The following is a 109771-nucleotide window of genomic DNA, read 5'->3' as shown; positions in this document are numbered from 1 at the left end:
TCGCCCGCCGGTTCGCCGCCGAGGGCGCCCGCGTCCTGGTCGCCGAGATCGACACGGCGAACGGGGAGAGGGTCGCCCGGGAGCTGCGGGAGGAGTTCGGGGCCGAGGCGCTCTTCCAGGCCACCGACGTCACCGACAAGGCCCAGGTGCACGCCATGGTCGACACCGCGGTGCGCGCCTGGGGCTCGGTGGACGTCCTGGTCAACAACGCCTGGGGCATGGGCACCGTCGGGCGGGTCGAGCGCAAGACCGACGAGCAGCTGCAGCGCGCCTTCGCCATGGGCTACTACGGCCCGCTGTGGGCGATGCAGGCCGCCTTCCCCCACATGAAGGAGCGCGGCTGGGGCCGTGTCGTCAACATGTGCTCGCTGAACGGTGTCAACGCCCACATGGGGACCCTGGAGTACAACTCGGCGAAGGAGGCCCTGCGGACCCTCACCCGCACGGCCGCCCGCGAGTGGGCGCCCACCGGCGTGGTGGTCAACGCCGTGTGCCCCGGTGCCAAGAGCGCCGCGTTCCAGCGCAGGGCGGCGGCGAACCCCGAGATCGCCGCGATCGCCGACAAGGCCAACCCGATGGGTCGGCTCGGCGACCCCGAGACCGACATCGCACCCGTAGTGGTCTTCCTCGCCAGCGAGGCCGCCCGCTACCTGACCGGAAACACCCTGTTCGTGGACGGCGGCTCCCATATCAACGGCGTCGCCTGGACCCCGGACCTGGACGGAGAACAATGATCGACAAGGACCAGTACGGCCCGTGGGCCGTCATCGCCGGCGGATCCGAGGGCGTCGGTTCCGCCTTCGCCCACCGTCTGGCCGACGCGGGCATCAACCTGGTGCTCATCGCCCGCAAGCCCGGCCCGCTGGAGGAGACCGCCGAGCAGGTCCGCGCCAAGGGCGTCGAGGTGCGCACGCTGCAGCTCGACCTGGTCGCCCCCGAGCCGCTGAAGGCGGTCCGCGAGGTCACCGACGGCCTCGAGGTCGGCCTGTTGATCTTCAACGCGGGCGCCAACACCTACGGGCACGAGTTCGTCACCGGCGACCTGGACCGCTTCCAGGGCGTCATCGACCTGAACATCACCGCGCAGCTGGCCCTGACCCACCACTTCGGCGCCCTGATGAAGGAGCGCGGCCGCGGCGGCATCATCCTGGTCGGCTCGATGGCCGGCTACATGGGCCAGGCCCAGATCAGCATCTACTCCGCCGTCAAGTCCTTCGGCCGCGTCTTCGCCGAGGGCCTGTGGCTGGAGATGCGCGAGCACGGCGTCGACGTCCTCGAGCTGATCCTCGGCGTCACCCGCACTCCCGCGATGGCGCGCGCCGGCCTCAAGATGGACATCCCGGGCATGAAGGTCGCCGAGCCGGACGACGTCGCCCGCGAGGGCCTGGAGCACCTCACCGATGGCCCCATCTGGGTCGCCGGCGGCAACTACGAGGACGTCCAGAAGCGGGCGGGCTTCCCGCGCTCCGTCCTCGTCGCCAAGGCGCACGCCGCCATGAAGCGCATGCTCCCCCCGGCGAGCTGAGCACCCGAACACCCGGAAAGGGGAGAGCACCGGCCGGTGCTCTCCCCTTCTCCGTCGGCGGTTCCGTCAGGTCTCACGCTCGGCGCGTGCCTCGGCCGCGGCGTCGAGCAGGCCGCCGACGGTGCGCCGCGGGCCTTCGCCGGAACGGGACGGGGCCTGGAAGCGGTTCAGGAGCTCCAGGCGGACCCGTGCGGCCTCGTCGCGGACGACGCGCAGCAGCAGCGCGTCCTTCTCGGCCTCCGGGAGGGAGCCGATCAAGCCGGCCCAGCGGCCGTCGCCGTCCGCGGCGGACGGCAAAGGCGGGCTCGCCTCCACGGCGACGGCCAGCAGGTCGGTGTCGAGCCGCAGGATCTCGGCCAGCGCCCGCTGCGGCTCGGTCAACGACCCCAGCCCCGCCGGCACCGGTGGTTCGCACCGGCTCTCGTGCTCGTCGTCGAAGGCGCCCTCGTCGCGTTCCCAGGTCCCGTAGGCCGCCAGCCAGGCCAGGTACAGCGGCCGCAGGTCTCCCGCGACCAGTTCCGCCCGGACCCCGGCGATCGTCTCCAGCAGCCCCTCGAGCTCCTCCGGCCAGTCGCCTCCTTCCTCCTCCTCGCTGGTCAGCTCCACGAGGACGTGTTCTCCGTGACCCCACGCCTCCACGTACCCGTCGACCAGGAAACCCGCCACGGCGTCGGAGGAGAGCAGCCCTTTCGGCAGGCGCAGCATCACGTGGCGTGTGCCCCAGTCCGCCAGATACAGATGGGCGTCGTAGTAGCGCTCCATCAGCCGCCGGGGCTCCCCCTTGAAGTCCCCCCACTCGTACTCGTTGACGAAGCCCGTCGCGGTGATCTCCGCCCGGGTGGACAGCTCCCGCACCTCGGCCTGCTCCTCCGCGCCCAGCGGACGATCCACCGCGAGAAACTCGTAGTACTGATACTCCCCCAAGGCCCAACCCCTCCTCTGAAATACGACAGGGCACCGTTGTACCGCTGTGCGCGGCCTCAAGGGCGCCATCGGCGGTAAGTGCCGCCCTCCCACCGGTAGAGGGGGTCGGTGGTGTGCCAGGCCTCGTCTCGCAGGGGGCGTTTGACCACCTTGCTGGTGGCCGTACGGGGGAGTTCTGCGGTGAGCCGGATGTATCGGGGAGACCATTTCGTGCCGAGGTCAGGCTGATCGAGCAGGAAAGCGGTGAAAGCCGTGGGATCGAAATCAAAGCCGGGTTTGAGCACCACCGCGGCCATGACCTGGTCGCCGACGTGCTCGTCCGGGACGGCGTAGACGGCGACGTCGGCGAAGGGCTCGAAGCGGGACAGGAGGCGTTCGACGGGGGCGGCGGCGAAGTTCTCGCCGTCCACGCGGAGCCAGTCGCTGTCGCGCCCGGCGAAGTACCAGAAGCCCTCGGCGTCGCGGTAGGCCAGGTCCCCGGACCAGGACCAGCCGTTGCGGACGCGCTTGGCGGTGGCCTCGGGGTTGTTGTAGTAGCCCTCGAAGACGGTGGCTCCGCGGGTGTTGACGATCTCGCCGGTCGCCTCGTCGGCGTTGAGCAGCGTGCCGTGCTCGTCGAAGACCGCGCGGGGGCATTCCTCCAGGGTCTGCGGGTTCACGACGATCGTCCCCTCTTCGGCCACGCCCAGGGAGCCGGGCGGGGTGCCGGGGACGCGGACGATGCGGATCTCGCCCTCGCTGGATCCGTAGGAGTCGAAGACCTCGCAGCCGAAGCGGCGGGAGAACTCCTCGATGTCGCGTTGCGCGGCCTCGTTGCCGAAGGCGATGCGCAGCGGGTTGCTCGCGTCGTCCGGTTGTTCGGGGGTGGCCAGGATGTAGTTCAGCGGCTTGCCGACGTAGTTGAAGAACGTGACGCCATAGCGGCGCACGTCCGGCAGGAACCCCGAAGCGGAGAACTTCCGGCGCAACACCACGCATCCCCCGGCGCTGACGGCCGGTGCGATGCCCGCCATGAGGGCGTTCGAGTGGAACATGGGCATCACGACGTAGAAGACGTCGTCCGCGGTGAGGCCGCGGCGCTGCTGCTGCTGGACGGCGATCCGCCCCAGCCTGCCCTGGGTGCAGACGACGGCCTTGGGCGCCGACGTCGTGCCGGAGGTGAACACCAGCGAGAAGATCGCCTCCGGCCGCACCGCCGCGCCTGCGACGTCCGCCGGTACGGCCTTCGCCAGCGCCTCCGCGTACTCCCCGCCGTCCACGACCAGCCGGGGAACGTCCGGTACGAGCCCTTCGAGCAGAGGTGCCCGGCTCGTCTCGGTGACCAGCACCCCGCAGTCGGTGAAGGTGATGTCCCGCGCCAGTTCCGCACCCCGCCGCGTCGGGTTCAGCTCGACGACCGGCATCCCCGCCAGGGCCGCCCCCAGCAGCCAGAACACATGCTCGGGCCCGTTCTCCAGAAAAAGCCCCACATGCCAGGCCCCTGCTCGCCGCATCCCGAGCGCGACCCCCGCGCGCAGCCGCGCCTCGGCGACGACCTCCCGCCAGCTCCAGCACCGCTCCTCGAACCGCAGCCCGACCCGGTCGTCACCACCCCGCGCCTCGACCAGCCCGGCGAAGGTCACCTCCTCCGCAGGCCTGTCATCGACCAGAACCTCGCCCGAGCCCTTGTCCTGCGGCATACGCACCTCCCACGAGAGACCTCCCCCAAGAAAACCGGCTCGCCGCTCCCCGCCGCCGAAACCGATCTCGCTCACCGGAACCAGCCCGGAACGACCGGTCGGGCCCGGCGCGGGCCCGTTCACCTGACGTGACGACCCGCGCCGGTTCTGCGGTGGTCTCTACAGCCGGCAGAGCAGGGCGGCTTTCGAGACCGCGTAGTCGGCGGTGTCGGGGTCGGTCAGGTCGGCCCGGATGAGGGTGGTGGAGTCGGGGAGCCGGGGCCGCGTGGCGCCGCCGCGGGACAGGGCCGCGGTGTGCGCGCCTTCGGCGGCGAGCAGGTGGACGGTGGCCTGGCCGATTCCGCTGGTGGCGCCCGTGACGAGGACGACCTTGCCGGTGAGGTGGAGATCCATGGTTTCCTCCGAAAGGAGAGCAGGGGGTGTGGAGGGTCGCGGAGCGGGCGGCCGTCAGGCGTGGGCCGCCCGCCTCCTGGTGCGCAGGGCCGCGGCGGCGATGAGGACGCCGAGCAGGACGAGGGCCGTGTTGGCGGCGATGGCGACGGTGACGCCGTCCAGGATCGCCCCGGCGGTCACCGCGCCGGCCGTGGTGGCGGTGACGATCGCGGACATGATCGGGGTGCCCATGGTGATGCCGACCTGCTGGGACATGGACGCGAGGCCGGTGGCCAGGCCCTGCTCGCGGTCGGGCAGGCCGGTGGTCGCGGTGACCATGAAGCCGACGATGACCAGCATGTTGCCCACCCCGCCGAGGAAGGTGGCGGGCAGCAGCAGCCCCATCGACGCCTGCGTCCCGCCCAGGAGCAGCAGCGCCGCGGTGGACACCGCCTGCAGCAGCCCTCCCGCGACCAGCGCGGTCAGGGTGGAGGTCCGGGCGATGAACCCGGCCGCGAGCAGCCCTCCGGCCACCGTCCCCGCGCCCAGCACGCCGAAGGCGATCCCGGCGGTCAGCGCGGAGAAGCCGAGGGTCTCCTGCATGTACAGGGTGAGCAGGTAGACGAGCGAGGTCTCGGTGGCGAAGGCCAGCAGGCCGAGCACGTTGCCCCAGGCCACGGTGCGCTTCTTCAGGACGTGGACGGGGACGAGGGGCTGCGCCGCCTTGCGTTCGACGAGGTGGAAGACGACGAGCAGCACGGCGCCGGCCGCCAGCGAGGCCAGCGCGGCGGGGTGGGTCCAGCCGTGCTCGCCGGCCTGGGTGAGGCCGAGGATCAGCGCGAGCAGGCCGAGGGTGACCGACAGGGCGCCGGGCAGGTCCATCTTCGGGCGCTCGGCGGGACGCGACTCCCGGATGACGCCGGGGGCGATCAGCAGGACGGCCGCGGCGACGGGGACATTGACGAAGAACGCCCAGCGCCAGGAGAGCACGTCGGTGAGGACGCCGCCGAGGACGGCGCCCGCGGTGAAGCCCGCGGACATCAGCGCGCCGTTGAGGCCGAGCGCCTTCTGCCGCAGCGGCCCCTCGGGGAAGGAGGTGGTGAGCAGGGCGAGTCCGGCGGGGGTGGCCGCGGCGGTCGCGAGGCCCTGGGCGACCCGGGCGGCGATGAGGACCCCGGGGCTGGTGGCCAGCCCGCCGACCAGGGAGGCGAGGCCGAGCAGCGCCAGGCTGCCGAGGAAGATCCGCTTGCGGCCGATGAGGTCGCCGACGCGGCCGAAGAAGAGGGTGAAGCCCGCGGCCGACAGGGCGAAGGAGGTGGCGATCCACTGGAGGCCGGACAGGGAGAACCCGAGGCCGTCCCCGATCGCGGGCAGCGCGACGTTCAGGATCGAGAAGTCGACGGCCAGCATGAACTGGGCGACCAGCAGCACCGCGAGGACGACCTTCTGGCGGCCCGTCAGGCGCGGCGGGCGGCCGTCGGCGGCCTCGGCTTCCGGCAGGAGTTCGGCGGTGGACATGGCGGCTTCCTTTCGGTGGGCGGGGGCGTCCCAGAAGAAGGACCCCAAACGGGACTGGTGTTCCGTTACGATGGAGACCGTAGCACCGTTCGCGCCACTAAGGGAACCCGAGTTCCATTTACGCCGAGAAGGAGCCGACCTTGACCGACACACCGCCGCACGGCACCGTCCGCCCCGGCGGGCGCACCGCCCGCGTCCGCGCGGCCGTCCTCGAGGCGGCGGGCGACATCCTGGCCGAACACGGCTTCGCCGCCCTGGACCTCGCCGAGATCGCCCGCGTGGCCGGCGTCGGCAAGACCACCGTCTACCGCCGGTGGGGCACCCCCGGAGCCCTCGCCGCCGACCTCCTGGCCGACATGGCCGAGCAGTCCCTCCCCCGCGCCCGCACCGGCGGCGTCGACGCCGACCTCCGGGAGAACGCCCGCCTGGTCGTCAGGTCGCTCACCGACCCCCGCCAGGGCCGCCTCTTCAAGGCGCTGATCGCCGCCTCCCTGTGCGACGAGCAGGCCGCCCAGGCCCTGCACCGCTTCTACGCCGTGCGCATCGACGAGTGGGCGGGCTGCGTCACCGACGCCGTCGAACGCGGCGAGCTCCCCGCGGGCACCCACGCCCGCCGCGTCGTCGCCCAGGTCTCCGCGCCCCTCTACTACGCCCTCCTCAACACCGGCGAACCGCTGACCGAGGACGTCGCGGACCGCGCCGCGGCGGCGGCGGTGGCGGCCGCGCGGGCCGGTGCCCTCTGAACGGGTGATGCGTATGACCCCCGGGCGAACCGGACCCGGACGCAGGCCGTCATACCCGTGGGTTCCGGTGGCTGGCCGGAAGGACGCGGGAGTGAAGATGGGGCTGTTCGACAGGATCAACCGGGGGCTGGGCGGGCTGATCGGGGCCGTGGACACCGAGACGGTGCGGATCGGCCGGGCCGCGCGGGCCGAACTGCTGGAGGTCGTGCCGCTGGGCACCAGCGTGCGGCACGGGGACGGGGTGGCCGAGCGCGTCTGCGAGTTCCTCGTCGAGGTCACGGTGGAGGACGCCGCCCCCTACCGGGTGCGGGTCCGCCAGCGCATGGCCCAGGTCTTCCTGGAGCGGCCCCTGCCCCGCGACATGTCCGTTGTGGCCGCCTGGGTGCACCCCCGCGACCCGCGCCGCGTCGCCCTCGACTTCGACGCCCCGCCCCCGCGCCCCCGCGCCGCCCCGCACCTGAGCGCCGCCTGACTCAGCCCGCCGGGTTCACGAACTCCGGCTGGTCCAGCAGCCGCAGCCAGCTCCCGTCGGGCTGGCGGCGGACGACCTGCGCCCGTGCGCCCGCGCCGTCCCCCGGCGGAGTCGAGGTGAGGGCGATGCCGCCGCTGACCAGGGTGGGCAGCGGCTCCTCCGGCTCGAAGCGCGGCCGGTCGGCCAGCACCTTCTCCCACAGCTCCCGGATCGCCTCGCGCCCCACCGTCCGGCCGCCCGGCGGGTAGGCCAGCACGGCGTCCTCCTCGTAGAGCGCCGCGACCCCGGCGGCGTCGCCCGCGTTGGAGCGCTCGACGAAGAACCGGGTGATGTCCTCCGGGCGCATGGCCTTCTCGTACTTGTCGTAGTCCGTCATGAGTCCAGCCTGGCCCAGTCCCGATCAGAAGTCCAACAGATAGTTCTTCTGGAAACTAGAATCTGAGCTTATGGAACTGCACCAGCTGGAGTACTTCGTCGCGGTGGCCGAAGAGCGCAACTTCACCCGCGCCGCCGAGCGGCTGCACATCAGCCAGTCCGGTGTCAGCGCCCAGATCCGCCGCCTGGAACGGGAACTCGGCGCCGAACTGTTCGACCGCTCCACCCGCACCGTCGCCCTGACCGTCGCCGGGAAGGCCGCTCTCGAACACGCCCGCGCGGCCCTGGCCGCCGCCGGAGCCGTGGGGCAGGCCGTGGACGAGGTGAGCGACCTGATCCGGGGCGAACTCGCCGTCGGCATGGTCATCGGCTGCACCATCACGCCCCTGTTCGACGCCCTGGCCGCGTTCCACCGCGCCCATCCCGGCGTGGAGCTCTCGCTGCTCGAGAACGACTCCGAACACCTCACCGAGCAGGTCCGCGCGGGCGCCCTCGACCTGGCCCTCATCGGCGCCGCGACCGCCCCCGAGGACCTCGGGTCCCTGACGATCATCAGCGAGCACCTCGTCGCCGCCGTCCCGCCCGCGCACCCCCTGGCGGAGCGGCGTCGAGTCGCCTTGGCCGACCTGTGCGCCCACCCGCTCATCTGCATGCCTCCCGGCACCGGCCTGCGCACCGTCTTCGACCGGGCGTGCGCCGCCCACGGCCTCACCCCGAGAATCGCCCTGCAGGCCGGCGCCGCCGACGCCATCGCCGCCCTCGCCTCGCGCGGCCTCGGCGTCGCCGTCCTCTCCGAGTCCATGGCCGCCCACTACCGCGACCACCTCACCGCCCTCCCCATCGACGGTGCCCGCTCCCCCGCCCTCCTGGCCCTGATCTGGAAGGACACCGGCACCCCCGCCCTCCGCGAACTCCTCGGCCACGCCCGCCGGGCGTTCGCCGGGTCCGGCGACGGCTGACCCCCGCGGGCGGACGAGCGCCGACCGGGCTCATGCCGCGGCGTTCGGACGCCCAGGGGGCCTTGCCCTCACGTGACCGGCAGCCTGCGGGCGTCGGCCCCGACCGCCGGAAAGCCGCGGACGACGAGCAGCACTCCCAACGCGACCTCGAAGAGGCCGCCCGGGACCGACAGGACCAGGCCCACCTCGTGGCCCAGGATCTCCAGGACCGCTCCGGCCAGGAAGACGGCGTATCCGGCCAGGCCCCACACGGCCAGGGGCGCCGGCACCAGCCTGGCGCGCAGCAGGACGCGGCAGAACAGCAGGCCGCCGACGGCGAGGGAGGTCATGGCGACCTGGTAGGCGTACTCGTTCCCCTGGAGCGCGGTCCTCGCCAGCGCCTGGAACAACGCGGAACCCTCGGCCCCGGCGTCGGCCTGCTCCTTCGCGAGGGGCACCAGCAGCAGGACGAAGACGACCCCCACGGCCAGCATCACCGCCTCGATCGCCCGGGAGATCGCGTACGCGTGGGCGGAGGTCTCGTCATGCGGTCTCAGGACGGGCAGCGCCAGCACTCCGATGCCGGCGACGGCCGCGGAGTTGACCAGCATCAGAAGCGCTCCCGCGGGGATCCGCGGGTCGTCCGCGCGGGGCGGGGAGTCCGGGAGGCCCGAGCCGGAGCCGACCAGGGCCGTGCCCGTGATGTAGACGGCGAAGGCGAGCAGGAACAGGGCTCCCACGATCCGTCCGGCTGTTCTCGTCGACATGGCTCTCCTCTTCACAGGGCTGCCGCACGAGTGTTCGTACTTAGTACGAAAGCGTATAGTACTAAGTACGAAACCGCTATCCTCGGAATCCGATGCCGAGGTCAGCCAGTACGAGTCCAGGAGCCCGTGTCCCGCTCAGCCGGGAACGGGTGCTGCACGGCGCCCTCGCCGTCGCCGACGCGCGGGGGCTCGCGGCGCTGACGATCCGCTCGCTCGCCGAGGAGCTCGGCGTCAGGCCGATGTCGGTCTACCACTACGTCGCCAACAAGGACGAGATCCTCGACGGCATCATCGACCTCGTCTTCGACGAGATCGCCGTCCCGTCGATCGACGGGCACTGGCGGACGGAGATGCACCGCAGGGCCTCCTCGATCCGCCTGGTGCTCGGCCGCCACCCCTGGGCGGTCGGCCTCATGGAGTCCAGGACGGTCTCCGGCCCCGCCAGGCTGCGCCACCACAACGCGTCCCTCGGCGTCCTGCGCCGCGCGGGCTTCTCCCCGGCGATGGCCGCCCACGCCTACACCCTGCTCGACAGCTACGTCTACGGGTTCGTCCTCCAGGAGGCGTCCTTCCCCTACGAGGCCCCGCAGAAGGCCGCCGACGTCGCCGAGCCGATGGCACGGCAGATCTCCCCCGAGGAGTACCCCTACCTCCTCGAGTTCGTCACCGAGCACATCCTCCGCCCCGACTACGACTTCGGCGCCGAGTTCGGGTTCGGCCTCGACCTCGTCCTCGACGCCCTCACCCGCTCCGCCGCCCTCGAGCACCGGGCCCGCGAGGGCACCGAGGAATGAGGAACACGGGCGAGCGCAAGGCTTGGGCCGACAAGCGGGCCGAGATCATGGGGCGTCCCGGGGCGGGGGCCTCCTACGAGGCCGCCCGCATCCGTTTCGAGCTCGGCGAGGCCGTACGGCTCCGGTGCGAGGAGCCGGGGCTGACAGGGACCGTTCCCCTGCTGGAACGTCTCGCCGAGGCGCTGGAGATGCGGCTCGGCGTGCGGTTCCGGACCCTTCGCGAAGCGGGTTGATCCGCGCCTTCGAGGGTCTTTTCGGTGGTGCCGGTCAGGTGCGCTGGGGGCGGTTGGTCCAGCCCTTGCCGTCGGCTCGGGCGAACCAGCCGGAGGCGGCGAGGGTGCCGCCGTCGACGGGGATGGTGTGGCCGGTGACGAAGGCGGCGTCGTCGGAGGCGAGGAAGGCGATGACGGAGGCGTAGTCCTCCGGCTCGCCGAAGCGGGCCAGGGGGACCCAGGTGTGCATCAGGGCCGGGTCGTGGTCGCGGAGCATCCAGGCGGCGGGGGTCTGCTCGGTGTTGGCAAGGTCGGGGGCGATGGCGTTGACGCGGACGCCCTGGTTGCCGACGGCCACCGCGAGGCTCTTGGTGAAGGCGGAGACACCGGCGTTGAAGGCCGAGTAGACGGGGTGGGCGGGGATGCCGCGGAAGGCCTCGACGGTGGAGTTGTTGACGATGCTGCCCCTGCGCTGCTCCACCATGGCGGGGAGGACGGCGTGGGTGAGTTTGAAGACGTGCAGCAGGTTCAGCTCGTAGAGGCGCTGCCACTGCTCGGGGGTGCTGTCCTGGAACGACTTGGCGGCGGGGCGGAAGTCGCCGACGTTGTTGACCAGGACGTCCACGCGGCCGTCACCGGCCTCCAGGGCCGTCTCGGTGACGCGCTTGACGGTGTCGTCCTCGACGATGTCGCCGATCACCGTGACGCAGCGGCCTCCGGAGGCCTCGATCCGCGCGCGGGTCCTCTCCGCGGCGTCGGCGTCGATGTCGTTGAGGACGACGAGGTCGCCGTCGGCGGCGAGGCGGCGGCTGGTGGCGCCGCCGATGCCCAGGGCTCCGCCGGTCACGATGCTGGTGCGGGTCATGGAACGTTCCTCACCGGCCGGGTCAGCCGCGCATGCGGCGGACGGGCCTGGTCTCGATCCAGTCGATGTGCAGGGCGCGGCGGGTGAAGCGCCAGTCGCCCTCCTCGCGCCGGTAGGCGTCCTCGTAGCGGATGTGCCACACCAGGTCGGCAGGCTCGCCGTCCCTGCGCACGGACAGGTGGTGGGCGGCGCAGCTCACCCAGCCGGTGGCCGTGTCGTGCTCGGGCCCGGGGTCGAAGACCTGCCCGCCGAGGAAGTGCGAGGTGACGGGGAAGAACTCGACACGGGCTATCGCCGCGCGGGCCTCCTCCCGCCCGGAGTACTCCAGAACGGGTTCCAGCGACCCCGGCGGGTCGGGCAGGACGAGTACCGCGTCGGAGGCGAACAGCCCCGCCAGCGCGTCGAACTCCCGCCGGTCCACGTGCAGCGCGTACCGGGCGACCAGGTCGGCGAGCCCGACCCGGTCGCCCGTCGAGAGCGTCATGCCCCGCCCAGGCCGAGCCGCTCGGCGCACGCCGACAGCTCGTCCTTCGCCTCGGAGAGGTCGCCCGTCGGGGCGGCGCGCAGCACGAGCCGGTCGGCGCCCTGCGCCGCCAGCCTCTCGGCCTTCTCGGGCGTGACGACCGAGAGCGAGTGGCCGAGGGTCAGCTCCAGCGCCTCGGGGTCGCGTCCGGCCTTCTCGGCCTCGGAGCGCATCAGCTTCAGCACCGACTGAAGCTCCTCGCCCGCCAGGCCGAGCGGCTGGATCCCGTTGCCGTACCGGCCGGCGCGGCGGGCGGCGGCCTTGGTGTGGCCGCCGATGTGGATCGGGACGCCGCCCTCCTGCCGGGGCTTGGGGTAGCTCATCAGCTTCTCGAAGCCGAAGAACTCACCGTCGAACGCCGCGCCCTCGGGCGCGGTGTCGGCCCACAGCGCCCGCAGGATCTGGAGCTGCTCGTCGGCGCGGCGGCCGCGGGTGTCGAAGTCCGCGCCGCAGGCCTCGATCTCCTCGCGCATCCAGCCCATGCCGACGGTCAGCCGGACCCGTCCCCCGGACAGGGCGTCCAGGGTGGCGACCCGCTTGGCCAGCACCACGGGGTGGTGGTTGGGCAGGACGAGCACGCCGGTCGCCAGCCCGATGCGAGTGGTGCGCCCGGCCAGGAACGCCAGCAGGTCCAGCGGGTCCGGGATGTCGAGGTCGTCGGCGAGCTCCATCTTCCCGGACTTGTCGTACGGGTAGACGCTGGAGTAGCCGCTGGCCACCACCGCGTGCTCGACCACGACGATCGACTCGAACCCGCAGGCCTCGGCGTGCTCGGCGTACGGGCCGATCCACGCGGGGTCTGCGGTGACGCCCGCCGCGACGGGCGCCAGAACCGCGTACTTCACTCGTTATTCCTCTCGTGCGGCTGCCTTGCCCGCGCGGCGGCCGAAGAACGAGCCGTCGCCCAGGGAGGTGCCGCTGATGTAGCCCTCGCCGTGCATGCCGGACGAGGCCCGGCCCGCCGCGTAGAGGCCGGGGATGTGCTCGCCGGAGACGTTGAGGACCTCGCCGTCCACGGTGGTGTGCAGGCCGCCGAGGGTGAACCCGGCCGCTCCGCTGCCCCTGCCCGCGCCGGTCCCGAAGAAGCCGTCGCGGGGGTCGACCGCGGCGAACGGGCCCTTCAGGGGGCGCAGCCAGCGGGCGTCCTTGTGGAAGTGGGGGTCCTCGCCGTTCTCCGCGTGCCGGTTGTAGACCTCGACGGTGTGCTCGAGGGCGCCCGGCAGCATGCCCAGTGCCTCTTCGAGCTCGGCGAGGGTCTCCTCGACGTACTTGGGCTGCACCTGCCACAGGTCGCCCGGCGGGATGGACTCGAAGCCCTCCTCGTCGATGATCCCCCAGTAGGGGCCGGGCTCCTGGAGAATGGCGTGGGTGCTGTAGATGCCGGGGTAGACGTCCTCGTTGACGAAGCGCTGACCCCGGCCGTTCACCAGCATGCCGCGGGCGACCAGGGCGGGCAGCGCCGTCATCGAGATCTCCACGACGCCCATGCGCCGGGTGGCCGCGCCGATCGCGGCCGCCATCCGGATGCCCGAGCCGTCGTCGAGGCCGTCGCTGACCTTGCCGAGCCCCACCAGCACCGGGGCGTGGTGGGCCAGCATCTCCTCGTTGTCGACGAACCCGCCGGTGGTGAGGACGACGGCCTTGCGCGCCCGGTAGGTGACGGGCGCGCCGAACCTGCGCGCCACCAGGCCGGCGACCCGCCCGCCGTCCATCACGAGGTGGGACGCGACGGTGTCGGTGTGGGTGGCGGCCCCGGCCGCGGTGACGGCCTCCTCGAGCTTCTGCATGAGGAGGTTGCCGGCGAAGCCGGGGGCGGGCGGCCGGTGCCCGCGCGGGGCGGGCTTGGCGATGTCGTTGTACGGCCAGGCGTTCTCGCCCAGCCACATCAGCCCGTCGTCGGTGAACGGCATCCAGGCCTGGCCCTCGAAGAGGGTGTGCTTGAACTCCACGCCGCGCGCGACGAACCAGTCGTGGTGCTCGACGCTCCCGTCGCAGTACAGCCGCAGCTTCTCGGTGTCGGCGTGGGGGCCGAGCGCCTTCTCCAGGAAGGCGTACATGTCCTCGGGCGTGTCGTCGAAGCCGAGGGCCTTCTGGGTCCCGGTGCCGCCGCCGAGGTACAGCTCGCCGCCGGACTGGCCGGAGGAGCCGCCCGCGCCGCTCGCCCGCTCCAGCACGATCACGTTCGCGCCGGCCGCCGCGGCCTCGTACGCCGCCGCGGCGCCGGCCACGCCGAATCCGACGACCAGGACATCGCACTCGTGGTCGAAGGCATCGACTTCGGCGAGCTCGACCGGTTCAACAGAAGAGGACACGGGCGTCACTTCCCGGGCGGGGTGAACGCGGCCAGCGGCTCGGAGCCCGACCAGTCGTGACCCCAGTAGCTGTCGGCGGTGATCTCCTCGGCGGTGTAGTACCTCTCGTCGACGAGCATGCCCTCGCAGCCGTACTCGACGTCCCAGCCGCCGGGGGCCCGGACGTAGAAGGACACCATCTTGTCGTTGGTGTGCCGGCCCAGCGTGGAGGAGAGCGAGAAGCCGCGCTTGTTGATGTTGTCCAGCGCCCGCCCGACGGTGTCGAGCTTGTCGGCCTCCACCATCAGGTGCACCAGGCCGGGGTCGCCGTCGTGCGGGGCGGGGCAGATCGCCAGGCTGTGGTGGCGCTGGTTGACGCCCAGGAAGCGCACCCGCACGTGGCCGCCGCCGACCTTCATCGCGCCGCGCGGCAGGAAGCCCAGGACCTCGCAGTAGAAGTCGTACGTCGCCTGGAAGTTCGGGGTCGGCAGCACGACGTGGCCCATGCCGTTCTCACCGGTGACGAACGTGTTCGCCAGCTTGGTGACCAGCGGGCTGTGGTCGAGGACCGGCGCGTAGAACACCTCGACGGGGTTGCCCGCGGGGTCCTTGAAGGTGATGGCGGCCTCGACGTCCAGCGCGGCGGCCTCCTTGGGAGACAGGTCCGCCACCTCGATGCCGGCCTTCTCGACGGCCTCGCGGACGGCGGCCAGCGCGTACTGGTCGCGAACCTCCCAGCCGATGGCCAGGACGCGGTCGGCGTCGCCGGGCAGCAGCGCCAGCCGGTACCTGCGCTCGTCCATGCGCAGGTAGAGCCCGTCGGGATCCGGTCCGGACCCCTCGGCGAACCCCAGCGAGTCGATCGCCAGCTCGCGCCAGCGGTCGATGTGACGTGTCTGGACCCTCAGATAACCGAGCCCACGGATCTGCGTCATATAACGTCCTCGATCCCATCCTCAACGATTCGCGGCCGAACCTCCGCCCGCAGGATCAAGCTGTCAAAGCCCGCCTCCCTCCGGGTGGCCTTTCCCGCTCAGTGAGAGTCGTCACTCGCTCCTTCCGCGTTGCCGGTGTCATCGGCGGACGGCACGAACGAAAGCGAGATCGGATGACGTCATCGACCAAGCCGGTCGCCCTGGTGACCGGGGCGAGCCGCGGTATCGGCAGGCGGATAGCGCTCGCCCTGGCCGGAGCGGGTCACGACGTGGCGTTCACCGCCCGCACCCTCGTCGAGGGGCAGGGCCGCATACCCCCGCGGTACGGGAACGGGGAGGCGGAGTCCGCGGTCCCGGGCAGCCTGGAGAAGACCCGCGCGGAGATCGAGGCGCTCGGGGCGCGCGCCCTGCCCGTCCGGATGGACCTGCTCGACCTGGCGAGCGTCCGGGCGGCCGCCCGTACCGTGCTGGAGGCGTGGGGGCGCGTGGACCTGCTGGTGAACAACGCCGTGGCGCACCTGGCGGGCAACCACGACCGGCTCCTCGATCTGGACCTGGACGTCGCCGCCCGCACCATGACCGGCAACCACCTGCACCAGCTCGCCCTGATCCAGGCCGTGGTCCCGGCCATGCTCGAGCGGGGCGGCGGCACGATCGTCAACCTGTGCTCGGGGTCGGCCACCACCGACCCGCCCGCCCCGCCCGGCGAGGGCGGCTGGGGCGTGGCCTACTCGGCGTCCAAGGCCGCGTTCGGGCGGCTGGCCGGCGCCGTCAACGCCGAGTACCTGCACCGCGGCGTCCGCGCCTTCAACCTCGACCCCGGCTTCGTCGTCACCGAGGCGGGCGCGGCCAGGGGCGGCACCTCCGCCATCGCGGACAGGGGCTTCGAGCCCACTCCCGAGGAGGCGCCGGGCCGTGCCGTGGTGTGGCTGGCCACCTCCCCCGAGGCCGGGCGCTTCCTCGGCAGGGTCGTCTGGACCCCCAAGCTGGTCGCCTCGCTCGACGCGCCCGCCTGACCGGAGGCACGGAGAAAGGCCCCGTTCCCGAGGGGAACGGGGCCTTCGCGCGCTCGATCCGGGTCAGATCATGGAGCGCATCGGGCCCATGGGGGGCTCGATGTCCATCTGGGTGAGGGCCGAGACGTGGAAGACCGAGCCCGGCACGTGGATGGCGTGGGCCAGGCCCATGTGGGCGTCCCGCCAGAAGCGCTGGATCGGGTTGTCCTTGCGCAGGCCGTTGCCGCCGGAGCGGACCACGATCTCGTTCATGGCGCGGACCGCGCGCCAGGCCGAGCGGACCTGGGTGCGGCGGGCCGCGGCGCGCTCGGCGAAGGTGAACTCCCCGCCCGCGGCGGCCTTGTCGTACATGCGCGAGATGTAGTCCAGCAGCATGACGCGGGAGGCCTTGATCTCCTCGGCCGCCTCGCTGATCGCGTACAGGACGTACGGGTCGTCCTTGATCTTGGTGCCGGTGATCTGGACCCGGCCGCGCTGGTAGGCCAGGTGCGCGGCGAGCGCGCCCTCGGCGATGCCGACCACGGCGGAGGTGATGCCCAGCGGGAAGATCGAGGTGTAGGGCACGTGGTAGAGCGGGTTGGTCAGCCCGGCGCGGCGCACCGCGGTGCCGTCGATGACCTCGTTGTACTTCAGCACCCGGTAGTCGGGGATGAAGGCGTCCTTGACGATGATGTCCTTGGAGCCGGTGCCCTCGAGTCCGACGACGTTCCAGGAGTCCTCGACGATCTCGTAGTCCGAGCGGGGCAGGATGACGTGCAGCGCGGACGGCGGCTGCGCGACCTTGCCCTCGGAGTCGCCGACCATGGCGCCCAGGAAGATCCAGGTGCAGTGGTCGGTGCCGGAGGAGAACTGCCAGCGGCCGTTGAGGATGTAGCCGCCGTCGACGGGGCGCGCCACGCCCATCGGGGCGTAGGGGGAGGCGATCCAGGTGTCCTGGTTCTCGCCCCAGATCTCCTGCTGGACCCGCTCGTCGGCGAACGCCATCTCCCACGGGTGCAGGCCGACGATGCCGGTGACCCAGCCGGTGGAGCCGTCGAGGGAGGCCGCGCCCATGACGGTCTCGGCGAACTCGCGGGGGTGCACCTCCAGGCCGCCGTGCTTGGCGGGCTGCAGCATCCGGATCGCCCCGGAGTCGCGCAGCACCTTGGCGGCCTTGTCGTCGAGCCGCCCGAGGGACTCGTTGGAGGGACCGCACTCGCGGATCTCCTCCGCGCGTTCCATGATCTTGTCGAGCACGCTTTCGCTCATCGCCTGATCTCCCGTGAGAATTCTGTCCTGATGTCAGCCGTCGTAGCTGATCTTGAGTCTGTCGCTGAGGGGCCTCGCCTGGCAGGCGAGGATGAGACCGTCCGCGAGGTCCTGGTCGTCCAGGACGGTGTTGGCGTCCAGCGTGACCTCCCCCTCCAGCACCACGCAGGCGCAGGCGGAGCAGGAGCCCTCGCGGCAGGAGAAGGGCGCGTCCAGTCCGGCGCGCAGCAGCGCGTCGAGCAGGTAGCCGGACCCGGACCAGGTGACGGTGCTGGCCTTCCCGTCGAGGTCGACCTCGACCTCGACCTCGACGGAGCCCTGGCCCTCCCCGGTCTCCGGCTCCGGCTCGCTCTCGGCGAACGGGTCGCCGCCGAGCGAGAAGAACTTCTCCACGTGCACCCGCTCGGCGGGCATGCCCAGGCCGGTGAGCGCCTCGGTCGCCGCGTCCATGAACGGGCCGGGCCCGCAGACGAAGGCCTCGCGGCCGGTGAAGGGCTCGGCCAGCGCGCGGAGCGCCGCGGTGGTCGGCAGGCCCTGCACCGACACCAGCCAGTGCAGGACCGACACCCGGCCGGGATGCGCGGCGACGATCTCCCGCAGCTCCTCGGCGAAGATCACCGACCGCTCGTCCTGGTTGGCGTACAGCAGGGTGATCTTCCCCTGGCCCCGCGCCAGCGCCGACTTGAGGATCGACAGCACCGGGGTGATGCCGCTCCCCGCCGCGACGAGCAGGAAGTCGGCGTCCAGCGAGGCCGGGGTGAACGCCCCGGCGGGCCGCAGCACCTCCAGGACGTCGCCCTCGGTGACGTTGTCGCAGATCCAGTTGGAGCCGAGACCGCCCGCCACCCGCTTGACCGTCACCTTCAGGAGGTCGTCGACCTCCGGTGAGCTGCACAGCGAGTAGCAGCGGGCCGCCCATCCCTCGCCCGCGGGCACCCGGATGGTGAGGAACTGCCCGGGCCGGTAGGAGAAGCGGTCCTCCTGGCCCTCCGCGGGCTCGAGGACGAGCGAGCGCGCGTCCTCCGTCTCGCGGACGACCTGCGCGACCCGGACCTTGAGGGATCCTGTCATGTACGTTCTGCCTTGCGCTTGCCCGCGGCGTGCCTGGCCGCGATGTATCCGAAGACCATCGAGGGGCCGATGGTCGCGCCCGGACCCGCGTACTCGTTGCCCATCACCGACGCCGAGGTGTTGCCGGTGGCGTACAGGCCCTCGATGACCGAGCCGTCCTCGCGCAGCACCCGGCTGTTCTCGTCGCAGACCAGGCCGCCCTTGGTGCCCAGGTCGCCGACCTCCAGCCGGAAGGCGAAGTAGGGGGCGGTCTCGATGGGGTCGAGGTTGGGGTTCTTCAGGGTCGGGTCGCCGTAGTAGTGGTCGTAGGCGCTCTCGCCCCGGCCGAACTCGGGGTCCTTGCCGTCCCGGGCGTAGCCGTTGAACTTGCGGATGGTCTCGGTCAGCGCGTCCGCGGGGACGCCGATCTGCTCCGCGAGCTCTTCCAGCGTGTTCGCCTTGAAGGCGATCCCCGCCTCGAAGAACTTCTTGTGGATCGGCGCGCCCGGCAGGATCTGCGCGAACGGGTAGCGGGACCGGGTCGTGGCGTCCATGATGAACCAGGCCGGGACGTGGCCGCCCTCGAGCTGGTCGTGGACGAAGTTGACGTACGGCGACGCCTCGTTGGTGAAGCGCTTGCCGGTCTTGTCGACGATCACGTGCCGGGGGATGGCGCGCTCGGACACCAGCGGGATCACCGCGCCGGCCGGGTGGCGCACCGCGGGCATCCACCAGGCGTCGTCCATGAAGTCCACCGCGGCGCCGAGCTTCTCGCCCAGCGTGATGCCGTCGCCGGTGAGCTCCCGCGCGCCCATCGCGAAGTCGTCCTGACCGCCCTCGGGCAGGTACTTCTTGCGCATCTCCAGGTTGTGGTCGAACCCGCCGGTGGCCAGCAGCACGCCGTGGCGGCCGCGCAGCCGGTGGACCTTGCCGTCGCGCTCGGTGGCCACGATGCCGGTGACGACGCCGTTCTCGTCGGTGACGATGTCCGTCATGCTGGTGCGCACCCACAGCGGGACGTTCGCGTCCTTGAGCGCCATCCGCAACCGCGCGGCCAGCGCCCGGCCGCCCGTCGACATGTGGCGGCGCAGGACCATGTTGGACGCCACGCGCCAGGCGGCCACCAGCGAGGCACGGCGGCCCGCCCAGGTGCGCTTGACCATCGCCAGGTCGTGGTAGTCCTTGCTGGTGATCCACAGGCCCAGCGGGCCCTTCATGTTGTTGGGCCGCTGGAACTTCTCGTCCTCGCCCAGCTTGCGGGTGTCGAACGGCTTGGCCTCGATGGACCGGCCCAGCGGCCGGCCGCCCTCCAGCTCGGGGTGGTAGTCGGCGTAGCCCTTGGTCCAGAAGAACTTCATCCACTTGCTCTTGCCGACCAGCTCCATCGCGGCGGGGCCGTGGTCGACGTAGGCGTCGAGCCGCGCCGCGGGGACCTTGCCCTCGGTGAGCAGGTCGAGGTAGCGGCGGATCGACTCGCGGCTGTCGTTGTGGCCCTTGGCCCGCAGCGTCGGGTTGTTGGGGATCCAGATGCCGCCTCCGGACATGGAGGTGCTGCCGCCGAACTTCGAGCCCTTCTCGATGATCAGGACGCTCATGCCGGCGTCGGCGGCGGTCAGCGCGGCGACCATGCCGCCGCCGCCGCTGCCCACGACCACCAGGTCGTACTCGGCGTCCCAGCTCTGGTTCTCCGTCATGCCTTCCGCTCCTCACGGGTCAGAAAGGCCAGGACGGCGCTCTCCCACGCTTCCTTCTGCTCGATCATCACCCAGTGACCGCAGTTGGGGAAGATGTGCACCTCCACGTCGGGGGCGGTGCGCATGGGCACCAGGGCCATGTCGACCGGGCTGACCCGGTCGTCGCGACCCCAGGTGATCAGCGTCTTGGCCTTGAGCTTGTGCAGCATCGCCCAGTAGGGCGGCTGCGGGGAGGCCGCCGCCATCTTGGCGCGGGCCGCCATGGCCTTGCTGCCGTACATGCGGCGGGCGCTGGCCAGGGTCTCGGGATCGGTGGCCTGCGCCCAGCGCTCCTCGATCAGCTCCTCGGTGACCAGGGCGGGGTCGTACACCATCGAGTGCAGCCAGCGGATCAGCCTCTCGCGGCTGGGGTCGTCGGTGAACTCCGCGAGGAGCTTGATGCCCTCGCCGGGGCCGGGGCTGAAGATGTTGGTGCCCATGCCGCCGATGGTCACCAGCCGACCGACGCGGTCGGGGTCGGCCATCGCGAACTGGGTGCCGATGATGCCGCCCATGGAGTTGCCGATGACGTCGACCTTCTGCAGGCCCAGGCCGTCCAGGAAGCGCGTGATCGAACCCGCGGCGGCGACCATCGGGTGCTCCTCGGTCGGGTCGCTGACGCCGAAACCGGGGAACTCCAGGACGAGGCAGCGGAAGTGCTCGGCGAACCGCGCCAGGTTGCCGCGGTAGTTGCGCCATCCGGTGACGCCGGGACCGGAGCCGTGCAGCATCAGCAGGGGCGGTCCGTCACCGGCCTCGTGGTAGCGCAGCACGCCCTGGTCGGTGGAGAGCTCACGCAACGTCGATTCGTAGGTCGGCTCTGTGGTCATCGTCCCTCGGTCCTCCGGATTCTCAAGGTGTTCGGAAAGTAGATGAGGGGTCCGCCGCGATGTCCGCGACGATCCCGTTGAGCGGGATGCCCGCCTTTCCCGGGTGCTGGAGCGGCGGTTCGGGGGTTTCTTCCACTCATCGGGATCCTCCCTCCGCAATATTGGACTGGAGTCTTACGTTCGGTACCGCCGAGCCTTCGCCGGCCGCGCCCGCCACGAGGACCACGAGGTGATCCCATGACAGCCGAACCCGCGCTCACCGGTCTCCCGCAGCTCACCCCCGCCGATTTCCGGCGCGCCATGGCGGAGTTCGCCAGCGGCGTCACCGTGATCACCGGCATGGACGGCGCCGAGCCGGTGGGCTTCGCGTGCCAGTCGTTCGCGTCGGTCTCCCTGGAGCCGCCGCTGGTGCTGTTCTGCGCCGACCACCGTGGCCGCACCTGGCCACGCATCCGCACCTCCGGCCGGTTCTGCGTCAACATCCTGGGTGAGGACCAGCAGGACCTGTGCGGGAGGTTCGGGTCGAGCAAGGGGCTGAAGTACGAGGGGCTGGACTGGGAGACGTCCCGGTGGGACACGCCCTCCCTGCCCGGCGTGCTGCTGCGCGTCCACGCCTCGGTGCACGCGGTGCACGCCGAGGGCGACCACGACGTGGTGATCGGCCGGATCCTGGAAGTGGAGCACGTGAACGAGGGCCGGCCGATGGTCTTCTTCCGCAGCAGGTTCGGGCTGGACGAGCCGGCCCCGCTGCTCACCCCGGAGATGTGGTTCGGCAGCGGGCAGTGGGGCTGAGACGCTCACATCCAGTCGCCGCGGCCGTCCAGGGCCAGCAGGCGGTTCATGGTCTCGGCGGACCAGGTGCCGCTCTCCTGGACGGCGGCCGACCGGCTCCGGGGGGCGCGCCCGGGAGCGCGGCGCGGCGAGCCGGTGCCGGGGAAGAGGGTCTGGGCGATCTCGCGGGCGGCCGAGGCCACCAGCGGTGCCACCTTCTCCAGCGGGGTGTTGAGGGTGCCGACCAGCGAGATGCTCGCGACCGGCCCCTCCGGGCCGCGGACGGCCGCCGCCACGCAGGCGATGTTGGGGACGGACTCGCCCCGCTCGAAGGCCAGGCCGCGGCGCTGGCGCACCCGGTAGAGCTCCTGGTGCAGGGTGCCCAGCTCGCCGATGGTGCGGCTGGTCAGCCGGCTGAGCCCGCCGCCGGTCTTCTCGTCGACCTCCTCGGGCTCCAGCCAGGCCAGGATCGCCTTGCCGAGCGCGGTGGAGTGCGCCGGGGCGCGGCCGCCGACCCGCGAGGGCACGGACGAGGCGAACCGGCCGCCGACCTTGTCGAGGTAGAAGATCTCCGAGCCGTCCAGGACCGCCAGGTGCGCGACCAGGCCGGTGGTGATCTGCAGCTCGTGCAGCAGCGGGGCGGCCGCCTCGCGGAGCTTGCCGTGGCCGCGGTCCTGCCCACCGAGACCCAGCGCGCGGCGGCCCAGGGCGTAGCCGTAGGAGTTGTGCTCCAGCCAGGACTGGCGGACCAGCTGGTCCAGGATCCGGTGGGCGGTGGAGCGCGGCAGCCGGGTGTGGCGGGCCACGTCCTCCAGGGTCAGCCGGGCCGATCGCCCGTTGAAGGCGTCGAGGATGAGGGTCATCCGCTCGACCATCGACGGCGGCGGGTCGTCGCGCACCGTGGTCTCCGTGGTCTGCTCGCTCACCGTGCCCTCCCAAACGACTGAAATGAATTCTCGTTAACCCGAATGTAGCAATCGGCCCGCGCCTTGGGAAGAGGGGCCGTCTTGCCTGGTTAACTCGATGTCAGCGGGTTTCCGGCAGCCGGGACCGGCCGCTCCGCCCGACCCCCCGCAGACTAGAACGTTTTCTGATAACTGGCTCATCGCCGACGAGGAAGGACGACGGATGCGCATCGGCATCATCACTCCCGTGGTGGCTCAGCCACCCCTGGGCCACGGCGCGTGGGAGGCGCGGGCGGGCATCGAGGAGATCGGCCTGATCGCCGAGACCGCCGACCGGCTGGGTTACCACCACCTCACCTGCAGTGAGCACGTGGCCGTGCCCGCCGAGGCCGCCGCCCAGCGCGGCGGCGTCTACTGGGACCCGCTGGCGACCTTCGGCTACCTGGCCGCCCGCACCCGGCGCGTCCGCCTGGCCACCCAGGTCCTCGTGCTCGGCTACCACCACCCGCTGGAGATCGCCAAGCGCTACGGCACCCTGGACGCCGTCAGCGGCGGCCGGGTGGTCCTCGGCCTGGGCGTGGGCAGCCTGGAGGAGGAGTTCGAGCTGCTCGGCGCGCCCTTCGCCGGCCGCGGCGCCCGCGCCGACGACGCCCTCGCCGCGCTGCGGGCCTCCCTCTCCCGGCGGGAGCCGTCCTACCAGGGCGAGCACTACTCCTTCTCCGGCATGGTGGTCGAGCCGCACGCCGTCCAGGAGCAGGTGCCCCTGTGGATCGGCGGGCGGACGCTGCGCTCCCTGCGCCGCGCCGCGAACGCCGACGGCTGGGTGCCGTTCGGGCTGCCGCTGGACGCCCTCTCGGCGATGCTCGGCAAGGTCGAGCTGCCGGACGGCTTCGACGTGGTGCTCTCCCCCGACCGGGCGCTGGACCCCCTGGGCTCCCCCGAGGCCGCCGGTTCCGCCCTGCGCGCGTTGGGCGACGCGGGCGCCACCATCGCCGGCGTCCGGATCAAGGCCGCCTCGGCCGAGCACTACTGCGAGCAGCTCGCCGCCCTGCGCGGCCTCGCCGGCAAGTGGGACCTGGCCTTCGGGGAGGAGCTGTGAGCGACGTCGAGCAGCGCCTCGCCGCCATGGAGGCCCGCCTCCGGCGGCTGGAGGACGAGCAGGCCATCACCAGGCTGATCCTCTCCTACGCGCCCCTCGTCGACAGCGGCTGCGACCGCCAGGTCGCCGAGCTGTGGGAGGAGGACGGCGTCTACGACGTGGACGAGATCTACATGCAGGGCCACGACCAGCTCTCGGGCATGGTGCGCTCCCGCAACCACCAGAACTGGATCAGCGGCGGCTGCGCCCACTTCGCCGGGCCCCCGCACATCACCCTGGACGGCGACGAGGCCACCGCCGTCTGCTACACGCTGATGATCGTCAACACCCCCGACGGCTTCACCGTCCGCCGCGCCACCGCCAACCACTGGCGCCTCCGCCGCGGCCCCGCCGGCTGGAAGGCCGTCAACCGCACCAACCGCGTCCTCGACGGCAGGCAGGAGTCCCCCGACCTGCTGGCCTCCCACTTCCCCGAGGCCGTCCGGCACCGTCCCGCGTGAAGTCCCCCGCGGGGAGGGTGGCCCTCCCCGCGGCCTTCCGGGGATCAGCCCGTGAAGGCCTGGACGAGGGTCCAGGTCGCCAGGGCGGCCATGCAGAGGCCGCCGAAGCGCTGCACGGTCCTGAGGGGGACCCGGGTGGCGATGAAGCGCCCGGCGAGGAGGGCGAGGGCGGAGACGGTCATGAGGGCCGCGGCCGAACCGATGGCGGTGGGCAGGAGGCCGTTGGAGGCCGCGAGGTTGGCGGTGGTGATCTGGGTGAGGTCGCCCCACTCGCTGATGAACACGGTCATGAACGCCGCGGTGTAGACGGGCCAGAAGCCGGTGATCGTCCTGCCGCCGCCGTCGGCCTCGTCGTCGTCGCCCCCGGAGCGCAGCAGGACGAAGGCGCCGAAGGCGAACAGGGCGGCGGAGACCAGCTTGACCGCCGTGTCCGGCAGGAGCCCGAGGAGGCCTCCCGCGCCGACCGCCAGGGCGACGTGCGCGACGAACGCGGTGGAGGTGCCGAACCACACGTACAGGGGGCGCATGCGGGTGCCCATGGCCAGGGACGCGAACATCGTCTTGTCGGGGAGTTCGGCCAGGAAGATCAGCCCGAAGGCCGCCAGGATCGCCAGGGGGTCGAGAGACATGCTGGAGCGCTTTCTGCGGGGGCCGGGCCTGCAGGCTCGGGCGGCGCCCGGAGGGGCGACGGGAGAACCGTTCGGCCCGGCATGATGGAGCGGCCCGCGCGGTCGCACGGGCACGGTCATGCCACGGCCGAAGGTCTCGTCCACCCCGTACGGGGCCCGGTGGCCGGGGCCTCCGCAGACGCCCAGTATGTCGACCAGCCGGTATTTCGGGACTACTCCCCTTCGCTGCCCACCAGTGTAGCCCCGGGGTCAAGGGAGTCCCCGCGGGACCCGGCCAGGGTGGTCTCGATGCCGTCGAGGAGGGCGACGAGCCCGGCGGCGAAGGTCTCGCGGGCCTCCTGCTCCAGGTAGGGGACGGTCTCGTCCTCCATCTGGAAGGCGCCCTCGTTCTCCATCCAGGTGATGACGGGGAAGCGCGCGGCGAAGTCGGGGGCGATCTCCTCGAGCGCCTCGGAGCGGGCGTACCACCAGTCGTCGTCGGAGAGGCCGGTGGCCGCGGCGGCCTGGCGGGCCTCCGCGACGGCCTGGGCGGACCCCCGGATGAAGTGGTGCAGGGCCCAGATGCCGCGCCGCAGGGCGGGTGCCGAAAGGCCGCTCTCCCGCAGGATGCGCACGGACGTCTCGAGCATCCGGTACTCGCACGGGCCCAGGACGGGGCGGGCCTGCGACACCTGGAGCGTCCAGGGGTGGCGGAGGTGGAAGTCCCACAGGTCCTCCGCCCTGGCCGCCATGGCGGCGCGCCAGCCGTCCCGGAGGTCGTACTCGACGGGCAGTTCGGCGTGGACGCTGTCGTACATGAGGTCGACCAGCTCGTTCTTGCCGGGGACGTAGGTGTACAGGGCCATGGCCGTGCGGCCGAGCCGCTCGGCGACGGCGCGCATGGACAGCTCCGCCATGCCCCGCTCGTCGGCGACGGCGACGCCCGTCGCCACGATCAGCTCGACGCTCAGGCCCTGCTTGGGCCCGGGGCGCCGCCCGGTGTCGCGGACGCCCCACAGCAGGGCCATCGTCCGGCGCGGATCGCCCTGCGCGGCGTAGACCGTCAACGCGAACTCCTCAGCCCGTCGAGCACGGAAGAAAACGTCCTACCGCTCCTCTAGTATGCCAACCTTGACTCTATACACCCTAAAGTGTTCGGAGGAACCCCGGCATGACCCCGTCCAGCAGCACGTCCGCCTCTCCCTCCGGGTCGCGCCTGCCCGCCGACAGCCATGACGTCATCGAGATCCGCGGCGCCCGGGAGAACAACCTCGACGACATCTCGCTCGACCTGCCCAAGCGGCGGCTCACCGTCTTCACCGGGGTGTCCGGTTCGGGCAAGTCGTCACTGGTGTTCGGCACCATCGCCGCCGAGTCGCGCCGGCTGATCGACGAGACGTACACCGCGTTCATCCAGTCGTTCATGCCCAGCCTCGGCCGGCCCGACGTCGACGCGCTGCGCAACCTCAGCGCGTCGATCATCGTCGACCAGGAGCGCATGGGCGCCAACTCCCGCTCCACCGTGGGCACCGCCACCGACGCGTACGCCATGCTGCGCATCGTCTTCAGCCGGATCGGCGAGCCGTACGTCGGCACGTCCAGCGCGTTCAGCTTCAACAACGCCGAGGGCATGTGCCCCGAGTGCGAGGGGCTCGGGCGGGTCTCCCAGATCGACGTCGACGAGCTGGTCGACCGGGACAGGTCGCTCAACGAGGGCGCCATCACCGTCCCGAACTTCGGTGTCGACACCTGGTACTGGAAGACCATCGCCGAGTCCGGCCTGGTCGACCCGGACGTCAAGCTCCGCGACTACACGCCCGAGCAGTGGGCGGACTTCCTCCACAAGCCCGCAACGAAGATCAAGCAGAACGGCATGAACGTCACCTACGAGGGCCTCGTGGTGAAGGTGCAGCGCCTGTTCCTGGCCAAGGAACGCGAGTCGATGCAGCCGCAGATCAAGGCGTTCGTCGACCGGGCGGTGAAGTTCGAGCGCTGTCCGGCCTGCGATGGGGCGCGGCTCAACGAGGCGGCGCTGTCCTGCCGGATCGACGGCCGCAACATCGCCGAGTGCTCGGCCATGCAGATCAGCGACCTCGCCGAGCTCATCCGCAAGATCGACGACCCGTCGGTGGGGCCGGTGCTCGCCTCCCTGCGCGACGTCCTCGACTCCATGACCGAGATCGGCCTGGGCTACCTCAGCCTGGACCGCGAGTCCGGCACCCTGTCCGGCGGGGAGTCCCAGCGGGTCAAGATGGTCCGCCACCTGGGCTCCAGCCTCACCGACGTCACCTACGTCTTCGACGAGCCGACCGTCGGCCTGCACCCGCACGACATCCGGCGGATGAACGACCTGCTGGTGCGCCTGCGCGACAAGGGCAACACCGTCCTGGTCGTCGAGCACAAACCGGAGGTCATCGAGATCGCCGACCACGTGGTGGACCTCGGCCCCGGCGCGGGCGCGGCGGGCGGCCGGATCTGCTACACCGGCGACGTCGCCGGGCTCCGCGCGTCCGGGACGCTCACCGGGCGGCACCTGGACCACCGCGCCCGGCTGCGCGCGCAGGTGCGCCCGCACCGGGGCGTCCTGCCGATCACCGACGCGGCCACGCACAACCTCAAGAACGTCAGCGTCGACCTCCCGCTGGGCGTGCTGACCGTCGTCACCGGCGTGGCGGGCTCGGGCAAGAGCTCCCTGATCCACGGTTCGCTGCGCGGCCGCGACGACGTCGTCACCGTCGACCAGTCGCCCATCCGGGGGTCGCGGCGCAGCAACCCCGCCACCTACACCGGTCTGCTCGACTCGGTCCGCACCGCGTTCGCCAAGGCCAACAAGGTCAAGGCCGCGCTGTTCAGCGCCAACTCCGAGGGCGCCTGCCCGAACTGCAAGGGCATCGGCCTGGTCTACACCGACCTGGCGATGATGGCGGGCGTCGCCTCGGTGTGCGAGCAGTGCGAGGGCCGCCGCTTCACCCCCGAGGTGCTGACGTACAAGCTGCGCGGCAAGGACATCAGCGAGGTCCTGGCCATGCAGGTCGCCGAGGCCCGCGACTTCTTCCCCTCGGGCCAGAGCCGCGCCGTCCTCGACCGCCTGTCCGACGTCGGCCTGGACTACCTGAGCCTCGGCCAGCCCCTCACCACCCTGTCGGGCGGCGAGCGCCAGCGCCTCAAGCTCGCCATCCGCATGGCCGAGAAGGGCCGCACCTACGTGCTGGACGAGCCGACCACCGGCCTGCACCTCGCCGACGTCGACAAGCTCCTGGCCCTCCTGGACCGCCTCGTCGACGCCGGCAACACCGTCATCGTCATCGAGCACCACCAGGCCGTCATGGCCCACGCCGACTGGATCATCGACCTCGGTCCCGGCGCCGGCCACGACGGCGGCCGGATCGTCTTCGAGGGCACCCCCGCCGACCTGGTCGCCGACGCCGACACCCTGACCGCCCGCCACCTCCGCGAGTACGTCGGCGCAGGCTCCTGACCCGATCCCCCGTTCCAGGACCCGCGTCCCGCGCACCGGCGCATCCGGTGCACGGGACGCGGGTCCCACCGGCGAGAACACCGCCCGGTCACGTCAGCGGTTGCGCCAGGCGCGGATCAGGTCTTCGGGGCCGTAGGCCGCATGGAGGCCGAAGCAGTCGGTGCCGCTGCGGGAGACCGCCACCAGAGGAAGAGGGTCATCGGTGACGGCGGATCGATGGTTCTGCAGGGCGGTGAGATCGCGGTCGTCGAAAGGAGAGTTCTCCAGCCACTTGATGGAGCCCAGGAAGAGGAGCCGACCGGCCACCGGCTGCCGGTCCGCACCCACCAGGTCGATTTCGACGTCGTTGCTGCGCGTCCAGTATCCGCCGATCACCGGAGCCGCCGGGATCTCGCCGTCAGGAAGAAGACGGGCCAGAGAGTCACGGATCGAAGGCTCGACCGCACGACCGCGCCAACTCGTCCATTGCCGCCGGATCCGGGCGAGGGTCAGGTCCCCGCGCAGCCGTTCGATCTCCGCCATGTGCGGATCCAGGAACGTCAGCCAGAAGCGCAGGTAAGGGTCCGCCACCCGGTAGCGGCGTTCTTTCGAGGGCCGGAGCGAGACGGGCAGCTCTGCCGCCACCATCCCTTTCCGGATGAGGACATCTGTGGCCCGGGTGAGGGTGGCGTTCGAGATTCCTCCCGCGGCCCGCGCGATGCTGGTGAACGTCCTCTCCCCGGATCCGATCGCACGAAGCACGGCACCGCTCATCGCTTGGGGCGGGAATTCCGCGGCCAGGGAGCGCTCGGCCGAGACCAGCAGCGCGGAGATCGGGTTGTCCAGCGAGTCACGGAGGAAGTCCCACATCGTCTGCCCGGGACTCCATTCCGCGCAGATCAGAGGCAGCCCACCGGTGACCAGAGCGGCGTCGAAGGCGGCGGCGGGCTCCAGGTCGAGCAGCTCGGCGAGATCTGCGGGATTCAGCGGTCCCAGGACCATTTCACGTCCGCGTTGGTGGAAGGGACGGTCGTAGTCGTTCAACGCCTCCATCATGGAAAGGTCCGAGCCGACCAGCAGCAACAGCACCGGTTTGCGGCTGAGGAACCGGTCCCAAGCCCGCTGCAGCATGCCCTCGAAAGCGTCGACGCGGTCCATGAGATAGGGGACCTCGTCAAAGACGACCACGCTCGGAGCATCATCGGGGAGGAGTTCCGCAAGGAGCCTGAAGGCGGCGTTCCAGTGGTTCGGAGCCTCCTCCGCGAACAGTGCCCGATCAGGGAGAGTCGAGGTCGCGACGGTCTCGGCCAGTTCCACCAGCTCGTCCTCAGCGGGTCCGCCCGCGGCCGTGAAGAAAAGGGACGGCACCTCGGCACGCCGGAGGAACTCCTCGACGAGACTGGACTTGCCCACCCGGCGTCTCCCGCGCAGGAGAACGCACTGCCCGGATCGCTCCGAGCCGATCCCCGCACGGATCCGTTCGAGAGCGGTGGCGAGGACCTCCAGCTCTCGTTGCCTTCCGACGAAACGGTGCATGAGCGCCCCCGACCAACTCTCACCAAGAATAGTTTCATCAGCGATACCATCTCTCAAGAGAGTATCGCTGATGAGACCCTAATGCAGGATGAACCCAGGGCCGCTGCCGCGAAACCGTCCGGAGTGACGCCCGCCGCCTCTCAGGCGGGGTCGAGGACGGGGTCCCGATCGGTTCGGGGCCGCAGGGCACCGTGGGCGAGGTCCGGGTCGTCGGCGAAGAAGCGCAAGGTGGCGGCCGGGGCCTGGCGGCCCAGGGGGCGGGTGACGGTGACGGGCTCGGCGAGCTCGACGACCACGTTGGTCTGGGAGGAGACGGCGAGGGCCAGCCGGCCGTCCGCGAGGGTGACGAGGCCGGTCTCGTTGTAGTTGCGGGAGGTCCGGACGGACTTGATGAGGTGGCGGGGGACGCGCAGGTCGAAGAAGACGCCGTAGCGCAGGCGCAACTCGTCCGGGGTGACGAGGTGGGGGCGGGTGACGCAGGAGGCGATCACGGCCAGGACGATGAGAACGGAGTAGAGGTCGATGACGAGGACCGCGACGCGGACGGCGGCAGGCCAGTCCAGGGCGCGGAGCAGGAACTCCAGGCCGACCAGCTCCACGACCATCGCGAACAGGAACATCAGCATGGTCGTCGTCTGTCCCTTGGAGTAGCCCACGGGGACGGCGCCGGGCGGCACGTCGCGGCGGCGGGCCAGCCACAGCACGAGGCTGGCCAGGCCCCTGAGGTCGAAGCCCATGAGGCGGCGGACCTGGCGCGGGACCAGTTCCTCGTAGACGGCACGCGCCGACTCCCGCCGTCCCAGGCCGTCGCGGCGGGCCGCCAGATAGAGGCGGGTGGCCGCCGTGAGCTCCAGCAGGAGCACGGCCATGACGATGACCTCGGCGCCCGCGACGAGCGGAGCGGGAAGGGGGACATCGGCGACGAGAAGCAGCACCAGGAGCACTTCGGCGGGGATGATGGCGTAGAGGGCGGTCCGGGCGAGGCGGAGGGTCATGTCCGCTCCTTCAGCATGGTCACGACCAGACGGAAGACCTCCGTCTGAGCGGGGGTCACTTCGACGGAGAGGTCGGCCAGCCACTGCGGGACCCGCTGCCCGTCGACATCCGTGTTCGCGGCCATCCCCGACGCCAGCTCCGGCGGCAGGTGCGCCACCAGGTCGGACGCCAGTGCGGTGACGCGGGGGTCGTCCGGAGCGGCGTCGGCGAGCTCGTCGAGCCGCCGGTACAGCTCGTGTCCCCGGGCGACGGCCTCGGGGGCGGTGAGCGGCTCCAGCATCGCCAGCCACTGCGCGCGCTGCCCGGCGTCGGCCGCCGTGTCGACCAGGGCCAGCATCTCGCGGTCGAACTCGGCGAACTTCGATCCCGGGGCGGGCAGGTCGCGCAGGATCGCGGCCATCTCCGGGGAGACCGCCGAATCCGGGTGGAGGTCGGCCTCGGCCAGCAGCGCCGCGAGCCGCCGCCGCCTGGCCGCGAGCTCCTCCTGCTGCCGGGCGAGGTCGGCGTCCAGTTCCAGGAGCACCTCGCGCAGCTCCCGGCCCCGGTCGCCGGCCGTCACGCCGCGGATCTCGTCCAGGGGCATCCCCAGCTCGGCGAGCCGCCGGACTCGGGCGAGCAGTACGGCGTCCCGCAGGCGGTACTCCCGGTACCCGTTGACGCGCCGCACGGGTTCGGGCAGCAGGCCCAGGTGGTGGTAGTGCCGCACGGTCCGGGTGGAGACCCCGACCAGCGCGGCGAGTTCGCCGATCCGCATGCCCTCATGGAACACCTTGACGTCGCGTCAGGGTCAACCGGTGCGCTGCCTCTTGACCGCCACGCCGCAGACCGAGCCGATCTCCTCGATCTGGTCGGGGGCGGTCCCCGGGCGCCAGCGGGAGGTGGGGACCAGGCCGGGCTCGAGCAGTTCCAGGCCGGTGAAGAACGACGCGATCTGCTGCGGGCTGCGGTTGTGGTAGGCCGACTCGGCGTGCCGGGCGTTGTGCCGCGCGGCGGCCGCCACGCGCTCGGGCGTGTCGATGCCGTCGTTGACGACCAGGTGGCTGCCCGGTACGAGGTCCGCCGTGAACCGCGCCACGATCGAGGCGGCCTCGGCGTCGTCGGCGATGTTGCCCAGGATGCCGAGCATCAGCACCGCGACCGGCCGGGTGAGGTCCAGGACCTCGGCGGCCCGCTCCAGGATGTGCTCCACGTTCCGCACGTCGGAGTCGACGTAGCCGCAGCGCCCTTCGGGGCGGGAGGCCAGCAGGGCGGCGGAGTGCTCGAGGACGAGCGGCTCGTTGTCGACGTAGACGACCCGGGACGCCGGCGCGACGCGCTGGGCGATCTCGTGGACGTTGTCGTCCACGGGCAGGCCGGACCCCAGGTCGAGGAACTGCCGGACCCCGGCCTCCCCGGCGAGGTGGGTGACGGCGCGGCCGAGGAACAGGCGGGCGGTGCGGGCGATGCGCGGGACCTCGGGGTAGAGCTCGGCGGCGGCGTCGGCCGCCTCCTTGTCCACCGGGTGGTAGTGCTCGCCGCCGATCCAGTAGTTCCACATGCGGGCCGAGGACGGCACCGAAGCGTCGGAGGGGGCGGGTTCGGGCTGTGCCGGGAGGGTGTTGGCTCTGTCGGTCATGCTCCACCGGAATCCTGGATCGGGAAGGGGAAGATCGATCGTATGTCGCTTTTCGCCGCAGCAGGGCGTCAGCAGGAAGGAATCTCCCCCGCGGGGTGGCGCACGAAGAGGCCCGGCCCTCCAGGGAGGGCCGGGCCTGTGAACGGGATCGCGGGCCGGGGTCAGGCGGCCGGCTCCCCCTTCTCGACGGCGGCGCGCTCGGCGCCGCCGGTGGTGATGGGGACGCGGTGGGGTTCGGCGTCGGCGAAGGCGCCGGCGACCCGGACGTTCAGGATCCCCGCGTCGTAGGTGGCGGTGACCGCCTCGGGGGTCACGTGGTCGGGCAGGACGAACTCCCGGCGGAAGGCGCCGTAGCGGAGCTCGCGGCGGCCCCGCTCGCCGGACCGCTCGTCGCGGCGCTCACCGCGCACGACCAGCCGGCCGGCGTGCACCTCGACGGCGACGTCCCTGGCCGCGTCCACGCCCGGCAGCTCGACGCTGACCACGGCATCCTGCTCCCGGCGGACGACCTCGGCGGCGGGCACGAAACCGCGCTCCCGCACCTCGCCCCTGCGCGGGGCGAGCGCCTCCCGGACCAGGCCGTCGAACTCGGCGAACGGGTCCCAGCGCCACAGCGACACAGTGCTCATGTTCTCTTCTCCTTCTCCCTCGACCCCGTCTTACGGGTCTCGACTGAGAAAACATGAGTCACCCAGACTCAATTCCCGACGTACCAAGATTTTTTTGTGCGGGCCGCTCCCGGACTTCGGCCCGGTGGTGCAGGAGCGCCACCACGGCGGAGGTCACGGGGGCGGCGAGGAAGGCGCCCGCGATGCCGGCGAGGGTGCTGCCGAGGGCGATGGCGATGAGGATGACGGGGCCCGGCAGGTCGAGGGCGCGGCCGTAGATCTGGGGGGCCAGCACGTGGCCCTCGATCTGCTGGACCGCGATGGTGAGGGCGACGACGGCCAGCGCGGCGATCCAGCCCTTGGCGATGAACGCCACGACCGCGGCCAGGAGCCCGGCGAGGAACGCCCCGACGATCGGCAGGAAGGCGCCGATCCAGGTCAGCATGGCCAGCGGTATCGCCAGCGGGACGCCCAGGAGCAGCAGGCCGATGCCGATGAAGAACCCGTCCACGAAGCCCACCAGCGCCACGCCCCGCATGTACCGGCCCACGACGTGGAAGACGATGGACGCGCCCGTGCGGGTCTCCTCGCGGGACGACTCGGGCAGCAGCTCGGTGAGCCAGACGAGCAGGTTCGGGCCGCCGTGGGTGAAGTAGATCGCCAGGACGAGCGCGAGCACGGCGCCGATGAGGATCTCGCCGGTCGCGATGACGCCGGTGAGCGCTCCCCCGGCGATCCGCCCCGACTGCTCGGAGAGCCACTGCCGGGCCTGGTCGCCCAGGTCGGTGAAGCGCGCCTCGTCCACGCCGAACCGGACGGCGGTGCCCTGGAGGCGGGCGACGAACCTGTCGAGGTTGAACGTCAGGTCGTCGATGCCGGCCACGGTGACGGGGATGAGCAGCGTCACCAGCAGCGCCGCCGCGGCGACCAGCCCGAGCCACACCACGGTGGTGGCCGGGGCCGGATGCATGCCGCGCCGCATCAGCCAGTGCGCGGGCGGCACCGTGGCCGAGGCGATGAAGACCGCCACCAGGACGGGGATCGCCACGGTCCGCACCTGCCAGACCGCCCAGACCGCCAGGGTCGCCAGCACCACCACGAGCAGCCGGTGTCCGGCTTTCAATGTCCTGCGCCGCAGCCCGGCCTCAACGTCCACGAACCTGACAATCCCCGGACCGTGATCGCTCCTAACCGCGAGCGGCGTGTCGCTTGCGCCACCGGCGGCCCGGACGCGGCGGCGGAGGCGCGGCCTCGGGCGCCCGCGCCTCCGGTGCGTTCGTGCAGGTCAGGCCGCGGCGGGTTCCGCGGGGCCGAACGCGCCGGACGGGACGGCCAGGACGGTGGCGACCAGCACGGCCAGCAGGATGGAGGCTCCGCCGAGGATGGCGAGGGAGGCCCCGAGACCGGCGGTGGCCGCGGCGAGCGCCCCGACGGCGAGCGGCGAGAGGAACTCCCCGAGGAACAGCGCGGCCGTCCAGATCCCGGTGCCGCGCCCGCGCTGGGCGAACGGCAGCCCGTTCACCGCCCAGGTGACGAGGGTGGGCAGGAGCATCCCGGTGGCGAAACCGGTGAGCACGGCGCCCAGGATGATCAGCGGCAGGGGTCCGCCCACCGCGACGAGCAGCAGCCCCGCCCCGGCCAGGGCGAACTCCCCCACGAGCAGCGGGCGGGCGCCCAGCCGCGACGTCTTGGCGAACAGCCCAGCCCCGACGGCGGTGGCCAGCGACATCACCGCGGTGATACCGCCGATGGCGGCTGTCTTGGAGACACCCGCGTCGTCCAGCACGAAGGACAGCTGCACGATCAGCGTGTAGAACACCAGCCCGCCGGCGACGGTGATCGAGGCGGGCAGCGCCAGCCTCCGCCAGGGCCAGGTGACCGGCTCCTCCTTCTCGTGGCGGACGGTTTCGGGCTGCCACAGGTACAGCGCCATGGGGATCGCCGCCAGCGCCGCCACCGCGTACAACCAGAACGGCATCCGCCATCCGGCGGCCCCGAGCGCGCCGCCGACCACGATGAAGGCGGTCGCCGCGACCGTGGTGACCAGCGTCTGCAACCCCAGGTAGCGGATCCGCTTCGACCCGGACCAGTAGTCGGCGATCAGCGTGGTGCAGCACGTCATGATGGCCGCCTCGCAGACGCCCACCAGCGCCCGGCTCGCCAGGATCGCGTGCAGGGAGTCCAGGTACAGGGGGGCGGTGCCGAACACCGAGTAGGCGACCATTCCCCCGACGAGCAGCCGCTTGCGGTCGAACCGGTCGGCGATGAGCCCCGCGAACGGCGCGCCCAGCGCGATGAACAGCGCCGGGAGCGTCAGCACCACCGGCACGAGGATGTCGGCCCCCGCCGTCGTCTCGAAATGGTCGGTCATCGCCGGCAGCACCGGCGAGAGCAGGACGGCCCCGAGCACGGGCATGCAGCTGCCGACGAGCAGCAGCGCCAGCTGGAGCGTGCCCGCCCGGCGAGGGGGTGAGGGGTGGGACATGTGTGCCTCTCCGAGGATCCGAGGGGGATGTGGCACGCATCACTCTGGACTTCGGAGGCGGCTCGTGGGAAATAGAACTCTCTTATGCGGAGCATCCGTACCGTCGATGCCCGCCGGTACGATCACCGCAGGTCAGCCGGTGTCCCGGGGATCGTTCAGGAGTTGAGGTAGGCCAGGACGGCGAGGACGCGGCGGTGGCCGCTGTCGGTGGGCGGGAGGCCGAGCTTGGCGAACACGGCGCCGATGTGCTTGCTGACGGAGCGCTCGGTGATGACCAGTGTGGTGGCGATGGTGGTGTTGTCCAGGCCCTGCGCCATCAGCCCGAGCACCTCGCGTTCGCGGGGGGTGAGCTCCTGGAGGGGGTCGCGGCGGGAGGTCATCAGCTGGGAGACGACCTCCGGGTCCAGGGCTGTGCCGCCGCCTGCGACGCGGCCCAGGGCGTCCAGGAACTCGTCGACCCGGCTCACCCGGTCCTTGAGCAGGTAGCCGACGCCCTCGGCGCCTCCGGCGAGCAGTTCGGCGGCGTAGGTCTCCTCGACGTACTGCGACAGGACCAGCACGGGCAGGCCCGGCAGCGCCTTGCGCGCCTGGATCGCGGCGCGCAGCCCCTCGTCGCGGAAGCCGGGCGGCAGCCGGACGTCCAGGACGGCGGCGTCGGGGCGGTGCTCGAGCAGGGCCGGGAGCACCTCGGGGCCGTCGCCCACCACCGCGACGACCTCGTGGCCCTCGGAGTTCAGGAGCAGGACGAGCCCCTCGCGCAGGAGGACGTTGTCCTCGGCGATCACGATCCGCACGGCAGCTCCACCTCGAGCGTCGTCCCTTCCCCGTCCGGGCTGTCCAGGCGGGTGGCCCCGTCGAACGCCGCCACCCGGCGGCGGATGCCCGCCAGGCCGCTGCCGCGGCCGTCGTCGGCCCCGCCCTTGCCATCATCCCGCACGGTGATCAGCAGCCGGTCCCGGTCGCGGCGGACGGTGACGGACGCGCGGGCGGCGCCGCTGTGCCTGGCGACGTTGGTGAGCGCCTCGGCGACGACGAAGTAGGCGGCGGCCTCGACGGCCGCGGGCACCCGTCCTTCGTCGACCTCGGTCTCGATGGGGATGGGCTGCCCGGCGGCGAGGGCGCGCACGGCTCCGGCCAGGCCCCGGTCGGACAGGATCGGCGGGTAGATGCCGCGGATCACGGTCCTCAGCTGGGTGAGAGCCTCCTCGATGCCGTCCCTGGCGTCGAGGAAGAGAGTGCGGGCGGCCTCCGGGTCGGTGTCGAAGCGGCGGTCGGCCAGACCGAGGCGCAGCGCGACGGCGACGAGCTGGGCCTGGGTGCCGTCGTGCAGGTCGCGTTCGATGCGGCGGAGCTCCGCGCCGTGCGCCTCCAGGGCTTCGGCGCGGGTCTCGGTGAGCTGCTCGACCCGCTCGGCGAGGCTGGTCCGGCTGGCGGGCCGCAACATCAGCTCGGCGAACCGCGCCTGCCATCGCGCGAGCCTCGGCACGAGCCAGACCAGGATGAAGACGTAGAAGGCGCCCTGGACGAACGGCATCGTCAGCGCCTTCGGCCAGCTGTCCAGGGTGATGAACGCGGCCTGGGAACCTTCGGGCGCCGCCCACCACCACAGCGGCAGCGACAGGGTGAACGGGATCCCCGCCCACACTCCGACCGCGAGCACGGCCGCGACCAGGCCGGTGAAGCCGTGCACCACCATCCAGGCGGCGTCCCGCCAGAAGGTGGGAGTACGCACCATCATGATGCCCTGCTGCAGTTCGGAGGCGTGCGAAGGCCGGTACGGCTCGGGGATCTCGCGGCCCAGTATCCGCCCGGCCCGCTGCCGTTCGGCGTTCGCCAGCCGCCGCAGCGGTTTCACGGCCTGCGGCAGCCACGGCAGGGTGGCGAACAGCAGCACCAGGACGGCCACCAGCGGCGCGAGGCCGAGCATCGCGGGCAGTGCCGTGCGCAATCCCGAGACCAGGTCGCCCGTGGCGTTCGCGCTGCGTCTCAGAACCTTCTTCAGCCTCGTGTCGTGGCTCATGCTCACCTCGCCGTCCACCGTAAGGGGAGGTCGGCCTCCGTGCAGCACGGCCTGCTCCCAGGCCGATGGTGTAGCCCGCTACACCATCGATTCGGGAGAGCGCGCCCATGTGCCAGGACCCGCCGAAATCTAGATTCGACCAGGTGAGCGGCATCGACGACGGAGGAAGAACATGACCATGACGGCCGAGGCGACCGCGGAGGCGGTCAGTCTGGACGCGGTCACCAGGACCTACGGTCCCGTGCGGGCGCTGGACGGCGTCACGTGGACGTTCCGGCGCGGCGGGTTCACCGCCGTCATGGGGCCCTCCGGGTCGGGCAAGAGCACGTTCCTGCACTGCGCGTCCGGTCTCGACCGGCCCACCGAGGGCACCGTCCGGATCGGGGGCGTGGACATCGGGCGGCTCAGCGAGACCAAGCGGACGCGGCTGCGCCGGGAGCGGATCGGGTACGTCTTCCAGGACTTCAACCTGGTCCCGTCCATGGACGTCGAGCAGAACATCACGCTCCCGCTCCACCTCGGCGGCGTCCGCGCCGACCGCGCGTGGCTGGAGGAGGTCGTGCGCCGCGTCGGGCTGTCCGACCGGCTGCGGCACCGCCCGTCCGAGCTGTCGGGCGGCCAGCAGCAGCGCGCCGCCCTGGCCCGCGCGCTGGTGACCCGGCCCGAGGTCGTCTTCGCCGACGAGCCGACGGGCGCCCTGGACCCCCGCACGGCCCGCGACGTGCTGCGGCTCCTGCGCGAGACGGTCGACGCGACCGGCCAGACGCTCGTCCTGGTGACCCACGACCCGGCGGCGGCCGCCTGGGCCGATTCGGTGCTCTTCCTCAGCGGCGGGCGGATCGTCGACGAGCTGGCCGACCCCTCCCCCTCCTCCGTGGCCGCCCGTTGGGAGACGTTGTGAAGAAGGGTGCCCTCACCGGTGTGTTCGTGGCGCTGACGTTCGCCGCGGCGCTCATCGGGGCGTGCGGGGTGCTGCTGGAGTCCGCGTTGCGGGCGCACGCCCCGGTCGAGCGGTTCGGGGCGGCCGCCGCCGTCGTGACGGGGCCCCAACGTGTCGAGACGCGGGTGAAGCGGCTCGGCGAGGGGCCGGCGAAGCAGTCACGGCCGCTGGCCGAGCGCGCCCGCGTTCCGATCGCGGCGGCCGACCGGCTGCGCGCCGTTCCCGGCGTCCAGGACGTGGTGGCCGACGTCTCGTTCCCCGTCCTGACGGATTCGGGACGGCCGGTGACCGGTCACGGCTGGGCCTCGGCGGTCCTGCGCCCTTACGAATTGAGCGCCGGACGGGCACCGCGGGCCGCGGACGAGGTCGTTCTGAGCGAGTCGGCGGGTGCGGCCCTGGGGCAGCGCGTCCGGTTGCAGGCCGACGGGAGACCGCAGCCGTACCGGGTCGTCGGGCTGGTCTCGGCCGGGCCTGACGCGGCGTTCTTCACCGCGGAGACGGCGGCGGCGCTTTACGGGCATCCCGGCCAGGCCGACGTCCTGGCGGTGCTCGCGGACTCCGGTGTGTCCTCGGACGCCCTGCGCGCGGCCGCGCCCGGCCTCACCGTGGCCACCGGGTCGGCGCGCGGCGAGGCCGAGGACCTGTCCGTGGCCTTCGCCCGGAGCGACGTCCTGGAGATGGGAGCGTCGCTCGGCGGCGCCTCCGTCCTGACGGCGCTCGTGGTCGTGGGCGGGCTCATCGTTCTGGTGATCCGGGAGCGGGCACGGGAGTTCGCGCTGCTCCGGGCCGTCGGGGCGACTCCCGGGCAGGTCCGCCGACTGCTGATGCGCGAGACGTGGGCCGTCGGGGCGCCCGCCGCGCTTCTCGGCGGTCTCGTGTCGCTCGCCCTCGGGGCCTGGGCGCACTCGGCGATGGTCGGCAGGGGTGTTCTGCCGCAGGGGTTCGGGTTGTCGCTCAGCCCGCTGCCCGTGCTGGCCGCGTTCGCCGTCACGCTGCTCATCGCCGTCCTCACCGTGCTGGTGGCGTCCCTGCGCGTGTCGAGGATCCTTCCCGTCCAGGCGCTGGGCGAGAGCGCGGTCGAGCCCGCCGGGCTGCCTCGCTGGCGGGTGGCCACCGGAGCGGTGTTCCTCGTCCTCGGGCTGAGCGCGCTCGGAACGTCCATGGCCGCGGGCGGGGACGTCGCCCTCGCCTCGGTCAGCGGCCTGGTCCTCTCCCTGATCATCGCCACCGCCCTGCTCGGACCGCTCGCGGCCCGGGTCGGCGGCCGGGTGCTGGGGCGCGCGGTCCGGCTGGCGGCGCCGGTCACCGGGCGGATGGCCCAGCACGCCGGAGCCGCGGCCGCCCTGCGCGCCGGTTCGATCATCACGCCGGTCGCGCTGGCCATCGCCTTCGCCGGGACGCAGCTGTTCGCGCAGTCCACGGTCGTCCGCGCGACCACCGCGCAGGCCGCGGACGGCAACCTCGCCGACCAGATCCTGGCGTCCTCCGGAGCGGGGCTTCCGGGCGAGGCCGCGGAGGCCGTCCGCCGGCAGCCCGGCGTCACGGCCGCCGCACCGGTCAAGTCCACCACCGTGGTCATGGCGGTACGGGAGCTGGGCGAGCAGACCCTCAGGTCCCTGCCCGCTCGCGGGATCGGCGCGGACGCCGCGGCGACGATGGACCCGAAGGTCTCCGCCGGGCGGCTCGACGACCTGCGCGGCGGCACCGTCGCCCTCAGCCGCGAGGTGGCGGGCGGCCTGCGCGTCGGCTCGGCGGTCCCGCTCTGGCTGGGGGACGGCGCCCGCGTCGAGCTCCGCGTGGCGGCCGTCTACGACCGCGGCCTGGGCCTCGGCGACGTGCTCCTGCCGCACGACCTCGTCGCCGCGCACTCCTCCACGGCCCTGGACGACCACGTCCTCGTCAAGGGGAACGCCGACCTCCGGGCGGTCGCCTCCGCCTACACCGGCGCGCGGGTGGTCGACCGTGCGGCGTTCGGCGCCGAGCTCTCCCAGGCGCTCCGCCTCCAGGGGTTCTTCAGCCAGGTGGTCGTCGCGGCCATCGCCGGGTTCGTCGTCATCGGCCTGGTCACCACCCTGGCCCTGGCGACGGCGGCACGGCGCCGCGAGTTCGCCCTGCTCCGCCTGGTCGGCGCCACCCGGCGGCAGGTCCTGCGGATGGTGCGCCTGGAGGCCGTCATCGTCCTGGGCACCGGCGTCGCCATCGGCTCCCTCATCGCCGCGGTGACGCTCACGGCCTTCGCCTGGGCGGTCGCCGGGCTGCCGCTCCCCGCGGTCTCCCCGGTGGGCGCCGGGCTGCTCCTCCTCGGCGTCGCCGGCTCCGGCGCCGCCGCCATCGTCCTCCCGGCGCGGTTCACCCTGCGCCGGCGCACCTCCCCTCAGATCCCCTGAAAGGCGAACCCATGAACAACACCCTCCGCTGGAGCCTCTTCGGCCTGGTCATCGCCGTCAACATCGCCGTGAGCGTCCTGTTCGACGGCACCTGGTACGGGATCGTCGTCAACGTCGTCAGCGGCCTGATCGCCATCGGCCTCGTCCTGGACTACCTGGTCCGCGTCCGCGAACGCTGAACGCCCGCCGGAAGGGCCGCCCGCCGCCGCGGGCGGCCCTTCCGGCGTTCGGACGAGAACTTGATCTACTTTCGGAAACATTGCAGTACACCTCCGTTCCCGGGGCACTTTGTGCGGTTTACTGCCGCTGGGGTGGTTGATCAGCGCATTTTGTGCGACCGAGACTGGGATACGGATGGACCTTGCGGTGGGTGGGCGGGTACCGGGTTACCGGGATCTGCGGGAGGTGGGGGCGGGGGCCTCAGGACGCGTCGTGATGGCCGTCGACGGGGACGGCGAGTCCCTGGTGGCGGTGAAGTACCTCGCAGAGTGGCTGGCGGGCGACGCGCGGTTCCGGGAGGAGTTCCGGAAGGAAGCGGCACTGCTCGCGGGCCTGGAATCCGAACATGTCGTCCGGGTGCGGGAGTACGTCGAGACCGGCGGCGGGGCCGCGGTCGTGATGGACCTGGTCGACGGGGTCTCGTTGCGGGAGGTGCTCGCCGCACGCGGCCCGCTGGAGCCCGAGGCGGCGCTGGCCGTGTGGAAGGGCTCGCTGCTGGGGCTGTCCTGCGCGCACGAGGTGGGGGTGATGCACCGGGACCACCGGCCCGAGAACATCCTCATCACCGCTGAAGGCGTGACCACCCTGGTGGATTTCGGGATCGTCCCGCGCACCGGTGACCGGGCGGAAACCGGCGGCACTCCCACGTACCTGCCGCCTGAACGGTGGCGGCATGGGCTGGTCCGGCCCGTAGGCGATGTGTACGCGGCCGCAGCGGTGTTCTTCGAGTGTCTGACCGGCCGTCCTCCGTATCAGGCGGCCACGGTCGCCGAGCTGGAAGAACTGTGCGTTCGGGCGCCTATTCCGGTGGAGGAGGTGCCCGAGGCGGTGCGCGGGTTGCTCCGGCAGGGGCTCGCGAAAGACCGCCGCGAACGCGCTGCGAACGGGGCTGAGCTCGCCGCGGAGCTCGAGGCCGTCGCGGAGGCCGCGTACGGGGAGGACTGGGAACGGCGCGGGATGAGAATCCTCGCCATGGCGGTCGCCGAGCTTGCCGTGCTGGCGCTGTCGGAGAAGTCAGCGGATGAGGCTCCAGGAGACGAAGAACCGCCGGAAGAGGAAGAGAAGGTCGTCCCGGTCGCCGTCGGGGCAGTCCGAACGAAACCTTCCAGGAAGGGTTTGCTGCCGTCCAGCAGGATCGGGAAGGCCGTCCTCGTGGGGGTGGTCCTCAGCCTGGTCGCCTGCCTGGCCGTGTTGCTGACGAGGTCGTCCGGTGATGCGAAGGACGCGTCGCTCATCGTGCGGCCGTCGACTTCGGCCCTGGCGGCGGAATCGGTTGCGGGCACCGTTCCGGACGTCGTCGGCGCACAGCAGGCGGACGCCGAGAAGAAGGTCCGTGCTGCGGCGCTCGTTCCGTACGTGATGTTCAAGCAGTCCCTGAAGCACGAGCCGGGAACCGTGATCGAGACCGATCCCGCGCCCGGCACGGACGTCGGCCGTGACGCGCTGGTGGGTCTGGTCATCGCGCAACGGTCACCGGTCTACGCGGTGACCGTCCCCGACGTGCGGGGAAGCTCCTACGCCGAGGCCGAGGCCATCATCCAGAATCTGGGATTGACCCCTCGCCGGGTGAGCCGAGAGGTCTCGGGCGAGCCTGGGAAAGTCGTCTCCACCTCCCCGGACGCCGGTACGGAGGTCGAACGGGGCTCGCAGGTGACCATCTACGTGGCCAAGGCACCGGCGAACGCATCCGCATCTGTGCCGAACGTGACCCTGCTGCCGCAGGACCGAGCCGCGCAGGCCATCCGTGAAGCGGGCCTGAAGCCGGTGATCGTGCCGCAGCGGAACGGCACCGTCCCCCGAGGGCAGGTCATCTCGACCGACCCGAAGGCCGGTGCCCAGATCACGGCAGGTGCCTCCGTGACCCTGTACGTCGCGCAGGCCCCGCCGGTACCGGACGTCACCATCCCGAACGTCGCTGGCTCGTCCTACGAAGCCGCCGCACAGTCACTGCGAAACGTCGGCCTCGTCCCCGAACACGCGGTCAGAGAGACCACGGACGCCCCCGAAGGCACGGCCGTCAGCACCCACCCGCCCGCCGGAACCACCGTCAAGCCCGGCGCCGAAGTGACCGTCCACATCGCCCAGCCCCCGCCCCTCACCCTCTCGGCCGCGGCCTCCGCCACCCCGCCCGTCGCGTACGCGTACTGCCGACGGGGCTACACCTTCGTCTTCTCCGGATCGGTCTCGGTCTCCCGGGGCCCGGTCACCGTGACCTACCGCTGGACCCGCAGCGACGGGGCGTCCGGCCCCGCCCGGACCCTGCGCTTCCCCGGCACGGGCCCCCAGACCCTCCCGGTGGAGCGGACCTTCTGGCGGATGGACGGCCGTGACTACGAAGGCTGGGAGAGGGTGGAGGTCCTCACTCCGAACCCCGCCCTGTCCGCCCCCGCGGCCTTCGCCTACGACTGCCGCCGCACCCGCCGCTGAGGGCCGGGCCGAGGGCTCGCCGTCGACCCTGTCGAGGTCCTCATCACCCGGGAGGGTCTCGATCAGGATCCCGGCTGACATCCGCGGTGGGTTTCCTCAGTGACGCGGGAGCGGTCGAGCCGCCGTTCGTCCCCGGTGATGGATCCTCGCCTTCCCCCTCGTCGGGGAGGCCGGTGGAGCGGTGGTGGTGGAGGAGGGCGGCCGCGGCGGCGGTGAGGGGCGTGGCGAAGAAGGCGCCCGCGATGCCGGCGAGGGCGGCGCCCAGGGCGATGGCCACGAGGACGACGGGGCTGGGGAGGTCGAGGGCGCGGCCGTAGACCTGGGGGGCCAGGATGTTGCCCTCGATCTGCTGGACGGCGACGGCGAGGACCACGACGACCAGGGCGATGAGCCAGCCCTTGGCGGCGAAGGCCACGATCGCGGCCAGCAGTCCGGCGAGGAAGGCGCCGACGATGGGGAAGAAGGCCCCGATCCAGGTCAGGACGGCCAGGGGGATCGCCAGGGGGACGCCGAGGAGCCACAGGCCCAGGCCCATGAGGGCGCCCTCCACGAGGCCCACGAAGGCCACGCCGCGCATGTACCTGCCGATGACCTGGAAGACGACGGAACCGCTCGAGCGGAGTCCTTCGCGGGAGTCCTCGGGGGCCAGTCCGGTGAGCCAGGTGAGCAGCTTCGAGCCGCCGTGGGTGAAGTAGACGGCCAGGACGAGGGCGAGCACGGCGCCGACGAGGATCTCGCCGGTCATGATGACGCCGGTGATCGCGCCGTCGGCGATGTCGCCCCGCTGGCGGGACAGCCAGTCCCCGGCCTGCTCGGTGAGCTCGGTGAGGCGGGTCTCGCTCACGCCGAAGCGGGCGGCGGCCTCCTGGACGTCCACGGCGAACCGGTCGACGTTGAGCCTCAGGTCGTCGATGCCCGCCGCGGTGATCGGGACGAGCGCCACCACCGTGAGCGCTCCCCCGGCGAGTACCCCCAGCCACACCAGGGTGGTCGCCAGCGCCGCGTGCAGCCCCCGGCGGACCAGCCACCGCGCGGGCGGCACCGTCATGGACGAGATGAACACCGCCAGCAGCACGGGGATCGCCACGTTCCGCACCCGCCAGAAGGCCCAGACCGCCAGGGAGACCAGCACCACCAGGAGCAGCAGGTACCCGGCCCTCAGCGCCCTGTTCCTGACATCACCACCAAAATCCACAAAACCGATCATCCCCTGACGTAACCGGCCTAACCGGTCTCCCCCGCGCCCCAACCGGCCATGTAAGAGGGATCACCCCGCCCCGCGCTTTCGCCCCGCAAGGCGTAGCCCGACGGGCTGCCGGTCCGGGAAGAACGCGGAGAGCCTTCCGCCCTGCGGGACCCGTGCCGGTCACAGGAGTTCCAGGCCGCCGTCGATGGTGAGGATCTGGCCGGTGAGCCAGGTATCGGCCGGGTCGGCCAGGCGCAGGATCCAGGCGGCGATCTCGGCGGGGCGGCCGCGGCGGCCCAGCGGGATGCGGGAGGCCTCGTCGGCCTTGATCTGGTCGACGGCGGCGGAGGGGAGGCCGGCGGCGGTGAGGGCCTCGCTCTCGGTGGGGCCGGGGGCCAGCGCGTTGACGCGGACGCCGTCGGGCGCCAGTTCCAGGGCCCAGCTGCGGGTGAGGTGCTCCAGGGCCGCCTTGGTGGCGGCGTAGTGGGCGGCGCCGGGCAGGGGCCGGTGGCCGTAGGTGCTGGAGACGTTGACGATCGAGCCGCCGGTGGCGCGCAGGTGCGGCAGGGCGGCGGCGGCCAGCAGGCTGGGTGCGGTGACGTTGAGGTCGAACAGGTCGCCGATCCGCCGGGCGTCGGCCTCGGCCAGCGGCATGAGGGCGGTGGCGCCCGCGTTGTTGACCAGCACGTCGACGCGGCCGAACCGTTCGGCGGCGACGTCGACGACCGCCCGGGGCGCACCGGCGGCACGGATGTCGGCGGCCAGCACGGTGATGCCCGGATGGTGGCGCGCGGTGTCGTCCAGGGCGTCGGGGCGGCGGCCGACGCCCAGGACGCGGGCGCCGGCGCGGGCGAAGGCGATCGCGGTGGCGCGGCCGATACCGGACCCGGCCCCCGTGACGACGACCGCCCGGCCGGCGAAACGGTCCGGAGAAGCACCGGCGGCAGGCGTCTCGGTCATGGCGGACTCCTTGTTCGATGTTCGTGAAACATCGAACAAGCTACCATGGTGCCATGAAGCAGGCGCAACATCCCGATCTTGGCGATATATCCCTGACCGGGATCATGGGCGCGCTCAGCGATCCGATCCGGGTGGGGCTGGTCCGGCTGCTGGCCGACGGCCGCGAGCGCGGCTGGGGAGAGCTGCGCGCACCGGTGGCCAAGTCCACCCTGAGCCACCACCTGCGGGTACTGCGGGACGCGGGCCTGACCCGCACCCGCCAGGAGGGCACCCGCTGCTACGTGACCCTGCGCCGCGCCGACCTGCAGGAGCGCTTCCCCGACCTGCTGCAGGCGGTACTGGCCGCCGCCGAGGCCGACGACGTGGGCCCCCAGGTAGGCCTGTCCGCCGACCCCGCGGCATAAGAACCTCCGACCGCCGTGGCGGGACGAGAGGCGACGGCCGAACGAAGAGCGATGCTCGGGCCCCGCCGATGTCACCGCCGGGTGGGAGGCTCAGGGGCATGGGACCGTGGAGCCTGCTGGAGATCGATCAGGCGTTGCGCTCCGTGAGGATCGAGATCGGCGAGTCCGAGAGAGGCCGCACCGCCCTCAGGATCTCCCCGCGCGGCTGAGAGGCACCGGTGATGATTCCGAGCCTGCGCCGGAAGAGGAGCCGCTCACCGGGGAGTTCCTTCACAGCCCAGGTGCCTTGCCCGATGTCCCAAGGCTCCTCGTACTTTTCCTGTTGTGGTCGTTCGTCGTCTTGTCGTCACGGACGATGATCCGTACTTCACGCCCGCCTCTGGGCTCTGGGGGCCGCTCCTCGCCATAGACCTCGATGACCTTCGCATAGCGGCCAATGTCTTCCCGACGTGCGGGGGATCGAGCGTCGACCGACAAGGCGGCTAACCTTCATCGGTGATCGTCTCAGAAGGCGCCCGGCTCGGTGAGCGTGCGGCCGAACGGCTTCGTGGTCTCAGCCGGATCGAGTTCGGGCCGGGACTGACCGACGCGGAATTCGCACGCGTCGAAGCCGGGTTCGGTGTCGAGTTCGCCGAGCTTGATGTCGCGCAGGAGGTTCCCGTCCTCGTCGAGCTCGAAGAGGTGACCCATGCCCTTGCCCGCGGTGCGGTCGTAGCCGCCGCAGGCCGGGTTGCAGGTCGTCGCCCGCTCGATGATCTCCACCGACGACATGAAGTGGTGGTCACCGACAAGCAACATAACTACCATCTGGGGATCTTTCGATTAAAGCCACAGAAATCACAATAGGCGCCAATGAACCCCGCCAACCTCCACATGAACCCATGCACTCCCGCACCAATACAAACCCCGGCAGCGGCGGCCCAGCATGATGCGGGCCGCTTCGACTACGCGGTTCACTTCCCCGCTCACAGCGGTAACACCGTGGTATGGTCGCGATATGGCGAAGACGAAGAAAGTAACGATCACACTGCCGGCAGAGCTGCTGGAGAGCATGAAATCGCATACGGACAACGTCTCCGGCTACATCACCGAGCTGGCGGAACGGGCTGAGCGGCGCAGACTTCTACGGGAGGAGCTGGACCGCTACCAAGATGAATTCGGTGCGTTCACCGATGAAGAGATGGCTGAGGCCCACGTGCTCCTGCACGGGATCGACGGGGGGGAGCGCGTGGCGTGAACGTCGAGTCGCTGGTGCTCGACTCACAGGGTCTCTCCTCGTGGATCGACCAGGACCGTAAAGTGATGCGGCTCTTGGAGCAGGCGGAGCGCGACGGGGTCGATGTCGCCATGTCGGCTGCGACGATCATCGAGGTTTCGTACGGGGGCGTGGACACGGCTCGCCTGAACCGGCTGTTGTCCCGTATCCGGGTAGAGGCGGTGACCAAGGAGAGTGCCCGCCGCAGCGCCCAACTCCTGAAGGGGGCAGGGCTGCACGGGCACAAGTACGCCATCGACGCCATGGTCGCTGAAGTGGCGCTACGCCTACCAGGGCCGGTGGCGGTGCTCACGTCCGATGCCGAAGACATGATCAAGCTGTGCGGATCGCGGGTGCGCGTCATCGGCCTGTAGGCGTGTGCTCATGCAGGCCGTGGTGGAAAGGGGGACGGGCGGCTCCTGGAGAGAGGGAGGAGCCGCCCGTCGGGGAGGGAGGGTCAGGACTTCTTCTCGGCCGCCAGTTCGAGGGCGATGTCGATGAGCTGGTCCTCCTGGCCGCCGATGAGCTTGCGCTGGCCGGCGCGCAGGAGGATCTCCGCGCCCGAGACGCCGTAGCGCTCGGCCTGGGCTCCCGCGTGCTTGAGGAAGCTCGAGTAGACGCCGGCGTAGCCCATCATGATCTCCATGCGGCCGAGGTTGCACTCCGACGGCATGGTGGGGCGGACGACGTCCTCGGCGGCGTCGACGATCTTCATGACGTCGATGCCGGTCTTGATGTCGAGCTTGTCGCAGACGGCGGCGAACGCCTCGACCGCGGTGTTGCCGGCGCCGGCGCCGAAGCGGCGGACGGAGCCGTCGATCTGCAGGGCGCCCGCGCGGACGGCGGCGATGCTGTTGGCGACGCCGAGGCCCAGGTTCTCGTGGCCGTGGAAGCCGACCTGGGCGTCGTTCCCCAGCTCCGCCACGAGGGCGGAGATGCGGTCGGAGGTCTGCTCGAGGATGAGCGCGCCCGCCGAGTCGACGATGTAGACGCACTGGCAGCCCGCGTCGGCCATGATGCGGGCCTGCTTGGCGAGCACCTCCGGCGGCTGGGTGTGCGACATCATCAGGAAGCCGACGGTCTCCAGGCCCAGCTCGCGGGCGAGGCCGAAGTGCTGGATGGAGACGTCCGCCTCGGTGCAGTGCGTGGCGATACGGCAGATGGAGCCGCCGTTGTCCGCGGACTCGCGGATGTCGTCCTTCACGCCGACGCCCGGCAGCATCAGGAAGGCGATCTTGGCGCGCTTGGCGGTCTTCGCCGCCGCCTTGATCAGCTCCTGCTCGGGCGTCCTGGAGAACCCGTAGTTGAAGGACGAGCCGCCGAGCCCGTCGCCGTGGGTCACCTCGATGACGGGCACGCCCGCGTCGTCCAGGGCCTCGACGATGGAGACGACCTCGTCGACGGTGAACTGGTGGCGCTTGTGGTGGGACCCGTCACGCAGGGACGAGTCCGTGATACGGATGTCCCATTCGTCGTTGTACGGCATGGTCAGGCTCCCGCGATCTGCTTGGCGAACTCTTCGCCGACCTTCGTGGCGGCGGCGGTCATGATGTCGAGGTTGCCGGAGTAGGGCGGCAGGAAGTCGCCGGCGCCCTCCACCTCCAGGAAGATCGCGACGCGGGCCAGGCCGCCGCTGATCGGCGTCGGGTCGTCGTACTGCGGCTCGGCGCGCAGCCGGTAGCCGGGCACGTACTCCTGCACGGCCGCGACGACGTCCAGCACCGACTCGGTGATCTTGTCGCGGTCGGCGTCGGCCGGGATCGCGCAGAACACCGTGTCGCGCATCAGCGGCGGCGGGTCGGCCGGGTTGAGGATGATGATGGCCTTGCCCCTGGCGGCGCCGCCGATCGTCTCGACGCCGCGCGCGGTCGTCTTGGTGAACTCGTCGATGTTGGCGCGGGTGCCGGGGCCTGCCGACTCCGACGCCACGGAGGCGACGATCTCGGCGTACTCGACGGGCACGATGCGCGAGACGGCGTAGACCATGGGGATGGTCGCCTGGCCGCCGCACGTGATGAGGCTGACGTTGTCCTCGCCGATGTGCTCGAGCAGGTTGGCGGGCGGGACGACCGCGGGGCCGACGGCGGCGGGCGTCAGGTCGATCGCGCGGATGCCGGCCGCCTTGTAGCGGGGGGCGTCGGCGCGGTGCACGTAGGCGCTGGTGGCGTCGAAGACCAGGTCGGGCAGCTCGTCGCGGGACAGCAGCCAGTCGACGCCCTCGTGGCTGGTCTCCAGGCCCAGGCCGGCGGCGCGCTTGAGGCCGGGCGACTCGGGGTCGACGCCGATCATGTAGCGGGGTTCGATGTGCTCACTGCGCAGGAGCTTGTACAGCAGGTCGGTGCCGATGTTGCCGGGACCGACGATGGCGGCGGTTGCCATGATCACCCCTTACTCGAAGGTGAGAGAGACGGAGCCGAGGCCGGTGAACTCGGCGGTGAAGGTCTGTCCCGCGGCGACGTCGATCGCCCGGGTGCAGGAACCGGGCAGGATGACGTGGCCGGCGTGGAGGCGCACCCCGAAGGAGGCGACCTTGCGCGCCAGCCATGCCACGGCGGTGACGGGGTTGCCCAGGACGGCGTCGGAGCGGCCGGAGACGACGAACTCCCCGTCGCGGGTGAGCGTCGCGTCGATGGCCTTCAGGTCGATCCCGGCCGGGGAGACGCCCTCGCCGATGACGTACCCGGCGGAGGAGGCGTTGTCCGCGATGGTGTCGGCGAGCTTGATCTTCCAGTCGCGGATGCGGCTGTCGATGAGCTCCAGGGACGGCACGACCCGTTCGGTGGCCTCGAGCACGTCCTCTTCGGTGCAGTCCTCGCCGGGGAGGTCCTTGCCGAGCACGAAGCCGACCTCGACCTCCACCCGGGGGTAGCAGTAGCGGGCGATCTCGACCGGGACGTCCTGGCGCAGCGCCATGTCGTCCAGGAGGTGCCCGTAGTCGGGTTCGTCGACGCCCATCATCCGCTGCATGGCCTCAGACGAAAGACCCACCTTGTGGCCGTGGATGACGGCGCCCGCGTCGAGCTTGCGTTTGATGTTGAGGAGCTGGATCTCGTAGGCGTCGACCGCGTCGATGGCCGGGAAGGCCTCGGTCAACGGGGCCATGGGGGCCCGCTCCAGCTCGGCGGTGTACAGCAGGCCGGCTGCCGCTCGCCGGTCGTCCTGGGTCAGCATGACCAAGACGGTACGTACCGGCGAGCGGGAACCGCTGCCTCTCATCCCGCTGGATGGGAGTGGATCGGTCTAAGCGCCATAAACAGGCTCAGGAGTGGCGGACTTGGCCAGAAGATCCCGAACGGCGGTGTCGACGTCCGCGGGGTCCCAGCGCTCGCCCTTGTCGACCGTCGGGCCGTGGCGGAAGCCCTCCATGACGGTGATCTTGCCGCCCTCGAGCTCGAAGACCCGTCCGGTGACGTCCGCCGCCAGCGGGGAGCCCAGCCACACCACGGTCGGGGAGACGTTCTCCGGCGCCATCGCGTCGAACTCGTCCTCGCCGGGCTTGGCCATGGTCGCCGCGAAGACCTCCTCGGTCATGCGGGTGCGGGCGGCGGGCGCGATCGCGTTGACGGTGACGCCGTAGCGGCCGAGCTCGGCGGAGGCCACCAGGGTCAGGCCGACGATCCCGGCCTTGGCCGCGGAGTAGTTGCCCTGCCCGACGCTGCCCAGCAGGCCCGCGCCGGAGGAGGTGTTGATGATCCGCGCGTCGGGCTGCCGGCCCGCCTTGGACTCGGCCCGCCAGTACTGGCCGGCGTGCTTCAGCGGCAGGAAGTGCCCCTTGAGGTGGACGCGCATGACGGCGTCCCACTCGTCCTCGCCCAGGTTGATGAGCATGCGGTCGCGCAGGAAGCCGGCGTTGTTGACCAGGACGTCCAGCCGCCCGAAGGTCTCGACCGCCAGCTGGACGAGCGCCTTGGCGCCGTCGTCGGTGGCGATGTCGTGCGGGCTGGCCACGGCCTCGCCGCCCATGGCCCTGATCTCGGCGACGACCTCGGCCGCGGGGCCCTCGGTCTGGTCTCCGCTGCCGTCGCGGCTGACGCCGAGGTCGTTGACGACGACCTTGGCGCCCTGGCGGGCGAACTCCAGCGCGTGGGCGCGGCCGAGGCCGCGGCCTGCTCCGGTGACGATGACCACGCGGTCCTTGCAGATCATTGGCAACTCCGTCCAGTGGGATCGGGCGTGACGGCCCTGGGGCCCGCCTGCTACGTTCTAACAAATGTTAGATTGAGACCGAAGGTAGCTTATGGGAATCCTCACCACCACGAAGGGGCAGGACGGGATCGCCGAGATCGTCGTCGACGCCCCGCCCGTCAACGCCCTGACCGTCCAGGGGTGGTTCGACCTCGCCGACGCCGTCACCGCGGCGGGCCGCGACCCCGAGGTCCGCGTGGTCGTGCTGCGTTCCGAGGGCCGCGGCTTCAACGCGGGCGTCGACATCAAGGAGATGCAGCGCACCGAGGGCTTCGACGCCCTCCTCGGCGCCAACCGCGGCTGCCACGCCGCGTTCAAGGCCGTCTACGAGTGCGAGGTCCCGGTCGTCGCGGCCGTGCACGGCTTCTGCCTGGGCGGCGGCATCGGCCTGGTCGGCAACGCCGACGTCGTCGTGGCCGCCGAGGACGCCACCTTCGGGCTCCCCGAGGTCAAGCAGGGCGCGCTCGGCGCGGCCACCCACCTGGCCCGCCTCGTGCCGCAGCACCTGATGCGCGCCATGGTCTACACGGCCCAGACGGCCACCGCCGCCCAGCTGCACGCGTTCGGCTCCGTCCACGCGGTCGTGCCGCGCGAGGAGCTGCGGGCCAAGGCCATGGAGGTCGCCGGCGGCATCGCGGTCATGGACCCGTTCGTGATCCGCCGCGCCAAGGAGTGCCTGAACGGCATCGACCCCGTCGACGTCAACCGCTCCTACCGCTTCGAGCAGGGCTTCACCTTCGAACTCAATCTTCAGGGCGCCGGCGACCGGCACCGCGACGCGTTCGTGGAGGGCAGCAGCAAATGAGCAAGGTCATCTCGGTCGAGGAGATCGTCGGCAACGTCGAGAGCGGCATGACGCTCGGCATCGGCGGGTGGGGCTCGCGGCGCAAGCCGATGGCCCTCGTCGAGGCGCTGTGCAAGACCGACGTGCGGGACCTGACCGTCGTGTCCTACGGCGGGCCCGACGTCGGCATGCTGTGCGCCGCGGGCAAGGTCAAGCGGGTCGTCGCGCCGTTCGTCACGCTCGACTCGATCGCGCTGGAGCCGTACTTCCGCAAGGCGCGCCAGACCGGCGCCATCGAGTTCACCGAGTACGACGAGGGCATGTTCATGTTCGGCCTGTACGCGGCCGCGCACCGCCTGCCCTTCCTGCCGACCCCCGTCGGCATCGGCTCGGACGTGCTCAAGTACGCCCCCCAGCTCAAGACGGTCACCGACCCGTACGGCGATGAGGAGCTCGTCGCCGTGCCCGCGCTGAAGCTCGACGTCGCGTTCGTGCACATGAACCGCGCCGACGCCCGCGGCAACGGCCAGTACCTGGGCATGGACCCGTACATGGACGACCTGTTCGCCAAGGCCGCGACCCGCACGTACCTCTCGTGCGAGCAGCTCGTCGAGCGCTTCGAGGGCCACCCCTCCACGCTGCTGGTCAGCCGCATGCACACCGCCGGCGTGGTGGAAGTGCCCGGCGGCGCCGGATTCACCGAATGCCTCCCGGACTACCCCCGTGACGAGGCCCGCCAGAAGTCCTACGTCGAGGAGGCCGGAAAGTGACCGTGACCCGAGCCGAGATCTGCGTCACCGCCTGCGCCGACGCCTGGCGCGGCGACGGCGAGATCCTCGCCGCCGCCATGGGCACCTGCTCCGTCCTGGGCGCCCGCCTGGCCCGCTCGACGTTCGAGCCGGACCTGCTCACCACCGACGGCGGCCCGCTGCTGACGGCCGAGCCGATCCCGTTCGGCGCCAAGGCCGGCGACGTCGAGGGCTGGATGCCGTTCCGCGACCACCTGTGGCTGGTCCTCAACGGCCGCCGCCACGTCATGATGGGCGCGTCCCAGATCGACGCGCACGGCAACACGAACATCTCGTGCGTCGGCGACTGGGCCCAGCCGAAGTCCCAGCTCCTGGGCTCGCGGGGGGCTCCCGGCAACACCCGCTGCAACCCGACGTCGTACTGGATCTCCCGGCACTCCACCCGGGTGTTCACCGAGAAGGTGGACATGATCAGCGGTGTCGGCTGGAACAACGGCGCCCACGAGATCCGCCGCGTCATCACCGACCTGTGCGTCCTGGACTTCGAGACCGAGGACCGCCGGATGCGGCTGCGCTCGGTGCACCCGGGCGTCGCGGTGGAGACCGTCGTGGAGCAGACCGGCTTCGAGCTGGTCATCCCCGACGAGGTCCCCGAGTCCCGCACCCCGACCGACGAGGAGCTGAAGGTCCTGCGCGAGGTCCTGGACCCGCGCGGCCTGCGCGACCGCGAGGTCAAGTCATGATCCGCACCGCGCTGACGGAGCTCGTCGGCGTCCGCCACCCGGTCGTGCAGACCGGCATGGGCTGGGTCGCCGGGCCCAAGCTCGTCTCGGCGGTCGCCAACGCCGGGGGCCTGGGCATCCTGGCGTCGGCGACGATGACGCTCAAGCAGCTCGAGGACGCCATCCACGAGGTCAAGGAGCGCACCGACGCCCCGTTCGGCGTGAACCTGCGCGCCGACGCCACCGACGCCAAGGCCCGGATCGACCTCATGATCCGCGAGGGCGTGAAGGTCGCGTCGTTCGCGCTGGCGCCCAAGCAGGAGCTCATCGCCAAGCTCAAGGACGCGGGCCTGGTCGTGATCCCCTCGGTCGGCGCCCGCCGCCACGCCGAGAAGGTCGCGGCGTGGGGCGCGGACGCCGTCCTGGTGCAGGGCGGCGAGGGCGGCGGCCACACCGGCGCCGTCGCCACGACCGTCCTGCTCCCCCAGGTCGTCGACGCCGTGGACATCCCCGTCATCGCGGCGGGCGGCTTCTACGACGGCCGCGGCCTGGCCGCCGCCCTCATGTACGGCGCCGCGGGCGTCGCCATGGGCACCCGCTTCCTCCTGACGGCCGACAGCTCCGTGCCGGAGGCCGTCAAGCAGGTCTACCTGGGCAAGAACGACACCCTGGTCACCCGCCAGGTCGACGGCATGCCCCACCGCGTCCTGCAGAGCGAGCTGGTGACCGAGCTGGAGGCGACCAACCCCGTCTCGCGCACGCTGCGCGCCGTCGGCAACGCCGCCCGCTTCAAGAAGATCTCCGGCCAGTCCTGGAAGACCATGATCCAGGACGGTCTGGCGATGAAGCACGGCAAGGACCTCACCTGGTCCCAGGTCCTCATGGCCGCCAACACCCCCATGCTGCTCAAGGCCGCCATGGTCGACGGCCGCCCCGACCTCGGCGTCATGGCCTCCGGCCAGGTCGTCGCGCTCATCGACTCCCTGCCCACCTGCGGGGAGCTCATCGAGAGCATCGTCACCCAGGCCGAGAAGCAGATCCGCGGCATCGACCTGCAGTAGTCCACCGCACGGCGAAGGGCCCGGAGGTCTTCCGGGCCCTTCGCCGTTCGCCAGGGGCTCAGCGCAGCGTGAGCGGCGTCTCGGATGTGATGCGGGAGAGTTTCTCCGGGTTTCGGACGAAGTAGAGGCCGGTGATACGGGCGTCCTCGACGCGGACGGCCACGACTCCGTCGAACTCCCCGTCCAGATGGACGAGGAGGGCCGGGTTGCCGTTGACCACGGCGGGGCCGAAGGCGAACGCGTTCCCGACCTTGCCGATTCCGGCGGCGAGCAGGCGCGCCACCTCGCCCGCGCCGACGACCGGCCGCGGAACGGCTTGCTTGATGCCGCCGCCGTCGCCCAGATAGACGACCTCGGGGGCGAGCACGTCGAGGAGGCCCCGCAGGTCCCCGGTCTCGAGCGCGCGCCGGAACGACTCCAGAGCCGCCCGGGTCTCACCGGCCGAGGCCGCCCGGCGCGGGTGGCGGGCGTCGACGTGCCGGCGGGCGCGGTAGGCGATCTTCGGCCCACCGCAGCCAGGTCTCCTGGAGGACGTCCTCCGCGTCGGCCGCCGATCCGAGCATCTCGTAGGCGACGGTGAAGAGCACGCCGGGCTTGCGGGCCTCGTCGGCCAGGTGCCCGATGACGCCCTTGCACACGGTCTCCTTGAGCCTGGCGCCCAGACGGCCGTCGATGGTGAACCACACCGCGACGTCGGACCGGTCGGCGAACTGGAAGATGCCTGCGCGCCGGCCCAGGCTGATGCACTGGGCGGCGAACGACTGGTGGAGGGGCTCGGGCCGCTCGCCCGCGATCCGGCTGAGCACCGTGTCGGCGGCCCGCGCGCCCAGCGGCATCGCGGCCTGGCAGCTCATCCGCAGCGGCAGGCCCGACGGCGCCGCCGCATCCCCGGCCGCGACGATGCGCTCATCGTCCACGCTGGTCAGCGTCTCGTCCGTGAGCAGGCGGCCCAGGGCGTCGGTGCTCAGCCCGCTGCGCGCGGCCGGGTCCGGCCGCCGAACCCGGCGGTCCAGACGGTCACCCGGCTCGGCAGCTCGCGGCCGTCACCGAGCCGCACGGCATCGCGGGTCACCTCGGTCACCTTCGTACCGCGGCCTTCGAGCACGCTCACCCCGAGCCCGGCCAGCCGCCCGGCCACCGAACGCCGACCGCGGGCGTGCAGGTACGGGCCGAGCACCCCGCCGCACACCAGGGTCACGGCGCGGCCGGCCTCCGCCAGCTCGGCCGCGGTCTCGATACCGGTCGGACCGGCTCCGACGACGGTCACCGCCGCCGAAGCGGGCTCGGTATGGATCGTTCCGGCCAATGGGACCGCGCCGCCCGTGACCGGCGGGGCTCCATAGCCTTCGCGGAAGGACAGCGGGCCGGAGGGAAGAACGTGGTGCGGCAACGTTCGGAGTGGTCGGACCGGCAGGAGATCCACGAGGTCGTCCTGCGGTACTGCCGGGGCATCGACCGTCTCGACATGGATCTGGTGCGCTCGGCGTACCATCCCGACGCGGTCGACCACCACACCGGTTTCACCGGGAGCGTCGAGGAGTACCTCGCCTGGGTCGAGCCCAGGCTCCGCGCCCGTGCCCGGACCGGCGGGACCATGCACGTCCTGGGCAACCACCTGGTGGAGCTGCACGGGGACGAGGCGGTCTGCGAGACGTACGGCACCTCCGTCCACTGGGGCGAACCGGTCCACAGCGCCCGCGCCAACTTCACCAGCGGGGTGCGCTTCGTCGACCACATGACCTACCGGGACGGCCGGTGGGCCATCTCCGAGCGCTGGGCCGTCCGCGAGTGGACCCGATCCGACGCCGGCCGCTTCATGCCCAAGGAAGGCGACGGCCCCTCGGGACGGCACGACGACCAGGACCCCCTCGTGCGGCTCCAGCAGCTCATCACCTCGCGGAAGGCGGACTCGTGAAAGTCGGCATCAGCTCCCCCATCGTCGCCCTCTCCGGCAACCGCCCCGCGTGGGAGGAGCACGCCGGAGTGCCGGAACTGGTCAAGGTCGCCCGGGCCGCCGACCGGCTCGGCTTCGACTTCATGACCTGCCCCGACCACGTCGCCGTGCCGCAGGGCGTCCCCCAGCGCGAGCGCTTCTACGACCCGCTCGCGACGTTCTCGTTCCTGGCGGGGCAGACCGAACGGCTGCGCTTCCTGCCGTACGTGCTGGTCCTGCCCCTCTACCACCCGCTCGAGCTGGCCAAGCGCTACGGCACCCTCGACTTCCTCAGCGGCGGACGGCTGATCTTCGGCCTGGGCGTGGGCAGCGTGCCCGCCGAGTTCGACATGCTCGGCAAGCCCTTCGAGGACCGCGGCGCCCGCGCCGACGACGCCCTGCGCGCCCTGCGCGCGAGCCTGTCCACCCGCGTCGCGTCCTACGAGGGCCCGTACTACTCGTTCAAGGACGTGGTGGTCGACCCGCACGCCGTCCAGGCCAGGGTCCCGCTGTGGGTCGGCGGGCACACCGGGCGCGCCCTGCGCCGCGCGGTCACCCTCGCCGACGGCTGGGCCCCGGCTCCCCAGTCGTTCCACGGTCCGTCGCCGGAGAAGATGCGCGAGATGCTCGACTCCGTGGAGCTCCCCTCGGACTTCAGCGTGGTCTTCACCCCCGGCCACCGCGTCGACGCCCTGAAGGCACCGCACCGGGTCACCGAGCTCCTGGAGACCGCCGCCGCCGCGGGCGGCACCCACATCAACCTCACCGTGAAGCACGAGTCACTCGCCCACTACCTGGAGCAGCTCGAAGCCTTCGCCGAACTCGCCTTCCCCGCGTAGGCGGCCGTCTCCGCCATCCGCCTAGTGGCACTTTCGATATGAAAGTCTCACTCTTGCCGTCTGGATGGCTTCCACCGTCCGCCTTACCTTCTGAGAGACGTTCTCGGTGGAAGGCGGACGGCATGGGACAGCTGGAAGTACCAAAGATCCCCTGGACGCGGGAGGACGCGTTCCATCCGCCGGCGGGGCTGGCGGAGTTCCGCGCGGGGCCGCCCGCGCGCGTCCTGCTGCCCAGCGGGCAGGTCGCCTGGCTGGTGACCCGGCACGCCGACGCGCGGGCGGTGCTGAGCGATCCTCGGGTCAGTTCCGACGACACCCTGCCGGGGTACCCGCAGCTCGTCCCTCTGCCTCCGTCCGGGGGGCTGCTGTCGTTCCTGCGCATGGACGACCCCGATCACGGGCGGTTGCGCCGGCTGCTGACGACGGAGTTCACGGTGCGGCGCATCAACGCGATGCGACCCGGCATCGAACGGACCGTGGCGGAGTTCCTGGACGCGATGGTCGAGGCCGGGCCGCCCGCCGACCTCGTCCGGGACTTCGCCCTACCGGTCCCTTCCCGGGTGATCTGCCAGCTCCTGGGCGTGCCGTACGCCGACCACGACTTCTTCCAGGAGCGCACCACGAAGATGCTGGAGACGACGGCGACGGTCGAGGAGGGCGGCCGGGCGATGGCGGAGCTCGGCGACTACCTGGCCTCCCTGGTCGCGGCCAAAGTCCGCGATCCCGGCGACGATCTGCTGGGCCGGGTCGCCTCCGGGGTCACCGCAGGGCGGCTGACCGAGGACGAGCTGGCCTCCATGGCGCGTCTGCTGCTCATCGCCGGGCATGAGACCACCGCCAACATGCTCGCGCTCGGCACGCTGATGCTGCTGGTCTCCGGCGAGTGGGCTGCGCTGTGCGCCGACCCCTCGCGGGTCGGCGCCGTGTCCGAGGAGCTGCTGAGGCACCTGACGATCGTGCAGTTCGGAGTGGGACGGGTCCTGACGGAGCCCGTCACCATCGACGAGGTGACGATGGAGGCGGGCGACGGCGTCGTCATCTCGCTCTTCGCGGCCAACCGGGACGGCTCCCACTTCCCCGACCCGGACGCCTTCGACCCCTTCCGGAGGCAGGGCCACCACATGGCGTTCGGGTTCGGCGCGCATCAGTGCCTCGGCGCGGCGCTGGCGCGGCTGGAGATGGACGTCGCCTTCACCGCCCTGGCGGCCCGCCTTCCCGGGCTCCGCCTGGCGGTCCCGCTCGAGGACGTGCCGTTCCGCCCCGCCCAGTTCGTCTACGGCCTCGGCGCCCTGCCCGTCGCATGGTGAGGCTGCACGCGGACCTGGACCGCTGCCGGGGCGCCGGCCAGTGCGTCTTCACCGCTCCCGACCTGTTCGACCAGGACGACGTCGAGGGCAAGGTCGTCATCCTGGTCCCCTCCCCCGGCCCCGACCGGCTCCCGCTGGCCGACCGGGCCACCGTCGCCTGCCCCAACCGGGCCCTCACCCTCGTCTCCGAGTGACGTCCTTCGCCGGGATCCAGAAAGAATCCAGGAAAAGAGAAAGGCGATATACCAGGCTTGTCGGTTATTGGGCGTCGTCTGGTTAGGCTCCCGTCATCAGCACCTCCGAGGAGACGCGCGATGCGGATGAGAGCCGTGGGAGCGGCCTTCCTGGGGATCGCGGCAGGGCTCTGGCCCTGTCCCCCGGCCGCGGCGGCCGCCGACCGGCCGCAGACCCGGGTGGACTGCGCCCAAGCGAAATGCGTGGCCTTGACCTTCGATGACGGCCCCGTCCCCGGCACCGCCCGCCTGCTCGGACTGCTCCGCCGAAGCGGCGCCCGGGCGACGTTCTTCGTCGTGGGCGTCCGCGCCCGCGCCCACCCCGGCCTGGTCGCCCGCGCCCGTGCCGAAGGCCACGAGATCGGCGACCACACCGAACACCACCCGCGGCTGACCGCCCTGCCGTCCGCCCGCGTCCACCGGGAACTCGCCACCACCCGCCGGACCATCACCAGGCTGACCGGCACGCGCCCCACCCTCTTCCGGCCGCCCTACGGCGCCACCGACCGCCGCGTCGCCGCCCAGGCCCGGCGCCTCGGCCTCGCCCAGGTCCTCTGGGACGTCGACACCCTCGACTGGCGCCACCGCGACCCCTCGGCCATCGCCCGCCGCGCCGTCAACGGCCTCCGCCCCGGCGCGATCATCCTCATGCACGACAGCCGCCCCACGACCGTCTCCGCCGTCCCCCGCATCCTGCGCGCCGCCAAGGCCAAGGGCTACACCTTCGTCACCGTCACCGAACTCCTCGGCCCCACCGTCCCCGGCAGGACCTACGTCCACGCACGGCGCTGAACCCGGGACAGACCCGCGAAGACCGATGCCTCACCGGGCGGTCGGCGGGGAGGTCGAGAGGTCGGGACACCGGTCGAGGGCGGTCGCGGCGTCCAGGAGGATGCGGGTGATCTCGGCGGTCTCCATGAGCGCGGTGACGTGGCCTCGGCGGGGCAGGAGCAGGAGCCGGGCGTCGCGGCAGGCGCGGAGGAACTCGCGTTCGTGGGCGCGGAACGGGTCGTTCTCGCCGTTGACGAACCACACGGGGCCGTCGTAGGCGGCCAGGGGTTCCGGCGGCCGCGATCCTTCCATCGCGGCGACGGCCTGGGGCATGGCCTCGCAGGACAGGCCGCCCGCCAGGACGTCGTCGGCGAGCGGGCCCGGCAGCGTGCGGCGGAACGCGGCGGCGCTGAGCCGGTCGGCCCAGCGGGGGTACCGGGCCGCCAGGCCCGCGACCGTCCGGTAGCAGGCCGCGCCCCACCCCTCGGGGCGCAGCGTGCAGCCCATCGGGACCAGCCCGGCGACCCGTTCGGGGTGGCGGGCCGCGGTCGCCATCGCGACGTAGCCGCCCAGGGACAGGCCGGCGACCAGCGCGCGGCCGCCGAGCCCGTCGATCGTCTCGGCGACGGCGTCGGCGGCCGCGTCCATGGTGAACGGTTCGCCGCGGCGGCGTCCGTGGCCGGGCAGGTCGGGGACGCCGACCGGGCGGTGCTCGGCGACGGCGGCGGCGACCCGCCGCCACATGGTGCCGCTCAACCGGATGCCGTGCAGGAGGACGACGGGCAGCGGCCCTTCCGAAGGAGTGCTCATGCCTTCGACGATAGACCAAAATGCAACACAACGTTGCGTTGCTATAGTGGCGGCATGGATCCGGGACCCCGCCGCGCCGCGGCCATCTTCCAGGCGACCTTGGAGCTGCTGGCCGAACACGGCTACGAACGCCTCACGGTGGAGGGCGTCGCGGAGCGCGCGGGCGTCAACAAGACGACGATCTACCGCTGGTGGCCGTCCAAGGCGGCGCTGCTCGGTGCGGCGCTCACCCACGGCGCGCCGCTCGACCTCGCCGCGCCCGACACCGGCAGCCTGCGCGGCGACCTGACCGAACTCGTCCGCGTCCTGGTTCGGCTGCTGACCACCCCTCCGGCCTCCGGCGTCGCGGTGGCGGCCTTCGGCGCCGCCGCCGGCAACCCGGAGCTCGCCGAGTACACCCGCGGTTTCTTCGCCGACCGGCTGGCACGGGAACGCCCCGTTTTCGAGCGCGCCGTCGCCCGAGGCGAGCTCTCTCCGGACGCGGACCCGATGCTGCTGACCGATCTACTGGCAGGCGCCGTCTGGGTCCGCGCGGTCTTCCGCGGCCTCCCGGTGGCGGACGACTTCCCCGAGCACGCCGTAACGGCCGTCCTCGACGGCATTGGAAGGACATGATGACCCGAGATTTCACCGAGACCGTCGCAGAGGTGTGGGGCGACGCCGGTGTCCGCTGGCTGGCGGAACTGCCGTCCGTCCTGGACGCCGTCGCCCGCGACTGGGACCTGACGGTGGAGGAGCCTTACGAGCTGTCCTACCACTACGTCACCCGGGTGGTGTGCGGGGACGGCACACCGGCCGTGCTCAAACTGGGCGTGCCGAGCGGGACCTCACTCGCCGAGGAGGCACCCGCGCTCGCCGCTTTCGACGGGCGCGGGTCGGTCCGGCTGCTGCGCACCGACCTCGACCGCGGCGCGCTGCTGCTGGAACGCGTCTCCCCCGGCGACCGCCTGCGCGACCTGGTGCCCGGCCGGGACGCCGAGGCCACGTCGGCGCTGGTGTCCGTCATGCGGCGCCTGCACGTCCCGCCGCCGCCCGGCTGCCCGATCCCCGACGCCCTGGCGCAGGTCAGCGCGTTCGACGACTACGCGGCCGCGCACGGCGAGAACGGTCCGCTGCCGCTGGACCTCGTCGTGCGGGCGGGCGGCCTGATGCGCGAGCTGTGCGCGTCCGCGCCCGAGCGCGTCGTCCTGCACGGCGACCTGCACCACGACAACGTCCTGCGCGCCGCACGCGAGCCGTGGCTGGCGATCGACCCGCACGGCCTGGTCGGCGACCCCGGTTACGACGCCGGAACGCTCCTGCACAACCCGGACCCGGACGACCGCGACGAGACCCTGACCGCGCTGGTCCCGGCCCGCGTCGAGCAGCTGGCCGACGAGCTGGCGATGCCCCTGGACCGCGTCGCGGCCTGGGGCTTCGTCAAAGCCGTCATGTCGGACGTGTGGACGGCCGAGGACTGGACGCCCGGCACGAGCCGCTCCCCGGTCAGCCGCGCCCTCGACGTCGCCCGCCTCCTGGCGCCCCACCTGACGTGACGCCCTGACGGGCCGCCCGCGGTACCCACTTTTTTGTGGGTACTCGACAGCGGGCGGCGCGAAGGCGAAGCTTGTCATGGGCGGCGGGAAGAACCGCCCGGCGCGGGGAAAGGAGGGACACCGCGTCAGGAGGCCGACTGCGCCTCGGCGAGCCTCTCCAGGCGGCGGTGGCCCCAGTCGGAGAGAGGGGCCAGCATCTCGGAGAGCTCGCGGCCGAACTCCGTCAGGGAGTACTCGGTCTTCAGCGGCAGGACGTCGTGCACCTCGCGGTGCACCAGTCCGTCCGCCTCCATCTCGCGGAGCGCCTGGGTCAGCACCTTCTCGGTGAGGCCCGGCAGCCTCCGGCGCAGCTCGCCGGGTCGCTGAGGCCCGGACTCCAGCAGCCAGAGCAGGGCCGTCTTCCATTTGCCGTCGATCACCGCGATCGCGGCGGTCACCCCGCAGACGTTCAGGTCACGGGCGCGGCCACGCGTCATTTTCCCCCCATTCGTCACTGTTTGTCATTGCCATTGAAGGAGTTGCTCCATGTCCACCTACTCCGACCAGTCTGCCGTCACCGTGCTCGGGCTCGGGCCGATGGGCCGTGCCCTGGCCGGCGCGTTCCTGGACGCCGGGCTGCGGACCACGGTCTGGAACCGGACGCCGGGCAGGGACCGGGAGCTGGTCGCGCGCGGAGCCGTCGGCGCGGGATCGGCGGAGGAAGCGGTCGCCGCGAGCGACCTGGTCGTGGTCTGCGTGGTGAACTACGACGCGGCCGACTCCGTCCTGCGGCGCGACGCGGTCACCGGCGCGCTCAAGGGGCGCACCGTCGTGAACCTGACCGCCGACACCCCGGACCGGGCCCGCGACACCGCGAGCTGGGCGGCCGCGCACGGCGTCCGCTACCTCGACGGCGCGATCATGACGCCGACCACGACCATCGGGACGCCCCACGCGGTGTTCATCCACAGCGGCCCGGAGGACCTCTACCAGGAGCACCGGCCGGCCCTGGCGGCGCTGGGCGGCACCCACACCCACCTCGGCGAGGAGATCGGCCGGGCGGCGGCGTACGACATCGCGCTGCTCGACATCTTCTGGACCTCGATGGCGGGCTACGCGCACGCCCTCGCGGTGGCGCAGGCGGAGGGCGTCACCCCGCGGGAACTGGCACCGTTCGCCCAGGGCATCGCCGCGATCCTCCCGCCGATCTTCGGGGAGACCGCGGAGAACGTGGAGGCCGGCGTCTTCCCCGGGGACGGCAACCCGATCACCTCGGCGGCCTCCACCATGGCCCACATCATCCACGCCTCCGAGGCCCACGGCATCGACGCGAGCGTGATGCGCGCGACCGAGGGCCTGGCCCGCCGCGTCATCGGCCTGGGCCACGGCGCGGACGACTTCAGCCGCGTCACCGACCTCCTGAGCCGCCGCTGAGCCCCCGGCGGCGGTGCGGGGTCGGCACGTGGTCGGCGCGTGGTGGGCAGGTGGTCGCCACGGATGTCCGGGCACGGCCCTGAGGCGCATGCTGAGGGCGACAGGAAAACGGAACGCCCCCGGCGCAAACGAAGGGAACCGACCATGTCGGAGAACACCGAGTTCGAGATGCCGACCCCGAACCCCGCCCTGAAGCGGCTGGACTTCCTCGTCGGCACCTGGGACCTCAAGGGCTCGACCGTCGAAGGACCCATGGGACCCGCCACCGAGATCACCGGCGAGGAGACGTTCGCGTGGATGGAAGGCGGTTTCTTCCTCGTCCACCGCTGGACCAGCACCTTCGAGGTCGCCGGAACCGCAGTGGTCGACTCCGGCTACGAGATGTTCGACCACGACCCCGCCACCGGCGGGTTCCGCACCCACTTCTTCAACAGCCTCGGCCCCTACGACGACGCGGGCAGCAAGTACCACGGCGGCTTCACCGGCGACTCCCTCATCGTCACAGGACCCGCCCGGATCAGCCGCACTCCCAACGCCGACGGCAGCATCACCGTCGACTCCGACGTGCCCGTCGGTGACGACACCTGGGCTCCCATGATGACCTACACGCTCACGAAGACCGCCTGACATGCGGGAGGGCGGCTCCCGGACGGGAGCCGCCCCCTTACCGAAGGCTCGCGGCGGACTCGGCCACGTCCGGCCGGAGAAGGAGGGTGCGGGCATGCTCGAAGCGGGCGCCCAACCGCTCCCAGCTTTGGATGGAGGCCTCCAGGGCCGCGCCGTCCCCGTGGATGCGCCACTTGACACGCTCCAGGCAGGCACCGGCCCAGTCGTTCTGCTCGGCGTCGGCCTCCAGCGCGGGCAGCTGCTTCTCCGCTTCGGGCAACCCGGCCATGGCGGCGAGTTCGACGGCGGCGGCGTGGGCGTACGGCTCGTAACGGGCACCGGGAACGTGCCGGAACGCACGCTCCAGGAGTCCTGCCGCATCGGAGAGGTCGCCGGTGTGGACGGCGATCCTCGCGTCGGTGAAGCAGGCGAGCGGCGTGAGCTGGTCCTGGAACGGGTTGCGGGTGCCCACACCCGCGTCGACGCGGGTGCGCCACCGCTCGGACAGCTCGCGGTCGCCGAGCAGCCCGTAGGCCAGCGAGGTGAAGTGGACCGCCGCCGACAGCCCGAACGCGGGCGGACGGCCTGCGCGCTGCCAGCTGTCCCACATCGTGATGGCGTACCGCAGCGCCTCCGGGAGGTCTCCGGTGAGCACCAGCGCCGGGATCACCTTGGCCGCCGACAGGTAGGGGTGCCCGCCGAGCAGGCCGTCGGCGAGCAGCCGGTGCGCGGTGGCGGTCGCTGCCGGAAGGTCACCGGCGGCGACCGCGTCGGCGCACGCCCCGCCGTAGACGTCGTCGATCTCCGGGGCCGAGTACGGATCGTCCGCGTCCATGCGCGGCAGCAGGGCGAGCCGTTCTCCGCTGAGCCGGTGCGCGTCCCGCAGCCGTCCGGACGTGGCGGCGGCGGTCCGCAGCGCGTCCAGGGCACCGCTGATCAGCACCGGGTCGGCGGTGGCCCGCGCCGCTTCGACGGCACGCGCGCCGAGCACCGGATCGGGGGCGAGCTTGTGCGGACCGGCGTTCCACGCCGCCGCGCAGGCCAGATGGGCGGCGACGGCGGGATCGGCCGGAGAGCCCGCCCCGGCCGCCTCCTCGAGCAGCTCGCCCAGCCGGTCGCGCGGTATCTCGGCACGGAAGGTCGCCGGGAACCGGCCGGCCAGCTCGGCCGCACGAGCCAGCGCTATCGCCTGGGCGTCGCCGTCACCGGCGGTACGGGCCGCGGCGGCCGAGGCGAGCCGCGACTCGAAAGCCCTGCCGGTGTCGTGCATGACCTGCGCGCAGTCCGCCGCGCTGCGCCAGGCGTCGGCGGCGGCCGACGCGGTGGGGGCGTACCCGGCCGCCCGCTGGTAGTGGCCCTGGGACTCCTCCAGGAACCGGCGCGCGTAGGACAACCGGCTGAGCGAGCGCGCCAGCCGGTACGAGACGGGGTGCGGGCCGGGAGGCGCCGCGGCCAGCGCCGCCCGCAGTTCCGCGGCGACGGTGTCGAAGTCCTCGCACCACCGGTCGTCTTCGGGGTCTTCCAGTGCCGCCGCCGTGTCCGCGGCCCAGACCAGGTGCCGGTGCCGGACCTCGGCCCGTTCACCGCTGAGTTCGAGCCGCTCGGCGGCGCAGGCGCGGATGGTCGCCAGCATCCGCCACCGGCTCACCGGCCCCCGCCGGTGCATCACCAGGCTCTTGTCCACGAGCCGGCCGAGGATGTCGGCGCCCGCGGCCGGCGTGACATCGCAGACGGCCGACACCGCCGTCAGGTCGAACGAGCCGGTGAAGGCCGCCAACCGGCGCCACAGGGTCCGCTCCTCCTCGTCCAGCAGGTCGTGGCTCCAGCCGATCACCCTGCGCAGCGAGCGGTGCCGTACGGCGGGACCGCGGCCTCCGGCCAGCAGCCGCAGGTAGTCGCCCAGCGCGGTGAGCAGGCCCGACGCGCCGAGCGAGGCGCTGCGGGCCGCCGCGAGCTCGATCGCCAGCGGCAGCCCGTCCAGGCGGGCGCACAGGTCGGCGACCACCGCCGGATCGGCCGCGTGGTCGGGATCGGCGGCCAGGGCGCGGTCGGTGAAGAGCCGCTCGGCGTCCGAGCCCAGCGGGAGCGGCCCGACGTGCAGGACCTGCTCGCCGGGCAGGCCCAGCCGTTCACGGCTGGTGGCCAGGATCGTGGAGGCGGGGCAGGCCGACAGGATGCGCTCGGCGAAACCGGCCGCCGCGTCCAGCAGGTGCTCGCAGTTGTCCAGGATCAGCAGCGACCGGCCCCGTGCGAGCCGTTCGGCGATGGTCTCCTCCAGCGGCTGCCGCGGCCGCTCCGACACGCCCAGCGCCTCGGCCGCCGCCCGCGCCACGAACCCGGAGTCGACCGGAGCCAGGTCGACGAACGCCCCGCCGAACGGGAACAGGGGGCCGACCTCCTCCCCGACGGCCATCGCCAGCCGTGTCTTGCCGACTCCGCCGGGACCCAGCAGCGTCACCAGCCGCCCGTCCCGCAACGCGGACAGGACGGCTTCACGCTCAGCGGCACGTCCGATGAAGGAGGTCCGGGCCTTCGGCAGCCCGGCCGGCCGGCCCTGCGGGGGCGGGGCGCCGTCTCCGACCGTTCCGGCGAGGCCTGCCAGCTCGCTCCGGCCCGCCACGCCGTACTTGCGCAGCAGCGACGAGACATGGCCCTCGACCGTGCGCACCGACACGTGCAGGCGTCCGGCGATCTGGGCGTTCGCCAGCCGTAGCCCCAGAAGCGCCAGCACTTCGGCTTCACGCGCGGACACCTCGACGGGATGATCACCCACCGCCCCATCATGACCAACTTTCACCAAATTTGTGGCGGTTTACCGGTTGTCGCGCGCCACGTCTCCGCGGACTCCCGGCTTCGAACGGTCGGTGTCGACTTCGGTCGACGAAAGTGGAGACTTTCGAGGACTGCGGGGGGAGATCCCGGCTCCTAGCTTGAAGCGGGTGATCGAAGTCGAGAACCTCAGCAAGCGCTACGGGGACGCCGTCGCGGTCGACGACCTGTCCTTCACCGTGCGGCCGGGCCTGGTGACCGGGTTCCTCGGGCCCAACGGCGCGGGAAAATCCACCACGATGCGCATGATCCTGGACCTCGACCGCCCCTCGGGGGGCCGGGTCCGCATCGGCGGCAGGAGCTACCGGGGGCTGCCCGTGCCGCTGCGGCGGGTCGGGGCGCTGCTGGACGCGAAGGCGGTGCACGGGCGGCGCAGCGCGTACCACCATCTGCTCTGGCTCGCGCAGAGCAACGGGATCTCCAAGGCGCGGGTGCGGGAGGTCCTGCGGCTGGCCGGGCTGGAAGACGCGGGCGGGAAGCGGGCGGGCGGATTCTCGCTCGGCATGGCCCAGCGGCTCGGCATCGCGGCGGCGCTGCTGGGAGACCCGCCCGTGCTGCTCCTGGACGAGCCGGTGAACGGGCTGGACCCCGAGGGCGTGCTGTGGATCAGGAACCTGCTGAAGGGGCTGGCCGCGGAGGGCCGGACGGTGTTCGTCTCCAGCCACCTGATGAGCGAGATGGCCCTGACCGCGGAGCACCTCATCGTGATCGGGCGCGGACGGCTGCTCGCCGACACCTCCGTCCGGGAGCTCGTCGAGACCGGCACCCGTCCGTGCGTACGGATCCGCACGCGCGAACCGGAGCGGATGCGCGACGTGCTGGCCGCGGAGGGCCTCGTGGTGAAGCAGGCGGCGGACGGCGCGCTGGAGGTCTACGACGGCGAACCGCAGACGATCGGCGAGCTGGCCCTGGCCCACGGGCTCGTCCTGTACGAGGCCACCGTGCGGTCGGCCTCATTGGAGGAGGCGTTCATGCGGCTCACCGGGAACGCCGTCGAATACCGGGGGGAGGTCCGATGACGGCGGAAGCGCCCGCCCGGCCGGGCATGGGGGCCGTCCTCCTCGCCGAATGGACCAAGATCCGGACCGTGCCGTCGACCCTCTGGGCCCTGGGGGCGGCCTTCGCCCTCAGCGTCGGGCTCGGCCGGCTGGTGGCGGGCTCCCTGAGCGGCTCCGCCGACACCGGGCCGTCGGCGTTCGACCCGCTCTTCGCCGCCTTCTACAGCCTGACCCTGGGCCAGCTCGCGCTGGTGGTGTTCGGCGTGCTCGTCGTGAGCGGCGAGTACGGTTCGGGGACGATCCGGCTCTCGCTCCTGGCGGTGCCGCGGCGCGGCCTGTTCTACGGCTGCAAGCTGCTCACCGGAACGGGGATCGTCCTCGCGGCCTCGGCGGTCACCGTGCCGGTCACCTTCTTCACCACGCAGGCGGCCCTCGGCCCGAAGGGCACCTCCCCGCTCGCCGACGGCGTACCGTCGGCGATCGCCGGCGCGTGCCTGTACCTGACGCTGATCAGCCTGTTCGCCATGGGAGTGGCGGCGATGCTCCGCAGTTCCACCCTCGCACTCGGGATCCTGCTCCCGCTGTTCTTCCTCGGCTCGCAGGGGCTCGGCAACATCCCGGCGATCAAGGCCGTCACCCAGTACCTCCCCGACCAGGCCGGAACGGTGCTCCTGCATCTCGCCGGCCCCCAGGACGACCCGCGCTGGGCCCGCGACTACGGCCCGTGGACCGGGATGGGCGTCCTCGCCCTCTGGGCCGCCGCAGCCGCCCTGGGCGGATACCTGGTGCTGCGCCGCCGCGACGCCTGAACCCCCGGATCGACCACCCGGCCGCCCACCACGGCCCCGCACACCGCCCGCCCGTCCACCCGGACACCCGAGGCTGCGGGCCGGACAGCCCGCCGCCCGGATACCCGGCTGGACGGCGCGCCGTCCCGGACACCCGAACCAAACGACGCGACGCCCCGACCACCCGGACGCCCGGGGCGGGTGGCGCCTCAGGCACTCGGGCGCCCGGGGCGGGCGGTGCGATGTCCGGGGCGGCGGGTCAGGCGGCGCGGGCGTCTCGGACGAGCAGCGCCGCCTGGACGCGGTTGGCGCAGCCGAGTTTGGCGAGGATGCGGCTGACGTAGGTCTTGATGCTGGTCTCGCTCATGTGCAGGCGGCGGCCGATCTCGGCGTTGGACAGGCCTTCGCCCACGAGGGCGACGACCTCCGACTCCCGCGCGTTCAACTCCGACAGGCGTTGGCGTGCCTCCAGCCGCCGCCCCGCCAGGGGCGGGTCGACCATTCCGAGGACGAGCCGGGTCACCGCCGGGGAGAGGTAGGCCTCCCCGGCGTGTGCCGCGCGGACCGCGCGGATCAGTTCGTCGGGGGTGCAGTTCTTGAGCAGGAACCCCGCCGCGCCGTCCTGCAGGGCGCGGAGCACGTTCGCCTCCTGGCCGAAGGCCGTCAGCACCACCGCGCGCGTGTCCAGCGCGTGCCGCCGCAACTCGGCCAGCGCGTCCAGCCCGTCCGCTCCCGGCATGTTGATGTCCAGCAGGACGACGTCGACGCGGTGTGCGAGCGCCTTCTCCACCGCCGCCCCGCCGTCGCCGACCTCGGCGACGACCAGGATGTCCGGCGCGGACTCCAGCACCGTCCGGATGCCCGCGGTGATGAGGGGCTCGTCGTCGGCGACGAGGACTCGGATCATGAGGGTCATCCTCCCGGTGTGCCTGCGGGTCCGGCCACCACCATGATGGCCGCCGCGGTGAGCACGAGCGCGGCTATCCACAGGCGGTCTTCCCCGGCGGACGGCACCGGCTCCGCCGTCTCCTCGGCGGTTTCGGTCGTCGGCAGCATGGCGACGAGCCGGAACTCCCCTTCCGAGGACGTGGTGTGGAAGGCCCCGCCGGCGAGCCCCACCCGTTCGTCCAGCCCGGCCAGGCCGTGTCCGGCGCGGCCTGGCCGGTGGCCTTCCGGCAGCGGATTGCGGACGCTCACCAGGAACGCGTCGCCCTCGCCCTGCAGCGAGACCGCGACGGGCTGACCCGGCGCGTGCTTGGCGGCGTTGGTCAGTCCCTCTTCCACCACCCGGTACGCGGCGTGCTCGGCGACCGGCCCCAACGCGAACGTGGTTCCTTCACGCAGCACCGTCACCGGCGTGCCCGCGGTGCGGAACTCCTCCACCAGATCGTCGATCCCGTCGAGGGAGCGGGTCTGGGGTTCTCCGCTCTCGCGCAGCGTGCCGACCAGTTCGTGCAGTTCGTCCAGCGCCCGGCGGGCGGTTCCGGCGAGTGCCAGCACCGCCTCGCGCTGCGGTGGCGGCAGGCGCGCCACCTCGAGCGCGGCCGCCTGGATGGACAGCAGGCTGAGCCGGTGCCCCAGGGAATCGTGGACGTCCCGGGCGATCCGCAGCCGCTCGTGCAGCCGTTCCTGGTCGGCCACCAGAGCCTGCTCCCGCCGCAACTGCCTCTGGTGCGCGTCGCGCGCCGCCCGCAGGCTCCGGCGCTGCACGAGGAAGCGGCCGAGCACCGCCGGCAGCGCCACGAAGATCACATACCTGCCCACCAGGCCGGGCGCAACGGACAGGAACAGCTGCCCGCCCAGACAGGCGGCCGCCGTCCCGACGGCGACGGCGGCGCCCGTCCGTGACACGACCCGCTGCCCCGCCCGGTACCCCGTCAGCATGAGCAGCGCGTTCCCCTCACCGGACAACGCGAGCACCAGCGCCGCCGACAGCGCGGTCGCGGGCCACCGCTCCGCCGACACCGCCACCACGGCGACGGCCGCCACCTGCACGACCGCCCACGGATGCGGACCGCCCGCCCCGGCGAACAGCATCACCGCGTCAGCGGCCGCGACCACGAGCGCGACGACGACCGACCTCATGTCCGGCAGGCCAGATCAAAACCGCATATGACCGCCATGGTCACGACTGTATCCACCGCCCGAGGAACCGGACGGAGAAGCGCACACCGATCGACTTTCGCCGCCCGACCTGCCACTTTCGCCGGCGAACCCACGGCCCATGGCACTTCCCCTCGGCGAAGCCCGCAGGCCAGACTGGTGCCGGTAGATTCGGTGCGAGAAGCCGTGGAATCGTGGGGGTCGGGAATGTCGGGCGAACAGCGCGCGCCGGAGGCGGGACGAGGCATGCGGCGGTACGGGTGGATGCTCGCGCTGGCCGCGGCGGTCCTCCTCGTGGACCAGGCCTCCAAGTACTGGGCGGTCTCGGCGCTGTCGGACGGCGAGCGCATCCCGGTGATCCCGGAGCTGATCCAGCTGCGGCTCACCTACAACGCCGGCGCCGCGTTCTCGATCGGCTCGGGCATGACGTGGATCTTCACCCTGACGGCGGCCGCCACGGTCGCCGCCATCCTCTTCATGGGAAGGCGGCTGCGCACCGCCTCCTGGACCGTCGTCCTGGGCGCCCTGCTGGGCGGCGCCACCACCCACCTGCTCGACCGCCTCTTCCGCGAGCCGGGCTTCGCCCAGGGCCACGTCGTGGACTTCATCGACTACGGCCCCTTCGTCGGCAACATCGCCGACATCGTCCTCTTCGCGAGCTGCGCCCTGCTCCTCCTCCTCAACCTCCGCGGCATTCCCTTCGAGGAGGAGGCCGACCAGGAATCCGCCTCCGAACCGGCGCGGACGAGCGCGGAGTAGCCGCGCCCCGCGTCGGCCCGCACGCGGCGGGCCGACGGCTTCCGGGGCCCGCCGCCGCGCCCGGGGAGGGCGGGCCGGTGCGTCAGGTGAGCTGGACGGTCAGGGAGCCGGCGAGCAGCAGGGCGAGGCCGAGCAGGCGCGGGGCGGTCAGGGCGCGCCGGGGCAGTCGGAACAACCCGCGATGGTCGATCAGGGCCGAGGTGAGCTGCTGGCCGGTGACGGTGAGGGCCACGGTCACCGCCGCCCCGATCTCGGGGATGAGCAGGAAGGTCCCGGTGACGTACGCGGCCGCGCAGGCGCCGCCCAGCCAGCCCCACCAGGGCATCTCGCGCAGCGGGGCCAGCCGGGGCCGCGGGGTGCGGCGCGCGGCGCGGAGCGCCAGCAGCACGACGGCGATCGTGAAGGTGGCGACCGTGAAGCTGACCACGGCGGCGGCGATCGGCTCGTCCAGCTCCTCGCTCAGGCGGGCGTTGACCGCTCCCTGCACCGGCAGCACCGCCCCGGCGGCCAGGCCCAGGGCGAGCCATCCGGCGCGGGCCGGCCGGGAGGACTCGACCGTGCCGGGGGCGCCGGCGCTCCGCTGCCCCCTGATGATGACGACGATGCCGCCCAGGACGCCCGCGGCGCCCAGGACCAGACCGGGGCCCGGCACCCGCTCCGCGAGCCCGAACAGGCCGAACAGGTCGAGGGCGAGCGAGGCGGACATCTGACCTGCGACGAAGAGCCCGACGGACGCGAGGGCCCCCAGGCGCGGGAAGAGCAGGATGCCGCTGGTGATGTAGAGCGGGCTGGCCAGGCCGCCCAGCAGGTACCAGACGGGCACGTCCGGCAGCCGCCCCAGCGCGCCGAGAGCGCCGGCCGCCAGGGCCAGGACCGCCAGCAGGCCGGTGGCCAGGCCCAGTTGCAGGGTCGAGGCGCCGTAGGGGGTGCCGACGGCGCCGTTCAGCCGGAGGTTGGCCGCGGCCTGGACGGCCAGCAGGCAGCCGATCAGGAGCGCCGCGCCCAGCAGCACGGTGTGCATGAGGACTCCAGGGGAGTTGAAGTGGACATCGCGTCCGCTTAACATACATACGAAAGACTCATACGGACAATGTGTCCACTTAATAGAGGGCTAAGGTCAACCCGTGAACACCAGCGACGACCACCCCGGCCGGGCGCGGTCGGCCGGACGATCTTCGGGAAGAGCCGTCCACCGGATCGAGGGCATGCCGGAAGAGCAGCGGAACACCGCGGGCCGTCCCGCCCCGCCGAAGGAGCGCGCGGACGCGGCGCGCAACCGCGCCCGGATCCTGGAGGCCGCCGAGCGGCTCTTCGCCGAGCGGGATCCGCGCACCGTCACCATGGACCAGGTCGCCAAGGCCGCCGGGATCGGGCGGGCGACCCTCTACCGCCGCTTCCCCGACCCCGCCTCGATCGCCGTCGCCCTCCTGGACGAGCACGAGCGCCGCCTGCAGGAGCAGCTGATCCAAGGTCCTCCGCCGCTCGGACCCGGGGCCCCGCCCGCCGAACGCCTCAGCGCCTTCTACCTGGCCTCGATCGACCTGCTCGAACGGCATCTGCCACTGGCCCTGGGCGCCGAAACCGGCTCCGCCCGCCACGCCACCGGCGCCTACGGGTTCTGGCGGGTCCACGTCCGCTCCCTGCTGGCCGACGCCCGGGTGGACGACCCCGACGCGCTCATCGACATCATCCTCGGCCCTCTCGCGCCGGAGCTGTACCACTTCCAGCGCCACGAGCTCGGGCTGCCCGCCGAACGCATCGCCAGGAGCCTCAGCCTGCTCGCCCGCAGGCTCCTCGATCCGGGCCGCCCCGCCTGACCGCGCTCCGGACGGCCGAGCCGTCCGGGAAGAGCAAGAGGAGGCGGCCCCCGCGCCGGGGCCGCCTCCTCAAGATGGTGAGCGTCAGAGGCGCTCGAGGATGGTGACGTTGGCCTGGCCGCCGCCCTCGCACATGGTCTGGAGGCCGTAGCGGCCGCCGGTGCGCTCGAGCTCGTGCAGGAGGGTGGTCATGAGGCGGGCGCCGGTGGCGCCGAGGGGGTGGCCGAGGGCGATGGCGCCGCCGTTGGGGTTGGTCTTGGCGGGGTCGTAGCCGGTGTCCTTCAGCCAGGCCAGCACCACCGGGGCGAACGCCTCGTTGATCTCGACGGAGTCGATCTGGTCCATGGTCATGCCGGTCTTCTTCATCGCGTACGCGGTGGCCGGGATGGGGGCACTCAGCATGCGGATGGGGTCCTCGCCGCGGGCGCTGATGTGGTGGATGCGGGCGCGCGGGGTGAGGCCGTGGGTGCGGACGGCCTCCTCGGAGGCGATCAGCAGGGCGGCGGAGCCGTCGGAGATCTGGGAGGAGACCGCGGCGGTCAGGCGGCCGCCCTCGACCAGGGTCTTCAGGCCCCGCATCTTCTCCAGGGTGGTGTCGCGGCGGGGGCACTCGTCCTGGGTGAGGCCCTCGACCTCGATGGTCTCGCGGGAGAAGTAGCCGTTGTCGATGGCGTGGATGGCGCGCTGGTGGGAGTTGTAGGAGAACTCCTCCATCGCCTCGCGGGAGATGTCCCACTGAGCGGCGATCATCTCGGCGCCGTTGAACTGGGAGACCTCGCCGTCGCCGTAGCGGGCGACCCAGCCCTTGGAGCCGACGAACGGGCCCTGGGTGAAGCCGAGGGGCTCGCCCGCGAGCATCGCGTAGGAGATCGGGATCTGCGACATGTTCTGCACGCCGCCCGCGACCACGAGGTCGGACGTGCCGGACAGCACGGCTTGGGCGGCGAAGTGCACGGCCTGCTGGGACGAGCCGCACTGGCGGTCGACGGTCACGCCCGGGACCTCCTCGGGCAGGCCGGCGGCCAGCCACGCGGTGCGGGCGATGTCGCCGGCCTGCGGGCCGACGTTGTCGACGCAGCCGAACACGACGTCCTCGACCGCGGACGGGTCCACGCCGGTGCGCTCCATCAGCGCCTTGAGCGCGTACGCGCCGAGGTCGGCCGGGTGCACGCCCGACAGGGAGCCGCCGCGGCGGCCCACGGGGGTACGGACGGCGTCGACGATGTAGGCCTCTGCCATGGGGTGCTCCTTACGACGAACGGTGGGGTGAGGTCGCCTGCAGTCCTTCGAGGACCATGGCGAGGTACTGGCGGGCGATCTCCTCGGCGTCGAACTTCCCGTCCGGGCGGTACCAGGTGGCCGCCACCCAGACGGTGTCGCGGATGAAGCGGTAGATCAGCCCGGTGTTGAGGTCGGCCCGGAAGGCGCCTTCGGCCACGCCCTGCGCCAGGACGCCCTTCCAGGTCCTCTCGAAGCGCTCCTGGGAGGCGGTCAGGTACTGGAAGCGCTCGGACTGCGCCAGGTAGCGGGACTCGTTCTGGTAGATGACGACGGCGGCGCGGTGGTTCTCGATGCTGCGGAACGAGGAGTGCACCAGCGCCCGCAGGGTCTGCGGGGCGTCCAGCCCGGCGGCGAGGACCGTCTCGTAGTCGGTCCACATCTCGTCCAGGAACGTCGAGAGGATCTCGTCGACCATCGACTCCTTGGAGTCGAAGTGGTAGTAGAGGCTGCCGCCGAGGATCCCGGCGGCCTCCGCGGCCTCCCGGACGGTGGTGGCGGCGTAGCCGCGGTCGGCGAAGACCCCGGCGATCGCGGAGAGCAGCTCGGCCCTCCGCGTCGCCCGGGTCGCCGCGGTGCCCTCGGCGTCGCGCCGTCGTGCGCACATGGATCCGCCTTACGGACGTGCTTCGCGCGGGAGGCCCAGCACCCGTTCGGAGATGATGTTGCGCTGGATCTCGTTCGAACCGGCGTAGATGGTGTCGGAACGGGTGAACAGGAACAGCCGCTGCCAGTCGTCGAGGTCGTAGGGCTCGCCCTGGGCGATCATCCCCGCGGCGCCGAGCACCTCCATGGCGATCTCGCCGAGGTCGCGGTGCCAGGTGCCCCAGACCAGCTTGGAGATGGACGACTCGGGGCCGGGGGCGCCGGCCGCGACGCCCTCCATGATGCGGACGGCGTTGAGGCGCATCGCCTCGAGCTCGATGTAGGAGCGGGTGAGCCGGTCGCGCAGCAGCGGGTCGTCGATGGCGCCGGTCTTGCGGGCCAGCTCGGCGACGCCCTCGAACTCGCGGCGGAAGCCGACCTGCTGGCCGAGGGTGGCGACGCCCCGCTCGAAGCCGAGGGTGGCCATCGCGATCTTCCAGCCCTCGCCGGGCGCGCCGACGATGTTGGCGGCGTCGGTCACCGCGTCGTCGAAGAAGACCTCGTTGAACTCGCTGGTGCCGGTGATCTGGATGATCGGGCGGATCTCCACGCCGTCCTGCTTCATCGGGACCAGCAGGTACGACAGCCCGTGGTGGCGCGACGAGCCGGGCTCGCTGCGGCAGACCACGAAGCACCAGTCGGACTCCAGCGCCAGCGACGTCCAGACCTTCTGGCCGGAGACCTTCCAGACGTCGCCGTCCAGGACGGCGCGGGTCTGCACGTTGGCCAGGTCGGAGCCGGCGTTGGGCTCGGAGTAGCCCTGGCACCACAGCTCGGTGGCGGCGACGATCGGCGGCAGGAAGCGCTTCTTCTGCTCCTCGGTGCCGAAGGCGATGATCGTCGGGCCGAGGAGGTTCTCGCCGATGTGGTTGACGCGCGCGGGCGCGTCGGCCAGCGCGTACTCCTCGTGGAAGATGACCTGCTGCTCCACGGTGGCGCCGCGGCCGCCGTGCTCGACGGGCCAGCCGACGCACGTCCAGCCGTGGGCGGCCATGTGGCGCTCCCACTCGGCCCTGATCTCGAAGGCCTCGTGTTCGCGTCCGGGACCGCCCAGGCCCTTGGCGTGTGCGAACTCGCCGTTCAGGTGCTCGGCGAGCCAGGCGCGCACTTCGGCGCGGAAGGCCTTGTCCTCGGGGCTCTCTTTCATACCGGGGACTCTACCAAACAGTTGTTAGAATATCCGGGCGGCACTCCCTCTCAGTGAGATCGGGCCGCGGCCCTTCGCACCCCAACGGCAGGATGAAGTCCCCCATTCCGTCCCTGAAGGAGAGAAGACCGGATGGCTCCGAACACGCTCCCGGCACTCGTCGAGTACGCCGCCACCACCTTCGGCGACCGCGAGGCTCTCGTGGAGGGCGAGGTCCGCTGGACTTTCACCGACCTGGCCACCGAGATCCGGCGCGCCGCCCACGCCGCGGTCGAGCGCGGCATCCGGCCGGGCGACCGGGTGGGAATCTGGGCGCCCAACAGCAGGCACTGGATCGTCCAGGCACTGGGCCTGTCCATGGCCGGCGCACAGCTCGTCCCGCTCAACACCCGCTACCGGGGGCCGGAGGCCGCCGACATCCTGCGCCGCAGCGGCGCCGCGGCGCTCTACACGGTCAAGGGCTTCCTCGGCGTCGACTACCCCGCGCTGCTGGAGGGCGAGGACCTGCCCGGCCTCCGGCAGATCGTGATGATCGACGACTACTCCGTGTCCTGCTCCGCCGCGGCGCGGCCGCTGCCGGAGGTCTCCCCCGAGGACGTCTCCGACATCATCTTCACCTCGGGCACCACCGGGCGGCCCAAGGGCGTGCTCACCTGCCACGGCCAGAACATCCGCGTCTGCAGCGAGTGGGCGAAGAACGTCAACCTGGAGCCGGGCGACCGCTACCTCCTGATCAACCCGTTCTTCCACACCTTCGGCTACAAGGCGGGCATCATCGTCTGCCTGCTGAGCGGCACCACGATGTTCCCCGAGCCGGTCTTCGACATGAACCGGGCCATCGATGTGATCATCTCCCAGCGCATCACCGTCCTGGCCGGGCCGCCGACCATCTTCTTCTCGCTGCTGGAACTGCCCGACCGCCCCGACCACGCCGTCCGCGTCGGCGTCACCGGCGCCGCGAACGTCCCCGTCGACCTGATCCGCCGGATGCGGGACGAGCTGAAGATCCCCACCGTGGTCACCGCGTACGGGCAGACCGAGGCGTGCGGCTTCATCTCGATGTGCCCGCCCGGCACCGACGCCGAGACCGTCGCCACCACCACCGGGCCCGCCTTCCCCGGCACCGAGATCCGCATCGCCGAGAACGGCGAGATCCTGGTGCGCGGCTACAACGTCATGCGGGGCTACCTCGACGACCCGCAGGCCACCGCCGAGACCATCGACGCCGACGGCTGGCTGCACACCGGCGACGTCGGCGTCCTGGACGAGCGCGGCTACCTCACCATCACCGACCGGCTCAAGGACATGTTCCTCGTCGGCGGCTTCAACGCCTACCCGGCCGAGATCGAGGGCGTGCTCGTCACCCACCCGGCCATCGTGGAGGCCGCGGTCATCGGCGTGCCCGACGAGCGGCTCGGCGAGGTCGGCGCGGCCTTCCTCACCACCCGCGGCCCCGTCGACGACGCCGAGCTCACCGCCTGGCTGCGCGAGCGCCTGGCCAACTTCAAGGTGCCCCGCCACTTCCACATCGTGGACTCCCTGCCGCGCAACCCCGGCGGCAAGGTCGTCAAGCCCGAGCTCCGCGCCATGGAGGCGCGGATGCGTTCCTGAAACAGCCAAAGATCCCGACGGAGGACGTCCCATGAACACTGACGAGCAGGAAGAACTGCGCGCGACGGTTCGTTCGGCTCTACAGCGAGACGACGCCGCCGCCATCCTGGCCGAGCAGCTCGGCGCTTTCGGCCTCGCCATCCCCGAGGAGCACGGCGGCATCGGCTGCACCCTGGCCGACACCCAGATCCTCTGCGAGGAGCTGGGCCGCGCCGCCTCGCCGGTGCCGTACCTGAGCTCGGCCGTCCTGGTGCCGCAGGCGCTGCTGGCCGCCGGCGCCCACGACCGGCTGCCCGCGCTCGCCGAGGGCGCCTCGAAGGGCGCGCTGGCCTGGGCCGAGGGCAACACCTGGGATCCGGCGGCGATCCGCGCCGAGGTCCGCGACGGCAGGCTGTACGGGGTCAAGGAGTTCGTGCTGGACGGCGCGGAGGCCGACTTCCTCGTCGTCCCCGCCCTGCTGGACGGCTCCCTCGCGATCTTCGAGGTGGCCGACGTCTCCGCCGCGGCCGTCGAGCCCCTGGTCCCGATGGACCAGACCCGCGCCCAGGCGCGCGTGACCTTCGACGGCACCCCCGCCACCCTGCTCAGCACCGACGGCGAGGCCGTCCTGGAGCGCCTGCTGGCGGTGGCGGCGGTCGCGCTGAGCGGCGAGCAGCTCGGCGGCGCCGAGCGCTGCCTGGAGCTGACCCTGGAGTACGTCAAGACCCGCGAGCAGTTCGGCCGGGTCATCGGCTCCTTCCAGGCGATCAAGCACCGCCTGGCCGACATGTACGTCCTGGTGGAGTCGTCCCGCTCCCTCAGCCGCGACGCCGCCCGCGCCCTGGCCGAGGACGCGCCCGACCTCGCCGAGCGCGCCGCCATGGCCCGGTCCTACTGCGCCGAGGCCTTCCAGACGTGCGCGGCCGAGACCATCCAGCTGCACGGCGGCATCGGCTTCACCTGGGAGCACGACGCGCACCTGTACTTCAAGCGCGCCCACAGCTCCGCCCAGCTGTTCGGCACCCCCGCCTGGCACCGCGCCCGCCTGGCCCGCAAGGTCCTGGCGGCCTGAGCAGCCCGGGGGCCGGCCCCCAGGCCCCCGCACGGGCGACAGCCGGTCCCCGCTGCGGTCGTCCGTCGCCCCGGTCTCCGGCGGGGCTGAGCTGGCGGGATAGGATCGGGGAACGTGACTGTCAAGCCTCGTATCCCCAATGTCCTCGCCGGCCGGTACGCCTCGCCGGAGCTCGCCGTCCTGTGGTCGCCCGAGCAGAAGGTGGTGCTGGAGCGGCGGCTGTGGCTGGCCGTGCTGCGCGCCCAGGCCGCCCTCGGAATCGAGGTGCCCGAAGCGGCGCTCGCCGACTACGAGCGGGTGCTGGAGGACGTGGACCTCTACTCCATCGCCGAGCGGGAGAAGGTCACCCGGCACGACGTGAAGGCGCGGATCGAGGAGTTCAACGCGCTGGCCGGGCACGAGCACGTGCACAAGGGGATGACCTCCCGCGACCTGACGGAGAACGTCGAGCAGCTGCAGATCCGCCTCAGCCTGGAGCACGTGCGGGACCGGCTCGTGGCGGTGCTGGCGCGGCTGGCCTCGCTGGCCTCGCAGTACTCCGAGCTCGTCATCGCGGGGCGCTCGCACAACGTCGCGGCTCAGGCCACCACGCTGGGCAAGCGCTTCGCGGGCGCGGCCGACGAGATCCTCGTGGCGTTCGCCCGGATCGAGGAGCTCATCGCGCGGTACCCGCTGCGCGGCATCAAGGGCCCCGTCGGCACCTCCCAGGACATGCTGGACCTGCTCGGCGGGGACTCCGCCAAGCTCGCCGACCTGGAGCAGCGGGTCAGCGAGCACCTGGGCTTCGGCTCCGGCTTCACCAGCGTCGGCCAGGTCTACCCGCGCTCCCTCGACTACGACGTGGTCTCGGCGCTGGTGCAGGCCGCGGCGGGCCCTTCGTCGCTGGCCAGGACGATCCGGCTGATGGCCGGGCACGAGCTGGTCACCGAGGGCTTCAAGGAGGGGCAGGTCGGCTCCTCGGCGATGCCGCACAAGATGAACACCCGCTCCTGCGAGCGCGTCAACGGCTTCATGGTGATCCTGCGCGGCTACGCCTCGATGACGGCGGAGCTGGCGGGCGACCAGTGGAACGAGGGCGACGTCTCCTGCTCGGTGGTGCGCCGGGTCGCGCTGCCCGACGCGTTCTTCGCCGCGGACGGGCTGATCGAGACGTTCCTGACCGTCCTGGAGGAGTTCGGCGCGTTCCCCGCCGTCGTCTCCCGCGAGCTCGACCGCTACCTGCCGTTCCTGGCCACCACCAAGATGCTCATGGCCGCGGTGAAGGCCGGGGTCGGCCGCGAGGAGGCGCACGAGGTCATCAAGGAGCACGCGGTGGCCTCGGCGCTGGCGATGCGCGAGCAGGGCGCCGCCGAGAACCGGCTGCTGGACCGGCTCGCCGCCGACGAGCGGCTGCCGCTGGACCGCGCCGCGCTCGACGCCCTGATGGCCGACCGGCTGTCCTTCACGGGCGCCGCCGCGGCCCAGGTGTCAGCGGTCGTCTCCCGGGTGGACGATCTGATCAAGCGGTATCCGGAGGCCGCCGCCTACACTCCGGGCGCGATCCTGTAATCGCGGTTCCGGTTCACCGGTCTCCCCACTTCGCCTACGGATTCTGTCAGGATATGGGGATGGATTCCGGACCAAGGCTACGGCGTTCCTACGGCGGTGCGAGCGCGGAGGTACGGGTGGCCGAGCGCCGTGCCCGCCTCATGGAGGCCGGTCTCGAACTGCTGGGGACCGCCGGGCTGCACGGCACCACGGTCCGGGGGGTGATCGAGCAGGCGCGGCTCACCCCCCGGTACTTCTACGAGAGCTTCACCGACCTCGACGCCCTCATCGCCGAGGTCTACGACGCGGTCGTCGCCGAGCTGCGGGACGCCTCGGTCGCCGCCCTGCTGGACGCGCCCAAGGACACCCGGGCCCGGGTCCGCGCGGTGATCACCACCATCGTCGACCACTTCGGCGACGACCCGCGCAAGGGCAGGCTGGTGCTGGCCGAGGCGATGTCCAGCCCCGCCCTGATGCGGCGCAGGCTCGACACCTCGCACATGTTCACCGACCTGATGTCGGGCCGCGCCGCGGGCCACGAGGCCTCGCCCGAGCTGGTGCTCGCCGCGCGGTTCATCGTCGGCGGCTTCGCCGAGGCCCTCACCGCATGGCTCCAGGGCGATCTGGAGACCACCCGCGAGGCCCTCGTCGACGGCTGCACCACGCTGTTCATGGCCAACCTGGCCACGGCCCGGACGACCCACCCCTGACCGTCCGGGCCGCGCCCGTCAGGCGGCGGGCGTGTAGTGGGCGGCCCGGTCGCCCTCGATGATGCGGCTCTCGCGCCCGTCGACGCCGACCGGGACGTCGCCCGCGACGGTCACCCGGCGCAGGTGGCGCGGCAGGTCGCCGTAGTCGTCGGGCGCGTAGTGCTGGGTGATGCGGTTGTCGAAGACGACGAGGTCGCCCGGCTGCCACTGGACCCGGAAGATGTTCTCCGGCCGGGTCACGTAGTGCTGCAGCAGTTCCAGGACCGCCCGCGACTCCCGGGTGGACAGTCCCACGATGGACTGCGCGAAGCCCCCGATGAACAGCCCGCGCTCCCCCGTCTCCGGATGGACCCGCACGACCGGGTGGGCCGTCCGGTAGGTCGTGGAGGTGAACACCTTGCGGTGCTCCTGCCTCTGCTCGTTGTCGAACTGCGGCTGGACGTAGTCGTAGTCGTTGGTGTGCACGGCCCACAGCCGGTCGGCGAGCTCCCGCAGCGGGCCGGGCAGGTCGGTGTAGGCCGTGGCCGAGTTGGCGATGAGGGTGTTGCCGCCGTAGGGGGGCACGACGACGCCGCGCAGGGTGCTGGCCTTGGGCGGCGTGTGCACGAACGTGACGTCGGTGTGCCAGTTGTTGGCGCGGATGCCCTCGTCGCCGTCGACCTTGAGGATGCGCGGCTGGTCCTCGGCGGACGGGACGGTGGGGTGGGCGCCGGTCAGCGGGCCGAATCGCGCGGCGAACGCCAGCTGACCGGCGTCGTCGAGGTGCTGTCCGCGGAACACCAGCGCCTTGTGCTCCAGGAGCGCGGCGTTCAGTTCCGCGAACAGCGGGTCGGAGATCTCGCGGACGTCGAGGCCCACCACCTCGGCGCCGAGCCGGCCGCCGGCCTTGCGGATGTCGAAGTCGGTCAAGGGGGACTCCTCTCGAGCGGGTGTGCCCCTTCATACGACCATCCGGCCGGTTAGAAGTCAATAATTCCTACAGACTAAGTAGGAATCTATCGACGCGTGAAATGGATCCTGCTGATCATCGGACTCTCACCCCCTCCGCGATCCGAACCGCCTCCTCGCGGCTCATCTGCCGCCCCCTCACCAGGATCACCAGTCCCGGCTCGGGCTGGAAGACCACGTTCTGATGCCCGCCGGTGCTCCACGCCCTGGCCTCACCGCGGGAGACCGGCACCGGCTCCCGCCCTCCCGGGGCCCGCGGCGCGTAGTGCTCCACCGCCGCGCCCTCCAGCGTGACGTCCCCGCTGATCACCCGGATCCAGACGTAGCTCTGCGGGCCCTCCCGGAGATAGGCCACGGTCCATACGGAGCGCCCGTCCTCGACGCCTCCGGGGGCGTCCACCCTCGTGGAGTGCCCGGTCCCCGGCGGAAGCACCGTGACGGTCACCCTGCCCTCGAGCGCCCGGGGCCGCAGCGCCGCGGTCGCCTCCGGGGCGGGGTCGGGGCCCGCCAGGAACTGGAGCGAGACCGGCGCCGCCACCACCGCCGCCGCCGTGGTCAGCACCGCCATGCCGACGGCGATCGGAAACCGCTTCGGACGCCGCCTCCTCCCCGTGCTCACGATGATCCGCTCGGCGAAGTCGGCCGGAAGCCGCACCTCCCGGACCTCGTGCTCCACGCACGCCTCGATCATGGACACCAGACGGTCATCGGCGTTCACGACGCCCTCCCTGCGGGTGCGACGGCGAAGGCCTCGCTCAGCTCGAGCGAGGCCCGCAGCGTCTTCATGGCCCGGTGCGCCTGGCTCTTGACCGTGCCGACGGAGACGCCCATGAGGTCGGCGGTCTCGGCCTCGCTGAGCCCCTCCCAGTACCGGAGCACCACCACGGTGCGCTGCCCCGGGGACAGGTCGCGGAGCGACCTGCGCACCGCGTCCCTGGTCACGTATTCGTCGAACGGCAGGCAGACGCCCTCGTCCTCGGCTCCCAGCCGTTCGAGCACCGCGATCCTGCGGTTGTCGCCGCGCCAGCCGTCCTTGGCCGCGTTGACGATCGACCTGCGCACGTACCATTCCGGATCGCCTCGGTGGGAGATCTTCGTCCAGCGGGAGTAGGTCCGCTCCAGGACCGCCTGCAGGAGGTCCTCGGCATGGTGGCGATCACCGGTGAGCGCGGTGGCGAACCGGAGCAGCCCGGGTCCGCGTTCCCGCACGAACCTCGTGAAATCGGCCTCGGCCTCGTCCACGCGCGCTCCCTCCCACCTGTCGACACCCACTACACGATCGCGGCGTCCGGAAGGTTGTCGGGAAACCCCTGGGACTCTGGGATCACAGGAGTTCCCCGGTTCCCCTCAGCACATGGTGGCGTTGGTGTAGTTCATCCGCTTCGAGCTGACGTGGTAGGCGTTGTTGGTGAGCCGGTGGAAGTAGGCGTTCTGCCACTCGCCCAGGTAGAAGACGCTGGTGCCTCCGCCGTCCAGGATGTAGTCGTCCGCCCTCTTACGCGTGTTCGCTCCCACGATGCCGTCGGAGGTGAGCCCCTTGTCGCTCTGCCAGTTCTTGGTGCCCGAAGTGGTGAGCGGGCCGAACGAGCAGTCCATGCTCCCCACGAGGAAGGCGTCGGCCTGCAGGATCCGCTGCCACATCCAGACGTAGTTGCTGTAGGAGTAGGCGCACCCGTTGCACAGGTTCGCCTCGTCCCCCAGGTCGTCGCCGGGGTCCCCCGCTCCGTCCACGAACAGGCTGCTGGTGGAGCGCTGCACCGGTTCGGGCCTGCGCTCGGCCGGCGGGGCGGACTCGATGGCGCGCCGCGCCTTGCGGGAGGGCTTGGTGGTGTCGGCCGGCAGCGCCTTGACCAGTTTGATCAGATCGCCCCGGCTGAGCGCGTCCCTGGAGGCGATCCGGTAGTTCACCCCGTCCCGCTCGCTCCAGGCGGCGACGGTCAGCCCGGAGACCCCGTCCTCGGCCGTGTTGTAGATCACGACGTTGCGGACGCCCGCACGGGCGCGCTGGACCTTCTTCTTCTGCACGGACCTGCCCACCGCGATCTCCCCGCTCACCGGGGGGACCGCGCCGACCGACCGCATCACGACGAGCGCCCTGCCCTGCGACCGGAACGTCGCGTGGTCCTCTTTGACGGCCTGGTCCTCGTCCAGCACGGACTTGCTCTGCAGTGCCTTCTCCTCGCTGGGTTCGAGGCCGGGATCGATCTTCTCGAGCGCCGCCTCGGCATTGTCCGCGAAGGGTGAGGCGGCGGCCCCCGCCGGAGAGCCCAGGGACAGGGCCAGCGTCAGGGATGCGGCCAGAGCGAAAGATGCCTTATGCACGGCAGTACTCCTTTACACACTGTGCGGAAGTGTCATAACGAAGATCCCATATGTGCCTTCCCCAAGATCAAGTCCTCCGCTCTGACCTGTGATGGCCAGTTGATCAAGGTTTGCGCCGCGCGGGAGGAATGTGTGGGTTCTGCGAGGATGTGCGGATGCGAGTTCTCCCAGTCGGAGGCGGTCCGGCAGTCGTGGAGTGCGACGGACTCACCCGCGTCTACGGGCCCGGCCAGGTCGTCGGGCCGGTGAGCCTGGCCCTCGCCCCGGGCGAAGGGATGGCGTTGACGGGGCCCAACGGGGCCGGGAAGTCGACCCTGCTGCGGCTCGTGCGCGGTGAGGAACGGGCGGACGAGGGGACCGTACGGATCCTGGGAGAGCCGCCTCGGCCGGCGGATCCGGGGTTCAGGCGGCGGGTGCTGGTGCTCGACGAGGTGAGCTACTTCCCCGATCTGAGCGTGCGGGAGCACCTGCTGCTGGTGGCGGTGGGGCACGGGCTGGGGCGTTCGGCCGAGGGCCGGGTGGCGGAGGTCCTGGAGACGTGCAGGCTCGGGGGGCACCGGGACCTGAGCCCGTACAAGCTGAGCAGCGGGTTGCGGCAGCTGATGGGGATCGCGGCGCTGCTGCTGCCGCCTGAGCCGGAGCTGTTCGTGCTGGACGAGCCCGAACGGCATCTGGACGGGACGGCTCGGGGCTGGCTCGGGGAGGTCCTCGGCGAGCGGAAGCGGGCGGGGACGGCCGTCCTGTTCGCCACGCACAGCCAGGAGCTGGCCCGGGCCGTGGCCGACCGGGTGGTGGAGATCGGCGGAGAGCTCGGAGCGGTACGTGACTGAGGCCGTCGCGGAACCGGCCGTCCGGGAGGTGCTGCGGCTGGTCCGGCGGGCCAGGCCCGCCCGAAACCGGGGAGACCTCGCCTACCAGGTGTACTTCGGGGTGCTGGCCGTCCTTCTCGTCGTTCCTCCGGTGGTGGTGGCGGTCCGGGACGCGCTGCGAAAGCCCGCGTCGCTGCCGGACCTTCCCGCGCAGGTGCTCGACGTGCTTCCCCTCGGGCTGGTCGCGATGGCGCTCATCGCGTTGTGGGCCGCGCTGCAGGACGCCGTCTGGCGCGGGCCGGTCCGGGTGAGCGTGGCCTTCATCGACTGGGTGCTGCCGCTCCCCCTCGCCCGGGAGGCGGTGCTGCGGCCGTTCCTGCTCCGTGCCGCGGGCCTCTCGGCCGTGCTCTGGGCCGCCGGCTGCCTGGTGCTCCCCCTGCTCCTGTGGCAGACCGTGCTCCCCATGCCCGACGAGGCGGGTCCGCTGCTCGTCCAGACCGTCGCCGCCGGGGCGCTGCTGGGGTTGTTCGGCTCCTTCGCCGGGACCCTCCTGGGCGACGGCAGGATCCTCGACGGGCTCCGGCCCTTCTTCCATCTCGCCCTCTTCCTGCTGGCGGGGCTGGCCGGACTCATCTGGACGGGTCGCGTCCCGGCGGACGCGGCGGAGCCCGTCCTGTGGTCGGGCCCCTGGGGATGGGCGGGGCTGCTGCTCCTCGACCGGCACCGGCTGCCCGCCCTGGCCCTGCTCGCGGCCCTCGCCCTGGCCGCCGCGGTGGCCGGGACCAGACGGCTGCCCTCGCTCGATCCGCACGGGCTGCGTTCCGGCGCGCAGCTCGCGTCGGGGGTGCGCGCCGGGCTGTGGCTCACCGAAGGCGGCTGGTTCCGCGCCTCGCTCGACAATGCCAGGCGGGCGGACTTCTCCCCCCGTACGGCGCTCCGGCCGCCCCGGAACCCGCGGCTGCTCGTGCCCTGGCGTGACCTGCTGAGCATCCTGCGGGACGGAGCAGCCCTCGTCCGGGCCTTCCTCCTGCTCGGGGCGGCCCTGCTGTGCATCCGGGCGGAGCCGGGAGCGCTGCCTCTCTCCCTGCGGGTGCTGATCGACGTCGCCGGTCCGCTCTGCATGTACCTGGCGGTCGGCGGCCTCCTGGGCGGGGCGCGCGCCTCCGCCTCCTCGCCGGACCGGGCCCGCTACTTCCTCCACTCCCCCGGCGGCCTGGCCCTCGCGCACGGCGTCACCCCGCTGCTCGTCGCGGCCGTGCCGGCGCTGGCCTGGGGCGGGGCCCTCACGCTGCTCGGCGGCCCGGACCCGGGGGTGCTCTGGGCGCTGGCCTGCCTGCCCGCCTCCGCCGCCGCGGCGCTCGCCGGCACCTACCGGGGCACGATGCCCCTTCAGGTCATGTCCGGTTTCGAGACCCCGTTCGGCAACAGCGCGCTCCTGCAGATGGGCCTCTGGCACGCCTCCGGCTTCCTGGGGCTGCTCGCCGTCACCTGGCCGGGGAACGTCCCGTGGCTCCTGGCGGGCACCGCGGCGCTCGGCTGGTGGGCGCGGCACCGCGGGAGCCGGATCATGGGCGCGGACGGCCCGTGAGGTACCGCAGGAAGAGCACGTCCTCGTCGGCGTAGACGGCGTCGAGCGCCAGATCGCGGCGCGCCAGGTCGCCGACCATGCGGGTGTGGTGCCGCGTCCCGATCAGGGTGGGCGCGATGTTGACGCAGAGCTCGTCGACGAGGCCGTCCGCCAGCAGGGACGTGGCCAGCGCGGGCCCTCCCTCGCACAGGAGGTGCTGGAAGCCGTGCTCGCCCTGGAGCCGGTGGAGCGCCAGCGGCAGGTCCACGTCGCCCTCGCCCGCCGAGACGACGCGCACGTGCGCGGGCGGCCTGGCGTCGTCGGACGTCACCAGGATCGGCCGGCCCTCGGTGAACAGCGGCGCGGAGAAGTCCAGGTCGAGGGAGCGGCTGACCACGATGAGGGGGGCGGGCGGGCGGCCCCGCCGGGCGGCCAGCTCCGCGGGGAGCCGGACCGGGCCGAGCCGGCCGGTCCGCACGGTGCCCGCGCCGACCATGATCCCGTCGGCCAGCGCCCGCAGGGTGCGAAAGACCCGCTGGTCGGCCCTGCCGCCCAGCCGGTCGGACCAGCGTTCCTCGTCGGTGACCGAACCGTCGAGGCTCGCCACCATGCCCACCCGCAGCCAGGGGCCGCTCACCCCGTACTCCTCGTACGGGTCCACCTCCGCTGCGGGCTCTGGCAGGAGACGCCTCATTTCCCCAGGTTATCGCGGCCCTCCCGCGGTCATCATCAGAGCATGGACCTGCCGCTGCGACCGCCGGTCGCGCCGATGCTGGCCAGGGCCGTGTCGGCCCTGCCCGAAGGGGATTTCTGCTACGAGCCCAAGTACGACGGGTTCCGGTGCGTGGTCTTCCGCGACGGCGAGGAGGTGGAGCTGTCCAGCCGCGGCGAGCGGCCGCTCACCCGGTACTTCCCCGAGCTGGTGGAGGCCTTCCGCCGGGAGCTGCCCGAGCGGTGCGTCGTCGACGGCGAGGTGGTCGTCCGCCTGGGCGGCAGGCTGGACTTCGAGGCGCTCGCCCAGCGCGTGCATCCCGCCGCGTCCCGGATCGCGCTCCTGGCCCGGCGGACCCCCGCCTCCTACGTGGCCTTCGACCTGCTGGCCCTGGACGGCGAATCCCTCCTGGAGCTGCCCTTCACCGAGCGGCGGGCGCGGCTGGCGCGGGCGCTGGGCCGGTCCCGCCCCCCGGTGCACCTGACCTCGATCACCGCGTCCCGGGACGAGGCCCTGCGCTGGTTCGACCGGTTCGAGGGGGCGGGCCTGGACGGGGTGGTCGCCAAGCCGGCGGACGCCCCCTACACGCCCGGCAGGCGCACGATGTTCAAGGTCAAGCACGAGCGGACCGCCGACTGCGTGGTGGCCGGGTACCGGTGGCACAAGAGCGGCCCGGTCGTCGGCTCGCTGCTGCTGGGGTTGTGGGACGAGAACGGGCTGCAGTTCGTGGGGGTGGCGGCGGCGTTCCCGATGGAGCGGCGCAGGGCGCTGGTGGAGCTGCTGGCGCCCTACCGGATGCCGGGGCTCGCCGGGCACCCCTGGGCGTCCTGGGCCACCCAGGGCGAGGAGGAGCGCATGCCGGGGGCGGTCTCCCGCTGGACCGGCAAGAAGGACCTCTCCTGGGTCCCGCTGCGCCCCGAACTGGTCTGCGAGGTCGCCTACGACCACCTGGAGGGGCGGCGCTTCCGGCACAACGTGCGGTTCCGGCGCTGGCGGACCGACCGCACCCCCGAGTCCTGCGGGTACGCCCAGCTGGAACGCCCGGCCGGCTACGACCTCGACCGGATCCTCATCTGAACCCGGCCCGGGAAAAGGGCGTCTCCTCAGGCATAGCACCCCGGAAGAGAAGAGCCCTCCGTGTCACGTGTCCTCGCGCTCGCCGCCGCCGGAATGATCGTGTTGACCGGCTGCATCCCCGGCCCCAACGACAAGGGCGAGACCTCGGTCCCCGTCTCCCCGTCCGCCCCGGCGACCGCCGCGCCGCCGGACGCCGGGACCCCGCCGCAGACCGGGACGACCGCCCCGCCGCAGACCGCGGCTCCCGCCGCCCCGGCCGGGATCACCTTCGGCAGCGCCCGGGAGGCGGCCGACCACCTGATCACCGCCTGGCGCTCCGGCGACCGGAACGCCGCACTGCAGGCGGCGGGCCCGAACACGGTGGCGAAGGTCTTCGCGCTCCCCGCGCCGGCCGCCGCCGGGGTGGAGGGCTGCGACCCCGGCTCGGAGGCGGGCGACGCCTCGTACGCCTACCGCTGCCACTACCTGTACGAGGGCGGCTCCTCGCACCTGTGGATCAACGCCCACACCGCCGCCGGATGGCGGGTGGAGAACTTCACGCAGAGCGCGGACTGACGCCCGAGGGGACGCTCAGAAGGCCATCGCCGGAGCGGTCCGGCCGTGGCGGGCGTAGGTGCTGCGGACGATCATCACGGCCAGCTCGTTGACGATGGCCTGCACCAGCGTCATCAGCGCCTTGCTCAGCAGGGAGGACAGGAATTCGGACACGGTTGGAGAACCTTTCCAGACGACCTTTGTCCTTTTTATACCCGCTCATCCCCTTTCAGGGATAGTCGGGGAGATGACGTCGGGGTGAACTTTCCAGAACCGCTCGATGACGGCCGCCAGCAGCGACAGGCCCACCGCGCTGGCCAGCGCGATCAGCCAGCCGTGCGGCCCCAGCGGGCGGCACCCGAAGAGCCCGCTCAGGCCCGGCGTCTGCACCACCACGGCGAGCGCCGCCAGCGAACCCAGGGACGCGGCCGGCACCAGCGGGTTGCGCAGACCGCCCGCGAGCAGCGTCTGCACGAGCTGGGCGGCGACCAGCGCCACCAGGGCCGTGGTGTCGGTCTGGCCGCGGGTGCCCCACAACCGGGACAGGAACCAGGCGGTCTGGGCGCTCAGCGCCGTCGTGACGGCCCGCGCGGCGATGTCGCGGTTGAGCACCTCGCCCAGCGACGCCTCAGGCCCCTCGGCCAGCAGGACCTCCTCGGCGGTCTCCCCGGGCGCCCGCACCGCCAGCGCCATCGCCGGCAGCAGGTCGGTGAAGAGGTTGACCAGCAGCAGCTGGCGCACGTTGAGGGGGCTGCCGCCCAGCAGGAGGCCCGCCCCCGCGGTGAAGGCGATCTCCCCCAGGTTGCCGCCCAGCAGCACGGCGAGCGCGTCGCGGGTGGACTTCCACATGCCGCGGCACTGGGCGATCGCCGCCACGATCGTCTCGACCCGGTCGTCGGCGATCACGATGTCGGCGGTGTCGCGGGCCGCCGCGGTCGCCCGGGTGCCCAGCGCGATGCCCACGTCGGCCAGCCGGATCGCCGGAGCGTCGTTGGCCCCGTCCCCGGTGACCGCCACCACGTGCCCGGCCCGGCGCAGCGCCTCCACGATCCGCACCTTCTGCGCCGGGCTCATCCGGGCGTAGACGTGCGCCTCGGGCAGCCGCCCGGCCAGCGCGCCGTCGTCCAGGGCGTCGAGCTCCATCCCGGTCATCACCTGCCGGTCGCGCGCCGCGTCCGCGGTGAGCAGGCCGAGCTCGTCGGCGATCGCCGTGGCGGTGGCCGGGTGGTCCCCGGTGATCATGCACACCCGGATCCCGGCCGCCGTCAGCCGCCCCACGGCCTGGGCGGCGGTGGGCCGCACCGGGTCGGCCAGGCCCAGCAGCCCGCGGAAGCACAGGTCCCGCAGCTCCGCGCCGCGGGGGGCCAGCCCCTCGGCCACGGCCAGCACCCGGTGCCCGAGCCCGGCCAGCCGCTCCAGCTCCCCGAGCACGCTCTTGCGCGCCGTCTCGTCGAACGGCTCCGGCTCGCCCTCCGGCGCCCAGAAGGCGCACGCCTCCAGCACCACCTCCGGTGAGCCCTTGACGCTGAGCCGCGGCCCCTCCCCTCCCTCGCCCAGAGCGGCGTGGTAGCCGCGGGCCGGCTCGAAGGGCAGCTCCTCGGCCCGGCGCCAGCCCGCCAGGCCCAGCTCGCGGTCCACGCCCAGCCTTCCGGCGGCCTTGACCACCGCCCGGTCCGTGGGGTGCGCCAGCCGCTCCCCCTCGGGCGTGGCCCGCAGGGCGGCCGCCACGACACCGCGCATCCCGGGGGTCAGCCCGGCCACGGGCCGGCTCTCCCTGCCGTCGGAGACCATGCCGAGCCGCAGGCGCCCCTCGGTGAGCGTGCCGGTCTTGTCGAAGCACAACACGTCGACCCGGCCGAGCACCTCGATCGTGACGGGGCTGCGGACCAGCGCCCCCTGGCGGGACAGGCGCCGCGCCGTCGCCAGTTCGGCGGCCGTGGCCACGAACGGCAGCCCCTCGGGCACCGCCGCCACGGCCAGGCCGATCGCCGAGTTCAGCACCGCGCTCAGCCCCCTGCCGCGCAGCAGCCCCGCGCCCAGCAGCAGGCCGCCCGCGCCCAGCGAGGTGGGCAGCGTCACCTTGGTGAGCTGCTCCAGCCGGGTCTCCACCCCGCCCGGACGGGAGGTGCCGGTGACCAGGGTGAGGGTCCGGTCGATCTCGGTGCCCGCGCCGGTGGCCACCACCACCCCGATCGCCTCGCCCGCGGCGACGTTGGTACCCCGGTAGAGCATGGAGGACCGGTCGGCCACCGCCCCGGCCATCGTCGGCTCGGCCGCCTTGGCGACCAGCTGCGACTCCCCGGTGAGGCTCGCCTCGTCGGCCTCCAGGCCCTGCGCCCACACCACCCGGCAGTCCGCCGGGACCATGTCCCCGGCCGCCAGCATGATCACGTCCCCGGGGACGAGCCGTTCGGCGGCGGCCGTCTGCTCCCCGTCCGGCCTGCGCAGCCGCACCGGGACCGAGACCTGCTCCACCAGCCTGCGCACGGCGCGGTCGGCGGCGACCCGCTGGACGCCCGACATGACCGCGCTGATCCCGAGCACCACGCCGATCAGCCCGGCGTCCACCACGGAGCCGACCACCGCCGAGACGCTCGCGCCGGTCGCCAGGGCCGGGGTGAGCGGGTTGTCGAGCTCCTGGAGGGTGCGCCGCACCAGGCCCGCCTCCTCGGGCGGCTCCTCCGCGACGGCCTCGGCCCGCCGCCGCTCGGCCTCGGGCTCGGGCAGCCCCGCCCGGGACGAGCCCAGCCGCTCCAGGACGGCGCCGACCGGCCAGGCGTGCCAGGGCGTGCGGTCCAGGGGGCGGGGCGCGGGCCGCCGCGAGAGCTGGGCCGCCGTCCAGATCCCGGTGCCCAGCGCGATCAGGCGGGCGCCGTCCATGATCAGCCGGGCGCGGGCGAAGGAGGCGCCCTGCCGGACGGTCAGCGCCGCGGTCGCCGCGGTGGCGCAGCCGATCGACGCGATCCGCACCCCGCGCCGGGCGGCGTCGCGGGCCGCCATGACCGCGTCGGTGACCAGGCAGGCCCCGTCCAGGCGGCAGAACAGGTGCGCGCCCCACGGCGGGACGCCCTCGCTGTCGGGCAGGCCCACCCCCACGTCGGCGGCGGCCAGCGCCTCGCCGTGGTGCCGGGAGAGCAGCATCACCCCCCGGCCCTCGGCCTGGAGGCCGCGGACCACGGCGGTCAGGTCGGAGCCGGGCAGCCGCCCGTCCACCGGCAGCCGCCGCTCCAGGCCGCGCCCGCGCCCGGCCAGGTGGACCTCGCCGATCCGGCGGGCCGCCGCGACGAACACCTCCCCGAAGGGGTCGAGCTCCTCGGCCAGCGCCAGGACCGCGACCGTGCGCCCCCTCTCGCGCAGGGCGACCAGCACGCTGCCGCGGGCCGCGCACGCCCTGGCCCGCTCGTCGGCCAGCTCCCGCACCTCGGCGGCGCGCAACGGCGCCACCGACCACCCGTCCCGGCTCCGCCTGGCCCGGGGACGCCGCCGGTCCACCAGCGCACGAGCCCTCGCGTCCAGAACCGACAGATCCACACCGCCAGCACCGCCCGCGCCGTTTGCGCCTTCCACGCCACCCGCACCGTCCGCGCCGCCCGCACCCGAGCCACCCGAGCCACCCGCGCCGCTTGCGCCTTCCACGCCACCCGCGCCATTTGCGCCGCCCGCACCACCTGCACCGCCCGCACCGCCTGCGCTGCCCGTTCCGTTTGCGCCTTTCATGCCGTTTGTGCCGTCGGTCAGGGGGATGATCTCTTCCAGGACGTACTCGCCGGTGCGCAGGGCGTCGTCGTCGATGACGACGGTGTCCACGCGGTCCAGCCTGCGCAGGGCGCGCGGGTCGGCGACCGGGATGCCCCGGCCCGCGGCGATCCGGGTGAACTGCACGGCGAACGCGTCGCGGCAGGCGAACGCGGCCTTGGGCACCAGCGAGTGCAGCGCGCCCTGGCCGCGGAGCGGGCTGCGGGTCGCCGCCCACACCCCGCCCACCAGGACCAGCCCGTACGGCATGCGCCCGGCGAGCCGCTCCACGGGACCGGGCGGCAGCGGGGCCGGGCGCGGCGCACGCGCGTGCGCCGGGGTCCGCTGGGCGCCGGGCAGCGCGTCGAGCGCCTCGAACCCCTGGTTCCACACCCGCCAGTGGGTGTAGGCCTCGGCGAGCCGGACCAGCCGCTGCACCCCCTCCACGGCCAGCCCGACCGGCTGCTGGGCCATGGACTGGGTGAGCAGTCCGCCCGCGGTGGCCAGCGTGTCGATGACGCGGCGTCCGGCCGCCCGGTCCAGCAGCGCGCGGATCTGGGGCGTGGTGTCGGCCAGCGCCACGAGGGTCGGCACGATCGGCGGCAGCGCCGGGACCCGGACCATCTTCCCCGCCAGAGCCAGGCCGGAGCCCAGGAAGGCGGTCCCGGCCAGCAGCGCCTCCACCGCCATCGCCTGGTCGTCCCCCGGGCGCGCGGTGTCGCAGAAGTCCTCCCGCTCCCACCCGTAGCGGGTCTCGGCGTCCTCGATCACCTCGTGCAGGTCGTCGGCCATCACCGCGGCGTCCTCGTCGAGGAGGACCACGGCCAGGCCCAGCACGGCGTTGACCTCCACCCGGCGCACGCCTTCGAGCCGGGACAGCGCCGACTCCAGATGGGCGGCCATCTCGTGCGAACCGGGCAGGTGGGCGCCGCGGACCGCGATCTCGGCCCGGCCCGGCAGGAGGCGGATCCGCCTTTCCGGGCGCGCGGCGGCGGACGACGGCAGCGCCCGTGAGGCGGTGTCGAGCAGGCGGCGGAACACCATGTCTGCGGTTCTCAGCCCTTCATGCCGGTGGAGCCCGGCCCGGCGGCCGCGGAACGGGCGGCGGGGCCCCGCTCTGCGCGCTCCCGGGAGCCCGTCCGGCGGGCGACCGCCATGCCGACGCCGATCGCGGCGGCGACCGGCCACTCGATCACGCCGACCGCGGCCAGCGCGCCCAGCCCGGCGTAGTAGCCGAGGCGCTCCTTGGAGGGCACGTGCCCGGACACCGTACGGCCCGCCGCGGCGGCCAGGCCCCCGCCCAGCTCGGCGATCCCGAACGTGGGGATCTGCAGCCGGCGGACGGTGAACCGGGGCGTGACCACCGGCACGGTGATCCCGCCGGAGCCGTGCCGGGGCTCCTTGCGCCGCCCGCCCTTCTCGAGGGCGTCGGCGGTCCTCTCCACACCCCTCGCGACGGCGGACGCGGCCGTTCCCGCGGTCTCGGCCGTCCGCCTGCGCACCGTGGCCGTGGCCGTCGCCGTTCCGGCCGTCGCGGCGCGGGCGCGCGGCTTGACCGCGGCCCGTCCACCGGTCCCTCCGGCCGTGCGCGCACCCGTCTTACGCGCGGCCGTCGTGCGCTGGGCCGTCGTGCGCGAAGCCGTCTTGCGCGCCGCGGTCCCGGCGGTGCTCTTGGCGCCCCTGGTGCTCCTGGTCGTGCTGCTGGTCGTCTTGGCCATCCGACTCGCCCCCCGAGGTTTCCTGTCGGGCCACTTACCCAGGGTGAGGACATGACAACCGGCCATATTCGGACGTCCGCAAATGGGCTCCGCGGCGGTCGCGAGACCCCTCGGGCCCCGCCCGGTCGCTGCGAAGTGCGCCCTGGAAGAAGTACTTTGAGAACATGGAGAAGATCCGGAAGACCGAGGACGAGTGGCGGGCCATCCTCAAGCCCGAGGAGTTCCGGGTGCTGCGGCAGGCGGGCACGGAACGGCCCTTCACCGGCGAGTACACCGACACCAAGACCGAAGGGGTCTACCACTGCCGGGCGTGCGGCGCCGAGCTGTTCCGCTCACAGACCAAGTTCGACTCGCACTGCGGCTGGCCGTCCTTCTACGAGCCGACCGAGTCCGACGCGGTGATCCTGCGGGAGGACTCCTCCCTCGGCATGCACCGGGTGGAGGTGCTCTGCGCCCGGTGCGAGTCGCACCTGGGCCACGTGTTCCGCGGCGAGGGGTACGGCACGCCCACGGACGAGAGGTACTGCATCAACAGCGTCTCCCTGCGCCTCGACGAGGCCTGACAGAAGCCGCAACAACCCTCTACCCCCTTGTTTCGCTTATTTAGCGTAAAACCCGGGCATAGCCGCTCGGGGAGGTCGGCATGAGCACCAAGGCGGAGGAGACGGGCCCGGCCGACGGGCCGGGCTGGGGGCGGCGGCTGGCCAGGGTCGCCGCCGCGCTGATCGGGCTGGCGGCCATGGCCGTCTTCGCCTACTGGGCGTACGTCTTCACGCTGACGCCCGTACCCGACCCGAGGGGCTGGGCCGTGGGGAACACCGAGCCCGGCAGGACGCTGCGGTTCTACCTCGACCGGCCCAGCGTCAAGGAGGCGGCCATCGCGATCGGCGGCAACCTCCTGCTGCTGTCCCCCATGGGCGTGCTCCTGCCGATGGTCTCGCGCCGGATGCGCGGGCCGCTGCGGCTGACCCTCCTGGCCGCCCTGGTGTCCCTGGGCATCGAGGCCGTCCAGGGCACCGCCGTCAGCGGCCGCACCTTCGACGTCGACGACATCATCCTCAACACCGCCGGCGTCCTGCTGGCCTACCTCACCGTGGGCCGCCTCGTCGCCCGCCTCGTCCACGGGCCCCGGCGCTCCTGGCCGCGCCGCCTCCTCGGCCGCGCCTGAGTCAGCGGGTCTCGACCGGACGGCAGGGGCCGGTGACGCTGTTCACCAGGACCACGTGCCCGTTGCCGCTGCGGCGGGCGTGGACGAAGACCACCGGGTCGTCGTCCTTGAACGTGTCGCTGTAGGTGGCCTTCAGGTAGTCGAGGGCCGCCTCGCACAATCCGCGCGCGGCCGGATGCCCGGTGTCGCCCTCGTCGAGGTCGGTGTAGACCCGCAGGAAGTCACCGCTCCAGCGCACCGACTCCAGGTGCTCGGGGGACTCCTCGCGCAGGTGCTCCTCGGCGTACGGATCGCTGTCGGGGTCCTGCCCGTCCTCCGCCAGCAGGTCCGTGACGGCCAGCGTGGGAACGGGATCCCCGGCGGGCCCGCGTTTCGGCGGCTTCGAGGACTCGGCCGCCTGCCGCGAGGAACCCTCCCCCAGGTACCGGTGGGCGGCGAAGCCCCCGACGGCCAGCAGCGCCACCACCAGCACGAACACCGGGACCGTCCTGCGGCGGGCGTCCACCAGCCGGTCGATCAGACGTTTCGCGGCGGAACGCGGTTTTCCATGGCGAGAAGGGGCGCGGGTCACGGCCCGGAACTCTACCTCCCGGAACGACCCGCGCCGTCGCCGTCATCCCGAAACGGGTTAGGGAAGCGCCTCGACGAGCTCGCTGACCGACCGGCGGCGCCCGGTGTAGAAGGGCACCTCCTCGCGGACGTGGCGGCGGGTCTCGGAGCCGCGCAGGTGGCGCATGAGGTCGACGATGCGGTGCAGTTCGTCGGCCTCGAAGGCCAGCAGCCACTCGTAGTCGCCCAGCGCGAAGCTGGGGACGGTGTTGGCCCGCACATCCGGGTAGCCGCGCGCCATCTGGCCGTGCTCGGCGAGCAGCGCCCGGCGCTCGGCGTCCGGCAGCAGGTACCACTCGTAGGAGCGGACGAACGGGTACACGCAGACGTAGTCGCGCACCTTCTCGTCGGCCAGGAAGGCCGGGATGTGGCTCTTGTTGAACTCCGCCGGGCGGTGCAGCGCCATGTTCGACCACACCGGGGTGGAAAGGCGGCCCAGCTCGGTGCGGCGGAAGCGGCTGTAGATCTCCTGGAGGTCGTCGCTGTCCTCGGCGTGCCACCAGAACATGTAGTCGGCGTCGGCCCGCAGCCCCGCGACGTCGTAAAGGCCCCGCGTGGTGACGTCCTTGGCGGCGTAGCCGTCGATCAGCTCCTGGACCTCGGCGGCGACGGCCGCGCGGCTCTCGGGGAGCCGGTCGGCCTTGAACACCGACCACATCGTGTACCTGATCACCTGGTTGAGGTCTCGGGCCTTCGGCTTGTCACTCACAGTTCTTCTTCTCTCAACTGATCGATGACGCGGGCGGCGGCCGCCCGCGCCGTGGACACACAGGCGGGGATCCCGACCCCATCGTAGGCCGCCCCGCACAGGGCCAGCCCGCGGTGCCCCGATACGGCCGCGCGCACGCGCGCGACCCGGTCCAGGTGTCCGACGTCGTACTGCGGCAGCGCCCCGCCCCAGCGGGTCACCCGGGCGTCGACCGGCAGCTCGCTCACCGCGCAGGTGGTGGCCAGCTCGGTCATCACCGCGGCCTTGAGCTCGGCGTCGGAGCGCTGCAGGGTGTGCTCCTCGCCGAAGCGGCCGATGGAGGCGCGCAGCAGTACCGTCCCCGGGTCGTTGCCGCGCCGGCCGGGCCACTTGACCGAGCTGAAGGTGACCGCCTTGACGTCCCGCTTCTCCACGGACGGCACCAGGTAGCCGGTGCCCTTCGGCGGTTCGGGGAAGGCCGTGGCGTGGTAGGCCAGGGAGACGATCGCCATGCTGGCGTACTCGATGCCCGCCAGCTCGCTCGCGGCGGCCGGGACGGTGTCGGCCAGCAGCCTGCTCGCCGGGGTGGCGGGCACCGCGAGCACCACGCCGTCGGCGTCCAGCAGCTCGGGCGCCTGGGCGGGGCCCAGCACCAGCCGCCAGCCCTGCGGCGTGCGCCTCAGCTCCCGCACCATCGCCTCGGTGCGCAGCTCCACGCCCTCCTTGGCCAGGATCCCGGCCATCAGGACGGGCAGCGAGCCCATGCCGTCGCGCAGGGTGGCGAACAGCGGGCCCGTCTTGGCCGCGGCGGCCTCCTTCATCTCGCGGGCGGCCAGGACCAGCGAGCGCTGGGTGCGGCTGGCCTGCGCGAACTGCGGCAGCGCCGCCTCGAACGACAGGCGGTCGACCTGCCCGGCGTAGACGCCGCCCAGCAGCGGTTCCACCAGCCGGTCCACGATCTCCCGGCCCAGCCGGTCGGCGACGTAGTCGGCCACCGAGACGTCCGCGCCGCGCGGGGTGGGCCGCTTGGCCAGGTCCAGCGCGGCGCGGGCGACGCCCGCCTGGGAGATCACCCCGGACTGGGCGAGCGCCACCAGGTCGGAGGGGATGCCCATGATCTGCCCGGCGGGCATCGGGTGCAGCCCGCCGTGGCTGAAGATCGACGCTCCCGCGGCACCGGGGTGGATCAGCTCGCCGGCCAGGCCGAGCTCCTCGATCAGACCGAGCCCCTCGGGCCGCCGGGTGACCACGGACTCGGCGCCCTCGTCCAGCCGCTGGCCCGCGATCTCGCTGACGCGCAGCTTGCCCCCCAGCACGGGGGAGCCCTCCAGCACCGTCACCCGCGTTCCGGCCCGGCTCAGGTACCACGCCGCGGCGAGCCCGGAGATCCCGCCGCCCACGACCACCACATGCTTGGCATTCACCTCTCCACCTTGGCAGAGCCCCCCGGCAGCCGGAGCCATCTCGCAGTGTGAGATGGACATCACCTCGACCGTGACCTTTTCGACGCCGCTCCGTGGCCTGGGAACTGCAACGCAGAGAAGCTCCGGACCCGTCCTAGAAGCATGCGAAAAGCCCTCTGTGCCGTAGCGGCACTCCTCCTGCTGACCGGCTGCTCCGGCTCCGCGGAGAGCGGCTCGACCGCCTCGAAGTCCGTCCCGGAATCCGCCGCCGAGTACGACCGGCCGGCCGCCTCCCGCGACGCCGAGTCGGCTCCGGCCGACCACAAGGCCGGCTCGCCCGGCGAGCCGGGCGAGACCGGCACGGAGCAGCGGGCCATCGCCTACACGGCGGACCTGCGGGTCCGGGTGGCGAAGGTGGAGACCGCGGCCGTGAAGGCCAAGGAGCTCGTCGACGCCGCGAGCGGCTACGTGGCGCGGGAGCGCACATACAGCGCCACCCCGTCCGCGCGGCTCGACTTCCAGGTGCCCGCGGAGCGGTACTCCGGGGTGCTCGACGCCCTGAGCAAGCAGCTGGGCGAGAAGGTCTCCCTGGAGCAGTCCGCCGAGGACGTCACCGAGGAGATCTCCGACGTCGACAGCCGGGTGGAGTCCGCCGAGGCGGCGCTGAAGCGGCTGCGCACCCTGATGGGCCAGGCCGGCACGGTCGGCGAGGTGCTCCAGGTGTCGGAGGAGCTCGACCAGCGCCAGGCCGACCTCGACGCGCTGAAGGCCCGCCAGAAGAGCCTCTCCAAGCGGGTGAAGGAGGCTTCGATCACCCTGGTCGTGGTCTCGGAGAAGGACGAGCCCGCCGAGGAGGACTCCTCCGGTTTCCTCGGCGGACTCAAAGCCGGCTGGGAGGACTTCACCGGCTTCGTCTCCGGCCTGCTGGCCGGAATCGGCTGGCTGCTGCCCTTCTCCCCGTTCCTGATCGGCCTGTTCTTCCTGGGCCGCGTCCTGTACCGGCGACGCGCCAAGCGCCGCTCTCAGGCCGCGTAGGGCCGCTTCTCCCTGGCCTCCTTCAGCGAGCGGGCCCACCAGTCGAGCTGCTCCAGCAGGGTCTTGGCGGCGGTGTCGGCGGCCTCGGAACCGGCGAGCCCGCCGTCCTCGCCGAGCAGCTCCCAGTAGTTCGCGAAGCTCACCTGCTCTCGGACGGTCACCGCGTGCATCTCGGCGAAGACGCCCCGCAGGTGCTCCACGGCCCGCAGGCCGCCGGAGATCCCACCGTAGGAGACGAAACCGACGGGCTTGGCCTGCCACTGGGTGAAGTGCCAGTCGATCAGGTTCTTGATCGAGGCGGGATAGCTGTGGTTGTACTCCGGCGTGATCACCACGAAGGCGTCCGCCCGCTCGAGCCGGGGGGTGAGCCGGGCCAGGACGTCGGCCGTCGCCGCGTCCGGCCCGCTCTCCCTGTCGGGCAGCGAGAGCGGGAGGTCGGCCTCCGCCAGGTCGATCACGTCGAGGTCGAAGGCGCCCTCGGCACGGGCGGTGAACCAGCCGGTGACGACGGGGGCGAAGCGCCCCTGGCGAACGCTGCTGACGAGAACTGCGAGACGCAGGATGTCGGTTGTCATGGCTCCAGGCTGGCGCTCCCGCCGCCCGCCAGGGAGGCCGTGCCGAGACTGGCCCCCGCAGGGCCACGATCCGGCGGACGATGGTCGGTAGATTCCCGACCATGGCCGAGAACGAGCTCAGCGTCTTCCTGCGCGCCCGCCGGGAAGCGATCACGCCCGAGGAGGCCGGCCTGCCGTCCGGTCCCCGCCGCCGCACGCCGGGGCTGCGCCGCAGCGAACTGGCCACCCTCGCCGGCATCAGCGTGGAATACCTGACCCGCCTGGAGCAGGGCCGCGACCGCAACCCCTCCCCGCAGGTGCTGGGCGCCCTCGCCGACGCGCTGCGGCTGAACACCGACGACCGGCTCTACCTGCGGTTCGCGGCGAAGAGCGCGGCGGGCGACTCCTTCATGTCCTGTCCTGGCGCGCACCCTCCCGAAGAGGAGCCGCGCCCGACCCTGCGGGCGATCCTGGACGGGCTGGAACCCGCTCCCGCCCTGCTGCACAACCGGCTCGGCGACATCCTGGCCCGCACCCCGGCCTTCGAAAGGCTGGCCGGACCGCTCGGCCTGCTGGACGAGCCGCGGCCCAACCTGCTGCGCTTCGTCTTCACCCACCCGCGGGCGCGGGAGGTCCACCCCGAATGGGACGAGGTCGCCGAGAGGCGGCTGCACGCCATCCGCAACGGCCAGCCGCCGAACGACCCCCACCTGTCGGGCCTGCTCGACGAGCTCTCCGTCTCCGCCGGAGCCGCCTTCACCGCGAAGCTCGCCTGCGCTCCCGTGCCCCCGCCGCACTCCGGCGTCGAGGTCCTCCGGCACCCCGAGGCCGGGCTGCTCCGGCTCTCCTACGACACGCTGACCAGCGGCGACCAGTCGCTCCTGGTCTACCAGCCCGCGGACCCGGCCTCCGCCCTCGCCCTGGAACGCCTGTCGGGCTTCGGCGCGTTGCGCGCCGTGGACCGCCAGGCCGTCTGAGCCCCGCCGGAGGACGGCTCCCGGACCTCCGCGAAAGGACTCCCCCGCTCCGCCGCGGTCGTGCGGGTGTCAGCCCCCGGCGAGGCGGGCGGACTCGGCGTGGACGAAGTCGGCCAGGCGGGCGAGCTGGTCGGGGTTCGTGGACGGCAGCACGCCGTGGCCCAGGTTGAAGATGTGGCCTTCGGCGGCGCGGCCGCGGCGCAGCACGTCGGCGGCGCGCTCCTCCACGACCTCCCAGGGTGCCAGCAGGACCGACGGGTCCAGGTTGCCCTGCAGGGCTCGGCCGGCCGGGACCCGGCGGGCCGCCTCGTCGAGGGGGACGCGCCAGTCGACGCCGACGACGTCCGCGCCGGCCTCGCCCATGAGGCCCAGCAGCTCGCCGGTGCCCACCCCGAAGTGGATGCGCGGCACGTCCGTGAACGCGGCGAAGATCCGCTCGCTGTAGGGCATCACGTAGCGGCGGTAGTCCTCGGGCGCCACCGCGCCGACCCAGCTGTCGAAGAGCTGCACGGCGGCGGCGCCCGCCGCCACCTGGGTGCGCAGGAAGCCGATGGTGATCTCGGTCAGCGCCGCCATGAGCGCGTGCCACAGCTCCGGCTCGGCGTACATCATCGCCTTGGTCCGGTCGTGGTTCTTGGAGGGGCCGCCCTCGATGAGGTAGGACGCCAGGGTGAAGGGCGCCCCGGCGAAGCCGATCAGCGGGGTGCCGCCCAGCTCGGCGGCGAGGCTCGTGATCGCCTCGGTGACGTAGGGGATGTCGTCGGGCGTCAGCGCGCGCAGCCGGGCGAGGTCGGCCTCGGCGCGGATCGGGTCGGCGATGACGGGACCGACGCCGGGCTTGATGTCCAGGTCGATGCCCACCGCGCGCAGCGGGACCACGATGTCGCTGAAGAAGATCGCCGCGTCGACCGCGTAGCGCCGCACCGGCTGCAGGGTGATCTCGACGATCAGGTCGGGTGTCGCGCAGGCCTCGAGCATCGGGATGCCCTCACGGACCCGCAGGTACTCGGGGAGCGAGCGGCCCGCCTGGCGCATGAACCAGACAGGGGTGTGGGGTACCGGCTGGCGGCGGCAGGCGCGGAGGAACGCGGAGTCTTCAGCAGGCATGCCCCATGGTCCCACGGACCCGCGGGTGTCACGATCCGGGGGTGAGTTTTCTCCCGTCCTTCCGCGCGGCAGCGGATTCGGCAGAGATTCAGGACACGCCGCGCGATATCCAGCGATAAACCCGGCACAGCTGGCATTTTCTGTTCCGGCGGTAAATACCTGGCGAAGACCGGGCACGCCATGCAGATCATCGACGTTTACACGTGAGCTGAGGTCTCAAGTGCCTCCATTCCCCAGCGGTCCCACCGGCGTGGCACTCCCCCCCTCACGGGGGCCGGAGATCTACTCTCGGCAGATGACGCCCCCGAACGAGACCCCCGCCTCCTTCCAGCGGGCGGTCGAGAGCTTCAGAGCCGTGCTCGAGGGCGACCCCGAGCGCCCGGAGCTGGAGTTCGAGGAGATGCCCGCGCCCCAGCGGCTGGCCCCGCACTCCACCGCCCTGTCCGCCGCGGTCGTCCGCGACGACACCGAACTGGCCGTCGGGCGGCTGATCCTCCTGCACGACCCCAAGGGCCGCCCCGGCTGGGACGGCCGGTTCCGGCTGGTCGCCTACGTGCGGGCCGAGCTGGAGCCGGAGATCGCCGACGACGCGCTGATCGGCCAGGTCGCCTGGAGCTGGCTCACCGAGGCGCTGGCCGAGGCGGGCTCGTCGGCCGAGTCGGGCACCATCACCCGGGCCGTCAGCGAGAGTTTCGGTAGCAAGCAGGACGAACCAGCCACCACGGAGCTCGAACTCAGGGCATCATGGTCCCCCTCCGGGCAGGACATGAGAGATCATGTACGGGCCTGGTCGGAGGTGATGTGCATGGCAGCCGGGCTCCCCCCGCGCGGGGTCCGCGATCTGAAGGACGTACGGTAGCCGAGTGGAAGAAGGTCGGACGGCACCGTCGCCGCTGCTGGAACCCAGAGAGGGGATACCGCCCGTCGTCGCCTCCGACGCCGCTCTCGACGAGGTCGTCGCGGCGTTCGCCGAAGGCACCGGGCCGGTCGCGGTCGACGCGGAGCGCGCTTCGGGATACCGCTACGGGCAGCGCGCCTACCTGGTGCAGCTGCGCCGCGGAGGCGCGGGCACCGCGCTGATCGATCCGGTCGCCTGCCCCGACCTGAGCGATCTCAACCGCGCCCTGGCCGGCGCCGAGATGGTGCTGCACGCCGCCAACCAGGACCTGCCGTGCCTGGCGGAGGTGGGCCTGGTCCCCCGCACGCTCTTCGACACCGAGCTGGCCGGGCGGCTGCTGGGCTACCCGCGGGTCGGGCTCGGCGCGATGGTCGAGTCGGTGCTGGGCTTCACCCTGGAGAAGGGCCACTCGGCCGCCGACTGGTCGACGCGGCCGCTGCCCGTCGACTGGCTGCGCTACGCCGCCCTGGACGTCGAGCTGCTGGTGGAGCTGCGGGACGTCCTGCACGCCGAGCTGGTCACCGCGGGCAAGCTGGACTGGGCGCTGCAGGAGTTCACCGCGATCGCCGACGCGCCGCCGAAGCCGCCGCGCAGCGATCCGTGGCGGCGCACGTCCGGGATCCACCGGGTGCGCAACCGGCGGGGCCTGAGCGTGGTCCGCGAGGTGTGGGAGACCCGCGAGAGGCTCGCCAGGGAACTGGACCTCTCCCCCGGCCGGGTGCTGCCCGACACCGCGATCGTCGAGATGGCGCTGGGGCAGCCGCGCACCATGGCCGACCTGTTCGAGATCCCCGCGGTCAAGGGGCGCAACGCCCGCCGCCACACCACGCTGTGGCTGCGCGCCGTCTCGCGCGGCCGCCAGATGCCCGAGTCGGCCCTGCCCGAGCAGAACCTCCCGGGCGAGGGCCCGCCGCCCGCCCACCGCTGGGCCGAGCGCGACCCCGAGGCCGCCGCCCGCCTGTCGGCCGCCCGCACCGTCGTGGCGGCGCTCGCCGACGAGCACGGCCTGCCCAGCGAGAACCTGGTCCAGCCCGACTTCATCCGCCGCCTCTCGTGGTCCCCGCCCGCCGATGCCGACCCGGAGGGCATCAGGGCCGCCCTGGACGCCCTGGGCGCCCGCCCCTGGCAGGCCGACCTGGTGTCGGTCCCCCTGGCCAAGGCCTGGCTCCGCCTGGAGAGCAAGGGCGAGCTGTGACCGCGGCGGCCCCCGGACCGGGGGCCGCCGCGGTTCAGGCCGTCAGTGCCACCGCCGGCGACACGCGTGCGGCGCGGACGGCCGGGTAGAGCCCCGCCGCGGTGCCCAGGAGCACGGTGGCCAGCAGGCCGGCGCCCAGCGACCACGGGGGCACCACCGCGGGCCAGCCCTTCCACGCGGCGAAGCCCGCCGTGGCCAGCGCGCCGAGCACCGCGCCCGCCAGCCCCCCGCAGAGCGACAGCAGCAGCGACTCGACGAGGAACTGGGCGCGGATCTGCCCCCGGGTCGCGCCCAGGGAACGCCGCAGGCCGATCTCCTTGCGGCGCTCCAGCACCGAGATGACCATCGTGTTCGCCACCCCCACACCGCCGACCAGCAGCGCCACCGCGCCCAGGCCCAGCAGCAGCCCGGTGAGCGCGCCGGAGGCCTCGGCCTTGGCCCGCAGGGCGTCGGAGGGGCGGCTGATCTCCACCTCCTCGGGGTTCTCGGGGTTGACGGTGCGGGCCAGGACCGCCCGTACGGCCGCCACCGACTCGTCGGAGGAGCGCTCGTAGATCGTGGTGGGACGGCCGTCGAAGCCGAGGTACCGCCGCGCCGCGTCCCAGCCGACGAGGACGGAGCGGTCGACCTCCGGTGCCAGGCCGACCGGGCGGAGCACCCCGGTGACGGAGAACCAGCGGTCGCCGATCCAGACGCGGACGCCCGGCGCGCGCACCCCGAGCCGTTCGGCCGCCGTGCTGCCGAGCATCACGGCGGGGTACCCGCCGTCGACCGGGAACACGCCCTCGGCCGGCCGCGCCCCGAGGACCTCCAGGAGCTCCGGTCTCGCCGCCAGGACGGCGATGCCCCCGGTGACCTCCTCGGGGATCAGGCCGGTACGCCGCACGGTCGCACCGGTGCCGCCGGTGGCCGCCGCGTCCTGGACGGGGCCGATGCGCCTGACCATCTCCACGGACTCCTCGGGGAGCCGGGACTCCTCGCCGAAGAGGGAGCGTCCCGCCGAGACCGTCAGCAGGCCGGTGCCCAGGGCGTCGAGCCGCCGCAGGAGCTCCTCCCTGCCGGAGGAGGAGATCCCGATGACCGCGACCATCGTGGCGATGCCGATCGCGATGCCGAGGGCGGACAGCACCGCGCGGACGGGCCTGGCGCGCAGCCCGGCGGCGCCCGTCCGCAACGTGTCGGCCGGGCCGAGCCCGGCCGGTCTCAGTTCGCTCATCGCACCCGTCCGTCCCGTACCTCGATCCGGCGGGGCGCCCACGCGGCGACCTCCCGGTCATGAGTGATCACCGCGATCGCCGTCCCCGCGGCGTGCAGTCCCGCGAGCACCTCCAGGACCTCGGCTCCGCCGGCGGAGTCGAGGTTGCCGGTCGGCTCGTCGGCCAGCAGCAGCTCCGGCCCGCCGACCACGGCGCGGGCGACCGCGACGCGCTGCTGCTCGCCGCCCGACAGCCGGTCCGGCCGGTGGGTGCGGCGGTGGCCGAGGCCGACGCGTTCCAGCGCGGCCTCGGCCCGCTCCCTGCGCTCGGCGAGCGGCACCCCGGCGTACAGCAGGCCGTCGGCGACGTTGTCGAGCGCGCTGACGCCCGGTGCCAGGTGGAACTGCTGGAACACGAAGCCGAGGCGGCGGGCGCGCAGCGCCGACAACTGCCGGTCGGTGAGCCTCCCTACGTCGTGCCCGGCGACGCGCACGGTCCCGGAGGTCGGCCGGTCCAGGGTGCCCATGAGGTGCAGCAGCGTGGACTTGCCCGAGCCGGACGGGCCGACGATCGCGGTCAGCTCGCCCTCGGCGAGGGTCAGGTCGACGCCCTTGAGCACCTGGACGCCGCCGTACTCCCTGGTCACGGCCTCGAGTTCGACGACGGCCCTCATGACGCGGGCACCCCGACCCGCATGCCCTCGCGCAGCCCGCCGCCGGAGATCTCGACTCTGCCGCCGCCGAAGGCCCCGGTCTCCACGGCGACCAGCCGGGACGTGCCGCCCGCCACGAGCTCGACGCCGAAGCCCCCCTCGGCCAGGGCCAGCAGCGCCTCGACCGGGACGGACAGGACGCCCTTCCTGCGCTCCCGTTCCAGCTCCACCGTGACCGGCGCCCGGTCGAGCGTCCCGGTGCCGTCCCCGTCGAGGGCGATCTCGACGCCGATCGTCGGCTCGGCGTCCGGCTGGAGCCTCCGCGCGACCGCCCCCACCTCGCTGACGCGGCCCCGGGCCGTCCCGCCGCCGGGCAGCTCGACGGTGACCTTCGCGCCCTTCTTCACCAGGTCCTGCCGGTCGGCGTCGAGATCGACGTGGACGGAGCGGGCGGTCCCGGTGACGGTGAGCCGTCCGGGAGCCCTGGCCCCCGCGGGCGTCTCCGCCTTCTTGACGCGCACCGCCCCGGGTGAGAAGGCGATCTGGGCCCGGTCCACCTCTCCCGTCTCGGGAAGTCCCCTGTCCTCCTGCCATTCCAGGACGGCATACCTCGTCGCGGCGGTGAATTCCCCGTCGGCCGTCAGGTCCTCGCCGTAGCCGAGGGCCCGCAGGTTCTTCTCCAGCTGCTCCACGTCCTCGCCCTCGAGTCCCTCCCCGAGCGTGCGGTACATCGGGACCGCGCCGTACATGAGGGTGACCGGGCCGCCGTCGATCCGCATCAGGGTCCTGCCTCTGCGCACCACCGCGCCCTCCTCGGGGGCCCAGGTGACGGTGCCCTGAACCCCGGCGGTCAACGTGCGTTCTTCGCCGTAGCCGAGCTCGCCGTCGACCCTCTCGGTGTCCACCAGGTCTCCGCGCCGGATGTCGGCGGTGGCGAGGCCTCCGGTCTTCGTCTCCGCCACGCCCTCGTCCTCCCCCGTCGCCAGGGCGACGGCCGCCCCTCCCGCGACGAGCGCCAGCACGGCGCCCGCCGCGACCGCCTTGCGCCTCATCGCGGCCCGCCCCGCTGGATCAGGTGCCGGCAGGCCTCCCCCGCCTCGCGGGTCCTCTCCTCGTTCAGGCCCTCGGGAATCCGGATACCGCCGCCCTCGCCGGGATCGGGCATGTCGACACCGTGCTCGCGCATGCACCGGGCGAACTCCAGCTGCGCGTCCTTCACCGCGGGGTCGTCCAGGTCGGGGATCACCCCGGCCGACTCCAGGACCGGCCGGCACTTCTCCATCGCCTCCTCGATCGCGGCCCTGTTCCCGGAGTCGATCTTGATTCCCGGTCCCGAGCCGGGCACCGGATCGGGCATGTCGACGCCCTGCTCGCGCATGCACCGCGCGAACCTCACCGAGGCGTCCTCAGGGGTGAGCGAAGCCGGGGCGGAGGCCGTCCCGTCCGTCCTGGCCGCCCCGTCCACACTGGCCACTCCCGGCCGTCCCGGCTCACCCCCGCAGGCGCAGAGCGCCGCGAGGGCCGCCGTCGTCAGGAGGAGTACGCGGATGTCCCGCATGAGATGTCCCTTCTCTCCGGCCTGCCGGCCGCGGGCTCATCTCAGCGAAGCGGGGATTAACGCGACATTAGCCATCCGGCTTATCCGGGTTTAACCCGCTGTCCGCCAGCCTTGCCCGGCATACGGCGGACACGGGGAGTCTCATGCGGGTGCTCATCGTCGAGGACGAGGAAGTCCTGGCCCAGGCGATCGCCGAGGGGCTGCGGGAGGAGTCCATCGCCGCGGACGTCGTCGGAGACGGCGAGGCGGCGCTGGAGCGCACCTCCCACACCGGCTACGACGTGGTGATCCTCGACCGGGACCTGCCGGTGCTGCACGGCGACGACGTCTGCCGCGAGCTCGCCGCCGCCCGGTACCCGGCCCGTATCCTCATGCTCACCGCCGCCCACGGGGTCGGCGCGCGCATCGAGGGCCTGTCGCTGGGCGCGGACGACTACCTGGGCAAGCCCTTCGTCTTCGGGGAACTGGTCGCCCGGGTGCGGGCGCTGGCCCGGCGCACCGCTCCCCCGGTGCCGCCGGTGCTGGAACGGGCCGGGATCAGGCTCGACCCGCACACCCGCGCCGTCACCCGGGACGGGTCGCCCCTGAGCCTCACCCGCAAGGAGTTCGCGGTGCTGGAGGAGCTCCTGCGCGCGGACGGCGGCGTGCTGAGCGCCGAGGACCTCCTGGAGCGGGCCTGGGACGAGAACATCGACCCGTTCAGCAACATCGTCCGGGTCGCGGTGGCGACCCTGCGCCGCAAGCTCGGCGCGCCTCCCGTCATCCACACCGTCACCGGAGCGGGGTACCGGTTGTGCGAATGAGCGTCCGGACCAGGTTGACTCTGCTCTACACCGGTCTCTTCCTCACGATGAGCGCCGCCCTGGTGGGCCTGTCCTACCTGCGGGTCGTCCAGGCCGTCGGAGACGGCTTCTCCACCCGCGACATCCTGCTGCGGGTCGTCCCCCGGCTCGGTGCGGTCTCCGACCTGCAGGAGATGTCGCAGCTCCCGGTGGCGGAACGCTCCGCGCTGTTCCAGGCGGAACTGGAGAAGATCGTCGCGGAGGAGAAGCAGGAGGTGCTCGGCGGTCTCGTCCAGGACGCCGCGCTGCTGTTCGCGGTCTTCGCCGCCGTCGCCCTCCTGCTCGGGCACTTCGTCGCGGGCCGCACCCTGCGCCCGCTGCAGCGGATGACGGCGACCGCCCGCCGCCTGTCCGACAGCACGCTGCACGAGCGGTTCGCGCTGGATGGCCCGCGCGACGAGATCAAGGACCTGGCCGACACCTTCGACGCCATGCTCGACCGGCTGCACCGCGCCTTCGACGCCCAGCGGCGGTTCGTCGCCAACGCCAGCCACGAACTGCGCACCCCGCTGACCATCAACCGCACCGTCCTGGAGGTGGCACTGGCCCGCGCCGCCGTCCCCGAGGAGACCAAGGCCCTGGCGGGCACGCTGCTGGCCACGACCGAGCGGCACGAGCGGCTGGTCGAGGGGCTGCTCCTGCTGGCCCGCTCGGAGAACGAGCCGCAGGACAGGCGGCCGGTGGACCTCGCCGCGCTGGCCGCCTCCGCGCTCGCCGCCGTGGACGTCCCGCCGGGGCTCGAGATCGCCGAGGACCTCGCGCCCGCACCCGCCTCGGGCGATCCCGTCCTGCTGGAGAGGTGCCTGGTCAACCTGCTGGAGAACGCCGTCCGGTACAACGTCCCCGGCGGGCGGGTCCGGCTGCGCACCTGGCGGGAGGACGGCCGCTGCCTGGCCCGGGTCGAGAACACCGGCCCGTTCGTGCCCGAGCACGCCCTGGAGGCGATCTACGAGCCCTTCCGCCGCCACCGGCCCGACCGCACCGGCTCGGCCGGGGGCACGGGCCTGGGGCTTTCCATCGTCCGCTCGGTGGTGCGCGCCCACGGCGGCCGCATCGGGACCGCCTCCC

115 protein-coding genes (2 of these 115 running past the window's edge) are annotated in these 109771 nt (G+C 72.5%); 52 read left to right on the top strand and 63 right to left on the bottom strand.

All coding sequences use genetic code 11. The features are described 5' to 3' along the window. Positions 1–734, top strand: partial view of an SDR family NAD(P)-dependent oxidoreductase gene (locus C2865_RS31205; protein ID WP_106402186.1) — the 3' portion only. 70 nt of this gene lie to the left of the window's left edge; only the last 734 of its 804 coding nucleotides appear in the window; its start codon lies off the left edge, out of view; the stop codon is at positions 732–734. Next, positions 731–1525, top strand: coding sequence for an SDR family NAD(P)-dependent oxidoreductase (locus C2865_RS31200; RefSeq protein ID WP_106402185.1), 795 nt, complete (start codon positions 731–733; stop codon positions 1523–1525). Before C2865_RS31205 ends, C2865_RS31200 begins: the two co-directional genes overlap by 4 nt. Positions 1526–1591: 66 nt before the next feature. Here C2865_RS31200 and C2865_RS31195 read toward each other — a convergent pair whose 3' ends face one another. The 4 genes from C2865_RS31195 to C2865_RS31180 form a co-directional block, all read right to left on the bottom strand. Beyond that, positions 1592–2449, bottom strand: a complete 858-nt coding sequence (locus C2865_RS31195) for a hypothetical protein (RefSeq protein ID WP_106402184.1) — start codon at positions 2447–2449, stop codon at positions 1592–1594. 56 nt (positions 2450–2505) lie between these two features. Then, complete coding sequence (locus C2865_RS31190) at positions 2506–4128, bottom strand: AMP-binding protein (RefSeq protein WP_106402183.1); 1623 nt, start codon at positions 4126–4128, stop codon at positions 2506–2508. A 159-nt stretch (positions 4129–4287) separates the two neighbouring features. Next, on the bottom strand, positions 4288–4521 hold the full coding sequence (locus C2865_RS31185; RefSeq protein ID WP_106402182.1) for an SDR family NAD(P)-dependent oxidoreductase: 234 nt from the start codon (positions 4519–4521) through the stop codon (positions 4288–4290). Between the two features lie 54 nt (positions 4522–4575). Then, a complete protein-coding gene (locus C2865_RS31180) occupies positions 4576–6018 on the bottom strand; it encodes an MFS transporter (protein ID WP_106402181.1) in 1443 nt (480 codons plus the stop codon). 140 nt (positions 6019–6158) lie between these two features. On the opposite strand from C2865_RS31180, the gene C2865_RS31175 reads away from it, so the two are divergent. Then, a complete protein-coding gene (locus tag C2865_RS31175; protein WP_106402180.1) occupies positions 6159–6761 on the top strand; it encodes a TetR/AcrR family transcriptional regulator in 603 nt (200 codons plus the stop codon). A 91-nt stretch (positions 6762–6852) separates the two neighbouring features. After that, on the top strand, positions 6853–7233 hold the full coding sequence (locus C2865_RS31170) for a hypothetical protein (RefSeq protein WP_106402179.1): 381 nt from the start codon (positions 6853–6855) through the stop codon (positions 7231–7233). A gap of 1 nt (position 7234) precedes the next feature. Here the strand turns inward: C2865_RS31170 and C2865_RS31165 are convergent, their stop codons facing one another. After that, on the bottom strand, positions 7235–7609 hold the full coding sequence (locus tag C2865_RS31165; RefSeq protein WP_106402178.1) for a YybH family protein: 375 nt from the start codon (positions 7607–7609) through the stop codon (positions 7235–7237). Positions 7610–7679: 70 nt separating this feature from the next. Here C2865_RS31165 and C2865_RS31160 point away from each other — a divergent pair, with 70 nt between their 5' ends. Next, positions 7680–8567 carry a LysR family transcriptional regulator gene (locus C2865_RS31160; RefSeq protein ID WP_106402177.1) on the top strand — a complete coding sequence of 296 codons (888 nt, stop codon included), beginning with the start codon at positions 7680–7682 and terminating at the stop codon, positions 8565–8567. A 68-nt stretch (positions 8568–8635) separates the two neighbouring features. Here C2865_RS31160 and C2865_RS31155 read toward each other — a convergent pair whose 3' ends face one another. After that, entirely contained in the window at positions 8636–9313 is a 678-nt protein-coding gene (locus C2865_RS31155; protein WP_106402176.1) for a DUF4386 domain-containing protein, read from the bottom strand. A 92-nt stretch (positions 9314–9405) separates the two neighbouring features. On the opposite strand from C2865_RS31155, the gene C2865_RS31150 reads away from it, so the two are divergent. Beyond that, positions 9406–10107 carry a TetR/AcrR family transcriptional regulator gene (locus C2865_RS31150; RefSeq protein WP_106402175.1) on the top strand — a complete coding sequence of 234 codons (702 nt, stop codon included), beginning with the start codon at positions 9406–9408 and terminating at the stop codon, positions 10105–10107. Continuing rightward, positions 10104–10340 carry an XRE family transcriptional regulator gene (locus tag C2865_RS31145; RefSeq protein WP_106402174.1) on the top strand — a complete coding sequence of 79 codons (237 nt, stop codon included), beginning with the start codon at positions 10104–10106 and terminating at the stop codon, positions 10338–10340. The genes C2865_RS31150 and C2865_RS31145 overlap by 4 nt, the downstream gene beginning before the upstream one ends. Before the next feature lie 34 nt (positions 10341–10374). On the opposite strand, the gene C2865_RS31140 is transcribed toward C2865_RS31145, so the two are convergent. Genes C2865_RS31140 through C2865_RS31120 form a run of 5 tightly spaced genes read right to left on the bottom strand, consistent with a single transcriptional unit; the run spans position 10375 to position 14933 of the window. Continuing rightward, a complete protein-coding gene (locus C2865_RS31140) occupies positions 10375–11184 on the bottom strand; it encodes an SDR family NAD(P)-dependent oxidoreductase (RefSeq protein ID WP_106402173.1) in 810 nt (269 codons plus the stop codon). Between the two features lie 22 nt (positions 11185–11206). Next, positions 11207–11668 carry a nuclear transport factor 2 family protein gene (locus C2865_RS31135; protein WP_106402172.1) on the bottom strand — a complete coding sequence of 154 codons (462 nt, stop codon included), beginning with the start codon at positions 11666–11668 and terminating at the stop codon, positions 11207–11209. Next, the gene (locus tag C2865_RS31130) at positions 11665–12552 is read right to left on the bottom strand and encodes an LLM class F420-dependent oxidoreductase (RefSeq protein ID WP_106402171.1); all 888 of its coding nucleotides are present in this window, start codon (positions 12550–12552) and stop codon (positions 11665–11667) included. Before C2865_RS31130 ends, C2865_RS31135 begins: the two co-directional genes overlap by 4 nt. Before the next feature lie 3 nt (positions 12553–12555). Further along, complete coding sequence (locus tag C2865_RS31125; RefSeq protein WP_106402170.1) at positions 12556–14019, bottom strand: FAD-dependent oxidoreductase; 1464 nt, start codon at positions 14017–14019, stop codon at positions 12556–12558. Between the two features lie 5 nt (positions 14020–14024). Further along, the gene (locus C2865_RS31120) at positions 14025–14933 is read right to left on the bottom strand and encodes a VOC family protein (RefSeq protein WP_106402169.1); all 909 of its coding nucleotides are present in this window, start codon (positions 14931–14933) and stop codon (positions 14025–14027) included. 173 nt (positions 14934–15106) lie between these two features. Here C2865_RS31120 and C2865_RS31115 point away from each other — a divergent pair, with 173 nt between their 5' ends. Beyond that, entirely contained in the window at positions 15107–15949 is an 843-nt protein-coding gene (locus tag C2865_RS31115; RefSeq protein WP_106402168.1) for an SDR family NAD(P)-dependent oxidoreductase, read from the top strand. Between the two features lie 63 nt (positions 15950–16012). Here the strand turns inward: C2865_RS31115 and C2865_RS31110 are convergent, their stop codons facing one another. The 4 genes from C2865_RS31110 to C2865_RS31095 are packed head-to-tail and all read right to left on the bottom strand — an operon-like array spanning position 16013 to position 20810. Then, the gene (locus tag C2865_RS31110; RefSeq protein ID WP_106402167.1) at positions 16013–17197 is read right to left on the bottom strand and encodes an acyl-CoA dehydrogenase family protein; all 1185 of its coding nucleotides are present in this window, start codon (positions 17195–17197) and stop codon (positions 16013–16015) included. Positions 17198–17230: 33 nt separating this feature from the next. Beyond that, complete coding sequence (locus tag C2865_RS31105) at positions 17231–18268, bottom strand: ferredoxin--NADP reductase (protein WP_106402166.1); 1038 nt, start codon at positions 18266–18268, stop codon at positions 17231–17233. Further along, positions 18265–19941, bottom strand: a complete 1677-nt coding sequence (locus C2865_RS31100; RefSeq protein ID WP_106402165.1) for an FAD-binding protein — start codon at positions 19939–19941, stop codon at positions 18265–18267. The genes C2865_RS31105 and C2865_RS31100 overlap by 4 nt, the downstream gene beginning before the upstream one ends. Beyond that, a complete protein-coding gene (locus tag C2865_RS31095; protein ID WP_106402164.1) occupies positions 19938–20810 on the bottom strand; it encodes an alpha/beta fold hydrolase in 873 nt (290 codons plus the stop codon). Before C2865_RS31095 ends, C2865_RS31100 begins: the two co-directional genes overlap by 4 nt. Positions 20811–21047: 237 nt before the next feature. On the opposite strand from C2865_RS31095, the gene C2865_RS31090 reads away from it, so the two are divergent. Beyond that, positions 21048–21602: a flavin reductase family protein gene (locus C2865_RS31090; protein ID WP_106402163.1), complete on the top strand. Its 555-nt coding sequence runs from the start codon at positions 21048–21050 to the stop codon at positions 21600–21602. 5 nt (positions 21603–21607) lie between these two features. On the opposite strand, the gene C2865_RS31085 is transcribed toward C2865_RS31090, so the two are convergent. After that, positions 21608–22507 (bottom strand): IclR family transcriptional regulator, encoded by a 900-nt coding sequence (locus C2865_RS31085; protein WP_232835901.1) that lies wholly within the window; start codon positions 22505–22507, stop codon positions 21608–21610. Positions 22508–22709: 202 nt separating this feature from the next. Between C2865_RS31085 and C2865_RS31080 the strand changes: the two genes are divergently transcribed. Together C2865_RS31080 and C2865_RS31075 are read left to right on the top strand one after the other, a co-directional pair. Beyond that, the gene (locus tag C2865_RS31080) at positions 22710–23585 is read left to right on the top strand and encodes a TIGR03619 family F420-dependent LLM class oxidoreductase (protein ID WP_106402162.1); all 876 of its coding nucleotides are present in this window, start codon (positions 22710–22712) and stop codon (positions 23583–23585) included. Further along, positions 23582–24085: a nuclear transport factor 2 family protein gene (locus C2865_RS31075; protein ID WP_232835900.1), complete on the top strand. Its 504-nt coding sequence runs from the start codon at positions 23582–23584 to the stop codon at positions 24083–24085. The genes C2865_RS31080 and C2865_RS31075 overlap by 4 nt, the downstream gene beginning before the upstream one ends. Positions 24086–24129: 44 nt before the next feature. Here the strand turns inward: C2865_RS31075 and C2865_RS31070 are convergent, their stop codons facing one another. Continuing rightward, the gene (locus C2865_RS31070) at positions 24130–24714 is read right to left on the bottom strand and encodes a TMEM165/GDT1 family protein (RefSeq protein WP_106402161.1); all 585 of its coding nucleotides are present in this window, start codon (positions 24712–24714) and stop codon (positions 24130–24132) included. 212 nt (positions 24715–24926) lie between these two features. Next, entirely contained in the window at positions 24927–25760 is an 834-nt protein-coding gene (locus C2865_RS31065) for a TetR/AcrR family transcriptional regulator (protein WP_106402160.1), read from the bottom strand. Positions 25761–25864: 104 nt separating this feature from the next. On the opposite strand from C2865_RS31065, the gene C2865_RS31060 reads away from it, so the two are divergent. Continuing rightward, complete coding sequence (locus C2865_RS31060) at positions 25865–28171, top strand: ATP-binding cassette domain-containing protein (RefSeq protein WP_198653728.1); 2307 nt, start codon at positions 25865–25867, stop codon at positions 28169–28171. A gap of 93 nt (positions 28172–28264) precedes the next feature. On the opposite strand, the gene C2865_RS31055 is transcribed toward C2865_RS31060, so the two are convergent. The 9 genes from C2865_RS31055 to C2865_RS31015 form a co-directional block, all read right to left on the bottom strand. After that, on the bottom strand, positions 28265–29686 hold the full coding sequence (locus tag C2865_RS31055) for an ATP-binding protein (protein WP_106402159.1): 1422 nt from the start codon (positions 29684–29686) through the stop codon (positions 28265–28267). Between the two features lie 140 nt (positions 29687–29826). Next, the gene (locus C2865_RS31050) at positions 29827–30681 is read right to left on the bottom strand and encodes a hypothetical protein (RefSeq protein ID WP_198653727.1); all 855 of its coding nucleotides are present in this window, start codon (positions 30679–30681) and stop codon (positions 29827–29829) included. Further along, positions 30678–31436 (bottom strand): MerR family transcriptional regulator, encoded by a 759-nt coding sequence (locus C2865_RS31045; protein ID WP_106402158.1) that lies wholly within the window; start codon positions 31434–31436, stop codon positions 30678–30680. The genes C2865_RS31050 and C2865_RS31045 overlap by 4 nt, the downstream gene beginning before the upstream one ends. Positions 31437–31469: 33 nt before the next feature. Next, positions 31470–32297 (bottom strand): SAM-dependent methyltransferase, encoded by an 828-nt coding sequence (locus tag C2865_RS31040; RefSeq protein ID WP_106402157.1) that lies wholly within the window; start codon positions 32295–32297, stop codon positions 31470–31472. A 161-nt stretch (positions 32298–32458) separates the two neighbouring features. Next, positions 32459–32926 (bottom strand): Hsp20/alpha crystallin family protein, encoded by a 468-nt coding sequence (locus C2865_RS31035; protein WP_106402156.1) that lies wholly within the window; start codon positions 32924–32926, stop codon positions 32459–32461. A gap of 58 nt (positions 32927–32984) precedes the next feature. Next, positions 32985–34061 carry an AI-2E family transporter gene (locus C2865_RS31030; RefSeq protein WP_157963965.1) on the bottom strand — a complete coding sequence of 359 codons (1077 nt, stop codon included), beginning with the start codon at positions 34059–34061 and terminating at the stop codon, positions 32985–32987. A gap of 129 nt (positions 34062–34190) precedes the next feature. Further along, complete coding sequence (locus tag C2865_RS31025; RefSeq protein WP_106402154.1) at positions 34191–35390, bottom strand: MFS transporter; 1200 nt, start codon at positions 35388–35390, stop codon at positions 34191–34193. A 155-nt stretch (positions 35391–35545) separates the two neighbouring features. Beyond that, entirely contained in the window at positions 35546–36184 is a 639-nt protein-coding gene (locus C2865_RS31020) for a response regulator (protein ID WP_106402153.1), read from the bottom strand. Next, positions 36172–37410: a sensor histidine kinase gene (locus C2865_RS31015; protein ID WP_106402223.1), complete on the bottom strand. Its 1239-nt coding sequence runs from the start codon at positions 37408–37410 to the stop codon at positions 36172–36174. Before C2865_RS31015 ends, C2865_RS31020 begins: the two co-directional genes overlap by 13 nt. A gap of 172 nt (positions 37411–37582) precedes the next feature. On the opposite strand from C2865_RS31015, the gene C2865_RS31010 reads away from it, so the two are divergent. The 4 genes from C2865_RS31010 to C2865_RS31000 all read left to right on the top strand — a co-directional run bounded on the left by C2865_RS31010 (position 37583) and on the right by C2865_RS31000 (position 43383). Beyond that, positions 37583–38311 (top strand): ABC transporter ATP-binding protein, encoded by a 729-nt coding sequence (locus tag C2865_RS31010; protein ID WP_198653726.1) that lies wholly within the window; start codon positions 37583–37585, stop codon positions 38309–38311. Further along, entirely contained in the window at positions 38308–40737 is a 2430-nt protein-coding gene (locus C2865_RS31005; RefSeq protein ID WP_106402152.1) for an ABC transporter permease, read from the top strand. Before C2865_RS31010 ends, C2865_RS31005 begins: the two co-directional genes overlap by 4 nt. An 11-nt stretch (positions 40738–40748) precedes the next feature. Further along, positions 40749–40916, top strand: coding sequence for a hypothetical protein (locus C2865_RS39630; RefSeq protein ID WP_157963963.1), 168 nt, complete (start codon positions 40749–40751; stop codon positions 40914–40916). A 175-nt stretch (positions 40917–41091) separates the two neighbouring features. Next, positions 41092–43383 carry a PASTA domain-containing protein gene (locus tag C2865_RS31000; RefSeq protein WP_106402151.1) on the top strand — a complete coding sequence of 764 codons (2292 nt, stop codon included), beginning with the start codon at positions 41092–41094 and terminating at the stop codon, positions 43381–43383. Between the two features lie 43 nt (positions 43384–43426). Here the strand turns inward: C2865_RS31000 and C2865_RS30995 are convergent, their stop codons facing one another. Together C2865_RS30995 and C2865_RS30990 are read right to left on the bottom strand one after the other, a co-directional pair. Next, a complete protein-coding gene (locus tag C2865_RS30995) occupies positions 43427–44590 on the bottom strand; it encodes an AI-2E family transporter (RefSeq protein WP_106402150.1) in 1164 nt (387 codons plus the stop codon). A 159-nt stretch (positions 44591–44749) separates the two neighbouring features. Continuing rightward, positions 44750–45529 carry an SDR family NAD(P)-dependent oxidoreductase gene (locus C2865_RS30990; RefSeq protein ID WP_106402149.1) on the bottom strand — a complete coding sequence of 260 codons (780 nt, stop codon included), beginning with the start codon at positions 45527–45529 and terminating at the stop codon, positions 44750–44752. Between the two features lie 53 nt (positions 45530–45582). Here C2865_RS30990 and C2865_RS30985 point away from each other — a divergent pair, with 53 nt between their 5' ends. Continuing rightward, positions 45583–45933, top strand: coding sequence for an ArsR/SmtB family transcription factor (locus C2865_RS30985; RefSeq protein WP_106402148.1), 351 nt, complete (start codon positions 45583–45585; stop codon positions 45931–45933). 504 nt (positions 45934–46437) lie between these two features. On the opposite strand, the gene C2865_RS30980 is transcribed toward C2865_RS30985, so the two are convergent. Beyond that, positions 46438–46731, bottom strand: coding sequence for a hypothetical protein (locus C2865_RS30980; RefSeq protein ID WP_106402147.1), 294 nt, complete (start codon positions 46729–46731; stop codon positions 46438–46440). 199 nt (positions 46732–46930) lie between these two features. Between C2865_RS30980 and C2865_RS30975 the strand changes: the two genes are divergently transcribed. Together C2865_RS30975 and C2865_RS30970 are read left to right on the top strand one after the other, a co-directional pair. Continuing rightward, positions 46931–47170 carry a hypothetical protein gene (locus C2865_RS30975; protein WP_106402146.1) on the top strand — a complete coding sequence of 80 codons (240 nt, stop codon included), beginning with the start codon at positions 46931–46933 and terminating at the stop codon, positions 47168–47170. After that, the gene (locus tag C2865_RS30970) at positions 47167–47562 is read left to right on the top strand and encodes a PIN domain-containing protein (RefSeq protein ID WP_106402145.1); all 396 of its coding nucleotides are present in this window, start codon (positions 47167–47169) and stop codon (positions 47560–47562) included. Before C2865_RS30975 ends, C2865_RS30970 begins: the two co-directional genes overlap by 4 nt. A gap of 83 nt (positions 47563–47645) precedes the next feature. Here C2865_RS30970 and dmpG read toward each other — a convergent pair whose 3' ends face one another. The 4 genes from dmpG to C2865_RS30950 form a co-directional block, all read right to left on the bottom strand. Then, positions 47646–48674: a 4-hydroxy-2-oxovalerate aldolase gene (dmpG, locus tag C2865_RS30965; protein ID WP_106402144.1), complete on the bottom strand. Its 1029-nt coding sequence runs from the start codon at positions 48672–48674 to the stop codon at positions 47646–47648. Positions 48675–48676: 2 nt separating this feature from the next. Then, positions 48677–49567, bottom strand: coding sequence for an acetaldehyde dehydrogenase (acetylating) (locus C2865_RS30960; protein WP_106402221.1), 891 nt, complete (start codon positions 49565–49567; stop codon positions 48677–48679). Between the two features lie 9 nt (positions 49568–49576). Then, positions 49577–50359: a 2-keto-4-pentenoate hydratase gene (locus C2865_RS30955; protein WP_106402220.1), complete on the bottom strand. Its 783-nt coding sequence runs from the start codon at positions 50357–50359 to the stop codon at positions 49577–49579. Positions 50360–50428: 69 nt separating this feature from the next. Continuing rightward, positions 50429–51334, bottom strand: coding sequence for an SDR family oxidoreductase (locus C2865_RS30950; RefSeq protein ID WP_198653725.1), 906 nt, complete (start codon positions 51332–51334; stop codon positions 50429–50431). 91 nt (positions 51335–51425) lie between these two features. Here C2865_RS30950 and C2865_RS30945 point away from each other — a divergent pair, with 91 nt between their 5' ends. The 4 genes from C2865_RS30945 to C2865_RS30930 are packed head-to-tail and all read left to right on the top strand — an operon-like array spanning position 51426 to position 54689. Then, a complete protein-coding gene (locus tag C2865_RS30945) occupies positions 51426–52178 on the top strand; it encodes an enoyl-CoA hydratase family protein (RefSeq protein ID WP_106402142.1) in 753 nt (250 codons plus the stop codon). Beyond that, on the top strand, positions 52175–52927 hold the full coding sequence (locus C2865_RS30940) for a CoA transferase subunit A (protein ID WP_106402141.1): 753 nt from the start codon (positions 52175–52177) through the stop codon (positions 52925–52927). Before C2865_RS30945 ends, C2865_RS30940 begins: the two co-directional genes overlap by 4 nt. Then, entirely contained in the window at positions 52924–53649 is a 726-nt protein-coding gene (locus C2865_RS30935) for a CoA-transferase subunit beta (RefSeq protein WP_232835898.1), read from the top strand. The genes C2865_RS30940 and C2865_RS30935 overlap by 4 nt, the downstream gene beginning before the upstream one ends. Further along, positions 53646–54689 carry an NAD(P)H-dependent flavin oxidoreductase gene (locus C2865_RS30930; protein WP_106402140.1) on the top strand — a complete coding sequence of 348 codons (1044 nt, stop codon included), beginning with the start codon at positions 53646–53648 and terminating at the stop codon, positions 54687–54689. The genes C2865_RS30935 and C2865_RS30930 overlap by 4 nt, the downstream gene beginning before the upstream one ends. A 58-nt stretch (positions 54690–54747) precedes the next feature. On the opposite strand, the gene C2865_RS41075 is transcribed toward C2865_RS30930, so the two are convergent. The 3 genes from C2865_RS41075 to C2865_RS41065 form a co-directional block, all read right to left on the bottom strand. Beyond that, entirely contained in the window at positions 54748–55056 is a 309-nt protein-coding gene (locus C2865_RS41075) for a sigma-70 family RNA polymerase sigma factor family protein (RefSeq protein ID WP_106402139.1), read from the bottom strand. 67 nt (positions 55057–55123) lie between these two features. Further along, complete coding sequence (locus C2865_RS41070; RefSeq protein WP_232835897.1) at positions 55124–55606, bottom strand: sigma factor; 483 nt, start codon at positions 55604–55606, stop codon at positions 55124–55126. Positions 55607–55653: 47 nt separating this feature from the next. Beyond that, positions 55654–55956 carry an FAD-dependent oxidoreductase gene (locus C2865_RS41065; protein WP_232835896.1) on the bottom strand — a complete coding sequence of 101 codons (303 nt, stop codon included), beginning with the start codon at positions 55954–55956 and terminating at the stop codon, positions 55654–55656. A gap of 114 nt (positions 55957–56070) precedes the next feature. Here C2865_RS41065 and C2865_RS30915 point away from each other — a divergent pair, with 114 nt between their 5' ends. From C2865_RS30915 to C2865_RS30895, 5 genes are all read left to right on the top strand, one after another. Continuing rightward, positions 56071–56604: a nuclear transport factor 2 family protein gene (locus C2865_RS30915; protein WP_198653743.1), complete on the top strand. Its 534-nt coding sequence runs from the start codon at positions 56071–56073 to the stop codon at positions 56602–56604. After that, the gene (locus C2865_RS30910; RefSeq protein ID WP_106402138.1) at positions 56601–57461 is read left to right on the top strand and encodes a TIGR03619 family F420-dependent LLM class oxidoreductase; all 861 of its coding nucleotides are present in this window, start codon (positions 56601–56603) and stop codon (positions 57459–57461) included. The genes C2865_RS30915 and C2865_RS30910 overlap by 4 nt, the downstream gene beginning before the upstream one ends. Positions 57462–57583: 122 nt before the next feature. Next, a complete protein-coding gene (locus C2865_RS30905) occupies positions 57584–58768 on the top strand; it encodes a cytochrome P450 (RefSeq protein WP_157963962.1) in 1185 nt (394 codons plus the stop codon). After that, positions 58762–58962 (top strand): ferredoxin, encoded by a 201-nt coding sequence (locus tag C2865_RS30900; protein ID WP_232835895.1) that lies wholly within the window; start codon positions 58762–58764, stop codon positions 58960–58962. Before C2865_RS30905 ends, C2865_RS30900 begins: the two co-directional genes overlap by 7 nt. Before the next feature lie 120 nt (positions 58963–59082). Next, positions 59083–59793 carry a polysaccharide deacetylase family protein gene (locus C2865_RS30895; RefSeq protein ID WP_232835894.1) on the top strand — a complete coding sequence of 237 codons (711 nt, stop codon included), beginning with the start codon at positions 59083–59085 and terminating at the stop codon, positions 59791–59793. Positions 59794–59823: 30 nt separating this feature from the next. On the opposite strand, the gene C2865_RS30890 is transcribed toward C2865_RS30895, so the two are convergent. Beyond that, a complete protein-coding gene (locus C2865_RS30890) occupies positions 59824–60582 on the bottom strand; it encodes an alpha/beta fold hydrolase (RefSeq protein WP_106402136.1) in 759 nt (252 codons plus the stop codon). A 54-nt stretch (positions 60583–60636) separates the two neighbouring features. Between C2865_RS30890 and C2865_RS30885 the strand changes: the two genes are divergently transcribed. Continuing rightward, positions 60637–61197: a TetR/AcrR family transcriptional regulator gene (locus tag C2865_RS30885; protein WP_106402135.1), complete on the top strand. Its 561-nt coding sequence runs from the start codon at positions 60637–60639 to the stop codon at positions 61195–61197. Beyond that, on the top strand, positions 61194–62117 hold the full coding sequence (locus C2865_RS30880; protein WP_106402134.1) for an aminoglycoside phosphotransferase family protein: 924 nt from the start codon (positions 61194–61196) through the stop codon (positions 62115–62117). The genes C2865_RS30885 and C2865_RS30880 overlap by 4 nt, the downstream gene beginning before the upstream one ends. Before the next feature lie 125 nt (positions 62118–62242). Here C2865_RS30880 and C2865_RS30875 read toward each other — a convergent pair whose 3' ends face one another. Then, positions 62243–62593 (bottom strand): winged helix-turn-helix transcriptional regulator, encoded by a 351-nt coding sequence (locus C2865_RS30875; RefSeq protein ID WP_106402133.1) that lies wholly within the window; start codon positions 62591–62593, stop codon positions 62243–62245. A 49-nt stretch (positions 62594–62642) separates the two neighbouring features. On the opposite strand from C2865_RS30875, the gene C2865_RS30870 reads away from it, so the two are divergent. Together C2865_RS30870 and C2865_RS30865 are read left to right on the top strand one after the other, a co-directional pair. Next, positions 62643–63530: an NAD(P)-dependent oxidoreductase gene (locus C2865_RS30870; RefSeq protein ID WP_106402132.1), complete on the top strand. Its 888-nt coding sequence runs from the start codon at positions 62643–62645 to the stop codon at positions 63528–63530. Positions 63531–63674: 144 nt separating this feature from the next. Beyond that, positions 63675–64157 carry a DUF1579 family protein gene (locus C2865_RS30865; protein WP_106402131.1) on the top strand — a complete coding sequence of 161 codons (483 nt, stop codon included), beginning with the start codon at positions 63675–63677 and terminating at the stop codon, positions 64155–64157. Between the two features lie 37 nt (positions 64158–64194). Here the strand turns inward: C2865_RS30865 and C2865_RS30860 are convergent, their stop codons facing one another. Then, a complete protein-coding gene (locus tag C2865_RS30860) occupies positions 64195–66909 on the bottom strand; it encodes an ATP-binding protein (RefSeq protein WP_198653724.1) in 2715 nt (904 codons plus the stop codon). 166 nt (positions 66910–67075) lie between these two features. On the opposite strand from C2865_RS30860, the gene C2865_RS30855 reads away from it, so the two are divergent. Continuing rightward, complete coding sequence (locus C2865_RS30855) at positions 67076–67984, top strand: ABC transporter ATP-binding protein (protein ID WP_106402215.1); 909 nt, start codon at positions 67076–67078, stop codon at positions 67982–67984. Next, a complete protein-coding gene (locus tag C2865_RS30850) occupies positions 67981–68772 on the top strand; it encodes an ABC transporter permease (RefSeq protein ID WP_106402129.1) in 792 nt (263 codons plus the stop codon). The genes C2865_RS30855 and C2865_RS30850 overlap by 4 nt, the downstream gene beginning before the upstream one ends. Before the next feature lie 238 nt (positions 68773–69010). Here the strand turns inward: C2865_RS30850 and C2865_RS30845 are convergent, their stop codons facing one another. Both C2865_RS30845 and C2865_RS30840 read right to left on the bottom strand, forming a co-directional pair. Next, a complete protein-coding gene (locus C2865_RS30845; RefSeq protein WP_106402128.1) occupies positions 69011–69658 on the bottom strand; it encodes a response regulator in 648 nt (215 codons plus the stop codon). Between the two features lie 5 nt (positions 69659–69663). After that, a complete protein-coding gene (locus tag C2865_RS30840) occupies positions 69664–70836 on the bottom strand; it encodes a sensor histidine kinase (protein WP_106402127.1) in 1173 nt (390 codons plus the stop codon). Positions 70837–71100: 264 nt separating this feature from the next. Between C2865_RS30840 and C2865_RS30835 the strand changes: the two genes are divergently transcribed. Then, positions 71101–71613 carry a signal peptidase II gene (locus tag C2865_RS30835; RefSeq protein WP_198653723.1) on the top strand — a complete coding sequence of 171 codons (513 nt, stop codon included), beginning with the start codon at positions 71101–71103 and terminating at the stop codon, positions 71611–71613. 82 nt (positions 71614–71695) lie between these two features. Here C2865_RS30835 and C2865_RS30830 read toward each other — a convergent pair whose 3' ends face one another. Then, positions 71696–72634 (bottom strand): DMT family transporter, encoded by a 939-nt coding sequence (locus C2865_RS30830; protein ID WP_106402125.1) that lies wholly within the window; start codon positions 72632–72634, stop codon positions 71696–71698. Positions 72635–72737: 103 nt separating this feature from the next. Between C2865_RS30830 and C2865_RS30825 the strand changes: the two genes are divergently transcribed. After that, complete coding sequence (locus C2865_RS30825; RefSeq protein ID WP_232835893.1) at positions 72738–73430, top strand: TetR/AcrR family transcriptional regulator; 693 nt, start codon at positions 72738–72740, stop codon at positions 73428–73430. A gap of 84 nt (positions 73431–73514) precedes the next feature. Here C2865_RS30825 and C2865_RS30820 read toward each other — a convergent pair whose 3' ends face one another. Genes C2865_RS30820 through C2865_RS30810 form a run of 3 tightly spaced genes read right to left on the bottom strand, consistent with a single transcriptional unit; the run spans position 73515 to position 76500 of the window. Further along, positions 73515–74669, bottom strand: a complete 1155-nt coding sequence (locus C2865_RS30820; RefSeq protein ID WP_106402123.1) for an acetyl-CoA C-acetyltransferase — start codon at positions 74667–74669, stop codon at positions 73515–73517. Between the two features lie 10 nt (positions 74670–74679). Beyond that, complete coding sequence (locus C2865_RS30815) at positions 74680–75315, bottom strand: TetR/AcrR family transcriptional regulator (protein ID WP_106402122.1); 636 nt, start codon at positions 75313–75315, stop codon at positions 74680–74682. Positions 75316–75324: 9 nt separating this feature from the next. Further along, the gene (locus C2865_RS30810) at positions 75325–76500 is read right to left on the bottom strand and encodes an acyl-CoA dehydrogenase family protein (RefSeq protein WP_106402121.1); all 1176 of its coding nucleotides are present in this window, start codon (positions 76498–76500) and stop codon (positions 75325–75327) included. A gap of 132 nt (positions 76501–76632) precedes the next feature. Between C2865_RS30810 and C2865_RS30805 the strand changes: the two genes are divergently transcribed. The 4 genes from C2865_RS30805 (at position 76633) to C2865_RS30790 (ending at position 81399) form a co-directional block, all read left to right on the top strand. Further along, positions 76633–78111, top strand: coding sequence for a FadD3 family acyl-CoA ligase (locus C2865_RS30805; protein ID WP_106402120.1), 1479 nt, complete (start codon positions 76633–76635; stop codon positions 78109–78111). A 31-nt stretch (positions 78112–78142) separates the two neighbouring features. Further along, complete coding sequence (locus C2865_RS30800; protein WP_106402119.1) at positions 78143–79162, top strand: acyl-CoA dehydrogenase family protein; 1020 nt, start codon at positions 78143–78145, stop codon at positions 79160–79162. Between the two features lie 114 nt (positions 79163–79276). Next, entirely contained in the window at positions 79277–80710 is a 1434-nt protein-coding gene (gene purB / locus C2865_RS30795) for an adenylosuccinate lyase (protein ID WP_106402118.1), read from the top strand. Positions 80711–80826: 116 nt separating this feature from the next. After that, positions 80827–81399 carry a TetR/AcrR family transcriptional regulator gene (locus C2865_RS30790; RefSeq protein WP_106402117.1) on the top strand — a complete coding sequence of 191 codons (573 nt, stop codon included), beginning with the start codon at positions 80827–80829 and terminating at the stop codon, positions 81397–81399. 18 nt (positions 81400–81417) lie between these two features. On the opposite strand, the gene C2865_RS30785 is transcribed toward C2865_RS30790, so the two are convergent. From C2865_RS30785 to C2865_RS30770, 4 genes are all read right to left on the bottom strand, one after another. Then, the gene (locus C2865_RS30785; RefSeq protein ID WP_106402116.1) at positions 81418–82308 is read right to left on the bottom strand and encodes a TauD/TfdA dioxygenase family protein; all 891 of its coding nucleotides are present in this window, start codon (positions 82306–82308) and stop codon (positions 81418–81420) included. A gap of 115 nt (positions 82309–82423) precedes the next feature. Next, positions 82424–83065, bottom strand: coding sequence for a hypothetical protein (locus C2865_RS30780; RefSeq protein WP_106402115.1), 642 nt, complete (start codon positions 83063–83065; stop codon positions 82424–82426). After that, positions 83062–83589, bottom strand: a complete 528-nt coding sequence (locus tag C2865_RS30775; RefSeq protein WP_157963961.1) for a SigE family RNA polymerase sigma factor — start codon at positions 83587–83589, stop codon at positions 83062–83064. The genes C2865_RS30780 and C2865_RS30775 overlap by 4 nt, the downstream gene beginning before the upstream one ends. Positions 83590–83694: 105 nt before the next feature. Then, positions 83695–84669: a peptidoglycan-binding domain-containing protein gene (locus C2865_RS30770; protein ID WP_106402113.1), complete on the bottom strand. Its 975-nt coding sequence runs from the start codon at positions 84667–84669 to the stop codon at positions 83695–83697. A gap of 155 nt (positions 84670–84824) precedes the next feature. On the opposite strand from C2865_RS30770, the gene C2865_RS30765 reads away from it, so the two are divergent. After that, positions 84825–85499: an ATP-binding cassette domain-containing protein gene (locus C2865_RS30765; RefSeq protein ID WP_106402112.1), complete on the top strand. Its 675-nt coding sequence runs from the start codon at positions 84825–84827 to the stop codon at positions 85497–85499. Further along, the gene (locus tag C2865_RS30760; RefSeq protein ID WP_106402111.1) at positions 85492–87066 is read left to right on the top strand and encodes a DUF6297 family protein; all 1575 of its coding nucleotides are present in this window, start codon (positions 85492–85494) and stop codon (positions 87064–87066) included. Before C2865_RS30765 ends, C2865_RS30760 begins: the two co-directional genes overlap by 8 nt. On the opposite strand, the gene C2865_RS30755 is transcribed toward C2865_RS30760, so the two are convergent. Then, positions 87044–87739 carry a dihydrofolate reductase family protein gene (locus C2865_RS30755; RefSeq protein WP_106402110.1) on the bottom strand — a complete coding sequence of 232 codons (696 nt, stop codon included), beginning with the start codon at positions 87737–87739 and terminating at the stop codon, positions 87044–87046. The genes C2865_RS30760 and C2865_RS30755 overlap by 23 nt on opposite strands. A gap of 42 nt (positions 87740–87781) precedes the next feature. Between C2865_RS30755 and C2865_RS30750 the strand changes: the two genes are divergently transcribed. Continuing rightward, entirely contained in the window at positions 87782–88834 is a 1053-nt protein-coding gene (locus C2865_RS30750) for an ATP-dependent DNA ligase (protein ID WP_106402109.1), read from the top strand. 60 nt (positions 88835–88894) lie between these two features. Further along, positions 88895–89389 carry a hypothetical protein gene (locus C2865_RS30745; protein WP_106402108.1) on the top strand — a complete coding sequence of 165 codons (495 nt, stop codon included), beginning with the start codon at positions 88895–88897 and terminating at the stop codon, positions 89387–89389. Between the two features lie 15 nt (positions 89390–89404). Here C2865_RS30745 and C2865_RS39625 read toward each other — a convergent pair whose 3' ends face one another. The 3 genes from C2865_RS39625 to C2865_RS40295 are packed head-to-tail and all read right to left on the bottom strand — an operon-like array spanning position 89405 to position 94821. Continuing rightward, on the bottom strand, positions 89405–89542 hold the full coding sequence (locus C2865_RS39625) for a hypothetical protein (protein ID WP_157963960.1): 138 nt from the start codon (positions 89540–89542) through the stop codon (positions 89405–89407). Between the two features lie 45 nt (positions 89543–89587). Continuing rightward, the gene (locus C2865_RS30740; protein ID WP_106402107.1) at positions 89588–94147 is read right to left on the bottom strand and encodes a cation-translocating P-type ATPase; all 4560 of its coding nucleotides are present in this window, start codon (positions 94145–94147) and stop codon (positions 89588–89590) included. 11 nt (positions 94148–94158) lie between these two features. Further along, complete coding sequence (locus tag C2865_RS40295; protein ID WP_198653722.1) at positions 94159–94821, bottom strand: hypothetical protein; 663 nt, start codon at positions 94819–94821, stop codon at positions 94159–94161. A 164-nt stretch (positions 94822–94985) separates the two neighbouring features. On the opposite strand from C2865_RS40295, the gene msrB reads away from it, so the two are divergent. Further along, positions 94986–95384 carry a peptide-methionine (R)-S-oxide reductase MsrB gene (gene msrB / locus C2865_RS30730; protein ID WP_106402106.1) on the top strand — a complete coding sequence of 133 codons (399 nt, stop codon included), beginning with the start codon at positions 94986–94988 and terminating at the stop codon, positions 95382–95384. An 80-nt stretch (positions 95385–95464) separates the two neighbouring features. Next, entirely contained in the window at positions 95465–95989 is a 525-nt protein-coding gene (locus C2865_RS30725) for a VanZ family protein (protein WP_106402105.1), read from the top strand. A 1-nt stretch (position 95990) separates the two neighbouring features. On the opposite strand, the gene C2865_RS30720 is transcribed toward C2865_RS30725, so the two are convergent. The 3 genes from C2865_RS30720 to hemG are packed head-to-tail and all read right to left on the bottom strand — an operon-like array spanning position 95991 to position 98710. Then, complete coding sequence (locus C2865_RS30720; RefSeq protein ID WP_157963959.1) at positions 95991–96560, bottom strand: hypothetical protein; 570 nt, start codon at positions 96558–96560, stop codon at positions 95991–95993. Between the two features lie 57 nt (positions 96561–96617). Continuing rightward, the gene (gene hemQ, locus C2865_RS30715; RefSeq protein WP_106402214.1) at positions 96618–97256 is read right to left on the bottom strand and encodes a hydrogen peroxide-dependent heme synthase; all 639 of its coding nucleotides are present in this window, start codon (positions 97254–97256) and stop codon (positions 96618–96620) included. 47 nt (positions 97257–97303) lie between these two features. After that, a complete protein-coding gene (gene hemG / locus C2865_RS30710) occupies positions 97304–98710 on the bottom strand; it encodes a protoporphyrinogen oxidase (RefSeq protein ID WP_232835892.1) in 1407 nt (468 codons plus the stop codon). Positions 98711–98851: 141 nt separating this feature from the next. Here hemG and C2865_RS30705 point away from each other — a divergent pair, with 141 nt between their 5' ends. Continuing rightward, entirely contained in the window at positions 98852–99724 is an 873-nt protein-coding gene (locus C2865_RS30705; RefSeq protein ID WP_106402103.1) for a DUF4349 domain-containing protein, read from the top strand. Here C2865_RS30705 and C2865_RS30700 read toward each other — a convergent pair. After that, positions 99712–100299 (bottom strand): NADPH-dependent FMN reductase, encoded by a 588-nt coding sequence (locus C2865_RS30700; protein WP_106402102.1) that lies wholly within the window; start codon positions 100297–100299, stop codon positions 99712–99714. The genes C2865_RS30705 and C2865_RS30700 overlap by 13 nt on opposite strands. A 101-nt stretch (positions 100300–100400) precedes the next feature. Here C2865_RS30700 and C2865_RS30695 point away from each other — a divergent pair, with 101 nt between their 5' ends. Continuing rightward, positions 100401–101255, top strand: a complete 855-nt coding sequence (locus tag C2865_RS30695) for a helix-turn-helix domain-containing protein (RefSeq protein WP_106402101.1) — start codon at positions 100401–100403, stop codon at positions 101253–101255. A 69-nt stretch (positions 101256–101324) separates the two neighbouring features. On the opposite strand, the gene hemE is transcribed toward C2865_RS30695, so the two are convergent. Beyond that, entirely contained in the window at positions 101325–102362 is a 1038-nt protein-coding gene (hemE, locus tag C2865_RS30690; RefSeq protein ID WP_106402100.1) for a uroporphyrinogen decarboxylase, read from the bottom strand. Positions 102363–102657: 295 nt separating this feature from the next. On the opposite strand from hemE, the gene C2865_RS30685 reads away from it, so the two are divergent. Together C2865_RS30685 and C2865_RS30680 are read left to right on the top strand one after the other, a co-directional pair. Continuing rightward, a complete protein-coding gene (locus C2865_RS30685; protein ID WP_106402099.1) occupies positions 102658–103221 on the top strand; it encodes a DUF3000 domain-containing protein in 564 nt (187 codons plus the stop codon). A 4-nt stretch (positions 103222–103225) separates the two neighbouring features. Then, positions 103226–104455, top strand: a complete 1230-nt coding sequence (locus tag C2865_RS30680) for a ribonuclease D (RefSeq protein ID WP_106402098.1) — start codon at positions 103226–103228, stop codon at positions 104453–104455. 34 nt (positions 104456–104489) lie between these two features. Here the strand turns inward: C2865_RS30680 and C2865_RS30675 are convergent, their stop codons facing one another. From C2865_RS30675 to C2865_RS30660, 4 genes are read right to left on the bottom strand one after another with little or no spacing between them, the layout of a single operon-like run. After that, entirely contained in the window at positions 104490–105671 is a 1182-nt protein-coding gene (locus tag C2865_RS30675; RefSeq protein WP_106402097.1) for an ABC transporter permease, read from the bottom strand. Then, positions 105668–106324, bottom strand: coding sequence for an ABC transporter ATP-binding protein (locus C2865_RS30670; protein WP_106402096.1), 657 nt, complete (start codon positions 106322–106324; stop codon positions 105668–105670). The genes C2865_RS30675 and C2865_RS30670 overlap by 4 nt, the downstream gene beginning before the upstream one ends. After that, entirely contained in the window at positions 106321–107355 is a 1035-nt protein-coding gene (locus tag C2865_RS30665; RefSeq protein WP_106402095.1) for a peptidoglycan-binding protein, read from the bottom strand. Before C2865_RS30665 ends, C2865_RS30670 begins: the two co-directional genes overlap by 4 nt. Further along, a complete protein-coding gene (locus C2865_RS30660) occupies positions 107352–107861 on the bottom strand; it encodes a hypothetical protein (protein ID WP_106402094.1) in 510 nt (169 codons plus the stop codon). The genes C2865_RS30665 and C2865_RS30660 overlap by 4 nt, the downstream gene beginning before the upstream one ends. A 143-nt stretch (positions 107862–108004) precedes the next feature. Here C2865_RS30660 and C2865_RS30655 point away from each other — a divergent pair, with 143 nt between their 5' ends. Further along, positions 108005–108664 (top strand): response regulator transcription factor, encoded by a 660-nt coding sequence (locus tag C2865_RS30655; RefSeq protein ID WP_106402093.1) that lies wholly within the window; start codon positions 108005–108007, stop codon positions 108662–108664. Further along, positions 108661–109771 carry the 5' portion of a sensor histidine kinase gene (locus tag C2865_RS30650; RefSeq protein WP_106402092.1) on the top strand. 149 nt of this gene lie beyond the right edge of the window, so only the first 1111 of its 1260 coding nucleotides appear in the window; its start codon is at positions 108661–108663; its stop codon lies off the right edge, out of view. Before C2865_RS30655 ends, C2865_RS30650 begins: the two co-directional genes overlap by 4 nt.

The organism is Actinocorallia populi (assembly GCF_002995495.1).
In the GTDB taxonomy this organism is placed as follows: Bacteria; Actinomycetota; Actinomycetes; order Streptosporangiales; family Streptosporangiaceae; genus Actinocorallia; species Actinocorallia populi.
Note: the sequence above shows the minus strand (reverse complement) of the source record. Positions and strands in the feature narration are given on the sequence as shown.

Bases quoted from the DNA above. Each gene is read 5' to 3' on its own strand.
- C2865_RS31150 (WP_106402175.1), top strand. From the start codon at position 9,406: ATGCCGAGGTCAGCCAGTACGAGTCCAGGAGCCCGTGTCCCGCTCAGC.
- C2865_RS31000 (WP_106402151.1), top strand. From the start codon at position 41,092: ATGGACCTTGCGGTGGGTGGGCGGGTACCGGGTTACCGGGATCTGCGG.
- C2865_RS30820 (WP_106402123.1), bottom strand. From the start codon at position 74,669: ATGGCAGAGGCCTACATCGTCGACGCCGTCCGTACCCCCGTGGGCCGC.
- C2865_RS31200 (WP_106402185.1), top strand. From the start codon at position 731: ATGATCGACAAGGACCAGTACGGCCCGTGGGCCGTCATCGCCGGCGGA.
- C2865_RS30985 (WP_106402148.1), top strand. From the start codon at position 45,583: ATGAAGCAGGCGCAACATCCCGATCTTGGCGATATATCCCTGACCGGG.
- C2865_RS30875 (WP_106402133.1), bottom strand. From the start codon at position 62,593: ATGACGCGTGGCCGCGCCCGTGACCTGAACGTCTGCGGGGTGACCGCC.
- C2865_RS31135 (WP_106402172.1), bottom strand. From the start codon at position 11,668: ATGACGCTCTCGACGGGCGACCGGGTCGGGCTCGCCGACCTGGTCGCC.
- C2865_RS30980 (WP_106402147.1), bottom strand. From the start codon at position 46,731: ATGTTGCTTGTCGGTGACCACCACTTCATGTCGTCGGTGGAGATCATC.
- C2865_RS30950 (WP_198653725.1), bottom strand. From the start codon at position 51,334: ATGATCTGCAAGGACCGCGTGGTCATCGTCACCGGAGCAGGCCGCGGC.
- dmpG (WP_106402144.1), bottom strand. From the start codon at position 48,674: ATGCCGTACAACGACGAATGGGACATCCGTATCACGGACTCGTCCCTG.
- C2865_RS31090 (WP_106402163.1), top strand. From the start codon at position 21,048: ATGACAGCCGAACCCGCGCTCACCGGTCTCCCGCAGCTCACCCCCGCC.
- C2865_RS31190 (WP_106402183.1), bottom strand. From the start codon at position 4,128: ATGCCGCAGGACAAGGGCTCGGGCGAGGTTCTGGTCGATGACAGGCCT.
- C2865_RS30975 (WP_106402146.1), top strand. From the start codon at position 46,931: ATGGCGAAGACGAAGAAAGTAACGATCACACTGCCGGCAGAGCTGCTG.
- C2865_RS30685 (WP_106402099.1), top strand. From the start codon at position 102,658: ATGACGCCCCCGAACGAGACCCCCGCCTCCTTCCAGCGGGCGGTCGAG.
- C2865_RS31100 (WP_106402165.1), bottom strand. From the start codon at position 19,941: ATGACGGAGAACCAGAGCTGGGACGCCGAGTACGACCTGGTGGTCGTG.
- C2865_RS30765 (WP_106402112.1), top strand. From the start codon at position 84,825: ATGCGAGTTCTCCCAGTCGGAGGCGGTCCGGCAGTCGTGGAGTGCGAC.
- msrB (WP_106402106.1), top strand. From the start codon at position 94,986: ATGGAGAAGATCCGGAAGACCGAGGACGAGTGGCGGGCCATCCTCAAG.
- C2865_RS30695 (WP_106402101.1), top strand. From the start codon at position 100,401: ATGGCCGAGAACGAGCTCAGCGTCTTCCTGCGCGCCCGCCGGGAAGCG.
- C2865_RS30725 (WP_106402105.1), top strand. From the start codon at position 95,465: ATGAGCACCAAGGCGGAGGAGACGGGCCCGGCCGACGGGCCGGGCTGG.
- C2865_RS30750 (WP_106402109.1), top strand. From the start codon at position 87,782: ATGGACCTGCCGCTGCGACCGCCGGTCGCGCCGATGCTGGCCAGGGCC.
- C2865_RS30880 (WP_106402134.1), top strand. From the start codon at position 61,194: ATGATGACCCGAGATTTCACCGAGACCGTCGCAGAGGTGTGGGGCGAC.
- C2865_RS31050 (WP_198653727.1), bottom strand. From the start codon at position 30,681: ATGACCCTCCGCCTCGCCCGGACCGCCCTCTACGCCATCATCCCCGCC.
- C2865_RS30885 (WP_106402135.1), top strand. From the start codon at position 60,637: ATGGATCCGGGACCCCGCCGCGCCGCGGCCATCTTCCAGGCGACCTTG.
- C2865_RS30890 (WP_106402136.1), bottom strand. From the start codon at position 60,582: ATGAGCACTCCTTCGGAAGGGCCGCTGCCCGTCGTCCTCCTGCACGGC.
- C2865_RS30905 (WP_157963962.1), top strand. From the start codon at position 57,584: ATGGGACAGCTGGAAGTACCAAAGATCCCCTGGACGCGGGAGGACGCG.
- C2865_RS30865 (WP_106402131.1), top strand. From the start codon at position 63,675: ATGTCGGAGAACACCGAGTTCGAGATGCCGACCCCGAACCCCGCCCTG.
- C2865_RS30895 (WP_232835894.1), top strand. From the start codon at position 59,083: ATGCGGATGAGAGCCGTGGGAGCGGCCTTCCTGGGGATCGCGGCAGGG.
- C2865_RS31145 (WP_106402174.1), top strand. From the start codon at position 10,104: ATGAGGAACACGGGCGAGCGCAAGGCTTGGGCCGACAAGCGGGCCGAG.
- C2865_RS30955 (WP_106402220.1), bottom strand. From the start codon at position 50,359: ATGCTGACCCAGGACGACCGGCGAGCGGCAGCCGGCCTGCTGTACACC.
- C2865_RS31060 (WP_198653728.1), top strand. From the start codon at position 25,865: ATGACCCCGTCCAGCAGCACGTCCGCCTCTCCCTCCGGGTCGCGCCTG.
- C2865_RS31115 (WP_106402168.1), top strand. From the start codon at position 15,107: ATGACGTCATCGACCAAGCCGGTCGCCCTGGTGACCGGGGCGAGCCGC.
- C2865_RS31045 (WP_106402158.1), bottom strand. From the start codon at position 31,436: ATGCGGATCGGCGAACTCGCCGCGCTGGTCGGGGTCTCCACCCGGACC.
- C2865_RS30830 (WP_106402125.1), bottom strand. From the start codon at position 72,634: ATGCACACCGTGCTGCTGGGCGCGGCGCTCCTGATCGGCTGCCTGCTG.
- C2865_RS31070 (WP_106402161.1), bottom strand. From the start codon at position 24,714: ATGTCTCTCGACCCCCTGGCGATCCTGGCGGCCTTCGGGCTGATCTTC.
- C2865_RS30800 (WP_106402119.1), top strand. From the start codon at position 78,143: ATGAACACTGACGAGCAGGAAGAACTGCGCGCGACGGTTCGTTCGGCT.
- C2865_RS30705 (WP_106402103.1), top strand. From the start codon at position 98,852: ATGCGAAAAGCCCTCTGTGCCGTAGCGGCACTCCTCCTGCTGACCGGC.
- C2865_RS30900 (WP_232835895.1), top strand. From the start codon at position 58,762: ATGGTGAGGCTGCACGCGGACCTGGACCGCTGCCGGGGCGCCGGCCAG.
- C2865_RS30740 (WP_106402107.1), bottom strand. From the start codon at position 94,147: ATGGTGTTCCGCCGCCTGCTCGACACCGCCTCACGGGCGCTGCCGTCG.
- C2865_RS39630 (WP_157963963.1), top strand. From the start codon at position 40,749: ATGAACAACACCCTCCGCTGGAGCCTCTTCGGCCTGGTCATCGCCGTC.
- C2865_RS31025 (WP_106402154.1), bottom strand. From the start codon at position 35,390: ATGTCCCACCCCTCACCCCCTCGCCGGGCGGGCACGCTCCAGCTGGCG.
- C2865_RS30840 (WP_106402127.1), bottom strand. From the start codon at position 70,836: ATGAGGTCGGTCGTCGTCGCGCTCGTGGTCGCGGCCGCTGACGCGGTG.
- C2865_RS30660 (WP_106402094.1), bottom strand. From the start codon at position 107,861: ATGCGGGACATCCGCGTACTCCTCCTGACGACGGCGGCCCTCGCGGCG.
- C2865_RS30850 (WP_106402129.1), top strand. From the start codon at position 67,981: ATGACGGCGGAAGCGCCCGCCCGGCCGGGCATGGGGGCCGTCCTCCTC.
- C2865_RS31105 (WP_106402166.1), bottom strand. From the start codon at position 18,268: ATGACAGGATCCCTCAAGGTCCGGGTCGCGCAGGTCGTCCGCGAGACG.
- C2865_RS31185 (WP_106402182.1), bottom strand. From the start codon at position 4,521: ATGGATCTCCACCTCACCGGCAAGGTCGTCCTCGTCACGGGCGCCACC.
- C2865_RS30930 (WP_106402140.1), top strand. From the start codon at position 53,646: ATGATCCGCACCGCGCTGACGGAGCTCGTCGGCGTCCGCCACCCGGTC.
- C2865_RS31160 (WP_106402177.1), top strand. From the start codon at position 7,680: ATGGAACTGCACCAGCTGGAGTACTTCGTCGCGGTGGCCGAAGAGCGC.
- C2865_RS31010 (WP_198653726.1), top strand. From the start codon at position 37,583: ATGACCATGACGGCCGAGGCGACCGCGGAGGCGGTCAGTCTGGACGCG.
- C2865_RS31110 (WP_106402167.1), bottom strand. From the start codon at position 17,197: ATGAGCGAAAGCGTGCTCGACAAGATCATGGAACGCGCGGAGGAGATC.
- C2865_RS31180 (WP_106402181.1), bottom strand. From the start codon at position 6,018: ATGTCCACCGCCGAACTCCTGCCGGAAGCCGAGGCCGCCGACGGCCGC.
- C2865_RS30870 (WP_106402132.1), top strand. From the start codon at position 62,643: ATGTCCACCTACTCCGACCAGTCTGCCGTCACCGTGCTCGGGCTCGGG.
- C2865_RS30990 (WP_106402149.1), bottom strand. From the start codon at position 45,529: ATGACCGAGACGCCTGCCGCCGGTGCTTCTCCGGACCGTTTCGCCGGC.
- C2865_RS30815 (WP_106402122.1), bottom strand. From the start codon at position 75,315: ATGTGCGCACGACGGCGCGACGCCGAGGGCACCGCGGCGACCCGGGCG.
- C2865_RS30805 (WP_106402120.1), top strand. From the start codon at position 76,633: ATGGCTCCGAACACGCTCCCGGCACTCGTCGAGTACGCCGCCACCACC.
- C2865_RS31080 (WP_106402162.1), top strand. From the start codon at position 22,710: ATGCGCATCGGCATCATCACTCCCGTGGTGGCTCAGCCACCCCTGGGC.
- C2865_RS30655 (WP_106402093.1), top strand. From the start codon at position 108,005: ATGCGGGTGCTCATCGTCGAGGACGAGGAAGTCCTGGCCCAGGCGATC.
- C2865_RS30835 (WP_198653723.1), top strand. From the start codon at position 71,101: ATGCGGCGGTACGGGTGGATGCTCGCGCTGGCCGCGGCGGTCCTCCTC.
- C2865_RS30665 (WP_106402095.1), bottom strand. From the start codon at position 107,355: ATGAGGCGCAAGGCGGTCGCGGCGGGCGCCGTGCTGGCGCTCGTCGCG.
- C2865_RS30675 (WP_106402097.1), bottom strand. From the start codon at position 105,671: ATGAGCGAACTGAGACCGGCCGGGCTCGGCCCGGCCGACACGTTGCGG.
- C2865_RS30810 (WP_106402121.1), bottom strand. From the start codon at position 76,500: ATGAAAGAGAGCCCCGAGGACAAGGCCTTCCGCGCCGAAGTGCGCGCC.
- C2865_RS31155 (WP_106402176.1), bottom strand. From the start codon at position 9,313: ATGTCGACGAGAACAGCCGGACGGATCGTGGGAGCCCTGTTCCTGCTC.
- C2865_RS31165 (WP_106402178.1), bottom strand. From the start codon at position 7,609: ATGACGGACTACGACAAGTACGAGAAGGCCATGCGCCCGGAGGACATC.
- C2865_RS31015 (WP_106402223.1), bottom strand. From the start codon at position 37,410: ATGAGCCACGACACGAGGCTGAAGAAGGTTCTGAGACGCAGCGCGAAC.
- C2865_RS30945 (WP_106402142.1), top strand. From the start codon at position 51,426: ATGGGAATCCTCACCACCACGAAGGGGCAGGACGGGATCGCCGAGATC.
- C2865_RS31140 (WP_106402173.1), bottom strand. From the start codon at position 11,184: ATGACCCGCACCAGCATCGTGACCGGCGGAGCCCTGGGCATCGGCGGC.
- C2865_RS31095 (WP_106402164.1), bottom strand. From the start codon at position 20,810: ATGACCACAGAGCCGACCTACGAATCGACGTTGCGTGAGCTCTCCACC.
- C2865_RS40295 (WP_198653722.1), bottom strand. From the start codon at position 94,821: ATGGCCAAGACGACCAGCAGCACGACCAGGAGCACCAGGGGCGCCAAG.
- C2865_RS30670 (WP_106402096.1), bottom strand. From the start codon at position 106,324: ATGAGGGCCGTCGTCGAACTCGAGGCCGTGACCAGGGAGTACGGCGGC.
- C2865_RS30845 (WP_106402128.1), bottom strand. From the start codon at position 69,658: ATGATCCGAGTCCTCGTCGCCGACGACGAGCCCCTCATCACCGCGGGC.
- C2865_RS30940 (WP_106402141.1), top strand. From the start codon at position 52,175: ATGAGCAAGGTCATCTCGGTCGAGGAGATCGTCGGCAACGTCGAGAGC.
- hemQ (WP_106402214.1), bottom strand. From the start codon at position 97,256: ATGTGGTCGGTGTTCAAGGCCGACCGGCTCCCCGAGAGCCGCGCGGCC.
- C2865_RS30755 (WP_106402110.1), bottom strand. From the start codon at position 87,739: ATGAGGCGTCTCCTGCCAGAGCCCGCAGCGGAGGTGGACCCGTACGAG.
- C2865_RS31040 (WP_106402157.1), bottom strand. From the start codon at position 32,297: ATGACCGACAGAGCCAACACCCTCCCGGCACAGCCCGAACCCGCCCCC.
- C2865_RS30995 (WP_106402150.1), bottom strand. From the start codon at position 44,590: ATGATCGGTTTTGTGGATTTTGGTGGTGATGTCAGGAACAGGGCGCTG.
- hemE (WP_106402100.1), bottom strand. From the start codon at position 102,362: ATGCCTGCTGAAGACTCCGCGTTCCTCCGCGCCTGCCGCCGCCAGCCG.
- C2865_RS30700 (WP_106402102.1), bottom strand. From the start codon at position 100,299: ATGACAACCGACATCCTGCGTCTCGCAGTTCTCGTCAGCAGCGTTCGC.
- C2865_RS31035 (WP_106402156.1), bottom strand. From the start codon at position 32,926: ATGAGCACTGTGTCGCTGTGGCGCTGGGACCCGTTCGCCGAGTTCGAC.
- C2865_RS31120 (WP_106402169.1), bottom strand. From the start codon at position 14,933: ATGACGCAGATCCGTGGGCTCGGTTATCTGAGGGTCCAGACACGTCAC.
- C2865_RS31055 (WP_106402159.1), bottom strand. From the start codon at position 29,686: ATGCACCGTTTCGTCGGAAGGCAACGAGAGCTGGAGGTCCTCGCCACC.
- C2865_RS30960 (WP_106402221.1), bottom strand. From the start codon at position 49,567: ATGGCAACCGCCGCCATCGTCGGTCCCGGCAACATCGGCACCGACCTG.